119 protein-coding genes and 1 pseudogene (2 of these 120 cut by a window edge) are annotated in these 112,060 nt (G+C 62.8%); 54 read left to right on the top strand and 66 right to left on the bottom strand.

Translation table 11 applies throughout. The annotated features are described in order from the left end of the window. A protein-coding gene (locus V1283_RS14205) for an adenylate/guanylate cyclase domain-containing protein (protein ID WP_334393055.1) crosses the window boundary here: on the top strand, positions 1-708 show its 3' portion. 687 nt of this gene lie to the left of the window's left edge; 708 of the gene's 1,395 nt are visible here — the last part of the coding sequence; the start codon falls outside the window, past its left edge; its stop codon occupies positions 706-708. Positions 709-858: 150 nt separating this feature from the next. After that, positions 859-1,686, top strand: coding sequence for a three-Cys-motif partner protein TcmP (locus V1283_RS14200; RefSeq protein ID WP_334387101.1), 828 nt, complete (start codon positions 859-861; stop codon positions 1,684-1,686). 2 nt (positions 1,687-1,688) lie between these two features. Here V1283_RS14200 and V1283_RS14195 read toward each other — a convergent pair whose 3' ends face one another. Continuing rightward, a complete protein-coding gene (locus tag V1283_RS14195; RefSeq protein ID WP_334387100.1) occupies positions 1,689-2,441 on the bottom strand; it encodes a DUF5131 family protein in 753 nt (250 codons plus the stop codon). A gap of 211 nt (positions 2,442-2,652) precedes the next feature. On the opposite strand from V1283_RS14195, the gene radA reads away from it, so the two are divergent. From radA to V1283_RS14160, 7 genes are all read left to right on the top strand, one after another. Continuing rightward, positions 2,653-4,122 (top strand): DNA repair protein RadA, encoded by a 1,470-nt coding sequence (gene radA, locus V1283_RS14190; RefSeq protein ID WP_334387099.1) that lies wholly within the window; start codon positions 2,653-2,655, stop codon positions 4,120-4,122. Between the two features lie 166 nt (positions 4,123-4,288). Continuing rightward, positions 4,289-4,918 (top strand): CvpA family protein, encoded by a 630-nt coding sequence (locus V1283_RS14185; protein WP_334393054.1) that lies wholly within the window; start codon positions 4,289-4,291, stop codon positions 4,916-4,918. A gap of 31 nt (positions 4,919-4,949) precedes the next feature. Then, a complete protein-coding gene (purF, locus tag V1283_RS14180; protein ID WP_334387097.1) occupies positions 4,950-6,467 on the top strand; it encodes an amidophosphoribosyltransferase in 1,518 nt (505 codons plus the stop codon). A gap of 197 nt (positions 6,468-6,664) precedes the next feature. Beyond that, positions 6,665-7,405, top strand: coding sequence for an SDR family NAD(P)-dependent oxidoreductase (locus V1283_RS14175; protein ID WP_334387096.1), 741 nt, complete (start codon positions 6,665-6,667; stop codon positions 7,403-7,405). A gap of 211 nt (positions 7,406-7,616) precedes the next feature. Beyond that, entirely contained in the window at positions 7,617-8,753 is a 1,137-nt protein-coding gene (locus tag V1283_RS14170) for a hypothetical protein (protein ID WP_442895743.1), read from the top strand. Positions 8,754-8,847: 94 nt separating this feature from the next. Next, the gene (locus V1283_RS14165; RefSeq protein ID WP_334387095.1) at positions 8,848-10,074 is read left to right on the top strand and encodes an ABC transporter substrate-binding protein; all 1,227 of its coding nucleotides are present in this window, start codon (positions 8,848-8,850) and stop codon (positions 10,072-10,074) included. 91 nt (positions 10,075-10,165) lie between these two features. Continuing rightward, on the top strand, positions 10,166-11,329 hold the full coding sequence (locus V1283_RS14160) for an IS110 family transposase (protein WP_334385105.1): 1,164 nt from the start codon (positions 10,166-10,168) through the stop codon (positions 11,327-11,329). 435 nt (positions 11,330-11,764) lie between these two features. Here the strand turns inward: V1283_RS14160 and V1283_RS14155 are convergent, their stop codons facing one another. The 6 genes from V1283_RS14155 to V1283_RS14130 all read right to left on the bottom strand — a co-directional run bounded on the left by V1283_RS14155 (position 11,765) and on the right by V1283_RS14130 (position 17,636). Then, positions 11,765-13,006, bottom strand: a complete 1,242-nt coding sequence (locus tag V1283_RS14155) for a TCR/Tet family MFS transporter (protein ID WP_334387094.1) — start codon at positions 13,004-13,006, stop codon at positions 11,765-11,767. Between the two features lie 162 nt (positions 13,007-13,168). Then, entirely contained in the window at positions 13,169-13,624 is a 456-nt protein-coding gene (locus tag V1283_RS14150) for a hypothetical protein (RefSeq protein WP_334387093.1), read from the bottom strand. A gap of 14 nt (positions 13,625-13,638) precedes the next feature. After that, entirely contained in the window at positions 13,639-14,721 is a 1,083-nt protein-coding gene (locus tag V1283_RS14145) for a hypothetical protein (protein ID WP_334387092.1), read from the bottom strand. A gap of 171 nt (positions 14,722-14,892) precedes the next feature. Beyond that, entirely contained in the window at positions 14,893-16,278 is a 1,386-nt protein-coding gene (gene der, locus V1283_RS14140; RefSeq protein WP_334387091.1) for a ribosome biogenesis GTPase Der, read from the bottom strand. A 56-nt stretch (positions 16,279-16,334) separates the two neighbouring features. Further along, positions 16,335-16,856: a hypothetical protein gene (locus V1283_RS14135; protein WP_334387090.1), complete on the bottom strand. Its 522-nt coding sequence runs from the start codon at positions 16,854-16,856 to the stop codon at positions 16,335-16,337. A gap of 126 nt (positions 16,857-16,982) precedes the next feature. Further along, positions 16,983-17,636 (bottom strand): tetratricopeptide repeat protein, encoded by a 654-nt coding sequence (locus V1283_RS14130; RefSeq protein ID WP_334387089.1) that lies wholly within the window; start codon positions 17,634-17,636, stop codon positions 16,983-16,985. Positions 17,637-17,913: 277 nt separating this feature from the next. Here V1283_RS14130 and V1283_RS14125 point away from each other — a divergent pair, with 277 nt between their 5' ends. After that, positions 17,914-18,747 (top strand): hypothetical protein, encoded by an 834-nt coding sequence (locus V1283_RS14125; protein ID WP_334387088.1) that lies wholly within the window; start codon positions 17,914-17,916, stop codon positions 18,745-18,747. A gap of 147 nt (positions 18,748-18,894) precedes the next feature. Beyond that, positions 18,895-19,197, top strand: coding sequence for a hypothetical protein (locus tag V1283_RS14120; protein WP_334387087.1), 303 nt, complete (start codon positions 18,895-18,897; stop codon positions 19,195-19,197). Positions 19,198-19,358: 161 nt separating this feature from the next. On the opposite strand, the gene V1283_RS14115 is transcribed toward V1283_RS14120, so the two are convergent. The 5 genes from V1283_RS14115 to V1283_RS14095 all read right to left on the bottom strand — a co-directional run bounded on the left by V1283_RS14115 (position 19,359) and on the right by V1283_RS14095 (position 24,987). Next, entirely contained in the window at positions 19,359-20,993 is a 1,635-nt protein-coding gene (locus tag V1283_RS14115) for a class I adenylate-forming enzyme family protein (protein WP_334387086.1), read from the bottom strand. Between the two features lie 10 nt (positions 20,994-21,003). Further along, positions 21,004-21,825 (bottom strand): 3-methyl-2-oxobutanoate hydroxymethyltransferase, encoded by an 822-nt coding sequence (panB, locus tag V1283_RS14110; RefSeq protein ID WP_334387085.1) that lies wholly within the window; start codon positions 21,823-21,825, stop codon positions 21,004-21,006. Position 21,826: 1 nt separating this feature from the next. Then, entirely contained in the window at positions 21,827-22,411 is a 585-nt protein-coding gene (locus V1283_RS14105; RefSeq protein ID WP_334387084.1) for an NnrU family protein, read from the bottom strand. Positions 22,412-22,499: 88 nt separating this feature from the next. Continuing rightward, positions 22,500-23,102, bottom strand: coding sequence for a hypothetical protein (locus tag V1283_RS14100; protein WP_334387083.1), 603 nt, complete (start codon positions 23,100-23,102; stop codon positions 22,500-22,502). A 265-nt stretch (positions 23,103-23,367) separates the two neighbouring features. Next, on the bottom strand, positions 23,368-24,987 hold the full coding sequence (locus V1283_RS14095) for a peptide chain release factor 3 (protein ID WP_334387082.1): 1,620 nt from the start codon (positions 24,985-24,987) through the stop codon (positions 23,368-23,370). Positions 24,988-25,142: 155 nt separating this feature from the next. On the opposite strand from V1283_RS14095, the gene sugE reads away from it, so the two are divergent. Beyond that, entirely contained in the window at positions 25,143-25,457 is a 315-nt protein-coding gene (sugE, locus tag V1283_RS14090) for a quaternary ammonium compound efflux SMR transporter SugE (RefSeq protein ID WP_334387081.1), read from the top strand. Here the strand turns inward: sugE and V1283_RS14085 are convergent, their stop codons facing one another. The 7 genes from V1283_RS14085 to V1283_RS14055 form a co-directional block, all read right to left on the bottom strand. Further along, positions 25,458-26,462, bottom strand: a complete 1,005-nt coding sequence (locus V1283_RS14085; protein WP_334387080.1) for an inorganic phosphate transporter — start codon at positions 26,460-26,462, stop codon at positions 25,458-25,460. Positions 26,463-26,477: 15 nt separating this feature from the next. Continuing rightward, on the bottom strand, positions 26,478-27,122 hold the full coding sequence (locus V1283_RS14080; protein ID WP_334387079.1) for a DUF47 domain-containing protein: 645 nt from the start codon (positions 27,120-27,122) through the stop codon (positions 26,478-26,480). A 152-nt stretch (positions 27,123-27,274) separates the two neighbouring features. After that, positions 27,275-28,243: a branched-chain amino acid ABC transporter permease gene (locus V1283_RS14075; protein WP_334387078.1), complete on the bottom strand. Its 969-nt coding sequence runs from the start codon at positions 28,241-28,243 to the stop codon at positions 27,275-27,277. A gap of 1 nt (position 28,244) precedes the next feature. After that, entirely contained in the window at positions 28,245-29,132 is an 888-nt protein-coding gene (locus tag V1283_RS14070; protein WP_334387077.1) for a branched-chain amino acid ABC transporter permease, read from the bottom strand. Positions 29,133-29,221: 89 nt separating this feature from the next. Next, positions 29,222-30,442, bottom strand: coding sequence for an ABC transporter substrate-binding protein (locus V1283_RS14065; protein WP_334387076.1), 1,221 nt, complete (start codon positions 30,440-30,442; stop codon positions 29,222-29,224). 37 nt (positions 30,443-30,479) lie between these two features. Beyond that, entirely contained in the window at positions 30,480-31,223 is a 744-nt protein-coding gene (locus V1283_RS14060; RefSeq protein WP_334387075.1) for an ABC transporter ATP-binding protein, read from the bottom strand. Next, entirely contained in the window at positions 31,216-31,971 is a 756-nt protein-coding gene (locus V1283_RS14055) for an ABC transporter ATP-binding protein (protein WP_334387074.1), read from the bottom strand. The genes V1283_RS14060 and V1283_RS14055 overlap by 8 nt, the downstream gene beginning before the upstream one ends. Positions 31,972-32,343: 372 nt before the next feature. Between V1283_RS14055 and V1283_RS14050 the strand changes: the two genes are divergently transcribed. After that, complete coding sequence (locus V1283_RS14050; protein WP_334387073.1) at positions 32,344-32,946, top strand: PAS domain-containing protein; 603 nt, start codon at positions 32,344-32,346, stop codon at positions 32,944-32,946. Positions 32,947-33,256: 310 nt separating this feature from the next. Then, positions 33,257-33,568, top strand: a complete 312-nt coding sequence (locus V1283_RS14045; protein ID WP_334387072.1) for a hypothetical protein — start codon at positions 33,257-33,259, stop codon at positions 33,566-33,568. A 2-nt stretch (positions 33,569-33,570) separates the two neighbouring features. Here the strand turns inward: V1283_RS14045 and V1283_RS14040 are convergent, their stop codons facing one another. Next, positions 33,571-33,942, bottom strand: a complete 372-nt coding sequence (locus V1283_RS14040; protein WP_334387071.1) for an ArsC family reductase — start codon at positions 33,940-33,942, stop codon at positions 33,571-33,573. A gap of 30 nt (positions 33,943-33,972) precedes the next feature. Beyond that, positions 33,973-35,292 (bottom strand): dicarboxylate/amino acid:cation symporter, encoded by a 1,320-nt coding sequence (locus V1283_RS14035; RefSeq protein ID WP_334387070.1) that lies wholly within the window; start codon positions 35,290-35,292, stop codon positions 33,973-33,975. 183 nt (positions 35,293-35,475) lie between these two features. Between V1283_RS14035 and V1283_RS14030 the strand changes: the two genes are divergently transcribed. From V1283_RS14030 to V1283_RS14020, 3 genes are all read left to right on the top strand, one after another. Then, positions 35,476-35,634 carry a DUF5993 family protein gene (locus V1283_RS14030; protein ID WP_334387069.1) on the top strand — a complete coding sequence of 53 codons (159 nt, stop codon included), beginning with the start codon at positions 35,476-35,478 and terminating at the stop codon, positions 35,632-35,634. 7 nt (positions 35,635-35,641) lie between these two features. Continuing rightward, positions 35,642-36,199, top strand: coding sequence for a disulfide bond formation protein B (locus tag V1283_RS14025; protein ID WP_334387068.1), 558 nt, complete (start codon positions 35,642-35,644; stop codon positions 36,197-36,199). Positions 36,200-36,438: 239 nt separating this feature from the next. Continuing rightward, the gene (locus V1283_RS14020; protein ID WP_334387067.1) at positions 36,439-37,779 is read left to right on the top strand and encodes an IS5 family transposase; all 1,341 of its coding nucleotides are present in this window, start codon (positions 36,439-36,441) and stop codon (positions 37,777-37,779) included. A 94-nt stretch (positions 37,780-37,873) separates the two neighbouring features. Here the strand turns inward: V1283_RS14020 and V1283_RS14015 are convergent, their stop codons facing one another. Then, positions 37,874-38,578 (bottom strand): glutathione S-transferase N-terminal domain-containing protein, encoded by a 705-nt coding sequence (locus V1283_RS14015; RefSeq protein ID WP_334387066.1) that lies wholly within the window; start codon positions 38,576-38,578, stop codon positions 37,874-37,876. Positions 38,579-38,656: 78 nt separating this feature from the next. Here V1283_RS14015 and V1283_RS14010 point away from each other — a divergent pair, with 78 nt between their 5' ends. Further along, complete coding sequence (locus V1283_RS14010; RefSeq protein WP_334387065.1) at positions 38,657-39,529, top strand: SDR family oxidoreductase; 873 nt, start codon at positions 38,657-38,659, stop codon at positions 39,527-39,529. A gap of 22 nt (positions 39,530-39,551) precedes the next feature. Continuing rightward, positions 39,552-40,187, top strand: a complete 636-nt coding sequence (locus V1283_RS14005) for an HAD hydrolase-like protein (protein WP_334387064.1) — start codon at positions 39,552-39,554, stop codon at positions 40,185-40,187. 42 nt (positions 40,188-40,229) lie between these two features. Here V1283_RS14005 and V1283_RS44710 read toward each other — a convergent pair whose 3' ends face one another. Next, positions 40,230-40,772 carry a 2'-5' RNA ligase family protein gene (locus V1283_RS44710; RefSeq protein ID WP_442895742.1) on the bottom strand — a complete coding sequence of 181 codons (543 nt, stop codon included), beginning with the start codon at positions 40,770-40,772 and terminating at the stop codon, positions 40,230-40,232. 91 nt (positions 40,773-40,863) lie between these two features. Between V1283_RS44710 and V1283_RS13995 the strand changes: the two genes are divergently transcribed. Continuing rightward, on the top strand, positions 40,864-41,166 hold the full coding sequence (locus V1283_RS13995) for a type II toxin-antitoxin system TacA family antitoxin (protein WP_334387062.1): 303 nt from the start codon (positions 40,864-40,866) through the stop codon (positions 41,164-41,166). 3 nt (positions 41,167-41,169) lie between these two features. Further along, entirely contained in the window at positions 41,170-41,700 is a 531-nt protein-coding gene (locus tag V1283_RS13990) for a GNAT family N-acetyltransferase (protein ID WP_334387061.1), read from the top strand. Between the two features lie 21 nt (positions 41,701-41,721). Here V1283_RS13990 and V1283_RS13985 read toward each other — a convergent pair whose 3' ends face one another. Both V1283_RS13985 and V1283_RS13980 read right to left on the bottom strand, forming a co-directional pair. Then, a complete protein-coding gene (locus V1283_RS13985) occupies positions 41,722-42,309 on the bottom strand; it encodes a hypothetical protein (protein WP_334387060.1) in 588 nt (195 codons plus the stop codon). Between the two features lie 4 nt (positions 42,310-42,313). Continuing rightward, on the bottom strand, positions 42,314-43,297 hold the full coding sequence (locus tag V1283_RS13980; RefSeq protein ID WP_334387059.1) for a DUF6880 family protein: 984 nt from the start codon (positions 43,295-43,297) through the stop codon (positions 42,314-42,316). A 7-nt stretch (positions 43,298-43,304) separates the two neighbouring features. On the opposite strand from V1283_RS13980, the gene V1283_RS13975 reads away from it, so the two are divergent. Together V1283_RS13975 and V1283_RS13970 are read left to right on the top strand one after the other, a co-directional pair. Next, a complete protein-coding gene (locus tag V1283_RS13975; RefSeq protein WP_334387058.1) occupies positions 43,305-43,658 on the top strand; it encodes a hypothetical protein in 354 nt (117 codons plus the stop codon). Positions 43,659-43,790: 132 nt separating this feature from the next. Continuing rightward, entirely contained in the window at positions 43,791-44,039 is a 249-nt protein-coding gene (locus tag V1283_RS13970) for a hypothetical protein (protein WP_334387057.1), read from the top strand. 33 nt (positions 44,040-44,072) lie between these two features. Here the strand turns inward: V1283_RS13970 and ilvD are convergent, their stop codons facing one another. From ilvD to V1283_RS13925, 9 genes and pseudogenes are all read right to left on the bottom strand, one after another. Further along, positions 44,073-45,794 carry a dihydroxy-acid dehydratase gene (gene ilvD / locus V1283_RS13965; RefSeq protein WP_334387056.1) on the bottom strand — a complete coding sequence of 574 codons (1,722 nt, stop codon included), beginning with the start codon at positions 45,792-45,794 and terminating at the stop codon, positions 44,073-44,075. Between the two features lie 79 nt (positions 45,795-45,873). Continuing rightward, positions 45,874-46,224 carry a Lin0512 family protein gene (locus V1283_RS13960; protein WP_334387055.1) on the bottom strand — a complete coding sequence of 117 codons (351 nt, stop codon included), beginning with the start codon at positions 46,222-46,224 and terminating at the stop codon, positions 45,874-45,876. A gap of 80 nt (positions 46,225-46,304) precedes the next feature. Further along, a complete protein-coding gene (locus V1283_RS13955; protein WP_334387054.1) occupies positions 46,305-47,102 on the bottom strand; it encodes a site-2 protease family protein in 798 nt (265 codons plus the stop codon). Beyond that, the gene (locus V1283_RS13950) at positions 47,099-48,016 is read right to left on the bottom strand and encodes a DUF2167 domain-containing protein (RefSeq protein ID WP_334393052.1); all 918 of its coding nucleotides are present in this window, start codon (positions 48,014-48,016) and stop codon (positions 47,099-47,101) included. Before V1283_RS13950 ends, V1283_RS13955 begins: the two co-directional genes overlap by 4 nt. A gap of 333 nt (positions 48,017-48,349) precedes the next feature. Continuing rightward, complete coding sequence (locus tag V1283_RS13945) at positions 48,350-48,625, bottom strand: hypothetical protein (protein ID WP_334387053.1); 276 nt, start codon at positions 48,623-48,625, stop codon at positions 48,350-48,352. A 76-nt stretch (positions 48,626-48,701) separates the two neighbouring features. Further along, positions 48,702-49,451 (bottom strand): DUF899 domain-containing protein, encoded by a 750-nt coding sequence (locus V1283_RS13940; RefSeq protein ID WP_334393051.1) that lies wholly within the window; start codon positions 49,449-49,451, stop codon positions 48,702-48,704. Positions 49,452-49,535: 84 nt separating this feature from the next. Continuing rightward, positions 49,536-50,054: pseudogene (locus V1283_RS13935) on the bottom strand (SRPBCC family protein); the annotation flags it as partial. A gap of 11 nt (positions 50,055-50,065) precedes the next feature. Then, positions 50,066-50,422, bottom strand: a complete 357-nt coding sequence (locus V1283_RS13930) for an ArsR/SmtB family transcription factor (protein ID WP_334387052.1) — start codon at positions 50,420-50,422, stop codon at positions 50,066-50,068. 76 nt (positions 50,423-50,498) lie between these two features. Beyond that, entirely contained in the window at positions 50,499-51,578 is a 1,080-nt protein-coding gene (locus V1283_RS13925) for an adenylate/guanylate cyclase domain-containing protein (protein ID WP_334387051.1), read from the bottom strand. Between the two features lie 104 nt (positions 51,579-51,682). Between V1283_RS13925 and V1283_RS13920 the strand changes: the two genes are divergently transcribed. After that, positions 51,683-52,138: an SRPBCC family protein gene (locus tag V1283_RS13920; RefSeq protein WP_334387050.1), complete on the top strand. Its 456-nt coding sequence runs from the start codon at positions 51,683-51,685 to the stop codon at positions 52,136-52,138. A gap of 35 nt (positions 52,139-52,173) precedes the next feature. On the opposite strand, the gene V1283_RS13915 is transcribed toward V1283_RS13920, so the two are convergent. Next, positions 52,174-52,866, bottom strand: a complete 693-nt coding sequence (locus V1283_RS13915) for a GNAT family N-acetyltransferase (RefSeq protein ID WP_334387049.1) — start codon at positions 52,864-52,866, stop codon at positions 52,174-52,176. Positions 52,867-52,941: 75 nt separating this feature from the next. Continuing rightward, positions 52,942-53,475 (bottom strand): MarR family winged helix-turn-helix transcriptional regulator, encoded by a 534-nt coding sequence (locus V1283_RS13910; protein ID WP_334387048.1) that lies wholly within the window; start codon positions 53,473-53,475, stop codon positions 52,942-52,944. Between the two features lie 307 nt (positions 53,476-53,782). Here V1283_RS13910 and V1283_RS13905 point away from each other — a divergent pair, with 307 nt between their 5' ends. The 4 genes from V1283_RS13905 to V1283_RS13890 all read left to right on the top strand — a co-directional run bounded on the left by V1283_RS13905 (position 53,783) and on the right by V1283_RS13890 (position 56,691). Beyond that, positions 53,783-54,478 carry a VOC family protein gene (locus V1283_RS13905; RefSeq protein ID WP_334387047.1) on the top strand — a complete coding sequence of 232 codons (696 nt, stop codon included), beginning with the start codon at positions 53,783-53,785 and terminating at the stop codon, positions 54,476-54,478. A gap of 92 nt (positions 54,479-54,570) precedes the next feature. Continuing rightward, on the top strand, positions 54,571-54,972 hold the full coding sequence (locus tag V1283_RS13900) for a cupin domain-containing protein (RefSeq protein WP_334393050.1): 402 nt from the start codon (positions 54,571-54,573) through the stop codon (positions 54,970-54,972). Positions 54,973-55,006: 34 nt separating this feature from the next. Further along, complete coding sequence (locus tag V1283_RS13895) at positions 55,007-55,708, top strand: cytochrome c biogenesis CcdA family protein (protein ID WP_334387046.1); 702 nt, start codon at positions 55,007-55,009, stop codon at positions 55,706-55,708. A gap of 2 nt (positions 55,709-55,710) precedes the next feature. Then, a complete protein-coding gene (locus tag V1283_RS13890; protein WP_334387045.1) occupies positions 55,711-56,691 on the top strand; it encodes a thioredoxin family protein in 981 nt (326 codons plus the stop codon). A gap of 46 nt (positions 56,692-56,737) precedes the next feature. Here the strand turns inward: V1283_RS13890 and V1283_RS13885 are convergent, their stop codons facing one another. The 4 genes from V1283_RS13885 to V1283_RS13870 all read right to left on the bottom strand — a co-directional run bounded on the left by V1283_RS13885 (position 56,738) and on the right by V1283_RS13870 (position 60,188). Beyond that, positions 56,738-57,508 (bottom strand): SDR family oxidoreductase, encoded by a 771-nt coding sequence (locus V1283_RS13885; protein WP_334387044.1) that lies wholly within the window; start codon positions 57,506-57,508, stop codon positions 56,738-56,740. Positions 57,509-57,538: 30 nt separating this feature from the next. Then, positions 57,539-58,513 carry a zinc-binding alcohol dehydrogenase family protein gene (locus V1283_RS13880; RefSeq protein WP_334387043.1) on the bottom strand — a complete coding sequence of 325 codons (975 nt, stop codon included), beginning with the start codon at positions 58,511-58,513 and terminating at the stop codon, positions 57,539-57,541. 62 nt (positions 58,514-58,575) lie between these two features. Continuing rightward, positions 58,576-59,430 carry an alpha/beta fold hydrolase gene (locus V1283_RS13875; RefSeq protein ID WP_334387042.1) on the bottom strand — a complete coding sequence of 285 codons (855 nt, stop codon included), beginning with the start codon at positions 59,428-59,430 and terminating at the stop codon, positions 58,576-58,578. A gap of 47 nt (positions 59,431-59,477) precedes the next feature. Beyond that, positions 59,478-60,188 carry an alpha/beta fold hydrolase gene (locus tag V1283_RS13870; RefSeq protein WP_334387041.1) on the bottom strand — a complete coding sequence of 237 codons (711 nt, stop codon included), beginning with the start codon at positions 60,186-60,188 and terminating at the stop codon, positions 59,478-59,480. Positions 60,189-60,354: 166 nt separating this feature from the next. Here V1283_RS13870 and V1283_RS13865 point away from each other — a divergent pair, with 166 nt between their 5' ends. Beyond that, on the top strand, positions 60,355-60,978 hold the full coding sequence (locus tag V1283_RS13865; protein ID WP_334387040.1) for a CGNR zinc finger domain-containing protein: 624 nt from the start codon (positions 60,355-60,357) through the stop codon (positions 60,976-60,978). 45 nt (positions 60,979-61,023) lie between these two features. Here the strand turns inward: V1283_RS13865 and V1283_RS13860 are convergent, their stop codons facing one another. Next, complete coding sequence (locus tag V1283_RS13860) at positions 61,024-62,235, bottom strand: MFS transporter (protein ID WP_334387039.1); 1,212 nt, start codon at positions 62,233-62,235, stop codon at positions 61,024-61,026. 1,078 nt (positions 62,236-63,313) lie between these two features. Between V1283_RS13860 and V1283_RS13855 the strand changes: the two genes are divergently transcribed. Genes V1283_RS13855 through V1283_RS13845 form a run of 3 tightly spaced genes read left to right on the top strand, consistent with a single transcriptional unit; the run spans position 63,314 to position 64,761 of the window. After that, a complete protein-coding gene (locus V1283_RS13855) occupies positions 63,314-63,748 on the top strand; it encodes an antitoxin Xre-like helix-turn-helix domain-containing protein (protein WP_334387038.1) in 435 nt (144 codons plus the stop codon). Beyond that, positions 63,745-64,230 carry an RES family NAD+ phosphorylase gene (locus tag V1283_RS13850; protein ID WP_334387037.1) on the top strand — a complete coding sequence of 162 codons (486 nt, stop codon included), beginning with the start codon at positions 63,745-63,747 and terminating at the stop codon, positions 64,228-64,230. Before V1283_RS13855 ends, V1283_RS13850 begins: the two co-directional genes overlap by 4 nt. A gap of 33 nt (positions 64,231-64,263) precedes the next feature. Further along, entirely contained in the window at positions 64,264-64,761 is a 498-nt protein-coding gene (locus V1283_RS13845) for a peptide deformylase (protein ID WP_334387036.1), read from the top strand. A 505-nt stretch (positions 64,762-65,266) separates the two neighbouring features. Here V1283_RS13845 and V1283_RS13840 read toward each other — a convergent pair. The 4 genes from V1283_RS13840 to V1283_RS13825 form a co-directional block, all read right to left on the bottom strand. Beyond that, positions 65,267-65,995, bottom strand: a complete 729-nt coding sequence (locus tag V1283_RS13840) for a class I SAM-dependent methyltransferase (protein ID WP_334387035.1) — start codon at positions 65,993-65,995, stop codon at positions 65,267-65,269. Positions 65,996-66,036: 41 nt separating this feature from the next. Beyond that, complete coding sequence (locus V1283_RS13835) at positions 66,037-67,464, bottom strand: amidase (protein ID WP_334387034.1); 1,428 nt, start codon at positions 67,462-67,464, stop codon at positions 66,037-66,039. 123 nt (positions 67,465-67,587) lie between these two features. Next, the gene (locus V1283_RS13830; protein WP_334387033.1) at positions 67,588-67,950 is read right to left on the bottom strand and encodes an ArsR/SmtB family transcription factor; all 363 of its coding nucleotides are present in this window, start codon (positions 67,948-67,950) and stop codon (positions 67,588-67,590) included. Continuing rightward, a complete protein-coding gene (locus tag V1283_RS13825) occupies positions 67,950-68,612 on the bottom strand; it encodes an SRPBCC family protein (RefSeq protein WP_334387032.1) in 663 nt (220 codons plus the stop codon). The genes V1283_RS13830 and V1283_RS13825 overlap by 1 nt, the downstream gene beginning before the upstream one ends. 1,058 nt (positions 68,613-69,670) lie before the next feature. Here V1283_RS13825 and V1283_RS13820 point away from each other — a divergent pair. Then, the gene (locus tag V1283_RS13820; protein ID WP_334387031.1) at positions 69,671-69,901 is read left to right on the top strand and encodes an AbrB/MazE/SpoVT family DNA-binding domain-containing protein; all 231 of its coding nucleotides are present in this window, start codon (positions 69,671-69,673) and stop codon (positions 69,899-69,901) included. After that, entirely contained in the window at positions 69,891-70,295 is a 405-nt protein-coding gene (locus V1283_RS13815) for a PIN domain-containing protein (protein ID WP_334387030.1), read from the top strand. The genes V1283_RS13820 and V1283_RS13815 overlap by 11 nt, the downstream gene beginning before the upstream one ends. A 119-nt stretch (positions 70,296-70,414) precedes the next feature. Here V1283_RS13815 and V1283_RS13810 read toward each other — a convergent pair whose 3' ends face one another. The 5 genes from V1283_RS13810 to V1283_RS13790 form a co-directional block, all read right to left on the bottom strand. Continuing rightward, the gene (locus tag V1283_RS13810) at positions 70,415-70,750 is read right to left on the bottom strand and encodes a hypothetical protein (protein ID WP_334387029.1); all 336 of its coding nucleotides are present in this window, start codon (positions 70,748-70,750) and stop codon (positions 70,415-70,417) included. Between the two features lie 40 nt (positions 70,751-70,790). Further along, positions 70,791-73,289, bottom strand: coding sequence for a DEAD/DEAH box helicase (locus tag V1283_RS13805; RefSeq protein ID WP_334387028.1), 2,499 nt, complete (start codon positions 73,287-73,289; stop codon positions 70,791-70,793). Between the two features lie 287 nt (positions 73,290-73,576). Next, positions 73,577-74,101: a hypothetical protein gene (locus tag V1283_RS13800; RefSeq protein WP_334387027.1), complete on the bottom strand. Its 525-nt coding sequence runs from the start codon at positions 74,099-74,101 to the stop codon at positions 73,577-73,579. Between the two features lie 80 nt (positions 74,102-74,181). Then, on the bottom strand, positions 74,182-75,027 hold the full coding sequence (locus tag V1283_RS13795; RefSeq protein WP_334387026.1) for an MFS transporter: 846 nt from the start codon (positions 75,025-75,027) through the stop codon (positions 74,182-74,184). A 42-nt stretch (positions 75,028-75,069) separates the two neighbouring features. Further along, complete coding sequence (locus tag V1283_RS13790; RefSeq protein ID WP_334387025.1) at positions 75,070-75,555, bottom strand: muconolactone Delta-isomerase family protein; 486 nt, start codon at positions 75,553-75,555, stop codon at positions 75,070-75,072. 78 nt (positions 75,556-75,633) lie between these two features. On the opposite strand from V1283_RS13790, the gene V1283_RS13785 reads away from it, so the two are divergent. Continuing rightward, the gene (locus tag V1283_RS13785) at positions 75,634-76,605 is read left to right on the top strand and encodes a LysR family transcriptional regulator (RefSeq protein WP_334387024.1); all 972 of its coding nucleotides are present in this window, start codon (positions 75,634-75,636) and stop codon (positions 76,603-76,605) included. Positions 76,606-77,121: 516 nt separating this feature from the next. On the opposite strand, the gene V1283_RS13780 is transcribed toward V1283_RS13785, so the two are convergent. After that, positions 77,122-78,018, bottom strand: a complete 897-nt coding sequence (locus V1283_RS13780; RefSeq protein WP_334387023.1) for a LysR family transcriptional regulator — start codon at positions 78,016-78,018, stop codon at positions 77,122-77,124. A 273-nt stretch (positions 78,019-78,291) separates the two neighbouring features. On the opposite strand from V1283_RS13780, the gene V1283_RS13775 reads away from it, so the two are divergent. Together V1283_RS13775 and V1283_RS13770 are read left to right on the top strand one after the other, a co-directional pair. Continuing rightward, positions 78,292-79,026, top strand: a complete 735-nt coding sequence (locus V1283_RS13775) for an SDR family NAD(P)-dependent oxidoreductase (RefSeq protein ID WP_334387022.1) — start codon at positions 78,292-78,294, stop codon at positions 79,024-79,026. A gap of 41 nt (positions 79,027-79,067) precedes the next feature. Beyond that, the gene (locus V1283_RS13770) at positions 79,068-79,667 is read left to right on the top strand and encodes an NADPH-dependent F420 reductase (RefSeq protein WP_334387021.1); all 600 of its coding nucleotides are present in this window, start codon (positions 79,068-79,070) and stop codon (positions 79,665-79,667) included. 109 nt (positions 79,668-79,776) lie between these two features. On the opposite strand, the gene guaA is transcribed toward V1283_RS13770, so the two are convergent. Next, positions 79,777-81,372 (bottom strand): glutamine-hydrolyzing GMP synthase, encoded by a 1,596-nt coding sequence (gene guaA, locus V1283_RS13765; RefSeq protein ID WP_334393049.1) that lies wholly within the window; start codon positions 81,370-81,372, stop codon positions 79,777-79,779. Positions 81,373-81,611: 239 nt separating this feature from the next. On the opposite strand from guaA, the gene V1283_RS13760 reads away from it, so the two are divergent. Together V1283_RS13760 and V1283_RS13755 are read left to right on the top strand one after the other, a co-directional pair. Next, the gene (locus tag V1283_RS13760) at positions 81,612-82,457 is read left to right on the top strand and encodes an alpha/beta fold hydrolase (protein ID WP_334387020.1); all 846 of its coding nucleotides are present in this window, start codon (positions 81,612-81,614) and stop codon (positions 82,455-82,457) included. 199 nt (positions 82,458-82,656) lie between these two features. After that, positions 82,657-82,989: a DHCW motif cupin fold protein gene (locus tag V1283_RS13755; RefSeq protein ID WP_334387019.1), complete on the top strand. Its 333-nt coding sequence runs from the start codon at positions 82,657-82,659 to the stop codon at positions 82,987-82,989. Positions 82,990-83,077: 88 nt separating this feature from the next. Here the strand turns inward: V1283_RS13755 and V1283_RS13750 are convergent, their stop codons facing one another. Next, positions 83,078-83,773, bottom strand: a complete 696-nt coding sequence (locus V1283_RS13750; protein WP_334387018.1) for a GntR family transcriptional regulator — start codon at positions 83,771-83,773, stop codon at positions 83,078-83,080. A 111-nt stretch (positions 83,774-83,884) separates the two neighbouring features. Here V1283_RS13750 and V1283_RS13745 point away from each other — a divergent pair, with 111 nt between their 5' ends. The 6 genes from V1283_RS13745 (at position 83,885) to V1283_RS13720 (ending at position 90,098) form a co-directional block, all read left to right on the top strand. Then, the gene (locus V1283_RS13745; RefSeq protein ID WP_334387017.1) at positions 83,885-84,856 is read left to right on the top strand and encodes a tripartite tricarboxylate transporter substrate binding protein; all 972 of its coding nucleotides are present in this window, start codon (positions 83,885-83,887) and stop codon (positions 84,854-84,856) included. Positions 84,857-84,907: 51 nt separating this feature from the next. After that, positions 84,908-86,047: a mandelate racemase/muconate lactonizing enzyme family protein gene (locus V1283_RS13740; protein ID WP_334387016.1), complete on the top strand. Its 1,140-nt coding sequence runs from the start codon at positions 84,908-84,910 to the stop codon at positions 86,045-86,047. A gap of 15 nt (positions 86,048-86,062) precedes the next feature. Next, positions 86,063-86,968: a fumarylacetoacetate hydrolase family protein gene (locus V1283_RS13735; protein ID WP_334387015.1), complete on the top strand. Its 906-nt coding sequence runs from the start codon at positions 86,063-86,065 to the stop codon at positions 86,966-86,968. Next, entirely contained in the window at positions 86,961-87,923 is a 963-nt protein-coding gene (locus V1283_RS13730) for an NAD(P)-dependent oxidoreductase (RefSeq protein ID WP_334387014.1), read from the top strand. Before V1283_RS13735 ends, V1283_RS13730 begins: the two co-directional genes overlap by 8 nt. 8 nt (positions 87,924-87,931) lie before the next feature. After that, the gene (locus tag V1283_RS13725) at positions 87,932-89,071 is read left to right on the top strand and encodes a mandelate racemase/muconate lactonizing enzyme family protein (protein ID WP_334387013.1); all 1,140 of its coding nucleotides are present in this window, start codon (positions 87,932-87,934) and stop codon (positions 89,069-89,071) included. Positions 89,072-89,165: 94 nt separating this feature from the next. Then, positions 89,166-90,098, top strand: a complete 933-nt coding sequence (locus tag V1283_RS13720; protein WP_334387012.1) for a Bug family tripartite tricarboxylate transporter substrate binding protein — start codon at positions 89,166-89,168, stop codon at positions 90,096-90,098. A 449-nt stretch (positions 90,099-90,547) separates the two neighbouring features. On the opposite strand, the gene V1283_RS13715 is transcribed toward V1283_RS13720, so the two are convergent. From V1283_RS13715 to V1283_RS13705, 3 genes are all read right to left on the bottom strand, one after another. After that, a complete protein-coding gene (locus tag V1283_RS13715) occupies positions 90,548-91,711 on the bottom strand; it encodes an IS110 family transposase (RefSeq protein ID WP_334385105.1) in 1,164 nt (387 codons plus the stop codon). 79 nt (positions 91,712-91,790) lie between these two features. Further along, a complete protein-coding gene (locus V1283_RS13710; RefSeq protein WP_334387011.1) occupies positions 91,791-93,089 on the bottom strand; it encodes an RsmB/NOP family class I SAM-dependent RNA methyltransferase in 1,299 nt (432 codons plus the stop codon). Between the two features lie 111 nt (positions 93,090-93,200). Next, complete coding sequence (locus V1283_RS13705) at positions 93,201-93,623, bottom strand: MAPEG family protein (protein WP_334387010.1); 423 nt, start codon at positions 93,621-93,623, stop codon at positions 93,201-93,203. Between the two features lie 217 nt (positions 93,624-93,840). Here V1283_RS13705 and V1283_RS13700 point away from each other — a divergent pair, with 217 nt between their 5' ends. The 3 genes from V1283_RS13700 to V1283_RS13690 all read left to right on the top strand — a co-directional run bounded on the left by V1283_RS13700 (position 93,841) and on the right by V1283_RS13690 (position 96,504). Beyond that, positions 93,841-94,530 carry an acriflavin resistance protein gene (locus V1283_RS13700; RefSeq protein ID WP_334387009.1) on the top strand — a complete coding sequence of 230 codons (690 nt, stop codon included), beginning with the start codon at positions 93,841-93,843 and terminating at the stop codon, positions 94,528-94,530. Positions 94,531-94,642: 112 nt separating this feature from the next. After that, positions 94,643-95,611 carry a dienelactone hydrolase family protein gene (locus V1283_RS13695; protein WP_334387008.1) on the top strand — a complete coding sequence of 323 codons (969 nt, stop codon included), beginning with the start codon at positions 94,643-94,645 and terminating at the stop codon, positions 95,609-95,611. Between the two features lie 62 nt (positions 95,612-95,673). Beyond that, positions 95,674-96,504 carry a metallophosphoesterase family protein gene (locus V1283_RS13690; RefSeq protein ID WP_334387007.1) on the top strand — a complete coding sequence of 277 codons (831 nt, stop codon included), beginning with the start codon at positions 95,674-95,676 and terminating at the stop codon, positions 96,502-96,504. Between the two features lie 105 nt (positions 96,505-96,609). On the opposite strand, the gene V1283_RS13685 is transcribed toward V1283_RS13690, so the two are convergent. From V1283_RS13685 to V1283_RS13665, 5 genes are all read right to left on the bottom strand, one after another. Beyond that, a complete protein-coding gene (locus V1283_RS13685; protein ID WP_334387006.1) occupies positions 96,610-96,945 on the bottom strand; it encodes a hypothetical protein in 336 nt (111 codons plus the stop codon). Between the two features lie 129 nt (positions 96,946-97,074). Beyond that, positions 97,075-97,845, bottom strand: coding sequence for an SDR family NAD(P)-dependent oxidoreductase (locus V1283_RS13680; protein WP_334387005.1), 771 nt, complete (start codon positions 97,843-97,845; stop codon positions 97,075-97,077). 30 nt (positions 97,846-97,875) lie between these two features. Continuing rightward, a complete protein-coding gene (locus tag V1283_RS13675; RefSeq protein WP_334387004.1) occupies positions 97,876-98,898 on the bottom strand; it encodes an NADP-dependent oxidoreductase in 1,023 nt (340 codons plus the stop codon). A 238-nt stretch (positions 98,899-99,136) separates the two neighbouring features. Beyond that, a complete protein-coding gene (gene guaB / locus V1283_RS13670) occupies positions 99,137-100,627 on the bottom strand; it encodes an IMP dehydrogenase (RefSeq protein ID WP_334387003.1) in 1,491 nt (496 codons plus the stop codon). A 209-nt stretch (positions 100,628-100,836) separates the two neighbouring features. Continuing rightward, entirely contained in the window at positions 100,837-101,085 is a 249-nt protein-coding gene (locus V1283_RS13665) for a hypothetical protein (protein WP_334387002.1), read from the bottom strand. Between the two features lie 139 nt (positions 101,086-101,224). On the opposite strand from V1283_RS13665, the gene V1283_RS13660 reads away from it, so the two are divergent. The 3 genes from V1283_RS13660 (at position 101,225) to V1283_RS13650 (ending at position 103,824) form a co-directional block, all read left to right on the top strand. Beyond that, complete coding sequence (locus V1283_RS13660; protein WP_334387001.1) at positions 101,225-102,700, top strand: DHA2 family efflux MFS transporter permease subunit; 1,476 nt, start codon at positions 101,225-101,227, stop codon at positions 102,698-102,700. Positions 102,701-103,001: 301 nt separating this feature from the next. After that, the gene (locus V1283_RS13655; protein ID WP_334387000.1) at positions 103,002-103,475 is read left to right on the top strand and encodes a phasin; all 474 of its coding nucleotides are present in this window, start codon (positions 103,002-103,004) and stop codon (positions 103,473-103,475) included. 127 nt (positions 103,476-103,602) lie between these two features. Continuing rightward, entirely contained in the window at positions 103,603-103,824 is a 222-nt protein-coding gene (locus V1283_RS13650) for a hypothetical protein (protein ID WP_334386999.1), read from the top strand. Positions 103,825-103,848: 24 nt separating this feature from the next. Here V1283_RS13650 and V1283_RS13645 read toward each other — a convergent pair whose 3' ends face one another. The 3 genes from V1283_RS13645 to V1283_RS13635 form a co-directional block, all read right to left on the bottom strand. Beyond that, positions 103,849-104,667 (bottom strand): Crp/Fnr family transcriptional regulator, encoded by an 819-nt coding sequence (locus V1283_RS13645; RefSeq protein ID WP_334393048.1) that lies wholly within the window; start codon positions 104,665-104,667, stop codon positions 103,849-103,851. A 216-nt stretch (positions 104,668-104,883) separates the two neighbouring features. Then, complete coding sequence (locus V1283_RS13640; protein ID WP_334386998.1) at positions 104,884-105,573, bottom strand: RlmE family RNA methyltransferase; 690 nt, start codon at positions 105,571-105,573, stop codon at positions 104,884-104,886. A 93-nt stretch (positions 105,574-105,666) separates the two neighbouring features. Beyond that, the gene (locus tag V1283_RS13635; protein WP_334386997.1) at positions 105,667-106,710 is read right to left on the bottom strand and encodes a Ppx/GppA phosphatase family protein; all 1,044 of its coding nucleotides are present in this window, start codon (positions 106,708-106,710) and stop codon (positions 105,667-105,669) included. Positions 106,711-106,920: 210 nt separating this feature from the next. Between V1283_RS13635 and V1283_RS13630 the strand changes: the two genes are divergently transcribed. Further along, positions 106,921-109,293 (top strand): xanthine dehydrogenase family protein molybdopterin-binding subunit, encoded by a 2,373-nt coding sequence (locus V1283_RS13630; protein ID WP_334386996.1) that lies wholly within the window; start codon positions 106,921-106,923, stop codon positions 109,291-109,293. A gap of 20 nt (positions 109,294-109,313) precedes the next feature. Here the strand turns inward: V1283_RS13630 and V1283_RS13625 are convergent, their stop codons facing one another. Continuing rightward, positions 109,314-110,093 carry a hypothetical protein gene (locus V1283_RS13625; protein ID WP_334386995.1) on the bottom strand — a complete coding sequence of 260 codons (780 nt, stop codon included), beginning with the start codon at positions 110,091-110,093 and terminating at the stop codon, positions 109,314-109,316. Positions 110,094-110,146: 53 nt separating this feature from the next. Next, complete coding sequence (locus V1283_RS13620; protein ID WP_334386994.1) at positions 110,147-110,947, bottom strand: hypothetical protein; 801 nt, start codon at positions 110,945-110,947, stop codon at positions 110,147-110,149. Positions 110,948-111,104: 157 nt separating this feature from the next. On the opposite strand from V1283_RS13620, the gene V1283_RS13615 reads away from it, so the two are divergent. Both V1283_RS13615 and V1283_RS13610 read left to right on the top strand, forming a co-directional pair. Beyond that, entirely contained in the window at positions 111,105-111,590 is a 486-nt protein-coding gene (locus tag V1283_RS13615) for a YaiI/YqxD family protein (RefSeq protein WP_442895741.1), read from the top strand. A gap of 3 nt (positions 111,591-111,593) precedes the next feature. Continuing rightward, positions 111,594-112,060 carry the 5' portion of an ABC-F family ATP-binding cassette domain-containing protein gene (locus V1283_RS13610; protein WP_334386992.1) on the top strand. It continues 1,348 nt past the right edge of the window, so only the first 467 of its 1,815 coding nucleotides appear in the window; its start codon is at positions 111,594-111,596; the stop codon falls past the right edge of the window.

Raw genomic sequence — 112,060 nt, 5'->3', positions numbered from 1 at the left:
AACGCCCTGCTGATCAGCCACGCCGGGATTGAACGCGAACGGACCAACCTGGCGCGGTATTTTTCCCCCAATGTCGTCGAGCAACTGTCTGTCAATGACGAGCCACTCACGCGGGTTCACACCCAGGACGTCGCCGTTTTGTTTGCCGATATCGTGGGCTTCACTACCTATGCCGATGGACGAGACCCAAAGGAGGTTATCGGCACGCTGCGACAGTTCCATGAGCGGATGGAACGAGAAGTGTTTCGGCACGGCGGAACGCTCGACAAGTATCTCGGCGACGGCCTGATGGCGACATTCGGTACGCCGTTCGCCGGCGATTCCGACGCGCTGAACGCCTTGCGTTGCGCGAGGGGTATGATCGATTCGATTGCGGAGTTAAACAGAGAACGGAAAGATCGCAACGAGCCGCCGATCCAGGTCAGCGTCGGACTGCACTATGGCCAGGTCGTGCTTGGGGACATCGGCCTCAACCGGCTCGAATTCGCCGTGATCGGCACCACCGTGAATGCGGCGAGCCGGCTCGAGGCGCTTACCCGCGAATTCGGATGCGCCATCGTGGTTAGCGACGCGCTGGTGCAGCAGGCGCGGACGGAATCCAGCCATTCGAGCGGAGACTTCGCGTTGCTCGTCGAGCAGCCGGCACAGAGCATTCGTGGGCTTGAGCGACCTATTGGCATCTGGACATGTCCCGCTATCGCTTCCTGATGCGCTGAATTGAACGCGCGCATAGCCAGTGGTTGAAAAATTACCTAAAGTTGCTAGATATGCAGGTAGCACTTCCGATGAAAATAGTGATCGTTGGGAGGGACTTGTGGCAGCATTTGAAGAAGTGGAAGCAACACATGACCAACGCCTGTGCCTACGCCCTTTAAATTCGACGAGGTTGGCATCTGGTCCGAGCTAAAGCTTGAGATCGTTGAGAAATACGGTTCGGCCTATACCGCAGCTTTCGCCAATCAACGAGGCCTGAAGAAATACTACGTCGACGCGTTCAGTGGCGCCGGTGTGCACATCTCGAAGCGCAGTGGTGGGCCGATCGACGGTAGCCCGGCCCGCGCGTTGAAGACGACGCCGCCTTTCGACAGTTTCTTTTTTATCGATATGGACGCCCAGAAGACGGCGCATCTGAAAAAGCTTTGTGCCGGCCGCGGTAACGTCCACATAGAAACGGGCGACGCGTCGAAATATCTCACCCAAACGCTTCTGCCGACTATCAAGTACAGCGAATTTAAGCGAGCGCTTTGCCTCTTCGACCCCTACGGTCTTCACCTTGAATGGCGCGCGATGGAGATGGCAGGTCAGTCCCGGGCCATCGACATGTTCCTGAATTTTCCGGTGATGGACATGAACAGGAACGCGATCTGGCGGAATCCCTCCGTCGTTCCGAAGGAAGGCATTGACCGCATGAACAGCTTTTGGGGTGATGAATCTTGGAGAGAAGCGGCCTACGCCGAACACCCGCAAGGCAATTTGTTCGGTGCGCCAGACATCGTAAAACAGGGAAATGACGCGATTGTAGGCGCCTTTCGTGAAAGGCTGCGCAAAGTGGCTGGTTTCGAGTTCGTCCCCGAGCCCCTACCGATGAAGAACAGCACCAATGCTGTCGTGTACTACTTGTTCTTTGCTTCTCAGAAACCCGTTGCGCAAAAAATCATCGGCGACATTTTCAAAAAATACCGATGAGATCACGGCCGCAGGTCGGGCATCTCATCGTAGGTCTTGCCATTTAGTATGCGACCGGCCGCCTTCTTATTTTTTCCACCCCACTGTTTGAAGAAGAAGGCCGTTCCAGAGGAACGACACATCGTCTCGATCTCGTCGACCCACTCAGGCTTCATTTCGCGGGCGCGCGGGCCGCTCTCCCCACCAACGATCGCCCAATGGATGCCGGTGAGATCGCCATCGGCTACGGACCCGATCAGCGGCTCAAGGGAAACAAATCTGATTGCGGCTGGCACCTGCCGAATGGCATCCAACCTATACAGAACGCGACCATCCTCAATGCTGGTGCCGAGCCAGACGTTCGGGAGGATTTCGAATGATCGTTGAGCTAGAACGTGTGCCATGCGCTCGGGGCGCTTAGTGAGAATTTGATACGTGTGCCGAGGTGTTTCCTTCATCACGTCCCAAACCCGAGCGATGAATTCAGTTGGAACATCATCATGGAAAAGGTCGGACATTGAGTTGACGAAAACCTTGCGTGGCTTTGACCACGTTCTCGGTGTATCGAGCGATGCATAATCCAAACGAATTTTGCCGGTCCAGACTGCGCGTCGCCCGCTTTTCCGGGTGAGGCCGCGGTACTTCGCAGTCCCCATCGCCTCAAGTCTGGCCGCCATCCGCATGGCGTAGCAATTCGTGCAGCCTGCTGTAAGCACGGTGCAACCAGCCACAGGATTCCAAGTCGCGTCGGTCCATTCGATTGATGTTTCGGCCATGGAGTTCTCTCAAGCGTCTATAGAATCTCAAGAAAGTGGTTAGATTTGGTTACTTGGATTTATCGTGCCCTAGCGGTGTGAACCTCCTCTACTACAAGTCTTCGTCCTGCGGCACGTCCGACGTATAACAGGATGATATCATGCCTCCATGCTACCTCAGTCATGCTATGACACATTGCCCGTTCCACCGAGACTGCGACTCACTCCCTTCATGGCCAAATCCACCCTCTCCTTTGTCTGCCAGAACTGCGGCGCGGCGTATAACCGCTGGCAGGGCAAGTGCGAGTCCTGCGGCGAGTGGAACACGCTGGCCGAGGAGGACACGACCGGCAGCGTGCCGGTGTCGATTCGCTCAAAGCGCCGGGGGCGGACGTTTGCGCTGGAATCACTGACGGGAAAAAGCAACGACGCCCCGCGCCTGCCCTCCGGCATGACGGAGCTCGATCGCGTCACCGGTGGCGGTTTTGTCCGCGGTTCGGTGCTGTTGGTCGGCGGCGACCCCGGCATCGGCAAATCGACCTTGCTGACGCAGGCCACCAGCATGCTGGCGCGCGCCGGGCATCGCGCGGTCTATATTTCGGGCGAAGAAGCCGTGGCCCAGGTGCGGCTGCGTGCTGAGCGGCTGGGGCTTGCCGATGCGCCGGTGCAGCTCGCCGCCGAAACGTCGGTCGAAGACATCGTCTCGACGCTGTCGGAGGGCGCGGTGCCGCGCCTGATCGTAATCGATTCGATACAGACCATGTGGACCGACACGGTGGAATCAGCGCCGGGAACGGTGACGCAGGTCCGCGCCTCCGCGCAGGCGCTCATTCGCTTCGCCAAAAAATCCGGAGCTGCGATCATTCTGGTTGGGCACGTCACCAAGGATGGCCAGATCGCGGGCCCCCGTGTGGTCGAGCACATGGTCGACGCGGTGCTGTCGTTCGAGGGAGAAGGCTCGCAACATTTCCGCATTTTGCGCGCGATGAAGAACCGCTTCGGTCCGACCGATGAAATCGGCGTGTTCGAGATGACGGGCTTGGGCCTTCGCGAGGTCTCCAACCCTTCCGAATTGTTCCTTTCTGAACGCGACCTGGGCAGCCCGGGCACGGCGGTCTTTGCCGGGATCGAAGGCACCCGCCCGGTGCTGGTGGAATTGCAGGCATTGGTGGCGCCGACCACGCTCGGCACCCCGAGGCGGGCCGTGGTGGGCTGGGACCCGAGCCGGCTGTCGATGGTGCTCGCGGTGCTGGAAGCCCATTGCGGGGTCAAATTGTCCGGCTACGACGTCTATCTGAACGTGGCGGGAGGCTTGCGGATCCAGGAGCCCGCGGCCGACCTCGCGGCGGCCGCTGCCCTGGTGTCGTCCCTGGTGAACGCTCCGTTACCGACAGATGCGGTCTATTTCGGTGAGATTTCACTCTCGGGCGCGGTCCGGCCGGTGGCGCAGACCTCGGCCCGATTAAAGGAGGCCGCGAAACTGGGATTTGGCCGTGCCGTTCTGCCCGAATCGGCCCGTGGCGAGGTCGGCGGCGATGGCGGGCTGGCGCTGAGCAGCATCGGCGGCTTGACCAGCCTGGTCGCCGATATCGCGGCACGTGGCAGCCCCAGAGGCGCTGGGTCCGACAACCGGAACACCAATCGCGAGGGTGTGACGGAGAAAAATGCCACACCAGCGCGATTCCGTCGTGAAAACAGCTAAAGCGGCGTGACGTGCCCGGCCCTCGCCGCTATACAACCCGCGCGAAAGGCGAGCGGGATGGCGCGATATCCGGCCTTGCGGGATGTGCCGTCTGCCCTTCACTTGGGGTGACTCTGACCCGCCGATTCGCTGGCTTGAGAAACTTACGAGCGGACCTTACCAGCCGATGCCGATAACGATACTTGATCTCGTCCTGCTCGGAGTAATGCTGATTTCGGGGCTGCTCGCCATGGTGCGCGGCTTCATGCGCGAAATCCTGTCGATCGCGGCATGGGGCGCGGCGGCGCTGGTGACGCTCTATGCTTTCTCCAAGCTGCTGCCGTCTGCCAAGGCCTATTTCGGCAGCGATACGATCGCGGCCGTGGTGGTCGTTGCCGGCACCTTCATCGGTACGCTGATTGTGGTTTCCGTCATCACGGTCCGGATTTCGGACATGATCCTGGATTCGCGGATCGGCGCGCTGGACCGCACGCTCGGCTTCCTGTTTGGGTTGGGTCGCGGCCTTTTGATCGTGGTGGTCGCGTTCCTGTTCTTCAGCTGGCTGGTCCCGGACAAGCAGCGGCCGGACTGGATCACCGGTGCCAAGTCCCGGGTGGTCCTGCAAGGAACCGGGGATTGGTTAATGTCGCTCTTGCCGGACGACCCCGAGAACACCATCTTAAAGAGATTCAAGAAGAATAAACCGGACGACGACCAAACTGACGCCGACCAGGCAGCCCCTGCGTCCGGCGATGGCTACAGTAAACCTGCCCGCGACAGTCTTAAAAAGCTGATCGAGAAACCCGCGGCACGCTAATTCTGGCCAAAATAGAGAGGCGATGGACGCGATGCAAAACCCTTCCGATCCCGCCGGCCAACTCGATCCAAGCCCTGATTTAAATCCGGGCGTCGAGTTGCAGGACGATCTCGAAGGCGACACGCTACGCGAGGAATGCGGCGTGTTCGGCATTTTCGGCCACCCCGAGGCCGCCGCCATTACAGCGCTCGGACTACACGCCCTTCAGCATCGCGGCCAGGAAGCCGCGGGCATCGTCTCCTTTGACGGCAGCCGCTTTCACTCCGAACGCCGCCTCGGCCTCGTCGGCGATACCTTCTCCCGCCGTGAAGTCATCGAGCGCCTGCCCGGCATTATGGCCGTCGGCCATGTACGCTATTCCACCACCGGCGCTACCATCCTGCGCAACGTGCAGCCGCTGTTCGCCGAGCTCAATGCCGGCGGCTTCGCCGTCGGCCATAACGGCAATCTCACCAACGGGCTGACGCTGCGCCGCGAACTGGTGAAGGGTGGCGCGATGATGCAGTCGACCACCGACACCGAGGTCATCCTGCATCTGGTCGCGCAATCCAGGCGTGGCCGTTTCATCGACCGCTTCATCGAGTCGCTGCGCGCGATCGAAGGCGCTTACGCGCTGGTCGCGCTCACCAACAAGAAGTTGATCGGCGCCCGTGATCCGCTCGGCATCCGCCCGCTGGTGCTCGGCGACCTCGACGGCCGTCCGATCCTGACCTCGGAAACCTGTGCGCTCGACATGATCGGCGCAAAATATGTCCGTGACATCGAGCCCGGCGAAATCATCGTGTTCGACGAGGCGGGCGCGCACAGCCACAAGCCGTTCCCGCCGAAGCCGCCGCGGCCCTGTATCTTCGAATATATCTACTTCTCGCGGCCGGACTCCATCGTCGGCGGCCGCTCGGTCTACGACGTCCGAAAAGCCTTCGGCGCGCAGCTCGCGCGTGAAAGCCATGTCGAAGTCGACGTCGTGGTGCCGGTGCCGGATTCCGGCGTGCCCGCCGCCCTCGGTTACAGCCAGCATTCCGGCGTGCCGTTCGAGCTCGGCATCATCCGTAACCACTATGTCGGCCGCACCTTCATCCAGCCGACCCAGAGCGTGCGCGAACTCGGCGTGCGCATGAAGCATTCGGCCAACCGCGCCGCGATCGAAGGCAAGCGCATCATCCTGATCGACGACTCGCTGGTGCGCGGCACCACGTCGAAGAAGATCGTGCGCATGATGCGCGACGCCGGCGCGCGCGAGGTGCATTTCCGCCTCGCCTCGCCCCCGATCCTGTATCCCGACTATTACGGCATCGACCTGCCGGACCGCGGCGGGCTTCTCGCGGCCAGCCATTCGCTGGAGGAGATGCGCGACATCATCGGCGCGGACTCGCTGGCGTTCCTGTCGATCGACGGCATGTACCGCGCCATGGGCGAACCGGGCCGCGATCCCGCCAATCCAAAATTCTCGGACCACTGCTTCACCGGCGCCTATCCGACGCACCTCACCGACCAGACCCAGGTCGAACCGCAGCCCCGGCAATTGTCGCTGCTGGCGGAAGCGAGCTGACGCGAAGCGTCATTCCGGGGCGATGCGCAGCATCGAACCCGGAATCTCGATGTAGTGCTACCTTAGTCCCTTAGCTCTAGATTCCGGGTCTGGCCCTCCGGGCCATCCCGGAATGACGATGCTTTTCTCGCGGCCGGGCTTGTCCTGGCCATCCACGTCTGTAAAACCCGCCGCAAGGACGTGGACGGACCAGCATCATGACCAAACCCCTCGCCTCCCGCATCGCGCTCGTCACCGGCGCCTCACGCGGCATCGGCTATGCCACGGCCCGTGCGCTCGGTCGCGCCGGCGCGCATATCGTGGCCGTCGCGCGCACGCAAGGCGGCCTTGAGGAACTCGACGACGAGATCCGGAAAGACGGCGGCAGCGCCACGCTGGTGCCGCTCAATCTCACCGATTTCGACGGCATCGCGCGGCTCGGCGCGGCGCTGCATGAGCGCCACGGCAAGATCGATATACTTGTCGGCAATGCCGGCGTCGCCGGTCCCTCCTCGCCGCTCGGTCATATCGAGCTAAAACCCTGGAACGACGTGATGGCGGTGAACGTCACCGCGAACTTCCAGCTCATCCGCTGCATGGACCCGCTGCTCAAGGTCTCGGACGCCGGCCGCGCCGTGTTCGTGACGTCGGGCGCCGCCAGCAAGGCGAACGCCTATCAGGGTCCCTACGCGGCCTCGAAGGCCGCACTGGACACACTGGTGCGCTCCTGGGCCAACGAGACCGTGAGCACGAAACTGCGGGTCAACCTGTTCAGCCCCGGCCCGATCCGCACCCGCATGCGCGCCATCGTCTTTCCCGGCGAAGACCCGATGACGCTGGATACGCCCGAGCAGGCGGCGGAATTCATCGTGCCGATGTGCGCGCCGGAGTGGACCGAGACCGGCAAGCTCTATGACTACAGGACCCGCACGCTGATGAGCTTCCGCGCGCCGGAGTGAGCGTTTTTCTGGGTCATTGCGAGCCAACGGCTCGCGCGAATGCGCGCCCGATGACAGACTCCGCGAAGCGATCCATTTCGCCGCTTGTTGAGGCATCGATTGCTTCGCTGCCTCGCAATGACGATGTCAAACCGTTGACTCCCACACCTCCGCACGATTGACTGCCTTCCAAGCGGGACAACCCGCCAAGAAAAATCATTGGGAGGCACCCATGACGTCGAAGTGCACGCGCGCTCGCCTGACTCTCTCCAGAACTGTCGCTGCCTGCTTCACCGCTGCAATGCTTGTTGCGGTGCCGGCTTCCTCGCGCGCCGGCGATATTCCGACCTTCGCAGTCGATGTGTCATGGCCAAAGCCGCTGCCGAACAACTGGATCCTCGGCCAGGTCGGCGGCATCACGGTCGATGCGCAGGGCCATATCTGGGTGATCCATCGCCCGCGCTCGCTCACCGACGATGAGAAGGGTGCTGCGCTGAATCCGCCCCGCTCGAAATGCTGCGTGTCGGCGCCGCCGGTGCTCGAGTTCGATACCGACGGCAATCTGCTGCGCTCCTGGGGCGGCCCCGGCGAAGGCTATGAATGGGTAGGCCGCGAGCACGGCATCGAGGTGGATGAGAAAGGTTTCGTGTGGGTCGGCGGCAATGCCGACAACGACAACGCGATCCTGAAATTCACCCTCGACGGCAAGTTCGTGATGCAGATCGGCAAGATCGCGCCGAGCAAGGGTTCTGGCGACACCACGCAGCTCGGCAAACCCGCCGAGACCGCGATCGACAAGGACGCCAACGAAATCTTCGTTGCCGACGGCTACGGCAATCGCCGCGTCATCGTGTTTGATGCAACCACTGGCGCCTACAAGCGGCACTGGGGCGCTTACGGCAACCCGCCGAACGATGACAAGCAGCCGGCCTACGACCCCAAGGCGCCTCCCCCGCAGCAATTCGCCAATCCCGTGCATTGCGTGAAGCTCGCCAATGACGGGCTGGTCTATGTCTGCGACCGCATCAACAACCGCATCCAGGTGTTCAGGAAAGATGGAACCTTCGTTAAGGAATGGTTCTACGAAAAGAACACACTCGGCAACGGCGCGGTGTGGGATATCGCGATCTGGCCCGATCCGAAGCAGACCTATTTGCTGAGCGCCGACGGCGAAAACAATGAAATCCGGGTGCTGAAACGGGATGATGGTACCGTAGTTGGCAGTTTTGGCCGCAATGGCCGCAATGCCGGACAGTTCCACTGGATTCACGCCATGGCGGTAGACGCCAAGGGCAACGTCTATACGGCCGAGGTCGACACCGGTAAGCGGATCCAGAAGTTCAAGCTGACCTCGGACGCGCTACGATAGGCGGATTGCCCGGCCCCACCAGAAGGACTATCGCAGACCCGCTGGCAGGTTCCGAAAAGAGAGCCGGCGAACAACCGTTTCTGGAGGGAATACCATGACGAATAGAATTGCGCGGCGCTTCGCCGCGTCCGTGGCGCTTGCCGCGCTCGGCCTCGCGACGCCAGCACTGGCCCAGGACAAGACCGTCAAGATCGGCGTGTTGAACGACATGTCGAGCCTCTATGCCGACATCGGCGGCCCCAATTCCGTCGTCGCGATCAAGATGGCGGTCGAGGATTCCGGCCTCACCAAGAAGGGCTGGAAGATCGACGTCGTCAGCGGCGATCACCAGAACAAACCCGACGTCGGCGTCAACATCGCGAGGCAGTGGATCGACAACGACAAGGTCGATGCGATCGCCGACACGCCGAACTCCGGCGTCGCGCTCGCCGTCAACAACCTCGTCAAGGAAAAGAACAACGTCCTGCTCAATTCGGGCGCAGCGACGGCGGACCTTACCGGCAAGGCGTGCACGCCAAACACTGTCTCCTTTACCTACGACACCTACATGCTCGCCAACGGCACCGGCAAGGCGCTGACCAAAGCGGGCGGCGATAGCTGGTTCTTCCTCACCGCCGACTATGCCTTCGGTCATGCGCTCGAGCGTGACACGTCGGCCGTCGTGACCGCCAATGGCGGCAAGGTGCTCGGCGGCGTCAAGGCTCCGATCAACACCGCCGATTTCTCGTCCTTCCTGCTGCAGGCGCAGGCGTCCAAGGCAAAGGTCATCGGACTTGCCAATGCCGGCGGCGACACCACCAACTCGATCAAGCAGGCCGCCGAATTCGGCATCGTCGCGGCCGGCCAGAAGCTCGCCGCGCTGTTGCTGTTCATCAACGACGTGCATTCGCTTGGGTTGAAGACCGCGCAGGGCCTGACGTTCACCGAGTCCTTTTACTGGGACATGAACGACCAGACGCGCGCCTGGTCGAAGCGGTTCTCCGCACTCGCCAACAAGAACGCGATGCCCTCGATGACGCAGGCCGGCAACTACGCCATGGTGCTGCATTATCTGAAGGCGATGGAAGCGCTCGGCGGCAATCCCCATGACGGCGCCAAGGTCGTCGCCAAGATGAAGGAATTGCCGACCGACGATCCGCTGTTCGGCAAGGGCCCGCTGCGCGCCGATGGCCGCCGCCTCATCCCGGCCTATCTGTTCGAGGTGAAGAAGCCGGAAGAGTCGAAGGGACCGTGGGACTATTACAAGCAGATCGCCGCGATCTCGGCGGAAGACGCCGCCAAGCCGCTCGAAGCCAGCGAATGTCCGCTGGTGAAGAAGTGACGGCGTAGCAGCGTGCGTAGATTCCATGGGGCGGTGAGCGTGCCCTTTCCGGTAGGTTTGGGTTTCCACACTCGAACCATCGGAGAGCCAGATGCAAGCATCGACCGTAGACACGCCCACCGCCGGGCATTGTGGCACGATTTTCGTTGCGATTGAACTGAGCCAGAAGAGCTGGCTGGTAACGCTGCACAGTCCGGACAAAGGCAAGATGTCGCGTCACAAGCTGGAGGGCGGCGATCATGCTGCGCTGCTGGCGCTGATCGGTCAGGTTCGGGAGCGGGCGGCCCGGGCGCTGGGAGCCGTTCCGGCGGTGGTGAGCTGCTACGAAGCGGGCTACGACGGGTTCTGGCTGCATCGGCTTCTGCTGGCTGCCGGGATCACGAACTACGTGTTTGACCCTGCGAGCATAGCGGTGGATCAGCGGGCACGGCGGGTGAAGACCGACCGGATCGATGGCGAGAAGATGCTACGGACGCTGATGGCGTATCTGCGCGGTGAGCCGCAGGTGGTGCGGATCGTGCGGGCACCTGCGCCGGAGCAAGAGGACGCCCGCCGCACCAGCCGTGAACGCGGCCGGCTGATCAAGGAGCAAACCGCGCACACCACCCGGATCAAGGCGCTGCTGCGATTGTTGGGCATGGCGGTGGGGAACCCGCGCCGGCGTGACTGGCTGAGCTGGCTTTCGGCGCAGCGGGATTGGCAGGGCCAGGCGGTGCCGCCACGGATGCTGGCGGAGATCAGGCACGAGCACGCACGGCTGATGCTGGTGCGCGAACGGCTCGAGGAACTCGCACAGGCGTCGGCTCAAGCGGATCCGGCACCTGCGGCGGCGCAGATGACCGAGCGCAGCGAACTGTTGCTCCGGCTCAAATGCCTCGGTCCGGCGTTCGCGACGACGCTGACCAGCGAGGTGTTCTACAAGGACTTTCGTAATCGGCGTGAGGTCGCGAGCTATTTCGGGCTGACGCCCAGTCCATGGCAGAGCGGCGGGACCGACCGCGACCAGGGCATCAGCAAGGCGGGCAATCCACGCGCCCGCTGCGCCGCGATCGAACTGGCCTGGCTGTGGCTGCGGCATCAGCCGGAGAGTGCGCTCACCCGATGGTTCCGCAGCCGCACCCACAACAATGCCAGCAAGCGCAACAAGCGCATCGCCATCGTGGCCTTGGCGCGCAAGCTGATGGTGGCGCTCTGGCGCTACCTCACAACCGGCATGGTTCCCGAAGGAGCCGTGCTCAAGGCCGCGAAGGCGTAAACGTTTCAAGCAACGCGTCAGCGTCGCGGCGTCGGCCGCGGTCAGCGCGGAATGGATGATGACCGTGCCACCCTTGGGCCAAATCAACAGGCCGCTTCGTAGATGGGTCTCATCCTCATGGCTTCCTCGCCGCATGCATGCGGAATGTGGGTACCGGGCTGCAAAACGCCCGACCGGATATGAGGTGATGCAGTGAGATGCTGCATAAATCGCCGGAAGCCAGTTCCTGAGCGCACCGACCGCGGCGGCACGCTGCGCTACGCATGGCTCCGCGCGCCGCCGCTCCACCGAATGCAAAAAATCACATCCAAGCCCCGGTCGGGATGCTTGACTCAAAAGCCCTCATATGAGGGTGGGCAAAGGCGCACTTGCGCCGTGCCCACCATCTCTCCGCGCTTTCATCGTGAATGGTGGGCACGCTGCGCTTTGCCCACCCTACGATTTAGCGCCTTTTGTTGTCGCTAGCGTGCGCCACGCGATCAAGAGTCCCAGCCCCAGCAGCGCTGCCGCCAACAGGAACGGTGCGCCCGGCATTTTGAACGGCGCCCCGTCGCTGATGAAATACGCAAACGTCAGCGTAAACAGAAACGGCCCCGCCATCTGGGCGATGCTGTTGACGCTGTTGGTCGCGCCCTGCAACTGGCCCTGCTGATCGGGTGCTACGAGCTGCGTCGTCAGCGCCTGGATCGCCGCCCCCGCCACGCCCCACAGCGCCATCACGGGAATGCCGAGCCAGAACAGCGGTCCGGTCGGGGCCGCGCCATAGATGAAAAAACCCAGCGCGCCGCAGGCAAGCCCCAGCAGCAGCGCACGGCGCTCGCCGAGGTGCTTGACGATCGGCCCGACGCCGGCACCCTGCACCACCATGGCGCAGACTCCGACCAAAGCCAACGTGAGCCCTACCGTCGTCGTATCCCACCCATAACGGTAGGTGGCATAGAGCACAAAGGTAGATGGCAGCACCACATGCGCGACCTGCCCGAAGAAATTCGCCAGCGACAGGCCGGCGAGAATCCGGTTCGAGCGCAAGAGATGCAGTGCCCCGATCGGGCTGGCGCTTTTCCAGTGGAATGGCGCGCGCCGATCCTTGGGCAGCGACTCGGGCAGGATCAGCCAACCGTACAGCGCATTCGCAAAGCTCAAGCCCGCCGCGATCCAGAACGGCAGGCGCGGATCCATGCCGCCGAGCAGGCCGCCGACGGCAGGACCGAGAATGAAGCCGGCGCCGAACGCAGCACCAATCTTGCCGAACACCGCCGCACGCCGTTCCGGCGGCGTCACATCGGCGATGTAGGCAAAGGCCGTGGAGATGCTGGCGGAGGTGATGCCTGAGATTACCCGGCCGATGAACAGCCAGGTCAGCGACGGCGCCAGCGCCATCAACACATAGTCCAGCGCCAATCCGAAATTCGACAGCAGCACCACCGGCCGCCGGCCGAAGCGATCCGACAGCGCGCCAAGGATCGGCGAAAACAAAAACTGCATCAGCGCCCAGGCGGTGCCGAACAGGCCAAAAATCCGCGCCGCCGTCGCCGTGTCGTTGTCGACAAAACTTTCCACGAGCTTGGGCAGGATCGGCAGGATCAGCCCGAGCGCCAGCATGTCGAGCAGAATGGTGACGAAGATGAAGGCTGCTGCTCCGCGACGCGGCACATGCGCTCGGCCACGTTCCAGCAACGTTCGATCTCCTGTCCGTGCACCAACGAACCTGATCGACTAAGGACTCTTCGCCCGACAGGCAAGCCCCATGATATGGTTGGAACGGCACTCCCTGCCGTGTCTCAGTTATTTGAACTTGCAATCGAACGGATCGTCCGAGCAGGGATCAGTCATCCCGCCTTAGAAGTCGAATGGGTCATGACCTGGGAGCGGCGCGACGCTTCCCAACCCGCCGGGTGCGGCGTTGCTCCCGAAGTCGAACGGATCATCACCTGGGCGCGGTCTGACGCCCCTTGTCGCCGGCCCGATCGAGGCCCGTGAGCGGATGTTGGCCGAGACGGGTGCGGGCTGGCGCTGCTTGTTCACGGATGTCTTGACCCGTTCGAAAGCGGCGGTATCCATCGTCAAGGTCAACTTCGCTCTTTTTGCGGATCGCACGAATGGCAGGACCAGGCCCAGATCGTGCAGGGTTCTGATACATCGCACGAAGTTCTCAACCGATACCGCCTTGCGCGTCCCAGCGGATGCGGACCGCGCGCCGCTCGTCCGTTTGGTCGCCGACGATTTTCTGCCTTTGCGAGCCGGCGACGTCTTGCGTTTGGAGGCGGCGGCGCGTCGGGATTTCTTGGCGGCCATGGGGTTCTCCTGTTTCAGGGCGCGACCTGCAGCTTGAATTCCTTGCTCTTCTGTTGATCGATCGCGATGACGGCGAGGAACTCGGATCGTGTGCCGCCACCCGTCACGCGTTGCCCGGCCCACAGCAGGCGGGTCGGCTGTCGGCCCGTGGGACCCCGCTCGGCGATCACGGTGCCGCTGCCGCGGCCTGCCGAGAACAGGAAGCCGCGCACCGCGTCCACGCCGCCCACGTCCACGGCGAGGCCAATTGTGACCTGATGCTTGTCGCTGCGCCCCACGTTGAGATCGAGCGACGCGTTGGCCACGCGCAAGAGCGTGCCGACCGGAGCGAAGACGAGCTTCGGGGTGCCTTCCAGGGTGAGCGTCGTGGTGAAGGTCAGGTCGTCGGTCATGGTTGGCGCGGCGCCGGCTGCGCCGTCCTTGCCGCCCAAGTTTTCGAACAGCAGCATCCTGGAGAAATCCTTGACGGAGCGGTCGACGCCGACACGGCCCGCAATGGGATAGACGTAGTTCGGTCCGACGATCTGTCCGGAGCAATAACGGATGCCGCGGACCTCCGCGGCGTTCAAATTGGCGAGAAGAGAGCCGAAGGTGTCGGTCACCGTGAATTTGCGCTCGTTCTGCCGCCGGCGTTTGGCATGGCCTTCGATGCCGGCCGTGAAGTTCGGATTGATGTCACGCAGCAGGTTCACGGTAGCGCCGATGTCGTTGTCCTCGAAGATGTCGAAGTCGAACGTGTAGGCAACGCCCGCTTTCAGGAGCAGATCGATGGCAGCGCGTTCCCTCACATATCTGGGTCCAGGGAAGTAGCTGGAGTTGAACTTGTCCATCAAGTCCGGCTGTTCCTCGTAGAGCGCAACCAGCCGGTCGGCGTTGGGGTCGCGAACCCCCTCGGGCAGTCCCGCGTACAAGCCGCTTCCGATGAAGCGCAGGAAATCCAGCAATGTCGCCTTGACGGCGTCGCGCGTCTCGCACCGGATCTGTCGCACGATGTGGGGAGTGTCGACGCCGGCGACCTGTTCCGGCAGTGGGTGAATTGCGCAGCCGGAAACAAAAACCGACGCGGCCAGTGCCGCAACCGTCAAATGTCTTATCATAATACGCCTCGCAGTTACGACTGAAACGCGAGAAAGTTGTTTTGCTTTTTTCGAAAAACTTAGGATTGCAGCGTAGCGCAGCGATGTCTAGACGGGTATCGCTAAGATTCTGCGATTGTTGCTTTTGGGCAACCCCGGAGACGCTGACCGCCAGGTAGCGCTACACGGAGATCATGACGGCCGCTTGCGCTTGTGGGCGAACGGGTTGGCTTTTTCGCGCAGCGTGATCCGGATCGGCGTGCCCGGCAGGTCAAAAGCCTCGCGCATCGAGTTGGTGAGGTAGCGCAGATAGGATTGCGGCACGGCGTCGGCTCGCGAGCAGAACAGGATAAAGCTCGGCGGCCGGGCCTTGGCCTGGGTAATGTAGTTCAGTTTCAGCCGGCGCCCCGAAACCGCGGGCGGCGGGTTGGCGTCGACTGCCTGCTCGAACCAGCGATTGAGCGTGGCCGTCGGCACGCGCTTGTTCCACACTGCGTAGGCGTCCTCAATCGCCGTCATCAACCGGTCGATGCCTTCGCCCATCAGCCCGGACACCGCGACAACAGGCGCGCCCTTGACCTGCGGCAGCCAGTGATCGACATCGCTGCGCAGCGCGGAAATCAGGTGAGGCTTGCGCTCCATCAGATCCCATTTGTTGACCGCGAGCACGATCGCCCGTCCCTCGCGCTCGATCAGATCGGCAATGCGCAGGTCCTGTTCCTCGAACCGGTTCTGCGCGTCCATCATCATCACGACGACTTCGGCAAAGCGCACCGCGCGCAGCGCGTCCGCCACCGACAGTTTTTCCAATTTCTCCTCGATCCGCGAGCGCCGCCGTAGCCCTGCGGTGTCGAACACACGGAACTCGCGGCCCTGCCAGGTGATCTCGACCGAAATGGAATCGCGTGTGGTGCCGGCCTCGGCGCTGGTCAACAGCCGCTCCTCGCCGAGGAGATGATTGATCAGCGTGGATTTCCCGGCATTGGGACGGCCGACGATGGCGACGCGGATCGGCCGCTGCGCGAGTTCTTCATCGGATACGATGATGTCGTCATCGTCGAACTCTTCACCTTCCTCGACCGTGTCCGGCATCAGCGCGGCGAGCGCGTCGTAGAGATCGCTCAGGCCCTCGCCATGCTCGGCCGAAATCTGGATGGGATCGCCGAGCCCCAGCGCGTAGGATTCCATCGCGCCGACTTCGCCGTGCTTGCCTTCGCTCTTGTTGGCGACCAGCACCACCGGCTTGTTGGCGCGGCGGGCAAAATCGGCAAAGGCGCGATCGTTGGGCGTTAGCCCAGCGCGCGCATCGATCACGAACATCAGCGCGTCGGCAAGACCGATCGCGGTTTCGGTCTGCTCCTGCATCCGTGCCGTGAGCGAGCCCTTGGCGCCCTCGTCGAGGCCGGCCGTGTCGATCACGGTGAATTCGAGATCGCCGAGACGCGCATTGCCCTCGCGGCGGTCGCGGGTGACGCCGGGCTCGTCATCCACCAGCGCCAGCTTCTGCCCAACCAGCCGGTTGAACAGCGTCGACTTGCCGACATTGGGGCGGCCGATAATGGCGATCGTAAAGGACATAAATGATCCAAACGCCCTCTTTCGAAGGGCGTGTCAATCGAACGAAAAGAAAAGAATCAACGCGTGAACGTACCGCTCGGCATCGGCGCCGGGAACGCGGATTGTTGCGGGGATTGTGCAGGTGCCGCCGATTGATCGGGCGGCGGCGCGGTGGTGCGCTTGCGCACCACCTTGGCGGGCTTGGGCGCCGGCGGCGCGGCGGCGGTGCTGCCTTCCTCGTCGGGTGCGGCGTCGGCGTCCGCAGGCGCAGCGGCGGGTGCGGCGGCCTGCTTGCCCTTGGATTTCGCGCCACGCTTCGATTTCGGTTCTTCCGCTGGCGGAGGAGCTGCAGCGGCTGCCTGCGCGTTCGGGTCGTCAACCTGGCGGGCGCCCTTGTAGAGATCTTTCGGCACGCCCTGCTCGAGGCCCGGCACGCCTTCGGGGAACACCGGCTTGCGATCACCGGGCAGCTTCTTCTTGGTATCGAGGAAGTCGAGCAGATCGGACGGGTCGAAATTGCCCGTGCTGCCACAGCCTGCCAGCGCGCCCGAAAGCGCGATGAGGACGGCGGTTGCGATCAAACGTTGCGGGCGGCGCATACTGTTTCCCAACTCGTTCTTGCCCTAGATCCAGACGACTTTGGCGAAAGTCGTCTCGCTCCAACTCTTTGGTTTGAGCATGATCTTCTCGGAAAACCGGTACCCACTTTTCCGGATCATGCTCGGTCAGCTCTTGGCGACCGGCGGCAGCAAGGCCTGCAGCGCTTCGGCACGCGAGCGCAGGCTCGGCGGCGTTTCGCCGTCATTGGCGATCAGGTCCAGCCATTGCCGCGTCGCCGCAGCGTCGTTGGCGCGCCATGCCGACAGTGCCAGCAATTCGCGCGCGGTATGGCGAAAGGTAGCGCCGGGCGCAGCGGCGGCCTCGAGGCGCTCCTTCATATTGGGATAGCTCGTGCTTTCCAGCAGCAACTGGGCGGCGCGAATCCGCGCCAGATCCTGCTCGGCGACGCCGACGCTGCGATCAGCGGCGAGCTCATCGAACATCTTTGCCGCGGCCTGTGGATCACGATTGGCGACTTCCGAAGCCATGCGCAACCGCGCCAACACGCGATAGCCAAACGGCGCCTTCGCAACGAGATCGGCGAACGCCGCTTCGGCCTCGGCGTGCTTGTTGGCTTCCGAAAGCTCGACGGCCTTGTCGAACGCAGCCCCCGCCTCGGCCGCCTTCTTGGCTTCCAGATATTGATAACCGCGCCAGCCGCCCACGGCGGCGATGATCAAAATCAGGCCGGCAATGATATAAAGCGAGTATTGGTCCCACAGCTTTTTGAGCTGATCGCGACGGACCTCCTCGTCTACTTCATCAAATAATTCAGACACTTAAAGGTATCCCATCCCCGAGGAACCGCGCCTTGGGCGGCAGCATCGCGCGCCCGATCCCCGCATCGCCGCGACGTAGCCTATCGATATGGCGGTGGCAAGGCAAAGTGAGGTGGATCAAAGCGTTAACAACGGCCCCCGCCGGCCTGTGAAATCGCCTGACAACGTTGACATCGCGGTTCAAAGTTTGGCGTAATCCCGCCCGCTTCCCTAGTCGACCCGTTCCCGATTTCCTGGGTGTTTCATGCCTCGCCATGCGCTGGTTTCGACGCTTGCCATGAGCTTGGTATCGGGACTGGCATCCCTGCCCACGCCGTCACTGGCCGATGATATCAAGCCGAAGGCCCCCGAGACGGCGTTCTCGGGCAAACTCCGTCCCGACATTCTAGGCATCTCGACCGAATCGAATGCCGAATCCGCGCGCGCCGTCTTTGATTCGCTGTTCAAGGGCCGCAACGACACCAAGACCGACATCCATCAGCAGAAATTCGGCGGCGCCAGCTATGTCGCGGCGCTGAATTTCAGCCTCCCCACCGGTTCGAAACAGAATGGCGAGATGCTCTCGACCAGCTTCTCCTCGCCCGCGAGCGCCAACCGCGCCTATTTCGTCGCGCGCAATCTGACCTTCGCGCAGGACCAGCAGCCGTCGAAGGCCGACATGATCAAGGAAGTCATGGGCAAATATGGCGTGCCCACCATCGTCGGCGATCAGCATCTGTATTACATCTACCGCAAGGGCTCGATCATGTCGGTCGGCGGCAAATACAAGGAAGCGACCGCGCTGGAAGCGATCGACAAGCCGCTCGACCCGCGGGCCGCCGTCAAGCTCAACGGCGACACCGTCCGCGGCAGTTGCGTGGCGGTCGTCAAGCGCGCACAGACCAAGGCCAAGGAACCGAGCGCCATGCTGACCGAAGCCAAAGGCGCGAACTGCGATGGCGTGTTGAGCGTGCAGCTCGTCCCGGGCGTGCCGGCCGACCGTGTCGGCATCGCGCAATTCACCCTTCTTGATGTCAAGCAGCTCGTCAGCGCCGCCGCGATCGACAGTGCGGCGCTTGCTGCCGGGCCGAGCGAGGGCTCGATGCCCAGGGGCAGCGCACCGAAACTCTAGCCTTGTCGCGCGCCGGCGCGCGGCATTTGACGGCGGCGGCAGGCGCGCTCGTCGCTGCCACCTGGCAGGTGTTCTTAAAACGTCGGCGCATAACGGGAACCTTTTCTCTGCGCTGTAATTGAATCTGCGTTACATGGAGTTCGGGCGATGCGCGGATTTCCTCCGATTGTGCCGTATGGCGCCGATCAGACGATCTACCTTGTCGTGGAAGGTCCTGGGCAGCATGGCATCGCCCGGAAAACCGAGTGCGCCGACATCGAGACGGTCATTGCCGATCTTCTGTCGGGACAATTCAGTGACCCGATCGAGGTGGTCGCTTTCAACACGCTGGAGCACTGGAGCGACGATTTGTCCCAACATATCGCGAGAGAAATCCGCTGTCGTTGCGACATCGACGGATACGATGTGCCTGTCTACCTGGACGAATTCGTGGGCAGAACCTCTGCCTGATCAGCGGCTGAAAAAATTGGTTAGGCGGGCAGGAAAATGAACTGGGTTTACTGGAATACATTTTGGACGCTGGCCGGCAGCATGGTCTGGTTCATGACCATCGTGTCGCATCCCGACGCTGTCGTTGTCGATCGACATTATCCTAAACAGCCTCGATAACTTTAGCGACCAGTCTCAGCCTGCTCTCGCGCTGCGGCCGAAATCGCCAGCATGAAAGCCTCGCGGAGCTGGCGTTTCATCACCTTGCCGTTGGCGTTGCGCGGCAACGGCTCCATTCTGACATCCATGGTTTCCGGCACCTTGTAATCGGACAGCCGCTCCGCACACCAGCCGCGCAGCACCTCGAGCCCGACCACATTGCGGGTCACCACGACGGCATGTACGCGCTCCCCGAGCACCGGGCACGGTTTTGCAATGATCGCGCTCTCGATCACGTCGGGATGGCCGGCCAACACCGACTCGACTTCCGCGGAATAGATTTTCAGTCCGCCGCGATTGATCATGTCCTTTTGGCGATCGAATACGCGGACGAAATTCTCGGCATCGATCGAGCCGAGATCGCCGGAATGCCAGAAGCCGGCCGTAAAACTCTCCGCCGTTGCCTTCGGATTGTTCCAGTATCCCTTGATAACCGAGCCGCCGTGAATCCAGATTTCACCGATCTCGCCGCGCGGCAGTTCACGGCCGTTGGCATCCATCACGACGATCTGCGCGCCCGGACAGGGCAAGCCTACGCTGTCAATATGGCTGGCGGTCAGCTCGCCCGGCATCATGGTCGACGGCGACGTGGTCTCGGTCGCGCCGTAGCAGTTCATCAGCTTCAGCCCGGGAATCTTGGCATCCAGCCGTTCGATCGTGGCGATCGGCATCGGCGCGCCGCCAAAGCCGCCGATCCGCCAGCTCGACAGATCGTAGCTGTCAAAATCCGGCTGCAGCAGACAGAGATTGTACATCGCCGGCACCATCACGGTGTAGGTAACACGCTCGCGCGCCGCCATCTTCAGATATTCGGCCGCCTTGAACTCCGCCATGATGATCAGCGCGCCGGCGCAGCGAACCATTGTCATGATGTTGGCGACCACGCCGGTGACGTGCCCGAGCGGCACCGCGGCAATCGACCGATCCGCCTCGGTCAGCTTCAGGCACGACACGAACACCATCGCCGAATGGATGATGTTGCAATGAGCAAGCATCGCGCCCTTGGGCTTCCCGGTCGTGCCCGAGGTGTAGAGGATCATGGCGGTGTCTTCTTCGCCGACCTCGACGAGCGCTGCCAGCGGCGCGTGATCGGCCAGATCGGAAAAGCGCGAGAGCCGCGGATCATCATCGACCGCGATCCGGTGCGTCACATCGGGAATGTCGCCCGCATCGGGCACACGGTCGGCTAACGCCGCCTCGTGGATCAGCAGCCGCGCGCCGCAATCGGTCAGCACGTAGGCGATCTCGGGCTTTTGCTGACGGATCGAAAGCAGCACGGTGACCAGCCCGGCATGGGCCGCGCCCAGCATCGTCAGCACGAATTCGGTTCGGTTGCCGAGCAGCACCGCGACGCGGTCACCGCGCTGCAGGCCGAGTTTTTGAAACCCCGTTGCGATTTGCGCCGATTGGTGGGCGACTTCGCGCCATGTCATTCGCGTGGCGCCGCAGACCAGCGCCTCGCCGTCCGGGTTTCGCGCCACCGCTTCGGCCACCATCGCCGGAATGCTATTGGGCCGCTCGCAAAATGCCGGAACGATACGGTCGCCAAAGCGCGGCTCGAGCCGCATCGCCGGAATGGAGTGCCGCGACCAGTCCATGGCGCCCTCGTCAACCCTTCTTCATCTCGTAGACGTGCTCGGGCCCCGGGAAAGCGCGTGAGCGCACGTCGCTGGCATAGCCCTGGATCGCCGCTTCGATCGCGGGGCCGAGATCGCCGTAGCGGCGAACGAATTTCGGCGTCCGCGGCGACAGGCCGAGCATGTCCTCCAGCACCAGCACCTGGCCGTCACAGGCCGCGCTGGCGCCGATGCCGATAGTTGGAATGGCGATGGTTTGCGTGATCTTTCGCGCCAGCGGCTCGGCGACCGCCTCGATCACGACCGAGAAGGCCCCGGCATCCGAGATCGCCTGGGCATCCCTCAGGATCGGGTCCCAGCTGCCCTCGTCGCGGCCCTGCGCACGAAACGAACCGAGCGTGTTGATCGATTGCGGCGTCAACCCGATATGGCCCATGACCGGCACACCGCGCTCGGACAGGAACGCCACCGTTTCCGCCATCCGCGCCCCGCCTTCGAGCTTCACCGCGCCGCAATGGGTCTCCTTCAAGATCCGCACCGCGGAATGAAACGCCTGCTCCTTCGAGGCCTCATAGGAGCCGAACGGCATGTCCACCACGACCAGCGCGTGCTGCGAGCCGCGCATCACCGCGTGTCCCTGCAGGATCATCATGTCGAGCGTCACCGGCACGGTGGTCTCGAAACCATGCATGACATTGCCGAGGGAATCGCCGACCAGAATGACGTCGCAGTGGCGATCCACCAGCGCGGCAGTGTGCGCGTGGTAGGAGGTCAGCATCACGATCGGCTCGCCGTTCTTGCGCGCGCGGATATCCGGCGCCGTTTTGCGCTTGATGGCAGACTGAACCGACATGCTAGGCTCCAACCACGGGGACGCCGATCACGACCGGGTGGAACGCGAATGCGAGCGCCAGATAGGCGACGGTGCCGACCGCGATCGCGATCAGGTCGTTGCCGGGACCTCCGACGGGGATCGGCGGCGCGCCGGCGTCGGAACGAGATTTCAGCGAAATGCGGTCATAGACCGCCCATGCGAGAAACGAGCCGAACAGGATGATCGAGCCGAGATCGCCGTTGGCGAGCAGGTGCGCCGCAGCCCACAGCTTGATGCCCGTCAGCATCGGATGCTTCAGCGTCGTATAGATCCGGCCGCGGATGTAGGACGCGACGACCATGATGACCGCGGGCAGCATCAAGCCGACCGTGATGTGCTTGAGCGCCGTCGGCGGGGTCCAGACGTCGATCCAGCCCGTCGCGCGATACTTGGCAAAGCCCCATATGATCAGCGCAAGGCCTGCGAACGAGGCCAGCGCATAGCCGATCTTGTAACCGCCCTCACCCGTCGCGGCGATGACCTCCGCGCGCAGCTTGCGCTGGATGGTGAGCATGTGGACGCCAAAGAACACGATCAGGCCCAGGATCATCACCAGCAGTCCCACGATGTCCCTCCCGTTGCGCGGCTGGTTTCCTCGCTTATCCGCGTATCATTTTAGGGCCTTGGTGCGCAATGCGCCACGCGGCTGCCGGTCACGGCTTCTCTGCCTGCCGGCCGAGGTCGCGGTTATCGACGTAGCGGATGGCGATCGGCCGTCCCGCGAGCGCGCCGCCGAGCTCGCCGGTGAACTTCAGGGGCATGCAGGCGGCAAGCGATTCATTGATCGCCTTGAGGTAGGTGGCGCGGGTATCGGCCGGGACGCCTGCCGTGGCATACGTCACCTGGGGCGTGGCGATGATCTCGCCCGTTTTCTTGAAACTGAAGCGGACCGACATCTGCATGCCCTCGCGCGCGGTGTCGGCCGGCGGCGGAGCCCAGCAGGACCGCAGTGCCGCAAACAGGTCGCCGATGGTATCTAGGTCGTGGTCGGGCTTGCGGTATTTTTCCGCCTGGTCCTGCGGCGGCGCGCTTTGGATCGTGAGCTGCAGGTTCTGGCCGTACGGATAGAAAATCTCGGGAATGCACGGGCCGTGGTTGAATACGCTGCAGAACGTCGGCGTGCACGGCTCGCGGTCGAACACGCTACAGGGCGCATGCGCAAACGGCGTAGCATCGATCTGACGCCGGTGCTGGGCAGTGGCGGAGCCAAACCCCGCTATCATCACGATCAAGCAGACAATGAAGCGCCGGGACATACGCCGGTCCCTCGGGTTACGGTCCAACCAACTTGATGTCGGCTTTGGCCGGGATCAAGGCAGACTTCGTTCACTTCCCCGCGTTCATGGCGGATCGTTCCGCAATCCGAGCCGTTTCGCTGGGCCAAAGCCTCAGCTGTCGTCGCCCGCGAAGGCGGGCGATCCAGTATTCCAGAGACGGTAGTGATCTGCAGAGAAGCCCCGGCGTACTGGGTCCCCCGCTTTCGCGGAGGACGGCAGCCGGGCTGAAGGGACAGCGCGCGCCTTACGCCTTCTTCTTCACGTCCTTGACGTTGGAAAAATTGATGCCCTCGGCCCGTTCGCGGGTATAGCCGAGATAGAACTCGTTTTTGGCCATGAACACCGGATCGCCATCGACGTCATCGGCGATGCCCGAACCGTTGGCCGCGATGAAGGCCTCTAACTTCTTGCGATCGTCGGATGAGACCCAGCGCGCCAGCTGAAATTCCGAGACCTCGAATTCCACCGGCAGCGAATATTCGGCATCGAGCCGCGCCTTCAGCACGTCGAGCTGCAGCGGACCGACGACGCCGACCAGCGCCGGCGCGCCGTCGCGCGGCCGGAACACCTGCACGACGCCCTCTTCCGACATTTGTTGCAGCGCCTCTTTCAGCTTCTTGGCCTTCATCGCATCCGTCAGGCGCACGCGGCGGACGATTTCCGGCGCAAAGCTGGGAACGCCGACGAAAGTGATGTCTTCGCCTTCGGTCAGCGTATCACCGATCCGCAAGGTGCCGTGGTTGGGAATGCCGACGACGTCGCCGGCAAACGCCTCATCGGCCACCGAGCGATCCTGGGCGAAGAAGAACTGCGGGCTGGACAGGCTCATGTTCTTGCCGGTCCGCACCAGCTTCGCTTTCATGCCGCGGCTGAGCTTCCCCGAACAAAGCCGCGCAAAGGCGATGCGGTCGCGGTGGTTGGGATCCATGTTGGCCTGGATCTTGAACACGAAGGCGCTCATGCGCGGCTCGGCCGCCTCGACCTTGCGCAGGTTCGAATCCTGCGCGCGCGGCGCAGGCGCAAACTTGCCAAGGCCTTCCAGCAGGTCGCCGACGCCGAAATTGCGCAGCGCGCTGCCGAAATAAACCGGCGTCAGGTGCCCCTCGCGAAACGCCTCCAGCTCGAACGGCTTGCAGGCTTCAGACACAAGCGCCAGCTCATCCTTGATCTCGCCGACGTCGAGATTGGCGTTGCGGCCGGCGAGATCGGCGATGTCGATCTGCTCGGTCGCGCCGGTCTTGGCGCCGCCGCCTTCGAGCAGGCGCACGCCGCCATTGACGACGTCGTAGGTGCCGAGGAAGTCGCGACCGCGGCCGACCGGCCAGGTCATCGGCGTGGTATCGAGCGCCAGCGTCTTTTCGATCTCGTCCAGCAGTTCGAATGTATCGCGGCTCTCACGGTCCATCTTGTTGATGAAGGTGATGATCGGAATGTCGCGCAGCCGGCACACCTCGAACAGCTTTCGCGTCCGCGCCTCGATGCCCTTGGCGGCGTCGATCACCATCACGGCGGAATCGACCGCGGTCAGAGTGCGGTAAGTGTCCTCGGAAAAGTCCTCGTGGCCCGGCGTGTCCAGCAGGTTGAAGACGAGCCCCTCGAACTCGAACGTCATCACCGACGTCACGACCGAGATGCCGCGCTCGCGCTCGATCTTCATCCAGTCGGAACGGGTATTGCGCCGCTCACCCTTGGCCTTGACCTGCCCCGCCAGATTGATGGCGCCGCCGAACAGCAGGAGCTTTTCGGTCAGCGTGGTCTTGCCGGCGTCCGGGTGGGAGATGATCGCAAACGTGCGCCGCCGCGCCACTTCATCTGCAAGCGGCGAGCGGGACGGCGATTCGGCAGTAACGGCAATGTCGGACATGAGGCTCGAGCGTTTGGCAGGGAAAGGTGGGCTAATCAAGCCTCATTTGGTGGTTGCGGGGCGCGGTAACCAGTCCCATATCGGCAGCGGAAGGACGGCCTTCCCGGTTCACAGCATCATCCGCGGGGACGACCCTGCCTGTTTGGAGGGTTGTCATGGCCTGGATCACGCTGTTCATCGCCGGCCTCATGGAAGTGGGCTGGGCGATCGGCCTCAAATACACTGAAGGTTTTACACGGCTTGTTCCGTCGGTGCTGACACTGGCAGCCATGGCGGGGAGCATTATCCTGCTCGGTCTGGCGTTGAAGGAGCTACCGATCGGAACCGCCTACGCGGTATGGACCGGCATCGGCGCGGTCGGGACGGCGATCCTTGGCATCGCATTGTTCGGTGAACCGGCGACCGCGGCTCGCCTCGCCAGCATCGGGCTGATCGTGGCTGGCATTGTCGGGCTGAAGCTGGTCACCTGATCAGCGCAGCAGCACCACCGCCCAATAGGTCAGCGCCGCCACGATCGCGGAAGCCGGAATGGTGATCACCCAGGCATAGACGATCGAACTCGCCACGTTCCAGCGCACCGCCGAGACCCGCCGCGCCGCGCCGACGCCGACGATGGCGCCGGTAATGGTGTGGGTCGTGGATACGGGAACCCCGAGATAGGTCGCCATGAACAAGGTCGCCGCCCCGCCGGTCTCGGCGCAAAAGCCCTGCATCGGCGTCAGCTTCGTGATCCGCAGCCCCATGGTGCGGACGATCCGCCAGCCGCCCATCAGCGTGCCGAGGCCCATGGCGGCCTGACAGGAGATCACCACCCAGAACGGAATGCTAAAGTCTGCGCCGAGGTGGCCCTGCGAATAGAGCAGCACCGCGATGATACCCATGGTCTTCTGCGCGTCGTTGCCGCCATGGCCGAGCGAATAGAGCGATGCGGAGACAAATTGCAGGATGCGGAAGGCGCGGTCGACCGCGAACGGTGTCGAGCGCACCGACAGCCAGGACACGATCGCAACCAGCACCAGCGCCAGCAGGAAGCCGACCAGCGGCGACAGCACGATCGCCAGCAGCGTTTTCGACAGGCCGGTCCAGACCGCCGCCGAGATCCCGGCCTTCGCCATGCCCGCGCCGACCAGTCCGCCGATCAGCGCATGCGAACTGGACGACGGAATCCCGAGCGCCCAGGTGATCAGATTCCAGACGATGGCGCCCACCAGCGCCGCGAAGATCACGGTGGCGTCGACGACGCTCGGTTCAATGATGCCGGTGCCGATCGTATTGGCGACATGGAGCCCGAACACCATAAAGGCGATGAAATTGAAGAAGGCGGCCCAGATCACCGCATATTGCGGGCGCAGCACCCGCGTCGACACGATCGTTGCGATCGAATTGGCGGCGTCGTGCAGCCCGTTGAGGAAGTCAAACAGCAGCGCAACCGCGATCAGAAAGATCAGAATCGGAAGACCAAGCGAGGCGTCCACTGGATTGGCCCTGCCCTATACCTGTTCGATCACGATCGAGTTGATCTCGTTGGCAACGTCGTCGAAGCGATCGGACACTTTCTCGAGATGCTTGTAGATTTCGGCGCCGACGATGAAATCCATCGAGTTGCCGCCGCGATGCTTGAGAAACAGTTCCTTCAACCCGATGTCGTGGAGATCGTCGATGCGGCCCTCCAGCTTTCCGATCTCCTCGGTCATGGCGGTCAGCATCGCGACGTTGCTCCCGATCGACTGCATCAGCGGCAGCGCGCGACCGACCAGATTGGCGCACTCCACCAGCAGGGTCCCGATTTCGCGCATCGGCGGCTCGAACGTGCGAACCTCGAACAGCACCACTGCCTTCGCGGTCTGCTGCATCTGATCGATCGCGTCGTCCATCGCCGTGATCAGGTTCTTGATGTCGCCGCGGTCGAACGGGGTGATGAAAGTGCGTCGGACCGCCGTCAGCACCTCGCGCGTAATGCCGTCGGCGTCATTTTCGAACTGGTTGACGCGCTGGCAGAACACCGGCGTCTCGTCGCCGCCGCGCAGCATGTCCTGCAGCGCTAGCGCCCCCTGCACGACCGTCTGGGCGTGTCGAGCAAACAGGTCAAAAAACCGCTCCTCCTTGGGCAAAAAGGCACGAAACCAGCGCAGCATGGGTATTTTTCCGTCGTTCAGAAACGGCCGCCCAGGCGACCTGTCACGAAACTGTCATAGACCATTCGAGGGGAAAACGCGCCACAGGGTGACCCGGGAACCGGGTCATCCACCGCTTTGTGGGGTCTAAAACTGCGCCAAAACCGGCTGTTTTACAGGGATCGGCGGAAATAATGCGCGATCTCGCCGATCACGCCGCGACGGAAGGTCAGCACGCATGCGACGAAGATGACGCCCTGGATCACCGTCACCCACTGCCCGAACCCGGCCAGATATTGCTGCATGGCAATGATGACGAAGGCGCCGACGACCGGGCCAAAGACGGTGCCGAGGCCGCCGACCAGCGTCATCAGCACGATTTCTCCGGACATCGTCCAGTGCACGTCGGTGAGCGAGGCATTCTGCGCCACGAACACCTTTAGCGAACCGGCAAAGCCCGCGAGCGTGCCGGAGAGGATGAAGGCGAGCAGCTTGTACTGGTCGGTCTTGTAGCCGAGCGAGATCGCACGCGGCTCGTTCTCGCGGATCGCCTTTAGCACCTCGCCGAACGGCGAGTTGATGGTGCGGTAGATCAGGAGGAAGCCGCCGAGGAAACCGGCCAGCACGACGTAGTAAAGCACTGTGGGCTTGGCGAGATTGAAGATCCCGAACAGATAACCCTGCGGAATACCCTGAATGCCATCTTCACCATGGGTAAACGGCGCCTGCAGGTAGATGAAGAACAGGAGCTGCGACAGCGCGAGCGTGATCATCGAGAAGTAGATGCCCTGCCGGCGAATGGAGATGAAGCCGGTCACGACCGAAAGCGCGGCAGCGCCGGCGATACCGACCAGAATTCCGAGTTCGGGCGATACACCCCACACCTTCAGCGCATGCGCCGTGCAGTAGCCCGCGGTGCCCAAGAACATCGCGTGGCCGAACGACAGCAGGCCGCCATAGCCGATCAGCACGTTGAAGGCGCAGGCGAGCAGCGCGAAGCACAGGGCCTGCATCACGAAGAACGGGTAGATGCCGGTCAGCGGCACCAGCCCCAGCAGCACCGCCATCGCCGCGAATACGATCATTTCGTCGCGCATCGCGCGCGGCGTTACCGGCAGTGTGTCGTCAGTCAATGCGCTCATGTCAGGCCGCCCGTCCGGTCAGTCCCGTTGGCTTTATCAGCAACACCAGCACCATCAGGACGAACACCACGGTGTTGGAAGCCTCGGGATAAAAATACTTCGTCAGTCCTTCGATCACGCCGAGTGCAAATCCGGTGATGATCGATCCCATGATCGATCCCATGCCGCCGATCACCACCACCGCGAACACCACGATGATCAGGTCGGCGCCCATCAGCGGCCGCACCTGGTTGATCGGCGCGGACAGCACGCCCGCCAGCGCCGCCAGGCCGACGCCGAGCCCGTAGGTCAGCGTGATCATCCGGGGCACGTTGATGCCGAACGCGCGCACCAGGGTCGGGTTTTCGGTGGCGGCGCGCAGATTGGCGCCAAGCCGCGTCTTTTCGATCAGGTACCAGGTGGCAATGCAGACCACGAGCGAGAAGATGACCACCCAGCCGCGATAGACCGGCAGGAACATGAAGCCGAGATTCATGCCGCCCTGCAGGCCGCGCCAGTCGCCGATCTGTGGGTAATCGGGAATCGCATAGGGCAGCCCGGACGAGCCGAAATAATTCTGGAACACGCCTTGCACGATCAGCGCGATGCCGAAGGTCAGCAATAGCCCATAGAGGTGGTCGAGGCCGGCCAGCCATTGCAGCATGGTCCGCTCCAGGATCATGCCGAAGATGCCGACCAGGATGGGAGCGATCAGCAGCGCCCACCAATATCCGATGCCGGTCAGGCTCAGGAGGAAATATGCGCAGAACGCGCCCATCATGTAGAGCGCGCCATGGGCGAAATTGATGATGTTGAGCATGCCGAAGATCACGGCGAGCCCGAGACTGAGCAGCGCGTAGAACGATCCGTTGATCAGTCCCACCAAAAGCTGGGCGTATAGAGCTTGCATCGGTTTCGCACTCAATCTCGTTTAAGACGCGGAATCGCGCTAGGACGCGAGGGGCGGCCCGCCGGCACGGCGCCGACGGGCCATCATTGTTACTTCTTTACCAGCGGACAGGCGCTTTCCGAAAGCGGCCGGAAGGCCTGCTCGCCAGGGGTGGTTCCGATCAGCTTGTAATAGTCCCACGGTCCCCTGGATTCCGCGGGCTTCTTGACTTCGAACAGGTAGGCCGGATGAATCTTGCGGCCGTCAGCGCGGATCGAGCCCTTGCCGAACAGCGCATCGTCGGTCGGCAATTCCTTCATTTTGGCGACAACCTTGGCGCCGTCATGCGGATTGCCGCCCATCGCCTCGAGCGTCTTGAAATAGTGGATCAGGCCCGAATACACGCCGGCCTGCACCATGGACGGCATCGCCTTGTTCTTCATGCGCTCGGAGAAGCGCTTGGAAAACGCGCGGGTGCCGTCGTTCAGGTCCCAGTAGAAGGTTTCGGTAAAGCTGAGGCCCTGCGCCACCTTCAGGCCGAGCGAATGCACGTCGGTGATGAACAGCAGAAGACCGGCGAGCTTCTGGCCGCCGGCGACGATGCCGAACTCGGACGCCTGCTTGATGGTGTTGGTGGTGTCGCCGCCGGCGTTCGCCATGCCGACGATCTTGGCCTTGGAGGCCTGCGCCTGCAGCAGGAACGAGGAGAAGTCCGACGAATTCAGCGGATGCTTGACGGTGCCGATAACCTTGCCGCCCGACTTCACCACGACCGCCGTGGTGTCGCGCTCGAGCGCGTGACCGAACGCGTAGTCCGCAGTCAGGAAGTACCAGGTGTCACCGCCGGCTTTCACCAGCGCCTGCCCGGTGCTGTTGGCGAGCATGTAGGTGTCGTAAACCCAATGAATTGTGTTGGGCGAGCATTGCGCATTGGTGAGATCCGACGACGCCGCGCCGGTATTGATCATGACGGCGTTCTTTTCCTTCACCACATTGTTGACCGCCAGCGCCACGCCGGAGTTCAGCACGTCCATGAAGATGTCGACCTTCTCGACGTCGATCCACTGCCGCGCGATGGTCGTGGCGATGTCGGGCTTGTTCTGGTGGTCGGCGGAGATGATGTCGATCTTCCAGCCCTTGGCCGCCAGCCCGGAATCCTCGACCGCCATCTGGGCGGCAAGCGTGGAGCCCGCGCCGCCGAGGTCGGAGTAAAGTCCGGAATTGTCGGTGAGAACGCCGATCTTGATATTCTTGTCCTGCGCCATGGCGCCGCCGCCTGTGGCAAGCGCGAGCGCGGTGCCGAGGAACAGAGCTGAAATCCGATGTTTCATAGTATCTCCATAATCCAGAGTGCAGCCGTAGTACCGATTAAACGCCGAGATAGGTGTGGAGCTTGTCCATGTTGGCCGACAGCTCCGAATTCGCAAAACCGTCGATGACCTTGCCGTGCTCGACGATGTAGTAGCGGTCGGCCACCGTCGAGGCGAAGCGGAAATTCTGCTCGACGAGCAGGATGGTGAAGCCTTCCGACTTCAGCCGCGCGATGGTGTGGCCGATCTGCTGGATGATGACGGGCGCGAGCCCCTCAGTCGGCTCGTCCAGCATCAGGAAGCGCGCGCCGGTGCGCAGGATTCTGGCGATCGCCAGCATCTGCTGCTCGCCGCCCGAAAGCTTGGTGCCCTGGCTGTTGAGACGTTCCTTCAGGTTCGGAAACAATTCGAAGATCTGGTCGAGCGACAGGCCGCCAGAGCGCACGATCGGCGGCAGCAGCAGGTTTTCGCGCACGTCGAGGCTGGCGAAAATGCCGCGCTCCTCGGGACAGAACGCGATGCCCTGGCGTGCGATCTTGTCGGACGAGGCGCGCGTGATGTCCTGACCGTTGAAACGGATCGAACCAGTACGCTTGCCGATAATTCCCATCACCGACTTCAGCGTCGTGGTCTTGCCGGCGCCGTTGCGGCCGAGCAGCGTGACCACCTCGCCGGCCTTCACATTGAAGTTGATGCCATGAAGGATGTGGGATTCGCCGTACCAGGCCTGCAGGTCGGAGACGGAAAGAATTTCCGCGCCCGCCGGTTTGGCGGCGGCTTCGGCCATTTTCAACTCAGGCATGACCGGCCCCCAGATAGGCTTCCTTGACGCGCTCGTCCTTTGACAGCTCGGCATAATTGCCTTGCGCCAGCACCTGCCCGCGCGTCAGCACCGTGATGATGTCGGACAGATTGGCCACCACAGAGAGATTATGTTCGACCATCAGGATGGTGTATTTCGCCGAGATGCGCTTGATCAGCGCCGCGATCTTGTCGATGTCCTCGTGGCCCATGCCGGCCATCGGCTCGTCGAGCAGCATCATCTCGGGGTCGAGCGCGAGCGTCGTGGCGATCTCGAGCGCGCGCTTGCGGCCATAGGGCATCTCGACCGCCGGCGTGTTGGCGAATTCGCTTAAGCCCACGTCGTTCAGCAACTCATGGGCGCGGCCGTTGAAGCGGTCGAGCACGCTCTTGGAGCGCCAGAAATCGAACGACGAGCCGTGCTGACGCTGCAAGGCGACGCGGACGTTCTCCAGCGCCGTCAGGTGCGGAAACACCGCTGAAATCTGGAACGAACGCACCAGCCCGAGGCGGGCCACATCGGCCGGCGCCATCGCGGTGATGTCCTGTCCCTTATAGAGGATCTGGCCTGCCGACGGCCTCAAGAACTTGGTCAGCAGGTTGAAGCAGGTGGTTTTTCCGGCGCCGTTAGGCCCGATCAACGCATGAATGCTGCCGCGGCGCACCTTCAGAGCAACGTCGCGAACGGCGAAGAAACCCGCGAATTCCTTGGTCAATCCGTGGGTTTCGAGAATGAACTCATCAGCCAAACAAAACTCCCCCGTCAGCCGTCTCCGCGAGTTCGCTCGCGCGCAGCCAATTTTTCCCTGCTTTGGGCAGGCTCTGCGGGAAGTCCTGGAAACCGTCCCCGAGCCCACCGCCTCCGGGCCGGAATATGCCGTCAACGGTATGGGTTAGGCAAGGTGGAAAGCTGCCGCGGGGTAAATGCGCATGCCGGTTCCGGATGCGCCATAAGTCGAATGGCGCCGACTGCCCGGCCCGGCTGGCTGTCCGCGCGCGACTGCGATCTTCGCGCCGGCAAGCCATCGTTAACGGTGTTCTGCTGCAATCAGGCGCTTTCACACAATGTTTCTGCCTCCCGGCGCATCATCACGCAATTTGGACAGCCAGGAATTGCCGCCTTGGAATTTCAAAGCGCCGGACCGTCGGTCGTCAAATCAATCAAGCAGCGCGACCTGCTGAACACCTGGCTGCGGCTATACGCCCGCGACCAGTCGATGCCCCGCATGTCGGAATACCAGCCGGCGCGGATCGAGGACGAGCTTCCAGACATGGTGTTCTACACCGTCGATACACAGGCAGAACCACCACGCCTGACCATTCAGAGCGACGGCACGCGAATGTCGGCAGCTTATGGGAATACCGGCAAGGGCCGCTATCTCGACGAGTATCTCGGCGCAAGGCTCGCTCCGATGGTGATGCCGGTCTACTACGTTTGTATCGCGCGCCGCCTGCCCGCCTATACCATCGCCAACGTGGATGACATCTACGGGCGTGCCGTCGCCTATGAGCGGCTGTTGCTGCCGTTCTCCGACGGCAGCAGCGTCACCCACATCATCGCTTCGCTGAAGACCATCAGCGAGGACGGCGGTTTCGAGATCAAGAACCTGATCCGCGGAAACGACAAGCTGCCGGTGCCGAAGCTACGCACCATCATCGACCGCGATCTCTTTCATCGCGCACCGGGCCGCATTCCCTCCGGGGACGTACTGGAATTCGGTTAAGCCTCAATGGAATTTGCGAGTGCGGATCCCTCGGTAGTCAAATCGATCAGGCAGCGCTATCTCCTGAACGAGTGGTTGCGCGCGGCCGGCAAGCGCAGGCCCATGCCTCTTCTCCGGGATTTTCACCTCGACCGCGTCGACGACGAAATGGTCGACATGATATGACGTTGTCGGCGAGGCCGACTGCGCGCGTTTCCTGATTACGCATCAAGGCGCGAGGCTGGCCACCACCTATGGCACCGCGCGCGTCGATCCCGCCGAACGGCGACGCTTTCTTGACGAGGCCGTCGGGCCCGAGCGCTATGCCCACGTGGTCGATCTTTATCGCGCCTGCCTTCGGCACAAGCGGCCGATCTATTCAATCTCGACGGTGAATGATGCCGACGGCAAGGAGGTGTCGTATAAACGGCTGCTGATGCCGTTCGGCGAAGGCGAAGCCGTCCAGCAAATCATCGGCTCCTTCAAAAGCATCAGCATTGAAGGCGGCTTCAAGGTCAGCAACGTCCTGGGCCTGAGGCCGAAGGCCAAGCCCGTGATTCTGGTCAGGGCGATCATCGATCGGGCTTTCGTGCCGGTCGCGGCAGACCGGCATTCTTCCGACGAAGTTATCGATCTCGATTAGGCCTAGCGCCCGCGCGATTTGGACGGCACTTCCTTGCCGTAGACGTCCGGCTTGAATCCAACCAGCAATTTGCCGCCGAGATCGAGCACCGGACGCTTGATCATCGAGGGCTGCGCCAGCATCAACGCCAGCGCCTTGCGCTCATTGAGGCCTTCCTTGTCGCTGTCCGGCAGCTTCTTGAACGTCGTCCCGGCACGGTTAAGCAGCGTCTCCCAGCCGAGTTCGTCGGACCATTGCTTGAGCTTATCCTTGCCGATGCCGGCAAGCTTGTAGTCGTGGAAGTCGTAAGCCACGCCGTGATCGTCGAGCCAGCCGCGCGCCTTCTTCATGGTGTCGCAGTTCTTGATGCCGTAGATGGTGATGGGTTTTGTCATTCCGCCCCGCCAAATTGATCCGTTACCCGTTTAGGCCGCACCCGGCTCGAGCGCTTCACCCAGTTCGATCGGATGGGCCATCGCCTCGTGCAGCTTGTCCTTGTCAAGTTCGCCTTCCGAACGGCTGATGACGATGCAGGCGACACCATTGCCGATCAGGTTGGTCAGCGCCCGGCATTCGCTCATGAACTTGTCGATGCCGACAAGAATCGCGATCGACTGGATCGGTATATCAGGCACGATCGAAAGCGTCGCCGCCAGCGTGATGAAGCCCGCTCCCGTAACGCCCGAGGCGCCCTTCGAGGTGATGATGGCGATGCCGAGAATACCGAGTTCCTGCCAGATCGTCAGGTTCGTGTTGGTGGCCTGTGCCAGGAACAGCGTCGCCAGCGTCATGTAGATATTGGTGCCGTCGAGATTGAAGCTGTAGCCGGTCGGAATGACGAGGCCGACCACCGGCCGCGATGCGCCAAGATGCTCCATCTTCTGGATCATCTGCGGCAGAACGGTTTCCGACGACGAGGTTCCAAGCACGATCAGCAGTTCGTCCTTGATGTAAAGGATGAAGCGAATGATCGAGAAGCCCGAGATCCGTGTGATCGCCCCAAGAACGATCAACACGAACAGCATGCTGGTGAGATAGAAGGTCGCTATCAGTGCGATCAGATTCCACAACGAGCTAAGACCGTAGGCTCCGACGGTGAAAGCCATTGCGCCGAAGGCGCCGAGCGGTGCCAGGCGAACGATCATGCCGATGATGCGAAAGAACATCTTCGCCGCCTTATCCACGGCATGGGAGATCGGTTCGCCGGCCTTGCCCAGAAATGCGATGGCAAAGCCAGACAGGATGGACACCAGCAGGACCTGCAGCAGGTCACCGCGGGCGAGCGCGCCGAAATAGCTGTCCGGAATGATCGCGAGCAGATGCGCGACGATGCCCTCTTCCTTTGCCTTGGTGACGTAGGTTGCAACCGAATGCGGATCGATCGAGGCCGGATCGATGTTGAAGCCGCGACCGGGCTGAAGGACTTCGCCGACGAGAAGGCCGACGGCCAGCGCCACCGTCGAGACGACTTCGAAATAGATCAGGGCCTTCAGTCCGACGCGGCCAACGCGTTTCAGATCGCCCATCGACGAGATGCCGTGCACCACCGTGCAGAAGATCACCGGCGCGATCATCATCTTGATCAGTGCGATGAAGCCGTCGCCGAGCGGCTTCAATTCCTTACCTAAATCCGGATAGAACCGGCCGACCAGGACGCCAAGCGCGATCGCGATCAGGACCTGAATATAGAGGATCTTGTACCAAGGCTGATGGCGCGCGGCAGGACGGACGGTTTCAGTGGCCATGGGACGCTCCAGGCGGGAGGACCATCATGAAATAGAGCAACGTCGTAGGATAATCACGTTCATGTGGCAGATGCCATCAGTCTATATGCGTCGCCGGTTTCGCCGCGAGCAGACCGATTTTTTGCAGAGCCCTTCGGCGAATCTATCATAGACTGGCGCATCAGTCGCAAGCCGGGACCGCCGATGGAATTCACCCTATTGTTTCTGGGCACGGCCATCGCGATGCTGGTCACCTGGCGCGGTCCGCGTCCACTGGCGCTCGGGCTGTTTGCGGCCGTCCTGATCGCGTGCGTCGCCACCTATCTGCACCACGCGACCGATACGCTGAAACTGTCGTTCTGAGGGACGCATGACCCAGACGCGTGCGATCACGCTGAATGCACTCAGCCTCTACGCGGTGGCGACCGTGCTGGCGGCGGCATTTGCCGCGCAGCTCACCCTTCACGAGCTGCCCTGCCCGCTCTGCCTGCTGCAGCGCATCCTGTTCGCGGCGCTAGCCGTCGGGCCGATGCTCAATATCCGCTTCGGCCCCCGCCCCAGCCACTATGCGATGTCGCTGCTGGCTGCGGTCGCAGGCGCGGTCGCGTCGACCCGGCAGGTGCTGCTGCACATCATTCCCGGCGACGCCGGCTACGGTTCGGCGCTGCTCGGCTATCACTATTATACCTGGGCGCTGATCGGCTTCATTGCCGCCATCGTCCTGCTTGCCGCGATCCGGCTGTTCGACAGCCAGTTCGAGGAAGACAAAGCCGTTTTGCCGGCCACCGGCGGCGCCTTCGCGCAAATCGCGGTGTGGCTCGTGATCGCGCTCACGGCCGCGAACGTGGTGACGACGCTGCTGGAATGCGGCTTCGGCGCCTGCGCCGACAACCCCGTCATGTACGAACTGCTCAAGCGCGGCTCATAGCGTTTTCGAGCGAAGTGGGCACCGGTTCGCATAGCAATCAAGTTTACGCAGATTGCGTAGACTTATCTGGTCGTCCGTGAAGAACCATCCAAGCGGTTGATCAAGAATCGATTTTCCGGGCGAGATTGGCTTTGAGATTGCAAGCTTTGGGGCTTTGACTGCCCAAAAGCTTGCAATTTCATTTTTGAGGATTCCGTCGAATCGCGAGCCGTGATTCCGTCATCGCATCGGAGGGAGCGATGCGACCAAGGGAACGACGAGAGACGGGACAAGCCGATCTTCTGCGCTCGCGGCTGGACGCGATCATCGACATGGGCCACCCGCTGGTGAAGCTGGCACAGACGATCGACTGGTCGTTCCTGGAGCAGCGGTTCGGGGCGGTCTATGAGGACAAGCCGGGCCGGCCGCCATTACCGACCCGCCTGATGGCGGGACTCGCGATCCTCAAGCACACCTACGACCTCTCTGATGAGGTGTTGTGCGAGCGCTGGGTGGAGAACCCCTATTACCAGTTCTTCTGCGGCGAGGAGTTCTTCCAGCACCGGTTGGTGTTCGATCGCTCTTCGCTGACGCGCTGGCGACAGCGGATGGGCGAGGAGAAGTTGCAGGCCTTGCTGCAGGAGAGCCTTGCGGTGGCCAGCAAGACCGAGGCGATCAAACCGGCCGACCTTAATCGGGTCATCATTGATACGACGGTGCAGCCCAAGAACGTGATGTTCCCGACCGATGCCAGGCTGCTGAACCGCGCCCGCGAGATCCTGGTCCGGCTGGCGAAGCGATATGGTGTCAAGCTGCGCCAGTCCTATGCCAGGGTGGGCAAGTTCGCGCTGATCAAGCACCAGCGTTATGCCCACGCCAAGCAGTTCAAGCGCGCCAACAGAGCCTTGAAGAAGCTCAAAATCTATCTCGGCCGCATCATCCGCGACATAGGCCGCAAACTCGGCGGCAACGCCGACTTGCTCGGGGGGGTCGTGTTGGAGCGCATGCTGGCGCGGGCGCGACAAGTGCTCGAGCAGAAGCAGCGCCAGCGTGGCCCGAAGCTCTACTCGCTGCACGCGCCGGAGGTGGAATGCATCGGCAAGGGCAAGGCGCACCGGCCTTACGAGTTCGGCGTCAAGGTCTCGGTCGCCACTACGCTGGCGCACGCCAAGGGCGGGCAGTTCGTGAGCCATGTGAAGGCGCTGCCCGGCAACCCCTATGACGGCCACACACTTGCAACCGTCATCCCCGAGATGGAGGCGCTGATCGGCAACACCATCGAGCGCGCGCTCCTCGACAAGGGCTATCGCGGCCACAACGCCCCGCCCGATTACAAGTTCAGGGTGTTCATCTCAGGACAGAAACGGCGGGTGACGCCACAGATCAAGCGCCAGCTGCGACGGCGTTCCGCCGTCGAGCCGGTCATCGGCCACCTCAAATCCGAGCACCGCATGGGCCGCAACTACCTCTGGCATCGTGAAGGCGACGCCATCAACGCCGTCCTCGCCGCCGTCGGCTATAACTTCCGCCGCCTGATCTGCTGGCTCAGGCTCTTGTTGTGGCAAATCATCGCCACCTTCCCCGGGGTCAATCCAGCCTGAAAATCCAGGATTCTTCACGGGCGACTATCTGCGCAGAAAACGCGTCAAAACAAGAATCTGGAGCTTCTGTTCTGACTCGGTCAGAACAGAAGCTCTAGGGCCGCTTCGGAATATCGAGCCCGCGCTGCACCGCCGGCCGGGCGAGCCCGCGTTCCAGCCATGCCGGCACCTGCTTCAGCTCGTCGAACGCGACGAGATCGCGCGCACCGTAGAAGCCGATCAGGTTGCGCACCCAGCCGAGCATGGAAATGTCGGCGATGGTGTATTCGTCGTCCATGATCCATTGCCGTCCGGCGAGCCGCGTCTCCACCACATCCAGCAGGCGCTTCGTCTCGGTGACGTAACGATCGAGCGGACGCTTGTCGGCAAAATCCTTGCCGGCGAATTTGTGGAAAAATCCAACCTGCCCGAACATCGGTCCAATCCCGCCCATCTGAAAGTGCAGCCACTGGATGGTCTGGTATCGCCGCGCGGCATCGGACGGCAGAAGCTTGCCGGTCTTGTCCGCGAGATATTGCAGGATCGCCCCGGACTCGAACAGCGGCAGCGGTTTGCCGCCAGGCCCATCCGGATCGAGGATGGCCGGGATCTTGCCGTTCGGGTTCAGCGACAGGAATTCCGGCGTCTTCTGGTCGTCCTTGTTGAAGTCGACCAGATGCACCTCGTAGGGCAATCCGATCTCTTCCAGCATGATCGAGACCTTGACGCCGTTCGGCGTCGGTAACGAATAGAGCTGAAGGCGGTCGGGATGTTTGGCGGGCCAGCGATTGGTGATCGGGAAGGCGGAAAGATCGGGCATCAGAACTCGTTTTGCATGGTTGTTGTTGCGCGGGTAATGTACGGCTGATGCCGCATATAACAAGGGTCCGCGCCGCTCATGACCGATCAACCGTCTCCGGCGAAGCTCGGCCTCACCGATGGGGAGCTTGCGGCTCACCCGACGATGTTCGCGGCCGATGCGCTGAAGGATCAGGTCGTTATCGTGTCGGGCGGCGCCGGCGGCATTGGGCGGGCGATCGCCTGGCTGGTCGCGAGGCTGGGCGCGCATGTCGCCGTGGTCGGGCGCGACGGAAGCAAGCTCGATGCGCTGGTGACCCGGTTGGCGGGCCGCGGTCTCAAGGCATCAGCGCATATAGCCGACATCAGGGAGCCAGATGCGGTCAACGCCCTGTTCGACACGATCTGGGCCGCGCATGGCCGCGTCGACAGCCTGATCAACAGCGCCGGCGGGCAGTTTCCGCAAGCGGCCATCGATTTTTCGGTGAAGGGCTGGAACGCCGTCATCAACACCAACCTGAACGGCACCTGGTACATGATGCAGGCCGCCGCGCAACGCTGGCGCGACCACAAGCATCCCGGCAGCATCGTCAATATCGTGGTCGTGACGACCCACGGCCTGTACGGCATTGCCCACACCATCGCGGCGCGAAGCGGCGTCATTGGGCTGTCGCGCGCCGTCGCGGTCGAATGGGCGCCGCTGAATATCCGGGTCAACTGCGTGGCGCCCGGCGCGATCGAAACCGAAGGCTGGAACGTCTATTCGCCGGAGGCACGCGCGGCCTATCCGCGCTCGAACCCGATGATGCGCGTTGGCTCGTCCTGGGACGTCGCGGAGGCCAGCGTCTTCCTCGCCGGGCCGTCAGCGAAATTCGTGACCGGCGAGACGCTGACGGTCGACGGCGGCGGCCAGCTCTGGGGCGAGACCTGGACGACAGGGAAACCCGCTTATTTCGGCGGCGACGATCAGTGACGCGCTGAGGGCGGTTTTTCTCATGGAGCGTTATCGCCTCGCTATTTTCGACTTCGACGGCACGCTGGCGGATTCCCTTCCCTGGTTTCGCGCCTCCTTCCAGGACATGATTACTCGGTTCGATCTTGCGCCCGTCCGCGACGACGAGGTGGAAGGACTGCGCGGCCTGTCCGCCCGCGAAATCATGGCGCGGCTCAACGTATCCATGTGGCAATTGCCGACCATCGTCAGCGACATGCGAAAGCGCAAGCTTGCCGCCGCGAGCGAGATATCGCTGTTCGCCGGCATCCCGGCCATGCTGACCGACCTGCAACGCCAGGGCATCAAGACCGCCATCGTCAGTTCCGACAGCGACGCCTCCGTCCGGCAAGTGCTCGGACCCACCGCCAGTCTGATCACCCGCTTCGACTGCGGTGCCGCGCTGTTCGGCAAGCACTGGAAATTTCGACGTGTCGCACGGAGGCTCGGCGTAAAACCTTCGGAGACGATCTGCATCGGCGACGAGATCCGCGATATCGAGGCGGCTGGGGCCGCTGGCATGGACTCGGGCGCCGTGGCCTGGGGCTATGCCTTTCCGTCCGCACTGCAGGCGGCGGGAGCAACATATCTGTTCAACTCGATCGACGAGATGATTGAGCGGCTCGCTGTGGCGAAATAACACGTCCAGGAATGTCCGCTGGATAACTCCGCAAATTACCTGTCATACCCACAGAGGCCATCGTACGAGGTGTTCGTGGCCGTTCAAGCTGCGGACGAGTACGTACTCCGTAACCGTCCAGCCAATCGGTTCGATTGGATACTCGTCTACGCTACGTGCGTCATACAACAACGTGACATGGGGCGCGAAATTCGTGTTGGCCAGCCGCCTCAATCCTCTTCGCGTCATCGCGGCGCCGAGCATTTGCCGAAACGACTGCAGCCGGCGCAATCCTTTCTCTCCGATCAGGACGAACGGGCGATTGCCCGGCCGCCCCCGAAAGCTTGCCGTGCAATCGAACGAGACCTCGAACGGCTCGGTTCGCACATCCATGGCCGCCTCCCGCGCGGCGCAAAGCTGGCCCTCAGACAACCCGCTGAGAGCGAACAGCGAAATATGCAGCCGCTCGGGCGCAATGAGCTTGCCGTCGAAATGATGCGCGCGCTTGAGTACGCCAGCCAATTGGTGAATTCGCGCTGCCGTGCCTGCATCGGGAACGGCCGCGAGGAATAATCGGGCACCACTACAGCTTGCAAACTCGTCCATGATAGACTAGAACAGATCATGAACAAAGCCGCTTAGCAACTTGAAAAATTCGTATTGTAAAATACACTACAGCTTCTGTAGGAGATTCCGAATGCCGCGCGTCATAAAACGAAAAGAGCATCCGCTATCGATGCGACTGCCTGAAACTGATATCGCCATTATCGATCGCGCGGCCAGCTTGCGTGGCCGTTCGCGCACCGATTTCGTGCGCGAGGCTGCAGTACGTGCGGCGGAAGATGTTCTGATGGAAGCGGCGCCCATCCGCATGAGTCCGGCTGGCTTCAAGGCCTTTATAGAGGTTCTTTCGCAACCCGGGCGTCCGGTACCTCAAATGGTCGAACTCTTTCAACGCACCGCTCCGTGGGAATCCGGGAACGCAAAAGCCGAGAAATGAAAGGTGGCTATTTCCAAGCCGGAGCCGCTCACAGCGGCTCACGACGTCTCGGGGTTCTCCTGTGGCAAGCCGTCTCTGGATCGATGGCTGAAGACACGTGCGCTCTCCAATCAAGAGAAGGGTTTCACGGCCGTCATGGTCGTACATGGGGCCAATCGGGTCCTTGGATATTTTGGCCTCGCGCCTACGGCGGTTCTTCCCGCAACGTTGCCGAGATCGATCCGTACCGGCCAGCCGCCTGATCCCGTTCCTTGCCTGCTGTTGGGACAACTGGCGGCAGATCAGAATTACATCGGCAAAGGAATTGGCACTGGGTTGCTCAAGCATGCGCTGCAACGCTGTGTAATGGCGGCCAAGCTGATTGGCGGACGTGCCCTCGTCGTCAATGCCGTCGATACCGAGGCTGCGCATTTTTGGAAGCGGCGCGGCTTTATTCCTTCGAAGGATGATCCGCTGATCCTGTTCAGGTCTCTCGCCGACATCGCGGCATCGATCAACTCTGCTTCTGGTTCATCATCTCGAGACCCCTCATGAATCCTTGATGGTTTGATCATTCTATCCCGGCTCTACAGCCGGCAAATCCAGTGCAGACCGCAATCGCCCGGTACCTCGCCGATAGAGCATCGCGTGCTGGGCCGGCGTCAAAAGATCGGCGCGTGGCGCGAAGCCGTCGACTACCTTGTTGAACGCGGTCGCGCCGCAACCCGGAACGAGGCAATCGCGTTTTCCCTTCGGACATTGGTTGAACGAGCAGAGTCTGCCCAGATAGGCGTCGTTCGCCGGATCGAACATGAAGATATCGAGCTGATGGGGGACAACACTGGTGTCGGCACCCGACGTAAATGCCTTGCTCAAAGCACGATTGGCGGCCCGATGTATTTCACGAAGACGTTGCTGCGATTCGATCCAGAGCGCCAGATCGAGATCGCGGCATTCATGCCACACCTCGATGCCCTCACGGCGGAAATCGCTGAAACGCGGAACCTCCTTCCATAGCGCCTTTGCAACCGAGCCTATCACGGCCACCGCATGAACCTCCGGAAACGCCATCCACGCATCCGCCACGATGTCCGCGGCCACGCGAAACCGGCGCTGTTGAGCCAGAAGATATTTGTTCTGTTGCTCGATCTTCGCGCGCCGCATCGGTTCAACTCAGCAGCTTCATGAAGTTCCGCTTCTGCCGATGGCGCTCCTTCAGCGTCGCGACGTAAGCCGCCTGCTCGGTCGCGCTTTGCAAGGCAGCCATCCGGGCGATGAGCTTTGCCGCCTCTCCATAGGCGTGATTGCCACCCGTGCTAACGAACTGGTTGACGCGCTCAGCGTAGACTTCGAGCGCTTCGCGCGGATACGCGGCCTTGCTCGCGTTGGCGAGAGCCAATTTTGCTCCGAACGATACCTTGTGCTTGTGCGCAGCGGCCCACGCCGCATCCAACATCTTTTCTTCGGTCAGGATGCAGACGAGAAGATCGGCGAGCGTGTACCAGCCAGCGCGCTCCTTGCCGGCTGACCGCGTCTCAAGGATTCCAATGATACGCTCGAGCGCGATCTTGCCGCCAAGCTTGCGCAATTGCTTGTACAATTCAAGGCTGGGCGCCTTCTCGAAAGCCCGCCACAACAGCGCTTCCGCGTCCGCCTTCCGGCCGGATTTCGAGAGCAGGGTGACGGTGAACGACACGAGCCGCTCGTCGGGTTGACCGTCCTCGAACACCCACAAGCCTTCCTCGGCCCGGCGCAGCGCTTCGTCCATGCGGCCCTGCGATTGACAGAATTGCGCCAGTTCCAGACAGCGCCAGGCGGAGGACAGGTCGCGGGCGCGTAACGCGATCCGTGTCTCGACATCGCCGGCGCGCTCGGCAAAGAAGTCGAGGATTGCTTTCAGCCGCTCGTGGTCGGCGGAGAATCCATCGTCGTGCGCCCGCCCTCTCCCGCTGCGCTTGGGCAGTTTCTCCCAAGCCTTCAGGGCGAGGCGGTTGTATTCGGCGAGGCCCTGATCCCCGAGCACATCGGCGTAAAGTTGCGCGGCGTCTGCGAACGTATCGTAGTCTCCGTCCACCTCGCGGGCAAAAAAGGTTGCGGGCGAGTGGCATGGGATCGGGTCGCGCGGACTCAGCCGCGGCAAGATGGATGTCACGCGCGCGATGCAAAAGCCCACCGCAATGGCCGTCGGAATCGTCGATGCTGTCGATGGCCCGCTCGATGCTGTCGATCGCATATTCCGCAAGCTCCAGCGCGAGGCCAGCGCGGGTTCCCGACGCAAGATCGACGATGGCGTCGAGCGAGGCTTCCACGTTCGCCGCCCAGTCCGGCGCTTCGCTATATTCGATATAGTCCCGCGTCCGCGTCGCCGAATCGATTGCCTTGCGCAGGCGCTTCCGCACCGTCGCATCATCGGCGTTCACGACTGTTGCCGCCACATCGAGCCTGCGGAACAAAGCCGGATTCTGTTCGGCCAGTTCCACGATCATTTCGACGAGCGCATCGACGCTTTTTAGTTTCAGATGGTCACGAATACGCGACAGCGCGCCGTCCGCCGCCTCCGCATCGGCGCCCGCGGCGTTAACCGCCAGCGCCACAGCAACCATGTGCTTGCATACCCCCCAATCCCCGAAAGCGGGGCAAGAACAATGCCCGCCGATGCTGCCGCCTCGCCCCGTAAGCTGGGTACGGTAATCCTCCGTGCCTGCGACTTGCGCCAGCACGCGCTCCGGTTCGATGGTGAGAATCTGCACTTGACCGTCGCGATGGTAAGCCTCGCCGCGCCCGAACACCTTGTCGCCCGCGCGGCCTCGCAACGCATCGGTATCGAATCGGGGCTGTTCCTTCGCTTTCATATGCGCGGTCGCAGTAGTGGCAAGGTCTCGGCCCAGGATTAGGTCGGTTCAATTCTAGCGTATGCTAGGCCTGCTTCAAAGCACACACCCATAGTGCGCCGACGAGACTAATCGGATGTACTTGTCGTGCACCGAACCGGGCCGTACCTCGGCAACAGAAGCCGGTGCGCGCCAGTCGGCCATGCGGCGGGCGATCTCTTCTGCCGGCACTTCGAGAGTCACGGTGCGGGCGCCTGGATCGATGACAATGGTATCGCCGTCGCGCACCGCGGCGATCGGGCCGCCGCGCGCGGCTTCCGGCGAGACGTGGCCGATCAGGATGCCGTGCGAGACGCCGGAGAAACGGCCGTCGGTGATCAAAGCTACATCTTCGCCGAGGCCCCGCCCCTGCAACTGGATCGTCAGCATCACCATTTCGGGCATGCCGGGCCCGCCGACCGGGCCGACATTGCGCACCACGATGACATTGCCCGCCACGATCTCGCCGGCGCGGATCGCGGCCATCGTATCAGCTTCGGACTCGAACACGCGCACGATGCCGCGGAATTGACCCTTCTCAAGGGCCTTGCCTGACAGTTTGAGCAGGCAGCTCTCCGGCGCGAGGTTGCCCTTCAGAACGCTGATGTGGTTGTTCGCCGGCGCGATTGGTTTCGACACCGGGAAAACAATCTCCTGCGGCGACATCTGCTCCAGCGTCGGAACGTCGGCGAGATTTTCCGCCAAGGTCCTGCCGGTCACCGTCATGACGTCGCCATTCAGAAGGCCCGCGCGGAGCAATTCTTTCATCACAATCGGCACGCCGCCGATCGCATGCAGGCTGCCCATCGCGAACGGGCCATGCGGCTGCAGGTTGGCCAGCAGCGGGACGCGCTCGCCGACCTGCTGGATGCGTTCGATCGTGATCGGCACCTGCGCCTCGCGCGCCACCGCCAGCAAATGCAGATACATGTTGGTCGAACCGCCCATGGCGTAGACGGTGGTGATCGCGTTCTCGAACGCCCGCTCGGTCATGATGTCGCGCGGCCGGATGCCGGCCTCCATCAGCCGGTACAAGGCATCGACCGAGGCGCGGGCCTGGGCGCGGACGTCGGCATGGACGTCGCTGCCGGCGTCGTAATCGGCGGGATGCGAAGCGCCGCGCGGCAGCATCATGCCGATCGATTCCGCGATCGTGCTCATGGTGTTGGCCGTGAACATCGCGCCGCAGGTGCCGCTGCCGGGCATCACGTTGCGCTCGACTTCCAGCAGCTCCTCGCCGGAAAGTCGGCCGGACTCGTTGGCGGCGCGGGCCTCGGCGTAATCGAGGATCGTGATGTTGTTGCCCTTGCTGGCCCATGCGCCGAACGAGACGCGGCCCGGTGTGCTGGTGCCGGGATAGAGCACAAGCCCGAAGGCATTGGTACGCGCGAGCGGCATCAGCGCGGCCGCGCCGGTCTTGTCGCAGCCGGAAATCACGATCATCGCATCGCCATGATGGGCATAGTGGCCGATCTCAAAACAGTCGGCGACGACGTCGCGCGACGCGAGGCTGTAGCCCGCCGTTGGCGTGCCCTGCGTCAGGGCATCCGACACCGCCGGCGCGCCGACGATCAGCCCCTGCCCGCCGCGCTCCGCCAGGATCTCCACCAGGAGATCGGTGATAGCGCGCACACGATTGTTGCAACGATGGGCATTGGTGTAGGCGCTGGCGATCGTCACCACCGCACTGGTCTGCGCGGCGCGGTCCGGATCGAATCCGGCGGCGCGTAGTTCAACCCGTGAGCGCTTCCAATAGGTGCTGCTGTCTTGCGTCGTCATGGGGTGCTCCAGGTCTTCTGGTTGATCGCGGACCAGGCGTCCGGCCTGATTGGCACGAACCGAATTTAGCCGGTCTTGTTTAGCCGGTCTTGCCGTCGTCAAAACTCACGATCACGGCGGCGTTCGCGATGATGATGGAATCGCTTCCGCTCTCGGCCGGTACTTCCAGCCCGCCCTTGACCGCCGTCACGTTCACGGTGCCATACGGCAGCTCCTTGGCAACTGCCGCCGTGTCGACCCCGCTCGGGTCCGGCACGGCGATCGTGACATCGACGAACATGTCGTTGGCGGTCTTGCCCAGCATCCGGAAGAAACCGAGGCTCGAGTGGCGGATGGCGTCGGAGACGGCGCGCTTGGCGGCCTTGGTGGCATCGCGCCCGTGAACGTCGACGCCCATGCCCATTTCGGTAATACAGCGCACGCGTGCCATCGGGCTTCCTCTTGTTGTTTATGCGTTGAATAATGTTCGGCAAAGGCCTGCATTCTCAATCGTCGCTTGCGGCGGCCGCGTCAAGTCACGGCAGACATGCGAATGCATCTGTCGGCGCGCCGGCAACGCGCTCGAAGCTTTTGGGGCATTCGCTGGACGGGCCGCGCGAACCGGCTCAGCATCTCGTGGACATCGTATGTCATGACCGCAAGCAACGCCGCCAGCGCTAGATAGGCGGCGCCGTACTCAAGCTTGGTCTGCAGCGGAACGCCATAATAAGCGACGTTCTCAGGCGCCTTGGGATCGTACCGCCACGCCTTCATTAGCTGCGGGGCGGCGAGGATCGCGACGATCACAAGCATCGGGCTCGGGCGATACAACACCAACGCGAGCAGGACGGGTACGCCAAGGAACCAGATCCGTGGGCTCAGCGCAGCCGTCACCCGGCCGCCGTCAAGTGGCGAGATCGGGAGCAGATTGAACAAATTGAGGAACAGGCCGGAATAGGCGATCGCCAGCAGCAGGCCGCTATCTTCCGACCTCGCCCACAGATACACCGCGAGCGCGGCGGCCGTTCCGACCACCGGGCCCGCAATCGCCACATAGGCTTCGGTCTCGACATCGACCGGCTGGTCCTTCAGCGCGATCCACGCGCCCACAAACGGAATGAAGGCAGGCGCCCCTACATCGAGGCCGCGCTGCCGCGCGGCGACGTAGTGCCCCATCTCGTGGGCGAACAGCAGCGCGATGAAGCCCGCAGCATAACGCCAGCCCCATATCGTGGCGTAGACCACCAGCGATAGCAGCATGCTTCCGCCGCTGGTTGCGAGCTTGCCCCATTTGAGGCCGGAGACGAGCAGAAGAAAAAGTGCCTTCATGCCGGGCCGTCGGCCGCATCGCTGCGCCGCTTGCGACGGAAAAAGTTTAGCACGCCGGCGCCCAGCACCCCCAGGCCGATGAGGATGATCTTGGCGAATTTGAGCACAAACGCGGCCGCGACCGCAAACAGACCGAGCTTCTTGGCCGCAACGCCGCCGACCAGCGCCATCAGACCATATTCCGCGATGCGATCGGTGGAGGCGCTGAAGTCCTCGTAGCGCTTGCCGGCATTGTAGGCGAGATCGCCGAGCAGCCCATGGGCCACCGACTTGTCGCTGGCGATGCGTTCCGAGTTCGACAGCAGATTAAGGCTGAAATAACCGTCCCGCCCCAACGCGTAGGTATTGTAATTGATGCTCTTCGCGGCGTTGTCTGGCTCGTCCTTGTCCTTGGCGAGCAGCGACCAGACCAGGCGATGGGTCGCGGCATCGTAATTCGGCGGCTGCACCCACCCGATCACCTGCATCTCGGGAAATCCACGCGCGACGCGGTCCTTGTTGCTCTCCTCGACCCCGTCCTTCAGATTCTTCAGGAGGTCGTCGGCGTTCCAGTTCTTGGCATCATCATCCTTGATGTAGCCCTCCTTGATGTGCCGGATCACCACGATCCATCCGTCATTCGGCCCCGTGCCGACGACAAGGCCGACGAGGCTTGTACCGTTGACGACATTGCCGAGCGCCCGCAGGACGCGGGCGCCTTCGGCCTGCGGCACGAAGAAATGACCGGCCGGAAGCTTCAGCGCGGCCTGGTCGATCAGGGAAACATCCTTGGGTCCGGCGGCGCCTGCCACGCTGGCGGCCTGCCAGGCGGCAGCCAATTCCGCCGTTCGCGAGGCTTCGCTCGGAGGAGAGGCCTGAGCAAATGCCGGCAGCGACCCAAGCACGACAAACAACGCGACGACGGCGGAAATCATCTTTTGCACCGAACTCTCCTGGAATATTGCCTTTGATGGATCGGATGACACCAACAACTGCAAATAGCAATACTGAACGACGTATCGCTCAGCTTACCCGGAAAAAATGGCCGCGAACTGGATGAAGTGCCCTACGCTACGCCGGGCAGCCATACCGCCAATGCGAAGCGGGCTGCGAGCGATGCTGTTTGATCCCGCATCGTCCTGCTTAAACCAGAGCTTTGTGTAATCTCATTGAATGGCAAAATTTTGGGAGGGCCGGGATCACTCCCGCGCCATCGCGTCGTGCCGTTCACCCCGGCGGGAGCTTGTCGAAATTTCGGCGCGAACTTGTCAGGACTGACGGCCTCGACCTCGCCGGCCGGAGATCAGCCTCAGCCAGGGCGGCAGATGAAAGGCGCTCATCAGCAAGTACATCGGGACCATCCCGGTCAGTGGTGACGTGCTTGCGATCGAACACAGCGGCGATCCGCCACCAAGCACGGCCGTCAGCAGCGCCATGATCGCAAACGTCGGCGCGGCTGCGAGATAGAGCCAATCAGCCGCGCCTGTCGCTGCGGCGCTGCCGCTTTCACAACGGATCGCGCCGCCGGTACCAGCCTCGCTCATGTCGTATCTCCCGCAGTTGCATGCCCGAGGGCCGCTCGCGCGCTGGCCGTAACGCCTGCGCGCGAGCAGGTCTCGCTCACGGCTTCGCACCCGCCTGCTTGTTGCGGAACGCGGCCTCTCCGGCGTCCGACACTTCGACCCACCTCTTGTCGGGTGCTGCGCCTTCGACGTAGCTGTCGTGCCAGTTCCACCACTTGTAGGTTTGGGTCTGCGGATAGCCTTCGGGAGAATCCTCCCACTCCTCCTGGCGCCCGAGCGGCGTGATGTCGAGGTAATTCCAGGTGCCCCCCATCTGCTCGTCGCCGCGATTGTTGATGAAATAGGTACGGTAGATTTTGTCGCCGTCGCGGAAGAACACGTTGGTGCCGTGCCATTCGCCGACGTCGAAGTCGGCGTCGAAGCTGTCCGTGACGGTGTACCAGGGGATCATCTCCCACCCCATGCGCGCTTTCAGGCGCGCGATGTCCGCCTGCGGCGCGCGCGAGACAAATACGAGCGTGGTGTCACGCGCGTTCAGATGCGCGAGATGAGCGACCTGGTCGGCCACCATCGAGCAGCCGCGGCAGGCATGGTCGGGCCAGCCGAACACGCCGGGCTCGTAGAAGGCGCGGTAGACGATCAGCTGATGGCGGCCTTCGAACAGGTCGCGCAAGCTTGCCTTGCCCTTCGGGGTGTCGAACTCGTAGTTCTTTTCCACCGCCAGCCACGGCATCCGCCGGCGCTCGGCAGCCATGGCGTCACGGGCGTGCGTCAAGGCCTTCTCCTTCATCAGCAATTTCTGGCGCGCAGCTTCCCATTCCTGCGCTGAAACGACGTTGGTCTGCATAGCTAACCTCCTGTTTGTTGGGATGCTTGTTGCCTTGTTGGGACGGTTGTTGCGCGTGCGTCGACCATTCAGGCCGGCAGCCGCGCGGTCGTATTCCTGCTGCAGGCGGGCCCAGCCATCCCAGAATGGCGCCGGTTCCTTGTCGCTGGCGCGGGCGAGCAGGATATCGAGGTGCATGTGCCAGCCGGCGCTGACCTTGAGCATGGTCGAGCGATCGGGCAACCGCCGATGGGTCACAGTGAGCAGCACGCCCGAGCCCTTCGGCTCAAGTTCGAACGTCACGTCGCCGCTGTTGTTCCAGGCGATCGAAAGCTTGCGGAGCGGATCGAGTTCGGTGATCCGGCTCTGCATCCGGTGCTCTTCGGGAAAACCTGCCGGCCGCTTGCTCGGGGGATCGTTGAGCTCGTCGTTGCGCCAGACGAACTCGAAGGGCGCGCCGACCTTCATCTCCATCGCGCCCGCCGCCAGCCACTTGCTGCGCAGGTCGCTGTCGGTGAGATAGGCCCAGATGCGTTCGATCGGGCCGGGCAGAAGCCTTTGGATCTTGAGCGTGGTCGGCTCGATCAACTCACCATAAGCATCGGGCTTTGTCGTTGCATTCATTGTCTACTCCTTCACCTGCTTTGCTTTTGCTTTGCTTTCGCCTCGTCCTCTGCACGCAACAAGGCTTCCAGCTTGTCGAGCTTCGCGCTCCAGAAACGCTCGTAACGGCGGAGCCACGCATCGGCATCCGCGAGACGCGCCGCTTCGAGACGGCACAGATGGGTGCGGCCGCGGATCGTGCGCTTCACCAGGCCGGCACTCTCCAGCACCCGCACATGTTTCGACGCGCCGGCGAAGCTCATGTGGAATGGCGTCGCCAGTTCCCCGATCGTGAGCTCGCGCTCGGCCAGATGACCAAGCATCGCCCGGCGCGTTGGGTCCGCGAGCGCGTGAAAGACAGCATCGAGATGTGCCGAATTCTCAACCATGTGGTTTAGTATAGGCGCTGAGCGCCGATAGTCAACCGATCGGTTTAACGTTTTCGTGATGGGGTTCCGCGCCGTTCTAGTTGTCCGTGTAGACGGCGCAGGGAGATGCGATGCCGCGCAGCGCATGCATTCCCAGCGGGATCAGTGTCGTGCTGGTCTCGGTAGCGACCGCGCCGGAGATGAGAACGGTTCGGCCGAGCGGCCGGCAGAGCCCTTCGAGCCGGCTGACCAAATTCACCGCAGGACCGATCGCGGTGAAATCCAGCCGGTCGGCCGCGCCGACATTGCCCCACAGAATTTCGCCAAGGTGCAACGCCACGCCGAACGACAGCGGCGGCAGCCCCTGCTCTCGCCGCGTCGTATCGAGATGCGCCATGCCGGCTTTCGCGGAAGCCACCGCGCGCAGCGCAGCGTCGCTGGCGTCGCGCGGCTTCTCGCCGACCGGAAAGATCGCGAGCACGCCGTCGCCGATGAATTTCAGCACCTCGCCGCCAAAGGCGTGGACGGCGCCGCCGATGCAGTCAAACCAGCCGCCGAGTGCGGCGATGACGGCGACGGGAGGCTCGGCCTCGGACAGCGCGGTGAAACTGCGCAGATCGGCATAGAGCAGCACCGCCCGGATGGTCTCGCCGACTTCGCGCCGCAGCGGCCCCGCCAGCACGCGCGCGGCGCTGCGCCGGCCGAGATAAGCCTCGAGCGCGGCCGACAGCGTCGCCCGCGCCGAGAGTGCCGCAAGCGGCGCCGCGGCGAAGCGGGCGGCCTCGCGCAATCGATTGGCTTCCGTTTCCGTGAACCGGCGCGGCCCGATCCAGCCGAGCACCGGCCCGCCTTCGCTCCCGCCAACGGCGTCTTCATGCACCGCACCATCAGCGAGCCCCGCCAACCAGCTCCGCCCCGCATCGCCGGACGAACTGCCCGCGCCGGCAAATCCCGCCGGAGCAAAGCCCACCGCCTCGATCACCTCCCCGTTCCCGGCCCGCCATAGCCAGGTGCGGCGGGCGATGATCGGGTGCGGCACGGCGAGCGTCAGCGCGCCGCCGGCGAGCGGCACGCTGTCCGCGATCAAGCGCGTGCCGAGTTCGGCAAGGAACCGTTCGGCGCCCGGCGAGGCGCTGGCCGCATCGACCAGCCATGTCAGCGTCGAGCTCAGTTGCATGCGCCGATCATGCGACAGCGATGTTGCATTGTCACCCACGGCACCTAACTTAAGCACTCGCAGGTTGCATCAGCCCGTCCCGCCAACAACCCACGAGGTTTTCGATGACTGAATCGTTTGTGCTCCAGCGCGAGACCCACATCGCCGCACCGCGCGCCAGCGTGTTCGCCTTCCTGACCGACCCTGAGAAGATCGTGCAATGGATGGGCAGCGAGGCCGTGACGGAGACGCATCCGGGCGGCCTGTACCTCCTGAAAGGCGTCGGCAGTGCAACGGGGCGCGGCACGTTCCGCGAGGTCGTGCCGGTGCATCGCCTCGCCTACAGCTTTGGCTGGGACGGCAACGAGGAAGTACCGCCGGGATCGGGCCTGATCGAGATCGACCTGATCGAGCAGGATGGCGGCACGCTGTTGCGCATGACCCACAGCGGCCTGCCTACCGAGGCAACGCGCGACAGCCATAACACAGGCTGGGCGCACTATCTCGACAGGTTGACCAAGGTAGCCGCCGGCCAGGACCCCGGACCGGACCGGGGGCCGAGGGGCACACGCAATGCCTGAGGATGATATCGGTCAGGTCGTGCATCGCGGAGCCATCATTCCTCTTTCTTCAATACGGTCACGTGGAGGCGGCGCCGGATTTCCATCCCCTGCCGCCGGTAGAGCGCAATCGCCGAGTGGTTGTTGGTGAACACGTGCAGGAAGGGAATTTCGCCGCGCGACACGATCTGCCGGGAGACGGCGGATAGCAGCATCTGCCCGTAGCCGCGGCCGCGATGGGATGGATGCACGCAGACGGCTGTCATCTCGGTGTATTGAGCGGGCTTCATCCGCTCGCCGGCCATCGCCACAAGCTGCCCATCGACGCGGATGCCGAGAAAGGTGCCGAGTTCGTGGGTCCGCGCGCTGAACGGTCCCGGCTTGGTGAGCGTCGTCAGTTCGATCATGGCTGGAACGTCGTCGACACCGAGGGTGACGATGTCGACGCCGTTGGCCGGCGTTTCGACCGGCGTCCCGATCAATTGCTCACCGGTATCCGCCAGCACGACCTTGAATTCGGTAGGCGGATTCACGGGATCCGGCGTGAACAGCACGGCGATGTCCTGCGGCGACATCAGCGCGCCGAGCGCTGCAAAGCTTTCGGACGACATGTCCGCCGTCGCGGCGAAGGGGGTGATCTCCGTCGGAAAACGCCGCGCGCGGACATCGCCTTCAGCCAACGCCTGCTGTGTGGTCGTCAGCGCGGTCCAGATCGGATAATCGAGCGGATGGCTGGGGCTGTCGGACATTGGCTACTGCTTTCATTCTCACTCAATTGCACGCGCCGCCGGACTTCTATTGTATCGAAGCGCTGGTCGAGAACATCACGCTTGCTCCGCCGTCGCCTTGATCAGATTGTCGCGCAGCGTAACGACGGTTTCCTGCAGCCGCGCGAACTCGTCCGGTTTGAGCCCGGTCGAGGACACCAGGTTCATGTGCATGCCTTTCTCGCGCAGCTGCCGGCCAGTTTCCGTAAGGCTGATGCGCACCTGCCGTTCGTCCGCGGGATTGCGCTCACGGCGTAGATAGCCCATCGCCTCGAGCTTTTTCAGGATCGGCGTCAGCGTGTTGGACTCGAGGAACATCTTTTCGCCAAGCTCGCTCACCGTCTGGCCGTCCTGCTCCCACAACGCCACGATCGCGATCCATTGCGGATAGGTCAGGCCGAGATCCTCAAGGCCTTTCCGGTAGGCCCGGCCGAAGGCCAGGTTGGCCGAGTAGATCGCAAAACACAGGAAATCGCCAAGGCGCCGCTCCCCGGTGGCTGGCTTCGGTTTCTGATTGCCCCTTGAACTGTCTCTGGAATTGTCCCTGGAACCGGTAGTTGAAGCGGATTTGGGACCTTCATTCGGTCTCATTGGCGCGTCCTTTCCGACACGAACATGTGAAGTCTCGCATCCATATATATCGTATCCGATTAAATCGGAAGGGTTGACTTCAGGGCGCGCTGGCGCTTTATATCACGTATTCGATTATATCGTATGCGATCTAATTACCATCGGTGAGGAGATCTGGCGATTTCAGACATTCGTTCGCGCCGCGGAAGAGTGTCTGCCAAACAGCAGGTATTCGCGCGGTGATCGAAGCAATCTAGGTCTGCTTCCGTCACGAGAACCACGGCGCGCCCGGAATATCCTGGCCACCGCAACATCAAAGGAGAGAACCATGTCCGACCTCAATGAACGCACCCACCCCACTTCCGCCGAAGGCAAGGCCGCGCCGGCCGTCGACCTGAAGCTCGAAATCGTCGTCATCCCGGTCTCCGACGTCGACCGCGCCAAGCAGTTTTACGCCAAGCTCGGCTGGCGGCTCGACGCCGATTTCGCCGGCCCCGACGATTACCGCGTGATCCAGTTCACCCCGCCCGGCTCCAACACTTCGGTGATCTTCGGCAAGAACGTCACCCGGGCTGCACCCGGCTCCGCACAGGGCTTGTACCTGGTCGTCTCCGACATCGAAGCTGCCCGCAACGCGTTGCTCAGCCGTGGCGTTACGATCAGTGAAGCGTTTCACGCCGGCGGCGACGTGCACGTTGGTCCGGACGAGCCGTATCTGTTTGGACGGGTCCGGCTGAGCGGCCCGGATCCCGAGCGCGGCAGCTATCGTTCATATGCCTCGTTCAGCGATCCCGACGGCAATGGCTGGCTGCTGCAGGAAGTGACCACGCGGTTGCCCGGACGCGTGGCCGCTGACAGCACGACGTTTACCTCGTCGTCCGACCTCGCCGCCGCGTTCCGCCGCGCGGCCGCCGCTCATGGCGAGCACGAGAAGCGCAACGGCGGCCAGCACGATGCGAACTGGCCGGACTGGTACGCCGATTACATCGTCAAGGAACAGGCCGGCGAGCCGCTGCCGTTATGAGGCGACCCAACTCTCCGATGCGGGCTCAGCCGTGCCGGTCGAGCCCGCGAGTTGGATGAAGTTCTCAAACTAAGGGACTCAACATGAGCAAGCTGAACAAGATGCAAATCATCGCAATGGCGGCGCTTGTCGCCGGAGCCGTTTTGGTGCCGCCTGGCGTGCAGGCGCAGCAGAGCGGCGTCACGCGAACCGACCTGCAGCGGCACGACCTCAGCGCGCCCGGACGCGAGGCCATCCAGGTGCGCGTCGACCTCGCGCCGGGCGTGGCGTTTGGCAAGCACACCCATCCCGGCGAAGAGATCATCTATGTCCTGGAGGGCTCGCTCGAATATCAGGTCGGTGACAAGCCGCCTGTCACGCTGAAGGCCGGCGACGTCCTCTTCATTCCCGCCAACACGCCCCACTCGGCCAGGAATCCCGGCAGCGTCACCGGCAGTGAGCTCGCCACCTACATCGTCGAAAAAGGCAAGCCGCTCCTCACGCTGGTGAAGTGACGGCTGTGGCCCGGACCGATGAGGATAGCCTGACATGATCGAGATCGCCCTGGCGTTTGCCGCCGGTTTGCTGACGGCGGCCGCGCCATGCATCCTGCCGCTGCTTCCAGTCATGCTGGGCGCCTCCATCGGCCAGCAAGACCGGTGGCGGCCGCTCTTCCTCGTCGCCGGCTCCATCATGGCGTTTTCCGGCTTCGCTATCCTGTTCGGCTCGTTCTCAACTGTGCTCGGATTGTCGCACGACACGCTGCGGAAAGTGTCCGTCGTCCTGCTCGGCAGTTTTGGCACCCTGCTGCTGTGGCCGCGGCCTTACGAATGGCTGATGGTGCGGTTGAGCGGTCTGCTCTCTTTCGCCGCCGCGATCGCGCCGCGCGCGGGATCAGGCCATATCGGCAGCCTCGTTCTTGGACTAACGCTCGGCGTGCTCTGGACACCCTGCGCCGGGCCGGTGCTCGGCTCCATTCTCACGCTGATCGCCACGTCTGAAAACCTGACACGCGCCGCGCTGCTGCTCGTCACATACGCGATCGGCGCCGGCATGCCGATCCTGCTAATCGCCTATGGCGGACAATACGCGACCACCCAGGTGCGCAGCTTCACGCCCTATACCCCTGCCTTGCAACGAACTTTTGGTGCGGCGGTGCTGCTCGCCGCCCTCGCCTTCTACACGCAATACGACACGGTCGTAGCGGTGTGGCTCTCGGATTTTTATCCGAATCTTCAACTGGGATTATGACAATGCGCAAGCTTCTCGGCCTGATCGTCCTCGTTATCGTTGTCATTCTCGCCATCGCGCAGTTTGGCCCATCTGCGCTGCTCAGCGAAGAAACGACGCGGCAGGACGCCCGGCCCGTGCAAGAGTTTTCCGGGATTTCCGCCTGGTTGAATTCGCCGCCGCTGACGATGGAAAGCCTCCACGGCAAGGTCGTTCTGGTGCAGTTCTGGACCTATTCCTGCATCAACTGCCTGCGCACGCTGCCCTACATCACCAAGTGGCACGAGCAATACAAGGACAAAGGCCTCGTCGTGGTCGGCGTGCACACGCCCGAATTCGCCTTCGAGAAGGAGCGCGCCAATCTCGAGACCGCGATCAAGCGGCTGGGCATCCATTATCCGGTCGCGCAGGACAATCAGTACCGCACCTGGCGCGCCTTCGGAAATCAGTACTGGCCCGCCGCATATCTGATCGACCGGTCCGGTACCGTCGTCGCAACGCAGTTCGGCGAAGGCGGCTACCAGCAGATGGAAAACGCCATCGCGCGCATCGTCGGCGAGCGCGCACCCATCGCGCAAACGAGCGATCCGGATCTGAGCGCCGTCGCAACGCCCGAGATGTATCTTGGTTCGGAGAAGAACGATGGCGCCATCGTGGATCAGCAGATCGCCACGTCAGGCGAACGGCCCTACGCGCTGCCGGACAGCGTGCCACAGAACAGGTTCGCACTCTCCGGCCGCTGGGACGTGACCGGAGACCGTGCCACCTCGTCGGCGGACGGCGACGAAATCGTGCTTCGTTTCAACGCCCCCAAGGTCAATCTCGTGGCCGGCAGCGTTTCCCCGCAGACATTGTCCATGATCGTCGACGGCGTACAGCAGCCGCCGGTCGTCGTCGATGGAAGCAGGCTTTATTCCCTCTACAGCGGAGCCGGTGGCGAGCACGAGTTGCGCCTGCGCGTGCCCAAGGCGGGCCTCAGCACCTACAGTTTTACGTTCGGCTGAATGCGATCGAGCGACGCAATCCTGAGCCGCCGCCGGCGCGCTTTCGTCAGATCGATTTCACCTCACCGCCATCCATGCGAAGTGTCGAACCGGTCATCCAGCGCGCGCCAGGCGAAACCAGGAACGCCATCAACTCCGCGATTTCTTCCGGCTCGCCATACCTGATAATGCCGGCTTCTTTCGGGAAGTTGGCCGTCGCCTCCTCCACCGTCATGTTGTGCAGCGGCGCCCAATGCTGGAGGTAGGAGCGGCGGCGGCCCGTCATGACAGGACCAGGCAGGACGCTGTTCACCTGCACGCCATCGGCGATGCCGCGATCGGAGAACGCTTTTGCCAGCGCGACGATGGCGGCATTGATCGTTCCCACCGCCGCGTAAGGCGCTTTCGGGAACAGCGCCGAATTGCCCGACATCAGCACCACCGAACCCTTTGTCACCTTCAGCGCCGGCCACGCGGCAATCGTGAGCCGCCGCGCACCGTGCAGCTTCAGCGAGAGGCCGCCCTCCCACTGTTCGTCGGTCATCTCGAACAGGTCGATCTGCGGCACGGCGCCGGCAATATTGAGCAGCGCGTCGATGCGGTTAAATGTGGCCAGCGTGCGATCGACCACCGTCCGCGCTGCCGAAGGCTGGCTCAGATCGGCATCGATGACCAGCGCTTCTGCGCCGGCGGCCTTCACCGCCGCGGCCGTCTCATCCAGATGCGCGCGGTCCCGCGCCACCAAGACCAGCGCAGAAAAATCGCGCGCGAGGCGGATGGCCGTGGCCCGGCCAATGCCCTGGCTGGCGCCTGTGACGATCGCTACTGAGTTCGACATTTCCATTCTCCTTCATTCCAAGCGTAAGTGTCAGTCGTGAATCACAACCATTTTTCCGCGGGCCTCGTTGGCCTCCATGGCGCGATGCGCCTCGCGGATCTCGTCGAAGTGGAAGACGCGAACCGGCTTGACGTCGAGCCGGCCGGCGGCTGCGTCCTCCGCGATCTGTTGCAGCGGCACGTCAGAGAGCGGGAAGCCCGGCGTACCGAATACGAAACTGCCAAAGAAGGTCAGATAGACGCCGCTTGCCATCTGCAGCAGCGGGTTGAAATCGGGGATCGGATCGAGGCCACCCAGCCAGCCGGCCAGACAGGACCGGCCGCCGCGGCGAAGCATGGCGAGGGAGTCGAGCACGACGGAGTTGCCCACGAGGTCGAGCACCGCGTCGATCTCGTTGGCTTCGGCGATATGCTTTGAGAGGTCAGGACGCTCGATCTCGCAGCGTGCGGCGCCGAGCTTTTCCAGCATAGCGAAGCGATCGCGGCTGCGGGTCGTTGCGATCACCCGGGCTCCGGCATTGACCGCCATCTTGAGCGCAGCCTGACCGAACGAGGATGTCGCGCCGCGAATGACGAGCAACTGCCCTTTCCTGATTTCCAGATTGCGGAACAGGCAAGTCCAGGCCGTCGCGTAGGTCTCCGGGATCGCCGCGAGTTCGGCCCATGGCAGGTCGGCGTCGATCAGCGCGACGTTCGACACCGGTGCCCGGGTGTATTGGGCGTAGCTGCCATTGATGGTGCGGCCGAGACCGCCCATCAGCGCCGCCACCTTCGCACCGATCGGAAATTCGCCGCCGGGACAGGATTTCACGATGCCGACGCATTCGATGCCGCTGACCGGCGCCGCCTCGGCCCATTCGCCGCGGCGCATGTGTATTTCGGCGTGGTTGATCCCGAACGCCTTGATTTCAATCACCACGTGATCGGCCTTGGGCTCCGGCTCCGGGATGTCCTTGTAGACCAGACTGTCCAGCCCGCCGAATTTCTCGAGAATGATGGCACGCATGATGAACTCTCCATGAGTTTCGGACCTGCCTTGCGAGCGCAAGCAGGCGCGATCTGGCGATGTCAGCGGGGCAGGAAGTCGCGGATGGCCTCGGCGATCTCGGTGGCGTGGGTCTCCAGCGCGAAATGGCCGGTGTCGAAGAAGCGCACCGTTGCGTTCGGGATGTCGCGCTTGAATGCTTCCGCGCCGGGCGGCAGGAAGAACGGATCGTTCCTGCCCCACGCCGCGAGGAAGGGCGGCTTGTGGGTGCGGAAATAATTCTGGAAGGCCGGGTAGAGCGCGACGTTGCTCTTGTAGTCGCCGAACAGATCAAGCTGCACCTCATCGGCGCCGGGCCGCGAGAGATAGAAGTTGTCGAGCGAGTAGCCGTCCGGCGACACCCTCGTCGCGTCAGGAACGCCGTGCGTATATTGCCAGACCGTCGTCTCGGGCTTCAGGAAAGCGCGTAGCGCCTCGCGGTTCTTCGGCGACGCGTCTTCCCAGTAGGCGCGGATCGGCGTCCAGCCGTCGCTCAACCCCTCCTCGTAGGCATTGCCGTTCTGGGAGATGATTGCCGTGATCCGCTCCGGATGTTTTGCCGCGATCCGGAAACCGGTCGGCGCGCCATAGTCGAAGACATAGATTGCGAAGCGCTTGAGGCCGATCACCTCGGTGAAGCGGTCGATGACCTCGGCGATGTGATCGAAGGTGTAGGCGAACATACCGCGCGCCACCAAGTCGGACTGTCCGAAGCCGGGCAGATCGGGAGCCACGATATGAAAGCGATCGGCAAGATGCGGGATGAGGTCACGAAACATGTGGCCCGCGCTCGGGAAGCCGTGTAGCAGCAGCAGCGTCGGCGCGTCCTTGGGCCCTGCTTCGCGATAGAAGATCTTCCAGCCGTCGACGTCGGCGGTGCGATAGTTGATGGCAGCCATTTGGCTTTCTCCTTGGTTTGGTAACTTTCTGAATCGCTTTAAATAGGTTACGACTGCGGCGTTTGCCGCGTGGCTGCGTCACGGACGGCATCGCGAATGATTTCCACGACGACACCGGGCGCAGTGACGATCGGGGTATGATCGACCTGGTGCGATCGGACGCGCGCCTTCATTCGCGTCGCCATGAAGCGTTGGGTTTCGGGAACGATCATGCGGTCTTCCTCCGCGACGAGAAACCAGGAGGGAAGGTCCTTCCACAGCGGCCGGTCGACGGCGACGGTGATGCAGGCCGTCGAAATCGGCCGCTGAACCGCCGCCAGCAGAGTCTGCTCTTCGGCAGCGGCATGCTGCGCGAAGGCGGCAGCGAAAGCCGCCTCAGGCAGGTAGATCAACCCGTGATCGTCGGGCGCGAGCTTGGGCGCCTGCGGATGCGGCTCAGTGCGATAGAAAACGTCGGCAACCGTTTCGCCCTCGTCCGGAGCGAGAGCAGCCACGTAAACGAGTGCCCTCACCTTCTCGTTCCGTGTGGCCCCGATCACGGCCCCGGCATAGGCGTGGCCGACGAGAACGACCGGCCTCGTCACGCGCGCGAGCGTTCGTTCGAGCGCCGCGACGTCGTCGCTGAACGATGTCAGCGGCAGCGGCGCCGCCACCACCTTGATGCCCTCGGCCACGAGGGAACCGATGACCTTCGCCCAGCTCGATCCATCGGCCCATGCGCCATGGGCAAGCACAACAGTCACATCGTTCGATGACATCGCAGCTCTCCTTCGAGGACTAGAAGAATAGTAACCTTCTTAATTGTATTTTGGTGGTTACATCGGCCAAGTGTAACTTGTCAACGGCCTTTAAGGAGGTTATCTAGGGAACATGTTCACGGATGGGTGATGGGATCGGCCGCCGGCGCCCGGAACAGGAGATGAGATGGACCAACGCCCTCCCGCTATTTTTGTCGGCGACGCGCTCGGACTGGATTTCCTCAATTCAATCGCGACGCCGATAGACATGCCGATCGACTGGATCGATGACGGCGATGGCTTGCTGAACTGGCTGGAACAGGCGCAGCTAGCGCCTGCGGACGCGATCAAGCGCATTCGGGCAGAGGCGCTCCCCGGTGAACTCGACAAGGTTGCCGATCAGGCGCGGAGTCTGCGCGAGTGGTTCAGAGGCTTTGTGCGCAAGCACAAGGGGCGTCCGCTGACGGCGAAGAGTCCTGCCGAGCTTGAGCCACTGAATCGCTTGCTGGAGCGCGATGACTCCTTCAAGCGGGTCGTTCCCGGGCCGAAGGGCGAAAAGAATCCGCTTCAGCATCAGACGATCCGCCGATGGCGTACGCCGGAAGCCCTGCTCTCCCCGATCGCCGAGGCGCTGGCGCAGCTTGTCTGTACGGAAGACTTCTCAGACGTGAAGGCCTGCGAAGGACCGGCCTGCACGCTTCTCTTTGCCGATCATACGCGCGGCCGGACGCGACGGTGGTGCAGTATGGCGCTCTGCGGTAATCGCGCGAAGCAGGCGGCTCACCGACACCGGCTGAAGGAGCAGCACTAGACTGCGCATCCAGCGCGCATGAGGCACCAGGCAACACCTTCGCGCTCACGCCGGCACTGGCGCAGCCCGTGCCACCGTCATCGGCCTGAACGTCAGGATGATCAGGAACGCGCCGAGCCCCATGAGCCACGAGCCGATATAGAGCCAAGCGTAGCTGGCAAAGGTGTCGTAGATCAGGCCGCCGGCGAGCGGCCCCGTCGCCATGCCGAGGCTGCCGGCCATCGCCGTGCCGCCGATCACGGTGCCCATCATCCGCAGCGGAAAGTTTTCGCGCACCAGAACGGCGTAGAGCGGCATGGTGCCGGCATAGATGAAGCCGAACAGCGCCGCGACCGCATAGAACGCGGCGAGCTCGCGCACGAAGACATAACCGAGCGCTCCGAACGCCTGCGCCAGCAAGCCGAACACGAGCACGCGCTTGGCGCCAAAGCGGTCGCCGAGCAGGCCGAAGGCGATACGGCCGCCCATCCCGGCGAGGCCCTCCACGCTGTAGATGGTGACGGCGGCGATCATCGGGATGCCGCAACTGATGGCGTAGCTCACAGTGTGAATGATCGGGCCCGAATGCGTGGCGCAGCAGAAGAAGTTTGTCGCGATCAGGATGATGAATTGCGGCGAGCGCAGCGCCTGCGCGAGCGTCATGTCCGGTTCCGCCGGGGCATTGGACAGCGTGGACGCCCCGCTCTCGAGCGCAGGCGCGCGGCGCACCAGCAGCGAGACCGGGATCATGATCGCGGCGACGACGAGTGCCACGATCTGCATCGAGGTCCGCCAGTCATGGTTTGAGACCAGCCAGGCAGCGAGCGGCGACATGGTCATCGGCGCCATGCCCATGCCGGCTGAGACCAGCGACACGGCCAGGCTGCGATGGGTATCGAACCAGCCGGTGACGGTCGCCATCATCGGCGCGAAGATCGCAGCGGCGGCGCTGCCGACCAGCAGCCCAAAGACGAACTGAAATACGACCAGCGATGTCGCAAGGCTGGCGAGCCCCAGGCTCACTGCCAGCACGACCGATCCGGTCAACACCACCGGCAGCGGCCCAAATCGGTCGGACAAGGTGCCCCAGATCATGCTGGTGAACGCCATGGCGAGAAAGCCGATGGTCATAGCGCTGGATATGCCGGTCACCGACCAGCCGGTATCCCGCGCAATCGGCTGCAGGAACACCGGCAGCGAAAACATGCCGCCAATTGCGACGCAGCCGAGCAAGCCCCCGGCCGCAACGATTACCCAGCGATATCTAGAATTTTCCATCCCTGATCTCCACTGTAGCTCTGTCTGGGTGGAAGACGAACGGGATGGGCTGGAACCGACAGTTTGATGGCCGTGCTTGATTATTTTTTTGGAGCCCGGTCCATCACGGCCACGGTTGGCTCCTTGCGAAATAGCGCAGCGTACTGCGCCGGGCGATATCCGATTGGGCGGAATAGGCATCGCTATTCCGCCCTGCGGGTTGCTTTTCTTACGGCTTTCCGAGCCGCCCAATGCGCTCGAAACCGCTTCAAGGCGCGAAGCGTCATGGGGGCGACCACCTGAAGTGCGAGAGAAGCAGCTCCGGCTACCAGCCCCTTGACAACATCAAATACTAAATCGGGCCAAAAGTACCACATGACCCCTGTCCTTCTTCACAGGGGCACCGCCGGGCAACAGTGGGCAGAAAAACGAAATAGAAAAGCCCCGTCCGTCGCCGGCGGGGCCCAGAAAATCTCTGTACGCGGTAATCAGCGCACGCGAAACCTCATTGGTTCACCCGCTCAAGGTGGACTGGAGAATAAGTGAGGTGCACATCACAACAGCCGTGCGATTGAAACCGCGCATGGTAATTCTCCCAAAACGAAAACGAACGGCCGGTAACAGACCTTCACCCACCAAGGGGCGACCATCCACTTAACAAAACCAGACCGAACGGCTCCTGTCTGTGCGCCATTTCACAATTGGGATCATATATCAGCCGCCGAGTTGGCCGATCTCCCGCAGCAATGGCTGGGTTAGCTCGTAGGAAGGGCGCGCAATCGGCAATAGTCCGCGATATCGAAAGCGAATCCCAGTCATGTGTGCTTGCGATCTGCACGAATGGGCTCCCAGATCGTGATGTCGCGGTCCTGCTGAAGTAGTGTGGGGAGCGCTGCGTGCCATGCGCGGCGGTAGGGTCGATGCAACTGTATATTCAGGACGTCCTCATGGCTTTCCCAAGTCTCGTAGAGCATGAAACGATGCTCTGATTGTGGGTCGCGGTTCGACAGTGGAACGATATGGCTTGCGACCTGATTAAATCAGCTTGACGTCGCCTCATCTGAGGCATATATTTGCCTCAACTGATACAGAGGACTTCATGCGCTACCAGGCCGCAACCGCCGCCGAACTGCTCGGCGTCAAACCGAAGAACACCGAGACGACGCTGACGCTGGCCTACTCCGTCGAGAAGGGCCTGCCGGTCTCGGCGCTGGACAAATTCGCGGACCGTGTCAGCCCGAACGATGCCCGCCGCTTCACCTATCAGGTCGTGCCGAAGCCGACACTCGAACGCCGGCGCAAGCACAAGCAGCTCCTGACCAGCGAGGAAAGCGACCGCCTCGCGCGCGTCGCCAAGGTGTTCGCCTTCGGGATCGACGTCTTCCGTGACGAGGCCAAGGTCCGCGCTTTTCTCGAGCGGCCGCACCCGATGCTGGACGAAAAGGCGCCACTCGAAGTAGCGCTGGCGACCGGCCCCGGCGCCGACGCGGTGATCAACCTGATGGGCCGGGCGGCGTATAGCGGCGGCGTATGAGCGTTCAGAAGACCGACCGCGTCCTGACATGCTATCGCATCGGGGACCCGGACGGCGCCTTCCCGATCTATGATGTCGAAGGCGCCCGCCTCTACCCGGGCCGCTGGAATAGGCATACCAGCCCGATGATCTACACCGCGGAGCACTATTCCACCGCGCTGCTGGAAAAGCTGGTGCACACCAATCTGGTGATGCCGGCCAATCAGCACTTCATCGAGATCACGATTCCAAACGGCGTCGCGTATGAAATTTTTCAGACCGCGGCGCATCCCGGCTGGGATTCGCGGAACGAAACGATCTGCCAGACCTTCGGCCAGCAATGGTGCGAAGAGAAGCGTTCGGCGCTCCTGATCGTCCCCTCCATCCCGGCGCGGCTGGAGCGCAACCTCCTGATCAACCCGGCGCACCCCGACGCCAAGGGCATCACGCACACCCTGCCCGAGCCGGTGTGGTGGGATGAACGGCTCTACGGGCACAATTAGCACGTGGAATGCAATGGCAAAGCATGACAGATCATGACCATCCGTCCGATCGTCCGTTATCCCGACCCTCGGCTTGCGCTTCCCGCGCAGCCTGTGACCGTGTTTGACGACGCGCTGCGCGACCTTGCGGAGGATCTGCTGGAGACGATGCACGCCGCGCCGGGGATCGGGATCACCGCGCCGCATATCGGTATCTCCCTGCGGGTCGTGGTGCTTGACCTCGACGCGACCGAGGGCGCGCGGACCTATGTCAATCCGGAGATCATCTGGGTGTCGCCCGAGATGATCCTGCATCGGGAAGGCAGCGTTTCGATGCCAGGGGTCAATGACGAGGTCAGCCGTCACGCGCGGGTCCGGATCAGCTATCAGGACGTCCACGGCAACCGGCAGACCGAGGAATCGGACGGTCTGCTCGCGGTCTGCCACCAGCACGAGATCGATCAGCTCAACGGCCTGTTCTGGATCCAGCGGCTGTCCCGCCTCAAGCGCGAGCGGCTGATCAAGCGGTTTGGGAAGATGTCGCGGAGTTGAGATCAATATGACATCGACGGGATCGACCGGGCACCACGCCTGCATTAAGATTACGCCTTAACCAATAATTAAGTATGCCTTTGCGGGCACGAAAGGCACGGCTTAGCGTTTTAGGGATGCTGTTCAGTAACCTGCGAATGGTGAGTGCCATGGCCTATAGAACAACGTTTATCGCGTCTCTCGGTGTAGTCGCGCTTGTCCTTGCCGCGGGCGAGGCATTCGCCGATCCGGGAGCAGCGCGCGGTGCAGCGGTTGCTCCGGCGCGTCCGGCTTTCCCGTCATTCCCCCGATCGATACATAACCATCACCGGGGACCAGGCGCTTTCTGGCCGGCAGGTGGGGGAGTTTTCTATGGCCTACCACCGGATGCGGTCGACGAACCGGTGGTGGCTCCGCCGCTAAAGCAATCGGACGACCTCCGTTACACCTGCGTATATGATATTCCCTGGGACTACGTGCATCGTTGTCCGCAGTTTAGGTAATAGTTTTCGGAGCATGGTGTGCCCTACGAGCTGGGCCCGATCTTGCGGCCCGCTACGCCGGTTGCGCAGCCAAAGAAATATTTTGAGTATTCCACCTCGAGGCCGTGGCCGCGCAATATGTTTGCGAGCTCTGCCGAACTTCCGAAGTTGGTGCTGTAGGTGCCGATCATCGCGAAATCCTGTGCGCCGCGCAGGAAGATGCGCTCGATGAGCGGCAAGATCACCTTGAGATGAAACAGATATAGCGGCCGAAGCCACCACCCTTTCGGATCGGACGCCTCGATCATGGAGAACACGCCGCCGGGCTTCAGCACGCGCGCGATCAGGGCGGCCAGCCGCACATGCTGCTCGGGATTGAACGTCTTCAGGCCGAACGTGGAGATGACGAAGTCCACGCTCTCCGGCGGCAGATCGCTTGCCAGCACGTCATCCTCGATGAATTCGATCCGGTGGGCACGGTGGGCGTGAAGCCGCTCCATGGCGCGGCGGTGCATGCCGGAGGAGATGTCGACGGCCGTGATTGATCCAATATCGTCAAAGCGCTTCAACAGATGCGGCCAGACCTCGCCGGTCCCCGCCATCAGATCGTAGCCGCGCGCGCCGCCGGGCGGAGGCGCGGGCATCGCCGCCACGCATTGCTGGCGCCAGCGCTCGGTGAAACCGAACGAGCAGATCAGGCTGAAGGTGATGTAGCGATCCGAGCAGCGATCGAACACGGCCTTCACGAATTGGGGGTCGTAGATGTCGCTCATTGCGGCTTATGCCCTCACTGCCACTCGATTATCCCGGTGTATCACAGGTATTGTTTTTCCGTGTGAAGAGGGTCGCTTGCGCCAAGACCCGGCCGCGCACCGGTGGCGCAGGCCTGCTCGACGCAGTGGCTCGCCCGAAAAATGTTCGGCTCGGCGAACATCGGCCCCACGATCTGCAATCCGATCGGCAGACCCCCGACAAACCCGCAAGGCACCGAGGCCGCAGGCTGACGGGTGAGGTTGAACGGCCAGGTCAACGGCGTCCAATCGAACCATTGCGGGAAGCGCGTGACGTCGGGCGTATCGACGCCGGCCGCGAAGGCGGTGATGGGAACGGTCGGCGTCAGCAGCAGATCATAATCCTGATGAAACAGTTGCATCTTCTGGCTCAGCGCGCGCATCTCGGCATAGGCCGCCTGCAATTGGATCGCGGAAATATTTTGGGCTGATATGACCAGCCGCAGCAGCCCCGGATCGAGCGCCGCCAATTGCGCGCCGTCGAAATCACGCACCAATGCGGCATGCGATGCGCCCCAGATCACTTCCAGCACCGGCTGCGCACCGGAAAGATCGAGAGCAACACTTTGCACGTCTGCACCGGCCTTCACCAGCGCGTCGATCGCCGGCTGCATGCCGGCCACGACGGCAGGCTCAGCGACCGGAAAGCCGAGACCGGGCGACCATGCGATGCGCATGCCCGCCACCCCGACGTCGAGGCCGTCGAGATAATCGATGCCGCGATAGGGAATGGCGAAGGAATCACGCACGTCCGGCCGCGTCAGTACGTTCAACAGCAAGGCGCTGTCAGCGACATCGCGCGACAGGCCGCCATAGACCGCCAGCGTGCCCATTGGGCCCAGGAAATTCGGCACCACGCCGTAGCTCGGCTTCAACCCGAACACGCCGCTGAACGCCGCAGGAATCCGGATCGAGCCGCCGCCATCGCCGCCGGTGGCCAGCGGCACGACGCCAGCCGCCACCAATGCGGCCGAGCCGCCGCTGGAGCCGCCGGGCGTGCGGGATGTATCCCAAGGGTTATGCGTGATGCCGGTCAGCGGGCCATGCGTGATGCCCTTCCAGCCGAATTCGGGAGTTGCTGTCTTGCAGAAGAACACGGCGTCGGCCTCACGCAGGCGGGCGACACCGGGCGTATCCTCCGTGCTCGGCGCTGATGCCGTCGCGTGCGAGCCGATGCGCGTCGGCCAGCCCGCAACATGCGCCGTGTCCTTGATGGCGACAGGAACGCCGTCGAGCGGCCCGAGCGGCGCACCGCGACGCCAACGTTCCGCCGAGTCTGCGGCCAGACGCCGCCCCTGCGCTTCATCCAGCAGGCAGATGGCATTGAGAGCCGGATTGACCGCGTGCAGTTGCGCCAGCGTGGCTTCCAGCACATCGACCGGCGACAGATCGCTTTTGGCGAAGCGCCGCGTCATCTCGCGGGCGGAAAGCCAGTTCAAATCGTCAGACATGCCGCCCGATCCGAAAATGTGGTGAAGCCTTCGAATACTGCGCCGAACATGCCACGACAGGCAGTGCGCCGCAGCCCCTCAGCCAGAATGGCAGACCTGCCGCACGTTCGTGCGCGATCTCCCTCAAGCCCTCTTCCCGGGACGTTTGGTCATTGGCGCATTTCGTCGCTCGCGTTTGCCTCGCGCGATCTCCGTCGCCAGCGCGTCGAGCTTCGGCTCCCAAAAGCTCCTGAACTGGCCGATCCACGCATCCACCGCCTGAAGCCCCGCGGCATCCACCGAATAGAGCCGTCTTTGCGCGTCCGCCCGGACCCTTGCAAAGCCATTCTCGCGCAGCACCTTCAGATGCTGCGACACCGCCGCCTGCGTGATCCCGAACTCGGCCCCGATCGCTTCCACCACTTCGCCGGACGCCATTTCGCCCGGACCGATCAGTTCGAGGATGCGACGGCGCACCGGATCGGAAAGGACTTCGAAGACGTGCATCAGCTTCCTGTGCCCGGGTGCGCCATATCAGGCGGGATCTCGCCGCGATAGAAAGCGATGGTCCGGTCCGACCGCTCCTTGGCCGAGGCCGGATCGACGCCGCTCGCGACATGGGCCGCACGCCAAAACTCACCGCTCTCTGTCATGAACGCCTTGCCGTCTGGAGAGCCCATCCACGCCTCGGCCGTTTCATGATCGACCGACGCCCCCGTCGCAAGATACCGCTCAAGTCCTGCGAGGGCGAGGTCCCAACCGATACCCACCGCGCCTGGACCGAACTGGTTCCAATGATCCTCGATAACAGCGGTGTGCTCAAGCGTCAGCCGCGCCTTGTCGCGTTCCGCCGCCAGCTTGACGTCGATCCAGCTCGTCCCGCCGCCGAATTCCCACGTCGTTGCAAAATGATCAGGCGGCGTACACGCCGTGATGGTCCCGCCGGCATTCCCCTTGAGCTGGTACCTTCCGCCCAACTGGAGATCTCCCTCGACCGGCAAAAACCAGCGCGGGATGCGTTCCTTGCTGGTCAGTGCGTCCCAGAGGTCATCGACATCAGTGTCGTAAAGCCGTGTCAGCGTCACCGCGCTTGCTGCTTTCCCATCCTTTTCAAAATTGCGCACCGAGCGCGTGACGAGTCCCAATACCCTGGCGACGTCGATCTGCATTCCGTCCTCCTTGTTCTTTCCAGGCAAGGAATATCGGTCTTGGCTTATATAAGTCAATACTTTTAATACAACCGAGCATGCATCGGTACGCCGCAGTCTCGCCACGTCGTTGCGAGGATTGCTTCCGCCTTCGCCGAGGCTTCGGCGGACAAGTCGTCGCTTCGCTCCCTTGCGCAAGCGCTTCGCGTTTTATCGCAGGCAATGACGGGTGGATACAGTTTCGCGATCTCGCGACATGTTTTGCCCGAGCTTTGCATCTTTTCGCCCTCTCATTCAGAGGGCGCGGGGAAGACCGGGTGCTTGCTGCACCCGAGGTCTCGTGTGCCGTTGCGCACAGCAAGAGATGCACACGAGCATACAGGTACAGCGGGGCATCCCGGCCTTCCCTGCGCAATGGCTTTACGGCTTACTTCGTGCTCTTCCCGGAGAACGGCTGTTTTGCCTCCGTCGCCGGCGAGACAGATCCCGCCAACTTGACGCCAGCACCGCGGCGCCCGAACCACACGACTTCGCCGTACGCGTCCGGCGCGCACGTCTGTCGCGCCATCAGCGTCCACCGCATCTCACCGCGCGTTCGTGACGTTCGCGAGCGCCCCTCATCCGCCGTGAGACGGGCGAAGTTATGCGGCTGATTTGGGCGAGAACGAAAGCGGAATATTTTTCAATCCCGGGCTTGACACGATTTCGGAAAATCCGAAGTGATTTGCCCGTCACCCTTTGTCGCGCTCGATGAGCCGACTCCGTCTTTGTGCCAACGGGTCGAATGCGCGCCCCGCGACGAACGCAATTGCGCTCGCACAGTGATGACAGGCTCCGCGAAGCAATCCATTTCACGGCTGGATTGCGTATGCATGAAGCAGCGCCAAGCAACGCGTGAGACACGGCCTTAAGTCCCCGTTGCAATTTGGTGCACTGGCACCGTAATTCCAAGCGGGCCAGCCAGCCGGAATACTCCAGTCGGTCTGGCAGCGGAACGCTGCCTACCCTCCTCATTGACATTTCACCATCAATAGATATACATTGTAAAATACGTATATCCTAGCGGATGGAGCGCAGGCATGCAGGTCGCAAAATGGGGGAACAGCCTCGCGGTTCGCCTTCCCGCCGTCGTGGTCGAAGCGCTCGGGCTCAAGGAAGGCGACGAGATCGAAATCCACGTCGCTGACGGGCAGCGGTTCGGCGTGGCGCGCAAGCCCGGGCGCGACGAGCTATTGAAACGTCTTCGCGCATTCCGCGGCCGTCTCCCTGCCGATTTCAGGTTCGACAGGGACGAGGCGAATGCCCGTTAGTTTTTTCGATACCAACGTCCTCATCTACCTCGCGTCCGGCGATGCCTCGAAGGCCGATCGGGCGGAAGCGACGATTGCCGGTGGCGGTTCAATCAGCGTGCAAGTTCTGAACGAACTTGCCAATGTGGCGCGCCGGAAAATGCAGATGACCTGGGACGAGACCCATGCATTGCTGAACACGTTGCGCGGCCTGCTGACAATTCATCCCGTCACCGTCGAGACCCACGAAGCCGGACTCCGAATCGCCGAACGATACGGCCTTTCACTTTATGATTCGATGATTGCCGCCTCGGCACTGGACGCCAGTTGCGACACGCTCTGGTCGGAGGACATGCAGCATGGCATGAAACTCGATGAGGGCTTACGCATCGCCAATCCGTTTCGTGGTAGATAGCGATTTCGCGGAGTAGGCTTCGCTATTCATTCTGCCCTACGGTCTTGTTGGTGCCGCGCTTCGCGGTCGCGCCGCTGTGCTCATGACCCCGAGCCAGACGTGGAGCAACGCCGCCGCCGTCACCCCTTCGCAGCGAAAGCAAGGAAGGAGCGAATGATCTCGCGCTTCTCTTCCGACAGACCGGAAAGGAGACTTTCATCCAGATGCCCCTCTCGAATGAGACGGGTAAAGACAAGAGGAAGTTGCGAGTACCGATAATCGAATGACTCATCGATCTCCCGCCGTTGCTGACGGAGATAGTCTTCGATCGCCCACATCTCGGAGGGCGTCGATGCGGCGTTAGCCTTTCGCTTGAATTCGGCCATTACCTTGGCGAGCGCCGATTCCAACGCGGTGTCGAAAGCCCTGCGCGCGATCTTCTTTTCAGACGGAGACCATTTGACATCATGAAACATTGCGGACCACCATCCAAGATGTTGGCAAAACGACGCGTCGTCACGCAATCTTGCCGCGCAGGCCGTCCGCGAGTGCGGAAAGTGCATTGGCAAGTTGTCGGGCAGTTTCCGGTGGCGGCAGCGGCATTTTGAGGCTTTGCGCGCCAGTTTCCGGGTCGCGCTCGATCCAGGGATGCGCAGCGGCCTTGGGATCAGCCTTGGGATCGTTGGCAGCCGCCAGTGCGGCAACGAACTGCGCGCCGACCTGCAGCAGGGCTTGCCACGGATCGGGAGCCGCATCTTGAGGCGGCGTCCCGGCCCCATCAGTCCGCGCCGTCTCGCCAGCGCGAATATTCCCGTCAGCCTTTATGTCTTTCGCTGGGCCTGCATCCTCATCAGCAGCAATGCTCCCCACCTCCTCAGCCGGTGTCACCGCTTCGCCCTCTCCCATGCTTCCGGTGACGCTTTCCACATCCTTCATGAAGCGGTTGAGACGTGAACCGCCAAGCGAAATCTCGCCACTGCCGCCGTCGAGAATTCCCGCCGACAACGAACGCTTGAACGCCAGCACAGAAAGCATGCCCTCCTCGATGGTGCCCTTTGCCACGAAATTGATGACCCGCACCGGCCGCGTCTGGCCCATGCGATGGATGCGCGCGATGCGCTGTTCGAGGATTGCCGGATTCCACGGCAAGTCCATGTTCACCAGGGTCGAAGCATGCTGCAGATTGAGCCCCGTACTGCCGGCATCGGTGGAGAGGAACACGCGGCAGGTGGGGTCGTCGCGAAACCGTTCGATCAGTGCCGGCCGCTTGTCCGATGGCACGCCGCCGTGGAAGCTGACATAGCCCAGCCCATGCGCCTCGAGACGACGGATGACGATGTCGTGGGTCCGCGTCCACTGCGAAAACACCACCACCTTGGCCTCGGGATCGACGAACAAATCGTCGAGCAGTGCCGCCAATTCGTCGGCCTTGACGCCGTGGTCGGTTTCCTGGTCCAGCAGATAGGTGCTGTTGCACGACATGCGCATGTTCTGCAGGGCAATCATCAGCCGCCGCTGATCAATGTCGGACAGAAACCTGGTCTTGCGCCAGCGCCGGACGATTTTCGCCACCTCGTCGGCGTTTCCCTGATGGAATTCCATCTGCATTTCGGTCATCGGCACCAGCAGGTTCTGGTCGGTCCGGCTGGGCAATTGCCGCAGCACCTCGGATTTGCGGCGGCGGATCATGACCGTCGCCAGCGTTTGGCCGATCTTGTCCAGTCCGGTATAGCCGGTGACGCGCCCGGCTTCGTCCTTGACCTGATGCTCGTGCAGCAGCTTCCAGGTCGGCCCCAGCCGATGCTGATCGACGAACTGGACGATGGAGATCAGTTCCTCGAGCTTGTTTTCCAGGGGCGTACCGGTCAGCACGATTGCGTAGGAACTATCGATACGTTTCAGGGCGCGTGCCGCAATCGTGTTCCAGTTTTTCACCCGTTGCGCTTCATCGACGATGACCAGTTCGGGCGCCCACGCGGCGATCTGGTCGAGATCGGGCTTGAGCTTCTCGTAGTTTGTGATCTTGCAGAAGTCGTCCAGGGCATAGTCCCTCAGCCGCTGCGCCCGGCCGCCGCTAATGACGCGCGCCGCATTTTTGCTCTTCCGTCCCGAGAAGCGCGCAATCTCGCTTTGCCACTGATATTTGAGCGAGGTCGGGCAGATCACCAGAACTTTCGAGACGCCAAAATGCCGTGCCAGTATTTCGGTCGCGGCAATCGCCTGTATGGTCTTGCCAAGCCCCATGTCGTCGCCGATCAGCGCCCGGCCGGCTCGTACCGCAAACAGTGCGCCCTCGGCTTGATAGGGATAGAGCGGGACCTTCAGAAGCGCCCGCAGCTTGGGATCGGCTGCACTGCGCGGGAATAGCTGCGCCAGCCTGGAGGCCCGCCGATCCGCGTCCCGCCGTCCCGCGACGAAATCGAGCGCATCGTCATAAGCGCGCAGCTCATGACCGCACTTCGATGCCATTGTCATAAAGCGTTCCAGTTCGCCGAAACGCTCCTCCGGCAGCGTTCCGTCGCGATCGGAGTCGAACATGTCGGCGGCTGCCTCGCGCACCGCCGGCGGGCAATCCGTTCCGGCGCGAAAATGCACGCGGCGTTTGCCCTCATTGCGCAAATAAAGTTCGGAAAATGCAGGCTGGTAGCCGCGCGTGAACGCCGCCTTTGCGCCGCGCTTTTTCTCCAGCTTCGCAAGCGTGAATTCGAGGTGCTTGCAGGTCCCCAGTTCGCTGGTGGCGTAATCGGGGCAAGAACAGAAATTGCCGCCCGGCCCCAAGCCTCGAATCGCGACGCGATAGCTGGACTTCGACGCTGGATTGCTGACCCGAAACTCGGAGAAAAACGGTTCGCCGGTCAGGTTCTCAAGCCCGAAGGCCTGCTCGCGGCCGAACTGTCGGCGCAAGCTGCGTTGCCAGTCCACCGGCGACAGATCGGCTGGAGCATGGGTGCGGGAAAGCTTGGGTTCCCTGATCGACTTGGCAACGAGTTTCGGTTTTCGGCGCGCGGATTTCATCGAAGCACATTCCATTCGCAAAAGGGCCCCGGAGAGAGCGATCTTCCAAGGCAGACAGCGAAGCGGAGATTACCGGGCCAGCTAGCCCGATCCAAATAGTCTTTCAGGGTGTGGGTCCGCATTCTCGCGGCGCGTCGCGCCCGAGCTTTGCATCTTCTTTGCTCTCCTCTTGTTCAGAGGGCGCAGGGAGGACCGGGTGCTTGCTGCACCCGCGGTCTCGCGTGCGATTTGCGCAAACAAAAATGCACACGAGCATACAGGGCAGCGCCTGCGGCTCGGTCGCGGGTCTAAGATGCGGCGGCATCGCCAGCCGGGGCCCGGGCAGCCTCGGACCGAGGACGCAGCAGCAAATAGAAAGCAGTAACGTGGGTGATCATCAATATGGGCACGTAGATGATCGGGATCGCGTAGGTGGCGGCCAGTTCGCCAGCTTTCGCAGGGAGGTCGACCTGGACCGCGTGGTAATAGTCGAGGATCAGGTCAACAAACCCCACGAGGTTGAAGGCGGCGACGAATAGCCAAAACAGCGGACGGATCCTGACCGTGAGAAGCGCCAGCATGGCCAGCACGCCGGTAGCAAAATCCCAGTAGGCGGCGAATACGGCGAAGCTGGCGGGCAGATTGGGACTGACCACGCCAGGAAGAATAAAGACGAGCCCGAAGAAGCGGAAGCTGTGCAGCGTGGCGATCGCGCGTTGCGCTTCGACCTGGTCCATCGCTTTGAGCCAAGGCCAAACGTACACGCCAAAGCAAAGCAGCCACGCGACGTAGCCGAACACGAGGTGTATTTGGAACAGGGCTTCCGAGGACATGTGAGCTCCGATCGCGGGTTTACGAGCTTCGAAGGAAGTCGATCATGGCGCGTTATTCGCCTGAGGCCCGTAGGCTTCGTCTAGCGCCCGAGAGCCTTCGTCCGACCACGGCGGCGCAGCTGGCGCAGCGATAGCGCGTGCAGCAGAATCGAGCCTGGCACCACAAAAGCGGGGGTCAGCACATTGGGATAACCGTCTAGGCCGATGCTCGGGCCATTTAGAACGATCAGTTGGAGCGCGCCGGGCGAGATGATCATTCCCAAGGCGATCGCGACGGCGAGGTCCGCGAGGCCGAAGATGTTCCAGAGGATCGCCGCTCTCCGCCCCTCAGTCGTGCCGGTCGCCAGGGCGATCGCTGCCGGCGCGGCGAACAGACCGGTCAGCACATCGCCAGTTCCTGCCGGCAATGCCCATAGGCCGGGCAGCAGCCCACTTAGCCAATAAACGAGCCATTGGCTGCCAAAGACCCGGTAAAGCTGAAGAACGACGAGCCACGTCGTCGGCATCGCATCGAGCATCTGTCCCACCCGCTTCGATAACAGCAACAGCGGAGCGCCGATGATCACCGGCAGTAAGATCGCCAATGGCAGCAACGGTAAGGGAGAGGCACCCGTGCGGAAAACACCATTGATGGCGGCGGTCCAGGCGACAGCGGCCCACAGCGTGAACGGGACCATGATCGCCAGCCAAGTCGTGCGACGCTGGTCCGGAGTGAGGTCGGTCCGTTCGAGGCCGAGCCACAAGCCGAGCGCGATGAGTCCATGGACCATCAGCCGAACGGCCAAGGCCGGAAGGCCGCCCGCCAGAAGCGCTGGTAGCGAGTAGATCAACCACGTCCACAGTGCCGTGAATGCGACGGTCCAAAGCAGGCCACGCCAAGCAGGACGCGACGAGACGATTGCTGCGGGAACAGCGGCAGGGGTCATCGGCGCTCCTCCATATGGGTCTCGTCCCTTCATTGCTGGCGCTCAGGGATTGGCCATGAGCAAGCGGAGCGGCATAAGCGGACCGACTGCGATGTACTCGTGGTCCATGAGATTTTGCTTGGCCAGTGGAAGGTCCTCCATGATCGCGTGTGCCTCGGCGACATCCCTGACATCCAGCAAGAAAACGGCGCCGCGCCCATCGGCCCGCGAATACCATTCACGAACCTTCCCATTGAGATAGAGCTGCACGGTCTGCCTGATTTCAGCCGGCATGACGGCCATGACTTGTTCGCGTGTGACGCCCTCCTTCACAGTAACGATGACCATCACCCCGGTGGTTACGGGCGAGATGGCTTGTGCTTGGGCAAGGGATGGATGGGCCATGGAAGAAGCGCCTATCAGAGTTAGGGTGAATGCTAGGGCGACGTCACGGATTGCTTTCATCGGTCTCGTTTCTCGGATCACGGCGGCCACCTTTGTTCTTTGCGATAGCCCCATGATGATGTCGCGAATGTTAGGGCTCGACATCAGCGGTGCTTCCTGATTTGCAACTCAGATCTAAGACCGCTTTCCACGATCGACTATTCGCGATAATGTCGACGGGTTATGAAGCGGAACTTCACAGTCAGACAAGGCGCGCTCGACGGCGTAGAGGCGTTCCTGAGCGTTGGCCAGCACCGCAGTTTTCGCAAAGCGGCCGCGGAACTAGGGGTAACCCCGTCAGCGATCAGCCAGGCGGTCCGCACCCTTGAGGCGCGCATTGGCGCAGCGCTGTTCATACGCACAACGCGCAGTGTCGGCCTGACCGAGGCCGGCGAACGATTCCTTTCACGCGCAAAGCCAGCCTTCGAGGAGCTAGTTGCCGCAAGCGAGGTTGCGCGCGATCTTGGGCAGCGGCCTGCCGGATTGTTGCGCCTATCGGTACCGCGGGCGGTGGTGCCGATCCTGCTGGAGCCGCTGATCGCATCCTTCTGCCAAGCCTATCCCGAGGTCGAGGTGGAGATCGCGGCAAGCAAGGAGTTGATCGACCTCGCGGCCGAAGGGTTTGACGCCGGCATCCGGCTCGGCCAGTTCATCGCTGCCGACATGGTCGCGGTACGGCTGACGCGGCCGTTCCCGTTCGTGGTCGTCGGCAGCCCCGATTATCTACGCCGGCGGAAGCGGCCGGAACGCATCGACGATCTGCGTCAGCATGCCTGCCTGCGCATCCGCCGCTCGAACGGGTCGATCGCGCCCTGGTCTTTTGTCGATGGCAACGAGACGGTCGAAGCGATCGTCTCGGGGCCGCTGATAGCCAACGACTTTCCCACCATGCTTGGCGCGGCCATCGAAGGCGTGGGTCTTGCGCAAGTGCCTGGACCGATCGCTGCTGGACCGGTGAAAGCGGGAAAACTCGTACACGTCCTGGAGCCGTTCGCGCTGATGGCGCCGGGTGTGTTTCTCTATTATCCCAGTCGCCATCAAATGATGCCGAAACTGCGAGCCTTCATCGATCACGTGAAGAGCCGCTCGGGCGCTGCCAACAAAACCCGGGTTCACAGTGATGACAAGCGAATACGCAGGATGAAAATGCGCTGACGTGGGCAGCGCGGACCGGAATAGATTGAAGTTACTCAGCAACGCAGACTACTATCGCGTGCTATCGCAGAGACAACATCGCATCTAATACGCCACTCGAACCTACTCTACTCGATAGTACTCGCCCCTCACTCCCACTCGATTGTTCCGAAGCATCGTAACGCATTGATCCATCGAGGAAAAGCTTTCCGCTGACGACGAAGAACCGTATCCCGGATCCGTCAGAAATTCTCGCTCTTGAATTCAGAGGAGAATTTCGGCGATCCGCGATTTGCTCGGTTTCAAAGACTATCGATATCGGTTGGTCTATTTTCCTCGGAGTTCTCCGCAAAAGCGGCGTCTCCAGCCTGCCAAAAAGACCGTCAGCGATGGTGAAGTCCGTCGCCGTCAGTAGTGTGGCCCTCGCGCCGGTTGCGATACGGCGAAACATTCGCGGATTGAACGACGGCGCTTCAAGCGATTGCAGCTCGGCTTCCGACCGGATTACGGCAAGCGTCGCCGGCGACCTGCCGGGCGTCAGTCGCGCGATATGGACAGCCCCGCGAGAAGCGGAGCGTACGCGGCGAGCCTGCGGGATACAAACTCCGTGAAGAGCCGCACGCGCTTCGTCTTGCGTGTCTCCCCCTGTGTGAGGAGCCAAACCGTTCCGTACATGTGCAGGTCGGTACCCGGCACCCTCACCAGTAGGGGGTCGGCATCGCCAACGAAGCACGGCAGTGTCGTCATCCCGAGCCCTTGCCGTACAGCAACGATCTGCGCCTCGGCGTCCGTGGTCCTGAATGGAACCCCCGTGGTGCGAACCTCACCCTCGCTGGCCCAGTCCGGGATTCCATGAATGCTTATGACGATCCACCGGATGGGATCAGGCGCGCCCGCACGCCACGCGGCTAGTCCATCGCAGGACATGTAGATGCCGCCGAACAGCTCCGGTCCCTTCATGCCGTGAAGATTGAGCGGCAGGGTTTTGCGGTCGTAGACGACGCGGATCGCGACGTCGGCCTCTCGGTTGGTCAGATTTGCCAGCTCGCCCGACGACAGGATTTCCATCTCGATGTCCGGATGCAGACGCGCGAAATCGGCGAAGTCCGGCATGAGCAGGTGTGTCGCGAGGGGCGGCGCCAGCGTCACCCGCAGACGCCCGCGCACGCTCTGGTCGCGCCCGAAGACGCGCGTCTCCAGCAGGTGCGACGACGCTTCCATCTGGTCCGCGAACTCGAGGACCTCCTCGCCCGCAGCCGTCAGGCGGTAGCCCGAAGGCAGCTTTTCGAACATGTGGACCCCGAGGCGTTCCTCGAGCTGGGCGATGCGTCGCAGCACGGTCGCGTGGTTCACACCGAGGCGCTCGGCGGCAGCCCGCACCGAGCCTCCGCGCGCGACGGCAAGAAAGTAGCGAACGTCATCCCAGTCGATCATGGTGCAATCCCGCACCGCGCGGTGCGCCTTCCAAAGCCCGCATCTAACACATCGAACAGCAGTACGGGCGGTTATCATAGCCTATGCCGACAAGCACGACCCAATTTCGAACGGCGGACACCGATCATCGCGGCTGGCGTCAGTCGTCCAGCCGGATCGATTTCGCACCACCGATGTGCGCGCTTCTGCACTCAACGCCTGACGCCGACGGACCTATGTCGAGGTTCTCGGGGGCGTCCCCGAACGACCAAAGACGGAGTCTGAAAGGAAGTCATGGGAAAGCTTGAGGGTAAGGTTGCAGTCATCACGGGTGGATCGAGCGGTATGGCACTGGCGAGCGCCAAGCGGTTCGTTGAAGAAGGCGCCTATGTTTTCATCACGGGCCGGAGGCAGGAGGCGCTCGACGAGGCCGTCAAGCTGATTGGCCGGAACGTGACCGGCGTGCGCGGCGACGCGGCCAATCTCGACGACCTCGACCGCCTGTTCGATACGGTCAAGCGGGTAAAGGGCAAGATCGACATCCTGTACGCGAGCGCCGGCATGGGCGAAGCCGTACCACTGGGCGAAATTACCGAGCAACACTTCGATGCGGCCTTCGGCCTGAATGCGCGCGGCACACTGTTTACGATTCAGAAGGCGTTGCCGCTGTTCAACGATGGCGGATCGATCTTCATGACCGGGTCAGTTGCTTCGGTGAAAGGTTTTCCTGGTTACGGCGTGTATGCGGCGAGCAAGGCGGCGTTGCGCTCATTCGCACGCACTTGGCTCAACGAACTGAAGGGCAGGAATATCCGGGTGAACGTGCTGAGCCCGGGGCCGATCGCCACACCGATGCAGGACCAAGTTCTCACCGAGGAGGCGAAGCGGATGTTCGAATCCCTGATCCCGCGGGGAAAGATGGGTCGTCCTGAGGAAATTGCGGCGGTCGCGCTGTTTCTTGCTTCAGACGATTCGAGCTTCGTGAATGGGGTGGAGTTGTCTGTCGACGGCGGCTTCTCGGCCATCTGAAGGGCCGGGGAATCAATATCAACACGGATCGGAGAAGTATTATGAGCTATGCGATTGTAGGATTCGGTGCGGTAGGCCAGGCCCTCGCCCACGCCTTCGCCCGTAAAAACATCGACGTGGCCGTCGCGAGCCGCCGGCCGCCCGAGGCGTTGGCGCCGCAGGCTCGGGCGATTGGACCCACGGTCGTCGCCAAGTCGCTGCAGAATGCAGTCGAGGCTGACACGATCATCTTGGCGGTCCCGTTCGGGGAGCATCGCGAGGTTGCGAAGGCCCTGCCAAACTGGAAAGGCAAGACGGTCATCGACGCGATGAACCTGTTTCCAGCCCCTGAAGAACTGGACGGCCTCCCGGGCTCCGCCATCGTCGCGAAGGCGTTCGCCGGCGCCAAGCTCGTGAAAGGTTTCAACCACCTGATTGCAGCCACCCTGGCTACCGATCCGGTCGTCGAAGCCGGCCACCGGGTCGTCTTTCTGTCGAGCGAAGACGAGGACGCGATCGCTCCCGTGGTGGCCTTGGCCAGACAACTCGGATTCGCGCCCGTCAAGCTGGGAAAGCTCAACGAAGGTGGCGCGCTGGTGCACGCACGCGGCCGCACTTGGGGCCAGCTCATCTTCCAGGATTTGTTCAAGAAGGAGCAGTGATCGATCTACGACCGTGTAATTTGGCCCGGAAATCTATCAACTACTGTCGATGGCACAGGATACGCCCGCGTGTCCTCTGCTATCCGATACTACTCCACGGTACTCCCCTTCACTCCCACTCAATCGTCCCGGGCGGCTTGCTCGTCACGTCGTACACCACCCGGTTCACGCCCTTCACCTCGTTGATAATTCGCGTCGCGGTCTCGCCGAGGAATTTCATGTCGAAGGCGTAGAAGTCCGCGGTCATGCCGTCGGTTGACGTCACAGCACGCAGGCCGACGACGTATTCGTAAGTTCGGCCGTCGCCCATCACGCCGACCGTCTTCACCGGCAGCAGCACGGCAAAGGCCTGCCAGATCTGGTCGTAGAGGCCATGCTTCCTGATCTGGTCGATATAGACGGCATCCGCGTTGCGCAGGATGTCGAGTTTTTCCTTCGTGATGTCGCCGGGGCAGCGGATGGCGAGGCCGGGGCCCGGGAATGGATGGCGGCCGACGAAGATTTCGGGAAGACCAAGTTCGCGGCCGAGCACGCGGACCTCGTCCTTGAACAATTCGCGCAAGGGTTCGACCAGCTTCATGTTCATGCGCGCAGGAAGCCCGCCGACATTGTGGTGCGACTTGATGGTCACCGAGGGGCCGCCGGTGAAGGAGACGCTCTCGATCACATCGGGATAGAGCGTGCCTTGCGCGAGGAAATCCGCGCCGCCGAGCTTTTTTGCTTCGGCGTCGAACACGTCGATGAACAGGCGGCCGATGGTCTTGCGCTTGATTTCGGGATCGGCGACGCCTGCGAGCTCGCCGAGGAATTGTTTCGAAGCATCAACATGCACCAGCGGGATGTTGTAGTGATGCCGGAACAGGTCGACGACGGTCTTGGCTTCATCGAGCCGCAGCATGCCGTGATCGACGAAGACACAAGTTAGCTGGTCGCCGATCGCCTCGTGGATCAGCACCGCGGCGACAGCGGAATCGACGCCGCCGGAGAGGCCGCAGATCACCCTGCCTCGCCCTACCTGGGCGCGGATTTTTTCGATCGCCTCCTCGCGGAAGGCGCGCATGGTCCAGTCGCCGGTGAGGCCGGCGACCTTGCGGACGAAATTGCGGATCAATTTGGCGCCATCGGGCGTGTGCACCACTTCGGGGTGGAACATCAGGCCGTAATATTTTCGCTTCTCGTCCTGGATCACCGCGAACGGCGCGTTCGGCGAGACGCCGGCGACCATAAAGCCCGGCGGCATTTTTGTAATGCGATCGCCATGGCTCATCCAGACCTGATGCTTTTCGCCCATCGACCAGGTGGACTCGAACAGGTTGCTCGCCGCCTTCACCTCGACATCGGCGCGGCCGAATTCGCGGTGGTGGCCGCCCTCGACCTCGCCGCCGAGCTGGGCGGCCATGGTCATCTGGCCGTAGCAGATGCCGAGCACGGGCACGCCGGAATCGAAGATTTTCTGCGGCGCGCGCGGTGAGCCTTTTTCGTGCACCGATTCCGGGCCGCCGGAGAGGATCACCGCTTTCGGCTTCATCTCGTCGAAGGCGGCTTCGGCCTTCTGGAACGGCACGATTTCGGAATAGACGCCCTCCTCGCGCACCCGGCGCGCGATCAGTTGCGTCACCTGACTGCCGAAGTCGACAATCAGAATCTTGTCATGCGCCGAGGCCATTGATGGCGTCGACTCGCGGGCTTTCTGTGGGGCTGTCATGGCAAGCAGATACGCGACGGGGGCCAAGCTCGCAACCGGGAAAATCCCCCGTGGCCGGGCCTGGCCAGGGCCATCCACGTCTTTTAGCGGGCAAAATCGAAGGAAAAGGCGGCAAATACGGGCCGCGCGCGGCACCCGACCCACATTGGGCTACATCGGTAACCATCCGCGCCATTGCCGCAATCCGGCTGAAATTTACCTCATCCAGATTGGTCGGATAATCAACGACAGGATTGAAGATGCGCCGAGCGTTGATTTTGTTTTTTCTCGTGCTCGCGATGCCGCTGCACACAGCTATGGCAGCCGAACGGTGGGAGGCGTTGCCGCCGACACCGGACCCGGTCCCGGGACTGCAGAGCGGACACGCCAAGCTCAACGGAATCAGGCTGTACTACGCCGAGATCGGTCAAGGCTCGCCGGTCGTGGTGCTCCACGGCGGCTTGGCCAATTCCGACTATCTCGGCAACCAGGTTCTGGCGCTCTCCAGACATCACCGTGTTATCGTGGTGGACAGCCGCGGACATGGGCGCAGCACGCGCAACGACCAGCCGTTCGGCTACAACCTGATGACCGACGACGTCGTGGCGCTGCTCGACAGGCTCAATATCCAGAAAGCCGATATTGTGGGCTGGAGCGACGGTGCGATCATCGGACTGGACATGGCGATGCGGCATCCCAATCGCGTCGGCCGCATCTTCGCGTTCGGCGCCAATACGCAGACTTCCGGCCTCAAGGACGGGTTCGACAGGAATCCCGTCTTTGCCGCCTACATGGCGCGCGCGCGTCAGGAATATGCGCACCTTTCATCGACGCCCGATCAATACGATGCCTTTCAGGAACAGGTCAGCAAGATGTGGGAGAACCAGCCGAACTGGACGGATGCGCAACTCCGCACCATCAGGTCGCCCGTCATGGTTGTCGATGGAGACCATGATGAAGGGATCAAGCGCGAGCACACGGAATATATCGCCGCAACGATTCCCGGCGCCCGCTTGCTGATCCTGCCCAATGTCAGCCATTTCGCCTTCCTGCAGGATCCAGTCCTGTTCAATGCCGCGCTGCTGGATTTCCTCGGCGATCGGTAATAAAATACCGAAGACGTGGAGATGACTCTGACCGTAGTTAGGCGGAGATCATCTGGCGCATAGCCACAGCCGTCATTGCGAGCGTAGCGAAGCAATCCATCGGGCCACACAAAGAAAGAATGGATTGTTCGTCGCTTTGCTCCTCGCAATGACGGAGGCGTGAGCTACCACCACGTCTCTTATCGCAGGATCACCCCGCATGAAAATTCCCGCACTGCCCTTCACCGTCACCGACTGGAGCCAGATGCCCGCAACGACGCATCCCGGCGTCACCGGCGAAGCGCTGTGGCGCACGCTCAACATCGGCGATCTGCGCGTGCGGATGGTCGAGTATTCGCCGGGTTATCTCGCCGATCACTGGTGCGACCGCGGACATGTGCTCTACGTGCTGGAAGGCGAGCTCGATAGCGAACTGCGCGACGGGCGCACGTTCAAGCTCAAGCCGGGCATGAGCTATCAGGTCTCGGATTTCGGCGACGCCGCGCATCGGTCGTCGACAAAGACGGGCGCGAAGCTGTTCATTGTGGATTGAGAAATCGTAGGGTGGCTTAGCGCAGCGTAACCCACCAATTTCTCGCGATGCCGTTCGACCTGCGGTGGGTAACGCCTGCGGCTAATTCTTACGCGATCGCCGGCCGGCGCAACTGCCCGGTCGTGTCGGCGAGGCCGCCGAGGTAATGCGCGGCTTCGGTGATGTCGGCGACGATCTCGGCTTCCGCGCGCGCGGCGTCGCCGGCCACGATCGCCTTCAGCGCGGCGGTGTGATGATCCCAGCCCTTCAACAGCACGACATATTCGGGGATCACAAAGGACAGCACCGGGCCGCAGCGCAGCCACATGTTCTCGATGGTCTCGACCAGCAGCGGGATGCCAGACATCGCGTAAATCCCGAAATGGAATTTGCGGTGATGCTCGAGATAGCTTTCGAGCTTTCGCGCCTGGATCAGCGACTGCATCTTCGAAAGCCGCTCCTCGAGCTGGCGAAGGGCTGCGGCGTCATGCTTCTGCAACGCGGCTTCGCGTGCCGCGCGTCCTTCGAGCGCGCAGCGCACCACCGTCAGGTCAGCCAATTCCTTGCGTGACAGGTTCGGCACGATCGCCGAATTGCGCGGGCCCTGCTGCAGCACGCCCTGCGCCACGAGACGCGTGACCGCGTCGCGCACCGGCGTGATCGAGGTGCCGAATTGCTCGGCCAGGAAACGCAGGGTCAGCACGGTGCCGGGCTCGAACCGGCCGGCCAGCAGTGCATCGCGCAACTGCGCATGCGCGAGATCCCACAGCGGCTCCCGCTCGATTCGCTTCAGTGACGTCGTCATCGGACGCTCGCTATCCCAGCGCGGGGCATGGCGCAAATTTCCTCCAAACGCGGTGTCTTGACCGGTCGATGGTGTTTGTTATAACAAACATCAAAACGGGAGGAAACAACAATGCTCAAACAGAGCTCGATTATTCTGGCGTGCGCGCTCGCCGCATTTCAGGCCACCGCGACCCAAGCCCAAACCTATCCTTCGCGCGACATCACCTTCATCGTGCCCTGGAACGCCGGCGGCTCGAACGACGTTGCGGCGCGGGCGCTCGATCCGATCCTGCGCGAGCACGGCATCAAGATCGTGATCGAGAATGTGGTCGGCGCCACCGGCACGATCGGCATGCGCCGGGTCGCGAGCGCGGCCCCCGACGGCTACACCATCGGCATGGGCACCAGCTCGACGCTGGCGCTGATCGCGCAGGGCAAGACGCCGCTCACCAACGCGCAGTTCACCCACATCGCCCGCGTCTCGACCGATCCCCTGATGCTGCTGGTGCCGAGCAAGGCCGAGCAGAAATCGCTCGATGATTTCATCAAGCTGATGAAGGCCAATCCCGACAAGGTGACGATCGGCACGCCGGGCAACTACAACCTCAACCACATTTTTGCGTCGATGACCGCACGCGCCGCCGGCGTCAGCTACGTCAACGTGCCCTATACCGGCGGCTCGAAGGTGGTCGCCGACCTGATCGGCGGACACGTGATCTCGGGCGTGCTGAAGCCGTCGGAAACGCTCGGGCAGATTCAGGAAGGCCTGCTCAAGCCGATCGGCGTCTTCGCCAACGAACGGCTGGAGATGTTTCCGGATGTCCCGACCTTCAAGGACAAGGGATTCGACGTGTTCCCCTACGGGCCCGTGGTCCAGATGGCCTATGTGGTCGCGCCTGCCAACCTGCCCGCCGATGTCAGGACCAAGCTGATCACGGCGTTTCGCGCGGCGATCCAGGACCCGCGTTTCAAGGAATTCTCCAAGAAGAACGCATTCCTCGTCGACGACCTTACCGGCGACGCGCTGACCAAGGAAGTCGACAGCGTCGCAAGCGCGCTCGGCACGGTCGCGGCGCAGGTCTTCAAGGACCAGAAAGAATAACGGGCGGCGTCGCCGCTCTCTCCTGCCCACCACAAGACAAAGGCCACGCGCTTGCCCATCAAGAAAATCACCTGTCACGTCGTTGCAGCCCCGGTCGCACGGCCCTTCACCTCCTCGCGCGGCTGGCTCTACAAGACCCGCGGCACCTGCCTGGTCGAAATCGAGACCGATGACGGCATCACGGGCTGGGGCGAATGTTACGGCCCCTCCGTCGTCGCAAAAGCCTTCATCGACACCCAGCTCGCGCCGCGCGTGATCGGGCGCGATCCGTTCGACGTCGAGGTGATCTGGGAGGATCTCTATAACCGGATCAAGGATTACGGCCCGAAAGGCATGTCGATCGCCGCCATCAGCGGCATCGACATCGCGCTGTGGGACATCATCGGCAAGGCCTGCAACAAGCCGGTGCACAAACTGATCGGCGGCGCGTTCCGCACCGAGGTCGATGCCTACGCCACCGGGCTCTACTTCACCGACATGGACCGGCTGGTCGACGAGGCCGTTGAGGAAGCATCGGGCTACGTCCGGAAAGGCTTCAAGGCGATCAAGATGAAGATCGGCCTCGGCTCGATCAAGCGCGATTTCGAGCGCGTCAAGGCGGTGCGCGACGCTATCGGCCCCGGCGTCAAGCTGATGGTCGACGCCAATCATTGCCTTACAGTGCCCGCCGCGATCCGGCTCGGCCGCAAGCTGGAAGAACTCGACATCGAGTGGTTCGAGGAGCCGATCTCGCCGGAGGATATCGACGGCTATGTCGAGGTGTCGCGGGCGCTCGACATGGCGGTGGCAGGCGGCGAGAACGAATTCACCCGCTGGGGTTTTCGCGACGCCATCGTGCGCAAGGCGATGGACATCGTGCAGCCCGACGTCTGCGCGGCGGGCGGCATCACCGAATGCAAGAAGATCGCAGCCTTGGCCTCGACGCACGGCGTGGAATGCGTGCCGCATGCGTGGGGCTCCGCGGTCGGTCTCGCCGCCACCATCCACTTCCTGGCCTCTATACCGGACCAGCCGCCGAGCCTGCTTCCGATGCCGCCGATGCTGGAATTCGAGCAGGAGGAAAATCCGTTCCGCGACCATCTGGCCGTCGAGCCGATCAACCAGGTCAAGGGCGTCATTGCGGTCCCGACCGGCGCCGGCCTCGGCATCGACGTCGATCGCAGCGTGATCGACCGTTATCGCGTCACCTGAACCGGTTGTCTCGCCATGAAATTCGTCAGCTTCAGCACGAAGGAATTTGTACGCGCCGGCGTGCTGTTGGGGGATGGTTCCGGCGAGAACGACCAGGTCGTCGATCTCGCGCATCCATCGATGCGCGCGGCGCTGCGAGACACCAAGCCGCAGATGCTGGCCTTGATCGATGCCGGCCTTGCCGGCGCCGTGGTGCGCATCGGCGCGCACGGCCTGGCGGACGATGCAAAACTTCCGCTCAGCGCCGTTACCCTGATGGCGCCGCTGCCGAAGCCGCGGCGCATCTTCGGCATTGCGCATAACTACCGCGATGCGCTGGCCGAGCGCGGCATGGCGCCACCGGACGCACCGGTGCTGTTCATGAAGGCGCCGCGCACCATCATCGGGAGCGGACAGCCGGTCGTATTGCCAAGGGGAATCGGCGGGGTCACCTATGAGGCCGAACTGGCCGCCGTGATCGGCACCCACGCCGAGAAGGTCAGCAAGAACCGCGCACTAGATCACGTCGTCGCCTACGGCTGCTTCAACGACATCAGCGCCAGCGAGATGATCAAGGCCGACGGCCATTTCAATCGTGGCAAGAATTTCGAGACGTTCGGGCCGTTCGGGCCGTATCTCGCATCGCGCGACGAAGTGAAGGACCCGCACGCGCTCACGGTGTCGCTGAAGGTCGACGGCCGCACGCTGCAATCGGGTTCGACGCGCACCATGCTGTTCGACGTCGCCGATCTCGTCTCCTATTTGTCCACGCTACAGGTACTCGAGCCCGGCGACATCATCGCCACAGGCACACCAGCTGGCGTCGCCGCCCTGCACAAGCCGCCCGCGTGGCTCAAGCCGGGCTCGACCGTCGAGGTCGAGGTCGAAGGTCTTGGCCGCCTGCACAATCCGATCATGGAAAGATCTGCGCCACATGCCTGAGAAACCGATCGTCCTCTTGACCAATGCGATGCATCCCGACGGCGAAGCAATCCTCGCGCCGCATGTCAAAATGCTCGTGCCGCCCGACGCACGGCCGGAAACTCTGCGCCAATGGGCCAAGGATGCCGACGGCATCATCGTTCGCGCCAAGCTGCCCGACGATATTGTGGATCATGCGCCGCGTCTGAAGGGCATGGTCCGGCACGGCGTCGGTCTCGACTTCATCCCGGTCGCCGCCGCCACTGCGCACGGCATCGCGGTGGCCAACCTGCCGGGCAGCAACACTAATGCGGTGGCCGAATATGTGATGTCGGCGCTGATGCATCTGCGCCGGCCGCTCTACCGCCTGGACGGCAACTTGCGCAGCGAAGGCTGGAATGCCGCACGTCCGGCAGCGGACAGCTTCATCGAACTCAGCACCACAACGCTCGGCATCCTCGGGGTCGGCACCATCGGCCGCCACCTTGCAGGCATCGCGCGCGACGGTTTTGGGATGAAAGTGCTCGGAACCTCGCGCCGCAAGGGCGCACTGCCTGATGGCATCGAGGAAGCCTCGCTTCACGACCTGTTCGCCCGCAGCGATGCGATCGCGGTGTGCTGCGCGCTCACCGACGAAACCCGCGGGATGGTCAGCCGCGGGCTCATCGCCCGGATGCGGCCCCACGCCGTGCTGGTCAATGTCTCGCGCGGCGCGGTGATCGAGACGCCTGCGCTCGTCGAGGCGCTGAAGGCGCAGAAGATCGGCGGTGCCGCGCTCGACGTGTTCGACGTGCAGCCCCTGCCGTCGAATGACGCCCTGTTCGATTGTCCGAACCTCTTGCTGACGCCGCACACCGCCGGGATCACCGCCACCAGCGGCCGCGCGATGGCGGTCGGCTCGGCCGAGGAAATGCTTCGTATCCTGCGCGGCGAACAACCGCTCAATCTCGTCAATCCCGCCTACAAGGCGGCATGAGGTCCAACATGCGTATCACATCGATCAAGGCCGTCCCGATCTCCTACCGCGTGCCGGAGGGCCAGAACGTCAGGCTGGGCATCGGCCGCGCCGTCAAGCGCGACGCGGTGCTGGTCAAGGTCTCTACCGACGAAGGCCTGACCGGCTGGGGCGAGGCCCATCACGGCCGCTGCCCGGGTGCGATCGCCAAGCTGATCGACACCACGATATCTGAACTCGTCGTCGGCATGGACGCGATGAACGTCGTCGGCGTCTGGCAGCGCGTCTACCAGATGCAGCTCGCGAGCCATGGCATGGGTTATGCCGCCGCGATGGCCTTGAGCGGCCTCGATCTCGCGTTGTGGGATATCCGCGCCAAGGCGGCCGGCTGGCCGCTGTACAAGCTGCTCGGCGGCGCTTCAAAGCCGATCGAGGCCTATGCGGGCGGCATTTCGCTCGGCTACCAGCCGCCGCAATCGCTGGCGCAGGAAGCCCTCGGCTATGTCGCGCAAGGCTATCGCGCCATCAAGCTTCGCGTCGGCGACAATCCGCGCGACGACGTCGCCCGCGCCACCGCCGTCCGCGAAGCGGTCGGCGACGTCATCGAGATCCTGGTGGACGCCAACACCGGCTATACCGTCGACGACGTGCGCCGCGTGATGCCGGCCTATGAAGAACTGCAGATCGGATGGCTCGAAGAGCCGTTTCCGGCGCAGGACTACCGCTCGTACCAGACGGCGACATCGCTCGGCACAACTCCGCTGGCGGCCGGCGAAAATCACTACACGCGTTTCGAGTTCACGCGCCTGATCGAGGACGGCGCGGTGAGCTACGTCCAACCGGACCTGTCCAAGACTGGTGGCGTCACAGAGGCGATGCGGATTGCCGGCATGGCCTATGCGTGGAAGCTGTCATACAACCCGCACACCTCGGCGACTGGCATCAACATGGCCGCGACCATCAACACGCTCGCCGCCGTCGATCTCCCCGGCTATTTCGAAGGCGATGTCGCTAGGCACAACCCGTTCCGCGACGAAGTCGGCGGCGTCCCCTACACGCTCGACGCCGATGGATGCGTCAAGCCGTCGGAGTTACCCGGGCTTGGCGTCGAGATCGATGAAGCCTTCATCAATGCCCACCCGCTGATCGAGGGACCTTGCTATGTCTAAACCACAGCGGGCTGAAGTACCATCGAGCGCACGCCGCCTTGTTCACTTCGCCTGTTGCGCTCTTCTCGCTTTCCTAGTCTGCAGCACGGCTGCATTGGCGCAGACCGCTGCAACGCCAGCCGATCAAGACAACTACCCGAGCCGGACCATCCGCTACGTCGTCCCCTACCCGCCGGGCGGTTTCAACGACACGCTGGCGCGGATCGTTTCGCAAAAGCTCAGCGAGGCCTGGGGCGTTCCCGTCGTGGTCGAGAACCGGCCGGGCGGCGGCACGTTGATCGGCACCGAATCCGTCGCCAAGGCTGCGCCCGACGGCTACACCCTGCTCGGTGTAGCCTTTCCGTTCGGCGCCAATCCCAGCATCTACAAGAACCTGCCCTACGATACGGTGAAGGATTTCACACCGCTGATCTTTGCGGGCCAGACACAGAATCTCCTTGTGATCAAGCCATCGATGCCGATCAATTCCGTGAAGGAGCTGATCGACTATGCGAAGAAAAATCCCGGCAAAGTCAGCTACGGCTCCACCGGCATCGGCTCGTCCAACCACCTGTCGATGGAATTGTTCAAGAGCATGGCCGGGATCGACCTCGTGCACGTGCCTTACAAAGGCAGCGCGCCGATGGTGAACGACATGCTTGGCGGGCACATCGATATCGCCTTCGACAACACCCCGAACGTGCTGCCGCAGGTCCATGGCGAAAAGCTGCGCGCGCTCGGCGTCAGCAGCAAGGCGCGCTCGGCGCTCGCGGCGAACGTGCCGACGGTGTCGGAAGCCGGCGTTCCCGGTTACGAGGTAACGGTGTGGTTTGGCATCGTCGGGCCTCCGGGCATGCGACCGGAGATCGTGCAGAAGCTGAATGCCGAGATGAACGCGATTTTCAAAATGGACGATGTGAAGCGGCGCTTCGTGGACCAGGGTGTCGATCCCCTCGGCGGAACACCATCGCAGTTCGCCGATCACATTCGCGCCGAGATCCAGAAATGGGCGAAGGTCGTCAAGGACGCGAATATCCAGCCGGAATGATTGCAGGGCTGTAGGGTGGGCAAAGGAGCGTAGCGACGTGCCCACCATCCATCATCGAGCGAGTTGCGAGATGGTGGGCACGCTTCGCTTTGCCCACCCTCATATGAGGGCTTTTGAGTCAAGCATCCCGACCGGGGCTTGGATGTGATTTTTTGCATTCGGTGGAGCGGCGGCGCGCGGAGCCATGCGTAGCGCAGCGTGCCGCCGCGGTCGGTGCGCTCAGGAACTGGCTTCCGGCGATTTATGCAGCATCTCACTGCATCACCTCATATCCGGTCGGGCGTTTTGCAGCCCGGTACCCACATTCCGCATGCATGCGGCGAGGAAGCCATGAGGATGAGACCCATCTACGAAGCGGCCTGTTGATTTGGCCCAAGGGTGGCACGGTCATCATCCATTCCGCGCTGACCGCGGCCGACGCCGCGACGCTGACGCGTTGCTTGAAACGTTTACGCCTTCGCGGCCTTGAGCACGGCTCCTTCGGGAACCATGCCGGTTGTGAGGTAGCGCCAGAGCGCCACCATCAGCTTGCGCGCCAAGGCCACGATGGCGATGCGCTTGTTGCGCTTGCTGGCATTGTTGTGGGTGCGGCTGCGGAACCATCGGGTGAGCGCACTCTCCGGCTGATGCCGCAGCCACAGCCAGGCCAGTTCGATCGCGGCGCAGCGGGCGCGTGGATTGCCCGCCTTGCTGATGCCCTGGTCGCGGTCGGTCCCGCCGCTCTGCCATGGACTGGGCGTCAGCCCGAAATAGCTCGCGACCTCACGCCGATTACGAAAGTCCTTGTAGAACACCTCGCTGGTCAGCGTCGTCGCGAACGCCGGACCGAGGCATTTGAGCCGGAGCAACAGTTCGCTGCGCTCGGTCATCTGCGCCGCCGCAGGTGCCGGATCCGCTTGAGCCGACGCCTGTGCGAGTTCCTCGAGCCGTTCGCGCACCAGCATCAGCCGTGCGTGCTCGTGCCTGATCTCCGCCAGCATCCGTGGCGGCACCGCCTGGCCCTGCCAATCCCGCTGCGCCGAAAGCCAGCTCAGCCAGTCACGCCGGCGCGGGTTCCCCACCGCCATGCCCAACAATCGCAGCAGCGCCTTGATCCGGGTGGTGTGCGCGGTTTGCTCCTTGATCAGCCGGCCGCGTTCACGGCTGGTGCGGCGGGCGTCCTCTTGCTCCGGCGCAGGTGCCCGCACGATCCGCACCACCTGCGGCTCACCGCGCAGATACGCCATCAGCGTCCGTAGCATCTTCTCGCCATCGATCCGGTCGGTCTTCACCCGCCGTGCCCGCTGATCCACCGCTATGCTCGCAGGGTCAAACACGTAGTTCGTGATCCCGGCAGCCAGCAGAAGCCGATGCAGCCAGAACCCGTCGTAGCCCGCTTCGTAGCAGCTCACCACCGCCGGAACGGCTCCCAGCGCCCGGGCCGCCCGCTCCCGAACCTGACCGATCAGCGCCAGCAGCGCAGCATGATCGCCGCCCTCCAGCTTGTGACGCGACATCTTGCCTTTGTCCGGACTGTGCAGCGTTACCAGCCAGCTCTTCTGGCTCAGTTCAATCGCAACGAAAATCGTGCCACAATGCCCGGCGGTGGGCGTGTCTACGGTCGATGCTTGCATCTGGCTCTCCGATGGTTCGAGTGTGGAAACCCAAACCTACCGGAAAGGGCACGCTCACCGCCCCATGGAATCTACGCGATCACGCCTTCTTCATCACCGACACGAAAAATCCATCCGTGCCCGTGCGCCTCGGCGTCATCAGCCAGCCTTCGGCCGACCTCAACGCAGCCTTCTCAAAATCCTCTGCCTTGTCCCAGAGCACGCCGGCGGTCTCGTTCGGTGGCTGGATCGAAAACTCCGGATGGCGCGTCAGAAAGGTGCGGATCCGCTCGCCGTTTTCGCTCGGCAGCACTGAGCAAGTGACGTAGGCGATACGGCCGCCGGGCTTGACCAGTGCGGCCGCCCGATCAAGCACCTCGGCCTGGTCCTTCAGGCGGACTTCGAGCGCGCCGGGGCGCATTCGCCATTTGGCGTCGGGGTTGCGGCGCCAGGTGCCGGTGCCGGTGCAGGGCGCGTCGATCAGCACGAGATCGGCGGAGGCCCTGATGTCGGCCAATGGATCACTGTCGCCTTTGGGCGCGCGCACATCGGCGTTGTGGACGCCGGCACGCGACAGCCGTTCGTAGATCGGCGCGAGCTGGCGCTTGTCGTGATCCGTCGCGATCAGGCGGCCCTTGCCTTGCATCATCGCCGCGAGCGCCAGCGTCTTGCCGCCGGCGCCGGCGCAGAGATCGATCACCTGCTCGCCGGGTTTTGCCGCCGAGAACGCTGCTGCCAGTTGCGAGCCCTCGTCCTGCACTTCGACGGCGCCCTTGATGAAATCTTCCTCGGCATGAATGCCGGGATTGCGCGCGTCGGCGCCGAGTTCGATGCGCAGGCCGATCGGCGACCATGGCGTCGGCTGGGCGCCGAGATGCTTGAGCGAAGCCAGCACCTTTTCGCGCTTGGCCTTCAGCGTGTTGACGCGCAGATCGAGCGGCGCGCGGCTCGCCATCGCGGTCGCCTCCGCCACGCGGTCCTCGCCGAACACGGCTGCCAGCGGCGCATCCAGCCATTCCGGATAATCGCCGGCGATGTACGGCGGCGCGCCGTCGAGGGTGCGCGACGTGAGCGCTGATCGCTCGGCCTCGCTCAGCGGCTCCGGCGCGAAACGCCCGCCGTCGCACAGCGCGGCGATGGCCTCGGTATTCATGCCGCGCTCGAGCCGCATCATGCCGAGCACCCGCGCGCGCGGCGTGTCCGCGTCCATCAGCCAGGCGCTCGACGCCCGGCGCCGCAGCACGTCCCAGATCAGGCCCGAAATCGCCGCGCGATCGCCCGAGCCGGCATAGCGATGCGCGGTGCCCCACTCCTTCAGCGCTTTTGCGGCGGGAACGCGTTGCGCGTCGATCGTCTCAATCAGTTCGATGGCGGCGGACAGCCGGGCAGCGGGGGTCATTCAAAACTTTCCGTTAGCGTTTTCAAGCGAAGTGGGTACCGGTTCGCACAGCAATCAAGTTTGCGCAGATTGCGTAAACTTATCTGCGTAGAAAACGCGTCAAAACAAGGATCAGATCAGAAGCAGCAGCTTCAATGCGAAGTAGATCCACATCGCCAGCACGACCAGCGCGCCGGCGAACCACGCCAGGCTGCGCTGCTGGATGTTGTTCGAGGTGACGAAAATGCCGGCATGGGCAAATCGTGTCACCACGAACACCCAGGACATCAGCACGATGAAGAGATCAGCCCGGCGCAGCGGCAGCGCCAACGCGATCAGGAAGTAGAACAGGAGGGGTACTTCGAACTGATTGCTGAAGCAATTGCCGATCTGGGCCACGCGGGCGGGATATTTCGGCTGCCCCGCCGCGATGTCCTTCAGGCTGGTTTCCCGGGCCTTCACCGCGCGGGTGCGGGCCGTAACCATCCATAGCATCAGGAAGAAAGTGAGCCCGACCGACACGAAGACCGGCAGCAAAACCATTTGAACCGACATGAGAATCTCCCGGGAACCTGCACCAGACCTTAAAAGCAATAACGAGGCAGCCCTCGCCTGACAAATCCACCTCGCGGGCCCGCTTGAAGCCGCCAACGAGCCTTTTGAACCACGGCTCAAGGCTTTGAACCACAGCTCAAGGCTTGGCGACCAACTATCGAGAATTCCAATGGTTCTGGTCTCGAACCGGTCCTTAAAGCAACCCCGCGAGCAGGCGATGAACATCACCTCCCCGATCCTGACCGGCGCAGCCAACGCGGCCGAGCTGCCCGGCGACTCCGTGACCTCCTTTCTCAGGGCATTCGGGGCCGGCAGCCCGGACGGCGGACTTGGCGTGATCATGTCGGCCCTGGCCGGCGTCGCCGCGGCGCTGGCGGTCGCGATCACGCTGTCAGTCTATTTCCGCAGCGGCTACCGCAGCCGGCGCGATCTGGTGAAGCACGGGCTCGCCGCCTCCGCCGTGCTCGTGCTGCTCGCCTTCGTGATCTCGGACATGCGGAACGCGGCACTGGCCTATCTCGGCCTCAATCCGGCAAAACCTGCTGTGGAATTTGAAATCCGCCTGCCGAAGGCGGCCTTGGCCAGCGCCGCCGACATCCAGGTCGAGTTGCGGACCGACCGGAACCAGAAACTGGCCAAGGTCGAGGGCGCGCTGGCCTCCACCCCCGACGGCCGCATCATCTTGCGGGGCACGGTGACGCTCGATTACCGCACCACCGAGCGCGTGATGATGCTGAACCTGCCCGGCCATGCCCAGAGCACGTTCCGGCTGCGGCTGCCGGCGAGCCCATCACATTCCACTCAGTTCGGGCCGTGGCATCTGGCCGACGGCATCGTCCCCGTCAATGGCGGCACGGTGACATCGGAGATCCATGACGCCTTCGCGATCCGCTACCGCGTGCTTTGACGCCCTTTTGGTTCGGCAAAATCGCACGGCGCATTTGCTTTGACGGGAATATCCGGCACTCTACTGTGTCCTTGAGGGTTGCCAGCAAGAGCAGCCGCGGAGGAGAGTAGCAGTGCGATTTCGCGACCAGAATATCGTCTTCAAGAACGGCGCCAAGGGACAGAATTTCGAAATTTCCACGGCAAATCCCCTCAACTACTTTCACGTCATCAGCCGTTCCGCCGAACTGCCCAAATTGACGATCGACGGCAAGCTGTTCCTGCCGCCCACAGATCGCCGCAAGGTTGACGGAAAGCTGCCGCTGGTCATGGTGGTGCCGGGCAGCCTCGGCGTCGCTCCCTCGCACGTCAAACATGCCGAGACGCTGGTCGATGACGGTTTTGCGGCCATTGTCCTCGACAGTTTTGGCGCGCGCGATGTGACCTCCACCGTCGCCAACCAGACCCAGTTCTCCTTTGCCGCCAGTGCCTATGACGTGCTGGCGGCCTGGCAGGTGCTGGCGGAGCATCCGGAAATCAACGCCTCCCGGATCGGCGCGCAAGGCCACAGCCGCGGCGGCTCGGCGGTGCTGACGGCGGCGACGCGCCGTTTTGCCGATGCGGTGGTCGGCGCCGGTGCCGGCTTCCGCAGCGTGCTCGCCGCCTATCCCTGGAGCGGCCATCAGTTCATCGATCCATCCGTCGACGAAACCGAAATCCGCGTCATCATGGGCGATGCGGATGAATGGTGCTCGCCGATGCAGGTGCAGGGCCATTGCCAGGCGATCCGCCTCTCCGGCGGAAGAGCGACGATGCGGCTGATCGGCGGCGCGCACCACAGCTTTGACCGCGGCACCGGCATCGAGAACGTCGCCGAGGCGTCCGTCTCCCCCGCCGCGCCGACGGCCTATATCGCCAATGACGGCGCCTTCATCCATCCGCTCACCGGCGTGGCCGACAGCAAGCTGACCGACCGCGACTTGATGATCTATGCACTCAAGGCCGGCTATGGCCGCAAGGGCGCGAAAATAGGAAGCCGCGACGGCGATGATGATCTGTTTAAAACAGACATGCTAACGTTCTGGCGGCGGACGCTGCGCTGAGGCGCTTTTCGTCATCGTTCCGACTTCGGGTTTGGCTATGATCAAACCGAAAGGAACACTGCATGACCGAATTTCGCCTGACGCAAATTTCCGATACCCACCTCGCGCGCCGTCTGCAGAAACTCACCGACAATTTTCACCGCGTCGGCGAACACATCGACGCGACGCGTCCGGATCTCGTGGTCAACAGCGGCGATATCTCCTTCGACGGCCCGACCAGCCGCGCCGATCTCGAGTTCGCAAAGGAACTGCACGACGCGTTGCCGGTGCCGTGCCGCCATTTGCCCGGCAATCACGATATCGGCGACAATCCTACGGCGGTCGGCCCCGTGCCGAAGCAACCCGCGACGGAAGCGTGCCGGAAGAATTATCTCTCCGTCGTCGGTAACGATCGCTGGCGCTTCGACGAGGCCGGCTGGTGCTTTATCGGGTTGAACTCGCTAATCATGAATACCGGGATCGACAGCGAGGCCGAGCAATTCGACTGGCTCACGTCAGAGCTGTCACGCGCAAATGGCAAATCGGTCGCGCTGTTTCTGCACAAGCCGCTTTATCTGAACAAGCCCGACGATCCCGAGATTGAATCATCGGCGATCCGCTATGTGCCGCAACCCAGGCGCAAAAATCTGATCGATATGTTTGCGGCGGTCGATTTGCGGCTGGTCGCCTCGGGTCACGTGCACCAGCGCCGCGACTTCACCTATCGCCATATCCGCCATGTCTGGGCGCCATCGGCTGGATTCGTCATCTCCGACGCGATGCAGGAACGGATCGGCATCAAGGAGGTTGGGCTGGTCGAGTACCGCTTTCAGTCCGATAGTTTTGAAGTTCGCCACGTCAGGGCGCCCGGCCAGACCGACGTCTGGCTGGACGAGCTGATTGGCAGGCGATGATGAAGCGGATGAGACTCTTCTTTCAAGTCGTCACCCGCTCCATCGCTCTGATTTGAGCATAATCCTCAAAGGATTTTCGGATCATGCTCTACATGTCAGAAGGCTTCACCACTGCCGCTCAACGAGCCCATAGGAGCCGTAGGAGGGGTAATAGCCGGAGGAGTAATAGCCGTCATCCCAAGGTGCTGTTGCGAACGCACCGACGCGTGGCGCAGGGTAATATCGGCTGCCGTAATAGTAGCCGGGTCCGGGAACTACCCGGACGCTGTAGCCGCTCGTGACGTAGCGGGAGGTCGGATAATTGTAGTCCGCGTAGTTGTAGTCCGGATAATTGTAGCCGATCACGCCGGGTTCCAGATAAACCCCTTGAGCCATCACCGGGGTAGCGGCCAGCATCGTGGCGGTAATCAGGCCCAGCGACAGAGTCTTGTAGTTGATCATTTGGCTTCTCCATTGGATGTCAGAGCCAAGCGATCAGTTAGGTACGTTCCACCATCCGCCTCAAGTGGCCGTTAGGTCAACTTTGCGTGCTCCCACGGGCGCCGCAGTTCACCTTCAGGGCGTTTTGCCTCAAGCGGCGTAGTATCCGCCGTCAACGACGTGCGCCGCGCCGGTCATGAACGATGCCTTGTCCGAACACATCCACGCCACGGCTTCCGCGATCTCGTCGGGAACACCCATGCGCCGCATCGGAACCTTGGCGAGGATTTCCTCGCCGCGCTCTTCCATCGTCTCCTTGGTCATCGGGGTTGCGACATAGCCGGGATTGACGCAGTTCACCCGGATGCCGTCCTGGGCATATTCGATCGCCGCGCTCTTGGTCAGCCCGACCACGCCGTGCTTGGCCGCAACGTAGTGGGCCGAGGTCGCCAGCCCAATCAGCCCGGCGATGGAAGCGGTGTTGACGATCGCGCCGCCACCGCCCTGCGACAGCATCTGCGCTATCTCGTATTTGAGGCAGAGGAACACGCCGGTCAGGTTCACCGCCAGCATACGATCGAACGCGTCCTGGCTGAGTTCATGCGTGCGCTGGCCTGCCGGACCGACGGCACGCCCGGCGATGCCCGCATTGTTGAACGCGCAGTCGATCCGCCCGAAGGCCGCGACCGTGCGCGCGACCATCGCGGCGACATCGGCCTCGCGCGTCACGTCGCCGCCGACGGCAATCGCCTGGCCGCCGGCTGCGTTGATCAAACCGACCGTCTCCGCAGCATCAGCCTCGGCGCGGTCCGTCACGGCCACGCGCGCGCCTTCCCGCGCCATCACGACCGCGGTGGCGCGGCCGATGCCCGACGCCCCGCCGGTCACCAGAGCTACCTTGCCTTCAAGGATACCTGACATGCTTCATCTTCTCCGAGATGGCGTGATGGCTTACGCCCTGTCCGGCCCGACGCGCACTAACTGCTTGCCGAAATTGGCGCCCTTCAGAAGGCCCATGAACGCGGCCGGCGCGCTGTCGAGGCCTTCGGTGACGAACTCCTTGTGCTTGACCTTGCCCTCGCGGACCCAGCCCGACATGTCGCGCAGGAAGTCGCCATGACGCGCGGCGAAGTCGCTGACGATGAAGCCGCGGATGGTGAGCCGCTTGGTGAGCACGTTGCGCATCATCGCCGCCGCCCATTTCGGCGCCACCGCTTGTGTGTCGTTGTAATGCGCGATCAGGCCGCAGACGGGAATGCGCGCAAAAGCGTTGAGCAACGGAAACACCGCTTCGAACACCGCGCCGCCGACGTTTTCGAAATAGACGTCGATGCCCTCCGGGCAGGCAAACTTCAGCTTCGCGGGGAAATCGGTTTCGCGGTGATCGAGGCAATCGTCGAAGCCGAGCTCATTCTTGACATAGGCGCACTTGTCTTTGCCGCCGGCGATGCCGACTGCGCGCGCGCCCTTGATGCGTGCGATCTGGCCGACGGCCGAGCCGACCGCGCCCGAAGCGGCGGCGACGACGACGGTCTCGCCCGCCTGCGGCTTGCCGATGTCGAGCAGGCCGGTATACGCCGTCATGCCGGGCATGCCGAGCACGCCGACCGCGGTCGAGATCGGCGCAATCTTCGGATCGATTTTTGCGAGACCCTTGCCGTCGGAAACCGCATGCGTCTGCCAGCCGGCGCGCGACAGCACGATGTCGCCCTTGGCGAAGCCGGGATTGTTGGACGCGATCACCTCGCTGACCGTGCCGCCTTCCATGACGCCGTCGATCGGCACCGGCTGTGCGTAGGACGGCCCGTCGCTCATGCGCCCGCGCATGTAGGGATCGAGGGAGAGCCAGATGGTGCGCAGGAGAACCTCGCCGGCGCCCGGCGTCGGTACTGGACATTCCTCAAGGCGGAAATCGGATGGCTTGGGTTCGCCGACGGGACGCGCGGCAAGGACGATGCGTTTGCCCTGGGACATGATGGTTCCTCCGGATTATTGTTCGTTGTTATTCGTCATTACGAGCGTAGCGAAGCAATCCATAGCTCCGCAAGCGGCGAAATGGATTGCTTCGCTGCGCTCGCAATGACGGTAGTGGGTGGTGCGTCCATGCTCAACGCGCCGTCATTCCGGGATGGTGCGCAAGCACCAGACCCGGAATCTCGAGATTCCGGGTTCGATGCTTCGCATCGCCCCGGAATGACAGGCGCGAGAGGTACTAAACCCCGCCCGGATAGTTCGGGCTTTCCCGCGTAATGGTCACGTCGTGGACGTGGCTTTCGCGCAGGCCCGCGCCGGTGATGCGGACGAACTGCGCCTTGTCGTGGAATTCGGCGAGGTTGTGCGCGCCGACATAGCCCATCGCGGCGCGGAGGCCACCGGCGAGCTGATGCATGACGTTGCCGACCGGACCTTTATAAGGCACCTGGCCCTCGATGCCTTCCGGCACCAGCTTGAGCGTATCCTTGATATCCTGCTGGAAGTAGCGGTCGGCCGAGCCGCGCGCCATCGCGCCGACCGAGCCCATGCCGCGATAGGCCTTGTAGGAGCGACCTTGCCATAAGAACACTTCGCCGGGTGTCTCGTCGGTGCCGGCGAGCAGCGAACCGACCATGGCGATGTCGGCGCCGGCGGCGAGCGCTTTCGCCAGATCGCCGGAATATTTGATGCCGCCGTCGGCGATGACGGGCACGTTCGCCTTCTTCGCCGCTTCCACCGCGTCCATGATCGCGGTGAGCTGCGGCACGCCAACGCCGGCGACGATGCGCGTGGTGCAGATCGAGCCCGGGCCGATGCCGACCTTGATCGAATCCGCGCCCGCGTCGATCAGCGCCTGCGCGCCCTCTTTGGTCGCGATATTGCCGGCGATGACCTGCACGGCGTTCGAGAGCCGCTTGATCCGGTTGACGGCTTCCAGCACGCGGGAGGAATGGCCGTGCGCGGTATCGACCACGATCAAATCGACGCCGGCATCGATCAGCAGTTCAGTACGCTCAAAGCCGCCCTCGCCGACGGTGGTCGCTGCTGCGGCGCGCAGTCGACCCTGCGCGTCCTTGCAGGCCAGCGGATGCGCAACCGCCTTCTCCATGTCCTTGACGGTGATAAGGCCGACGCAGCGATATTGATCGTCGACAACAAGCAGCTTTTCGATGCGATGCTTGTGCAGCATGCGCTTCGCCTCGTCCTGGCTGACGCCTTCGCGCACCGTGACGAGGTTTTCATGCGTCATCAATTCGGAGATCTTCTGGCGCGGATCGGTCGCAAACCGCACGTCGCGATTGGTGAGGATGCCGACCAGCTTTCCCGGCACCCCCTTGGAAGCGCCGGTGACCACGGGAATGCCGGAGAAGCCGTGATCGTTCATCAGCGTCAGCGCGTCCGACAGCATCGCGTCGGGGCCGATGGTCAGCGGATTGACCACCATGCCGGATTCATACTTCTTGACCTGCCGTACCTGAGCGGCCTGCCCCTCGGGGTCGAAATTGCGGTGGATGACGCCGACACCGCCGGCCTGCGCCATCGCGATCGCCATGCGCGCTTCGGTGACCGTGTCCATCGCAGAGGCGATGATCGGGATGTTGAGCGGGATCGCGCGGGTCACATGCGAGCGGATATCGGCCTCCGACGGCAGGATATCCGAGAGACCTGGTTTCAGAAGCACATCGTCGAACGTGAAGGCTTCGCGGATACCCTGAAGTCCCTGCGCCATTGCCAACTCCTTTCGGCGGCTCATCGCCGCGATCAGTTCTTATGGATGAACGCCGCCTCCGGCGATGCTATCGGCATCGTCGTCGAATCGAAGCCCATCGGTGGGGTTGACGGTGGTCGATAGCATGGCGGAACGCCGAATCAAAGCGTTTGCCAGCTATGCACAGGCTTTTCGGGAAAAGCCGCAATCCCAAGGGGTTAGTGGAGGCTCTAGGAGCGATATCCGGGCGGCGGACCGTGCTGGCGGATCGCCTCCACCACCTCGCGGTGCCGGCGGTCCTCCCGCTTCATGTGAACGGCGATCAGCGCATGCGCCGACGGCACCAGCAGCAGGACATGGAAAATCAGCCCGAAAACCAGGCAAAACACGATCAGGACCAGATTGAAGATCGCCGAAAACGGCTGCCCGTTCAGGAGCAGCCCGACCGGCGGCAACAAGGCGGCAAGAACGTAGATCATGCGGGACCTCCAGCGGCCGGCACGGTGCATACCAGCGTCACGCTGGATTTAGGTGGTTTGCCCTGTTCCGCAATGGCTTGTGCGACAGGGGGATGATACAGGCCCCCTCGCCTGCCTCATTTCCGGTCCCCCGATTCCGATGACCAAAGAACGCCTGATCCCGCTCATCGTGGCCACCGCCCTGTTCATGGAGAACATGGATTCGACGGTGATTGCGACCTCGCTGCCGGCGATCGCGGCCGACATCGGCACCAGCCCGCTGACGCTGAAGCTTGCCATCACCTCCTATCTGCTCTCGCTCGCCGTGTTCATTCCAGCAAGCGGCTGGACCGCCGACCGCTTCGGCCCTCGCATGGTGTTTTCGATCGCCATCGCCGTATTCATGATCGGGTCGATCGGCTGCGCGCTGTCGCAGAACGTGACCCATTTTGTCATCGCCCGCATCCTGCAGGGCATGGGCGGGGCGATGATGACGCCGGTCGGGCGGCTGGTTTTGCTGCGTTCGATCGACAAGAGCGCGCTGGTCAATGCGATGGCATGGGTGACGGTGCCGGCGCTGATCGGGCCGGTGGTCGGTCCACCGCTCGGCGGCTTCATCACCACCTATTTCTCCTGGCACTGGATCTTCCTGATCAACATTCCGATCGGACTGCTCGGCATCTTCATGGCGATGAAGTACATCGCCCCGATCAAGAGCGATGATCCCGAGCGCTTCGATCTTTACGGGATGGTGCTGGCCGGCATCGGCCTGGCCGGCATCGCCTTCGGCCTCTCGGTCGCCGGCCTCGGCCTGTTGCCCTGGCCGATCGTTGCCAGCCTCGTCACGATCGGCTCGATTTCGATGACGCTCTACGTCATGCATGCGCGGCGGACCGGATCGCCTGTGCTGGATTTCTCGCTGCTGCGCCTTTCCACCATGCGCGCCAGCATCATTGGCGGTTTCCTGTTCCGGCTCGGCATCGGCGCGCTGCCATTCCTGTTGCCGCTATTGATGCAGGAAGGTTTCGGGCTGACGCCGTTCCAGTCCGGCCTCGTGACGTTCGCCTCGGCCGTCGGCGCGATGGGGATGAAGACGCTGGCCGCGCGCATCATCCGCGCCTTCGGCTTCCGCAACATGATGACCGTCAACGCTGTCGTCAGCGCGGTTTTCCTCGCCGCCTGCGCCCTGTTCACGGTGACGACGCCGCTATTGCTGATCTTCATCATCCTGGTGGTCGGCGGCTTCTTCCGTTCGCTGCAGTTCACCGCGATCAACACGGTGGCCTATGCCGAGGTCGAGCCGGCGCAGATGAGCCGCGCCACCACACTGGTCAGCGTCAACCAGCAACTGGCGATTTCCGCAGGCGTCGCGGTCGGGGCGTTCTCGGTGGAATCGACCATGCTGTACCAGCACGTCACCGAACTGAGCGCCGCTGTATTCCCGCCGGCGTTCCTCGTGGTCGCGCTCATCTCGGCCGTGTCGGCGTATTTCTTCTGGCAGATGCCTGACGATGCCGGCCATGAAATCTCGGGCCGCAAGGCGGTCGAGATTTCCAGCCGCAAGGGCGCGGCCAAGGCGGCAACCAAGGCCGCCAGTGAAGGCACCGAGGACGCGCGGGATCAGCGACTGGGATAGCTGCCCGGGCGCACAGCGCTTCGAGCGCCCAAATGCCGGATTTGCGCCATTCCTGACCGCGCAAGACATATTGCCGCAAGAGAATCTGGCGCGAGAGTCAGAAAGCGAACTGAAGCTCCGGCGTCAGTCGGCCATATCGCCGGTCAAGGCGGGCGAAGCGGCTATCCGCATCAGAACCCGACCATGATGGGAGGAACCCTTCTCGGCTCGATCGTTTGGGGCCGCAGCACGCACCACGGAGGGTCCACGACGCAGATCGATCTGCGTTTGATTTCAGTTTCGCTTGAAAGGACGAAGACCCGTGAATGAAGCCGATACGAAAGAAAAGAATACCAATCCGAAAGCTGGAGCCAGCGAGAAGCGCGGCTTGGACCTGCCGTTCTTCACCGCGCCGGGGATTCTTAGCGGGATCACCGAGCAGAGCATGGTTCGGGCGAAGGACAATTGCGAGAAGATGAAGGCTGCCTCGGGAGCGATCACTGACGTTCTCCGCGAGGCCTATTCGACCAACGCCAGGGGCGTCGCGGATTACACAACCAAGGTCATCGAGATCTCGGGCGCCAACACCACCTCCGCTTTCGATTTTTTCACCCATCTCATGGGCACGAAGTCGCTGTCGGAAATCCTGCAGGTCTCTGCCACCTACAGCCGCAAGAATTTCGAAGCCACGTCCGCACAAAACCGGGAGCTTTGGGAACTGGCGCAGAAGGTCGCGACCGAGACCGCCGAGCCAATCAAGAAGAGCTTTGCCAGCGTGCTGCAGAAGGCGGCCTAGTTCTTAATCGAACCTTTGCAGCCCGCCGGGATCGGCTGGAACAAACGCCCCCGTGAGAAGGGCACATTCCAGCCGATGGCGACGCAGCATGCCGCCGGCACAGAAAATCCAGTAACGGAGGAGCAGGATGGGTGAGGTCATGATCAAATGCCCCGGGACCGGGCACGCGATCCCGACAGGCATGAAAGCGGATAGGGAGAGCTTTCGATCCAGCCCGGTGTTTTTCGCGCGCACCTTCTGTTTGATCCGTCAGGTCAATCACGAATGGTTTGCCAGGGAGGCCTGGGTTCGCGAGCCGAAAGAGAAATCGCGCATGCACGGGGCCGCCTTCGCCCTGCAATCGGCGTAGAGCTTTCGAGGCGCCGCCCTCCGGTCAGTGGCCCCGCGGCCGTTGGCCGGCCGCTCCGTGTGCCGGTGTACGCCGCCGCACTTCGTTCACGCTGGCAAACAGGGGAGCTTCGGGCTGAAGCGGTGGCGGTTTCATCTCTTCCGTCAGGACGATGCGATCGATCCTGCGGCGCATGAGCTGGTAGCACTCGCATGCGGCCGCTTCGAGCCGCGGCCTGTCAATCTCGATCAAGCTCCGCCGATTGGACCGGATTCCACCCGACGCGCGCAGCCTGGATACGACATGCGTCACCGTGGGGCGGCGCACACCGAGCAATTCAGAAAGCGTCTCTTGCGTTACCGGCAGGATCTTGCCGTCGATCCGGTCGTGGACCTGCAGCAACCAACTCGCCAGGCGGGCCTCAACCGAGTGCAGCGCATTGCAGGCTGCGACGTGCTGCCATTGGGCCAATAGCGCCCGGGTGTGGGTTTGAACCGCGCCCTTCAAGGCGCTGCTGCGTTCAAGCGCCGTCTGAAATTGCGCCGGCGAAATCTGCAACGCGGCCCCCGCCACCCGCACCACCGCCGTCATCGGCGACAGCGAAGGCCCGAGCGTCGTCAGGACGCCCACGGCCCCTTCATTGCCAACAACGGCGGTTGCGACCGTTTGTCCGCTCGGCATATCCATGACGAAGGCAATCAGGCCGCTAAGGGGGAAATAAATCCGTTCTATTGGATCGCCCGACCGCACCAGCACGGCGTCCCGTTCAAGCTCAACCAGTCGGAAATGACGCACAAGCAAATCGAGGTCTGCTGTCGGCAACGCAGCTAACAGTCGATTACCAACCTTGGTCCTCTGCTCCATCACGGGAATACTCCTTCCCAGACGGAGGCGCGGCTCGCTGCAGAAATTCCCGGTGGCGCCCGGGCTGCATGCGGATAAACACACCGCGCCGGACCCAAAGAATACGCCCTGCACGGGAAAGTTCCAACGGGATTCGCTTCAGGGCTCGGCGACTGTCTTCTCCCAGGCCGCAACCTTGGGCGATGGAGTATATTCGCCGCACCTTAAAGGTGCGCTTTACGGCTGATTGTTGTGCCTACGAAATCCCATCGCCAGCACGTAGCGCTCCGACGAATCCTGCCGGCTCGATGCCGGCTTGACGTGACGGACGCTGACGAAATCGCGCTTCAATTGCGCGACCAGTTCGGCATCGGCGCCGCTTTGAAAGGCCTTGGCCAGAAACGTTCCGCCGGGATTGAGCACGTCGGCGGCAAACGCTGCGGCCGTTTCGATCAGGCCGACGATGCGCAACTGATCGGTCTTGCGGTGGCCGGTGGTGTTGGGCGCCATGTCGGACATGACGACGTCGGCGCGACCGCCCATCATGGCGATCAGTTTCTCGGGGGCGTCCTCGGCCAGGAAGTCGAGCTGGGCGAAGTTGACGCCGGGGACTTCCGGCATCTCCAGGAGATCGATCGCCACCACCTTGCCCTTGCCGTTGACTGCACCGACGCGCTTGGCGGCAATCTGGCTCCAACCACCGGGAGCGGCGCCGAGATCGACCACGGCGATGCCATGCTTGAGGAAACGATATTTGTCGTCGATCTCGATCAGCTTGTAGGCCGCGCGGGAGCGATAGCCGTCCCGCTTGGCTTGCGCCACATAGGGGTCGTTGAGCTGCCGCTCCAGCCAGAGTTTTGATGACAGCTTGCGCTTGCCCGCGCTCTTGACCGTGACGTGGAGCCGTCCGGTGGTGTCTTTCGCCATGTAAGTCCCCATCGTCATTCCGGGGCGCATCGAAGATGCGAACCCGGAATCTCGAGATTCCGGGTCTGCGCTTCGCGCATCCCGGAATGACGTCTAACTTAAGCGGAGCGCGCCGTCCTCGCGCATCATCTCGACCAGCATGCCTTCGCGCAGGCCCCGGTCGGCGACGCGCAACCGCGGCAGCGGGAAGGCATCGCGGATCGCGTCCAGAATGGCGCAGCCGGCCAGCACCAGATCGGCGCGCTCGAAGCTGATGCAATTATTGTTGGCGCGCTCCTGATAGCTCATGTCGCGCAGCCGCTGGATCACCGTGGTGACATCCGTACCGTTCATCCAGATGCCGTCGATGCGGCGGCGGTCGTAGCGCACGAGATTGAGATGAACGCCGGCGAGCGTCGTCACGGTGCCGGAGGTGCCGAGCATGTGCATATCGCGCAAATCCGCGCCGTGTTCGGCGGCGAACGGCGCCACATATTGCGCGACCTCGCGCACCATCCGCGCATAGGATTCGGCCGTGACGTCACGTCCACCGAAATGCTCGGCCAAGGTGACGACGCCGAGCGGGATCGACATCCACGCCTTGATCCGCGGCGGCGCGTTCTGCTCGGCGGGATCGCGTTCGATCCGGACCAGTTCGGTGGAGCCGCCGCCGATGTCGAACAGGATGGCGCCCCGTCCCTTTGCGTCGAGCAGCGGCGAGCAGCCGATCACGGCAAGCGTCGCCTCGGTCTCGCGATCGATCACCTCGAGCCGGATGCCGGTCTCGCTGGCGACGCGGTCGCGAAAGCTGTCGGCATTGGCCGCGGCGCGGCAGGCTTCGGTTGCGATCAGCCGCAGGCGGCGGGCCTTGCGGTAGCGGATCTTGTCGCCGCAGATGCTGAGCGCCGCGATGGCGCGGTCGATCGCCGCCTCGCTGATGGAACCGGTTGCGGAAATGCCTTCGCCGAGCCGGATGATCCGCGAAAACGAATCCACCACGCGAAAACTGTCGCCGGCCGGGCTGGCGATCAAAAGCCGGCAATTATTGGTGCCAAGGTCGAGCGCGGCATAGACACCGTTTGCCGTGGCTGCCGCAACCGACCCTGACGGGCTTGCGCAGGCCTCAAAGCCTTCGCGCAGCCGCGTATCGTCATTCATCAAAACTGTCTTTCCGCGGCCGCTTCCGGGCCGCCGAAGAAAATTACCGTTCACGGAAACTTTAGCAGCGCCAAGAGGCTACGCAACAACCCATCACATAGGACTATGCCCAATCAGGCGTTGTCGGGCATGACGCAGTGCGTTATCTCATCGGGAACCCGCCGAACCGGGAAAATCCCAGAGAATTCCAAGCATTTCAGGTGTTTTGCGATGCAAGATTACACGTCGGCCTCCTCCCTGGACAACGCTATCGCACTGCAAAAATACGGAGTGGGGCAGCCGGTGCGACGCAAGGAAGACGACTCCCTGGTGCGCGGCAAGGGTAAATACACCGACGATTTCACCCTGCCCGGCCAGGCCTATTGCTGGATGGTGCGCTCCAGCCATGCCCACGGAATCATCAAGGGGATCGGCACGGCCGCCGCCAAGGCGATGCCAGGCGTGCTCGGCGTCTGGACCGGCAGGGATCTCGAGGCGGCCGGCTACAATCCCTTCACCTGCGGCCTGCCGCTGAAAAACCGCGACGGCTCGCCGCTGTTGCAGACCAACCGTCCGGCGCTGCCGACCGACAAGGTGCGCTTTGTCGGCGATCCCGTGGCCTTCGTGGTCGCTGAAACGCTGGCGCAGGCGCGCGATGCGGCGGAGGCCGTCGAACTCGACATCGAGCCGCTGCCTGCCGTGACCGATGCCGCGGAGGCCACAAAACCCGGCGCGCCGCTGCTCTATGATCACATCCCTGATAACGTTGCGCTCGATTATCACTATGGCGATACGGCCAAGATCGACGCCGCGTTTGCCGCTGCCGCGCATGTGACAAAGCTCGACATCGTCAACACCCGCGTTGCCGTGGTGTCGATGGAGCCGCGCGTGGCGCTGGCGGCCTACGACAAGGCCAGCGAGCGTTTCACGCTGCAGGTGCCGACCCAGGGCGTTGCCGGCAACAAGGCCGGCTTTGCCAAGATCCTGAACGTGCCGACCGACAAGGTTCGTATTCTCACCGCCAATGTCGGCGGTTCCTTCGGCATGAAGAACATGAACTACCCCGAATACACCTGCATCGCGCATGCGGCGAAGGTGTTGGGACGTCCGGTAAAATGGACCGACGAACGCTCGACCAGCTTCCTGTCCGACAGCCAGGGCCGCGCGCAGCTCATTCATGCCGAACTCGCGCTCGATGCCGAAGGCAAGTTTCTCGCGGTGCGTCTGCAGGGTTACGGCAATCTCGGCGCCTACATCACCGGCGTCGCGCCGGGGCCGCTGTCGCTCAACACCGGCAAGAATCTTGCGAGCGTCTACCGCACGCCGCTGCTCGGCGTCGACATCAAGACGGTGTTGACCAACACCACGCTGATGGGCGCCTATCGCGGCGCCGGCCGCCCCGAAGCCAATTACTACATGGAGCGGCTGGTCGACCGCGCCGCCGACGAAATGGGCATCAACCGGCTGACGCTGCGCAAGCGCAACTTCATCAAGCCCTCGCAACTGCCGTTCGCGGCTGCTAGCGGTGTGACCTATGACAGCGGCGATTTCGCAGGGGTCTTCAACAAAGCGCTGGAAATTTCCGATCACGCCAATTTTGCCAAGCGCAAGAAGGAGAGCAAGAAGAACGGCAGACTGCGCGGCATCGCCGTCGGCTCGTATCTGGAAGTAACCGCGCCGCCGAGCGGCGAACTCGGCAAGATCACCTTCGAGCCGGATGGTTCGGTGAAGCTGACCACCGGCACGCTCGATTACGGCCAGGGCCACGCCACGCCGTTCGCGCAGGTGCTTTCAGCCCAGCTCGGCGTGCCCTTCGAAAAGGTGACGCTCGAGCAAGGCGACAGCGATCTGGTCCGCTTCGGCAACGGCACCGGCGGCTCGCGCTCGATTACGGCGACGGGTCAGGCGATCGTGGAGGCTTCCGCGCTTGTGATCGCAAAAGGCAAGCAGGCCGCCGCGCATCTGATGGAAGCGTCCGAGGGCGATATCGAATTCGCACAAGGCCGCTTCACCATCGCCGGCACCGACCGCTCGATCGGCATCATGGAGCTGGCGCAGCGCGTGCGCGAAGGCAGGATGCCGGAGGGCGCGCCGCTGTCGCTCGACGTCGACCACGCCACCAAGGACACGCCCTCCACCTTCCCCAATGGCTGCCATGTCGCGGAAGTGGAAATCGATCCCGAGACCGGCGTCGTGAGAATCGTGCGCTATTTCGCCGTCAATGATTTCGGCACCGTGGTCAATCCGATGATCGTCGCCGGCCAGCTGCATGGCGGCGTGGCGCAAGGCATCGGCCAGGCGCTGATGGAGGAAGTCAGCTACGATGCCAGCGGCCAGCCGATCACCGGCTCGTTCATGGATTACGCGATGCCGCGCGCGGAAGACATCCCGCCGATGGAAGTCGGCGACCATCCCTCGCCCGCCAAATCCAATCCGCTGGGCACCAAAGGCTGCGGCGAAGCCGGCTGCGCCGGAAGCCTCGTCTGCATCGTTAACGCGGTGATCGACGCGCTGTCGGAGTATGGGATCACCCATATCGACATGCCGCTGACGCCGGAGCGGGTATGGCGGGCGATCCAGGATGCGAAGGCGAAGGCGGCGTAACAGCCCTCGCCGCCTGCTGGTCACGGCTTCATGATGCAATTCGCCTTCAGCGGTCCTTCGAGGACCACCATCAGCTTGCCGGGGCCCCATTGCAGCAATTCATCCCGATTGCTGGTTTCCGCCAGCGTGCGTTCGGCGATGATCAGCAGTTCGAGAAAGCGGTCCATGGCCTTGCCCTTGTTGGCGTCGGCGTAATCCAGCGGCGCGCTGGTGGCTTTCTCGATTTCTTCCTGCAGATCGCTGTCGCCGCTCGCGAGCGGGTTGGCGTGCCCCTTGATCTCCACCCGGTTCAGCAGCAGCGCCCGCTCGATATTCTCGAGATAAGTCTGCGTCTGTTCGACCGCAGACCGGCTGCGCATCTGGACGAGAAACTCCTTGACCACGGGTTCAGCGGACAGGCGCCGCAATTCCGGGATGGCCCCTTTGCCTGCCTGCGCAGCGAACGCCGCGTCCGCCTTGGGTCCGTCCTGAGCGCTCGCGGCAAGCTGCCTCATGTGGTCGCCGACGGCCACGAGCATCGTCCGCGCGAGCTTCTGATAGGCAGCCCGATCGAGTGATCGGCTCGTCCGGCAGGCTGGTTCCGCCGACTCGAACCAAACCTGGCCCAGACGATCGGCGAGTTTCGCCGCCATGGGCGCCTGGATCGATTCTGCCGGCGAAGGCGTCGACAATATCTTCCTGAGCTCGGGCTGCGGCTTTGCATCCGTCTGGGCAGAAACGGGAGCGACCGCGAGCCCGGAGATGCCTGCAAGCGAACCCACCGCCGTGAGGGCGCATGTCAGTAAAGCCGATTTGAACATGCCCATCTCCACGGATGCTCCAGCGCGCAAGGACGTTACTCGTGCCAGCTCGCCTACGCCGCCGCCTGCTCGCGCGGCTGGTAGATCGCGATGTGGTGGCAATGCGCCAGCGGCGTCTTGCCGTTGGCGACCACCAGCGCGTCGAGCTCGACGAAGCGGTGGCCCTTCTTGTCGTAATTGCCGACCACCTTCGCGCGGGCGGTAATCACGTCGCCGGTCTTCGCGGCGGAAAGCAATTGCATGCGGCTGCCGACGTGAATCCAGGGGCCAAGGATGGCATTGTCGACCAGCGTCTTGTTCATCACCCGCTGCAGCAGACCGGGATGGCCGAGGCCTTCCTTGGCGTAGATCGGATCGGTTTCACTGATATCTGCAAGATATTCCCTGGCCGCCTCGCCCGCCCAGTCGCGCGGCGCGGTGCCGAGCCATTTGTCGAGTTCATAAGAGGTTGCGCTGACGGGCTTGCGCTCCGCTGCGGCCGCGACCTCCTTGAAGTCTCCGAGCGAAACATCAGGCGCCGATGCCGGCAGTGACGCGCTGCCGGTGGCGCAGAGCTGACCGCGGCTGTGGACCTGGATGGAGAGCATGTCATTGCTTTCGTCAGCGGTGGCCTCGGCGATTTCGCCGTCATAGACCGGCTTGACGAAGCGCGCCTCGATCAGGCCGCGTTCGAGGAAAGCGCGGCCCCATTTCGCGACCGGCAGGTGCATCATGTAGGCCATCACGTCGACACCTGGCACCAGTCCGCCGGAAAAGCCGTAGCGGCGGGCAACCGCGTCATCGTGGATCTTGTTTTCGGACTGTTTTGAGGTGTTGTAGGCTTGGATGCGGTAGGTTTCGAGCCGGTTGGACATGCTCTCAGGTTTCCTCTGATTTTGTTGTTATTTCCTCGGCTTATCGTACGCAAAGAATGTACCGTGACAAGCGTGTTCCGTCCCCTGTTTTCCTCGCATTCAGGCATTGAATAGGCTACCACGCGCGGGCAAGAAACGCTGCCGAGATATGCCTGAAGTGAACCCCACCCGCATCTATGTCGATGCCGACGCCTGCCCGGTGAAGGACGAGATCTATCGCGTCGCGCTCCGGCACGGCCTGCCGGTCAGCGTGGTCGCGGGCAATTTCATTCGCGTGCCGCAGGACCCGCTGATCGAGCGCATCGCCGCCGGTTCCGGAATGGACGCCGCCGACGATTGGATCGCGGAGCGCGCGGGAAAAGGCGATATCGTCATTACCTCGGACATCCCGCTCGCCAGCCGCTGCGTGAAATCGGGCGCTGAGGTGCTTGCGCCGAACGGCAAGCCGTTCACCGAACAATCGATTGGCATGACGCTGGCGGTGCGCAATCTGATGACCGACCTGCGCTCGTCGGGCGAAGTGACGGGCGGCCCGAAATCCTACTCTCCGCGCGACCGCTCGGCGTTTTTGTCGACGCTCGACCAGACCGTCCGCCGCATCCAGCGCCAGCGGGCGCAGCAGCCTGCGCCGAACCAGGATTGAACGATGGCGCCGCCGCTGATCCAGTTGAAGGATATAAGGCTGACGTTCGGCGGGACGCCGCTGCTGTCAGGCGTCGAGCTATCGGTGTCCGCGGGCGAGCGGGTCTGCCTGATCGGCCGCAACGGCTCCGGCAAATCGACGCTGCTCAAGATCGCCGCCGGCCTCGTCGAGCCCGACGGCGGCAGCCGCTTCGTGCAGCCGGGCGCCACCATCCGCTATCTGCCGCAGGAGCCTGATTTCGGCGACCACAAGACGACGCTGGCCTATGTCGAGGCCGGCCTTGGCCCCGGCGACGATCACTATCAGGCGCGTTATCTGGTGGAACAGCTCGGGCTTCATGGCGACGAAGACCCGGCGCATGTCTCCGGCGGCGAAGCCCGCCGCGCCGCCCTGGCGCGGGTGCTGGCGCCCTCGCCCGACATCCTGCTGCTGGACGAGCCGACCAACCATCTTGATCTGCCGACCATCGA

It is taken from the genome of Bradyrhizobium sp. AZCC 2262, assembly GCF_036924535.1.
GTDB lineage: Bacteria > Pseudomonadota > Alphaproteobacteria > Rhizobiales > Xanthobacteraceae > Bradyrhizobium.
This window is presented reverse-complemented; position numbering and strand designations above follow the sequence as displayed.

Coding starts and splice junctions, on each gene's coding strand:
- V1283_RS14195 (WP_334387100.1), bottom strand. CDS start 2,441: ATGGCCGAAACATCAATCGAATGGACCGACGCGACTTGGAATCCTGTG.
- radA (WP_334387099.1), top strand. CDS start 2,653: ATGGCCAAATCCACCCTCTCCTTTGTCTGCCAGAACTGCGGCGCGGCG.
- V1283_RS14185 (WP_334393054.1), top strand. CDS start 4,289: ATGCCGATAACGATACTTGATCTCGTCCTGCTCGGAGTAATGCTGATT.
- purF (WP_334387097.1), top strand. CDS start 4,950: ATGCAAAACCCTTCCGATCCCGCCGGCCAACTCGATCCAAGCCCTGAT.
- V1283_RS14175 (WP_334387096.1), top strand. CDS start 6,665: ATGACCAAACCCCTCGCCTCCCGCATCGCGCTCGTCACCGGCGCCTCA.
- V1283_RS14170 (WP_442895743.1), top strand. CDS start 7,617: ATGACGTCGAAGTGCACGCGCGCTCGCCTGACTCTCTCCAGAACTGTC.
- V1283_RS14165 (WP_334387095.1), top strand. CDS start 8,848: ATGACGAATAGAATTGCGCGGCGCTTCGCCGCGTCCGTGGCGCTTGCC.
- V1283_RS14160 (WP_334385105.1), top strand. CDS start 10,166: ATGCAAGCATCGACCGTAGACACGCCCACCGCCGGGCATTGTGGCACG.
- V1283_RS14150 (WP_334387093.1), bottom strand. CDS start 13,624: ATGGCCGCCAAGAAATCCCGACGCGCCGCCGCCTCCAAACGCAAGACG.
- V1283_RS14145 (WP_334387092.1), bottom strand. CDS start 14,721: ATGATAAGACATTTGACGGTTGCGGCACTGGCCGCGTCGGTTTTTGTT.
- der (WP_334387091.1), bottom strand. CDS start 16,278: ATGTCCTTTACGATCGCCATTATCGGCCGCCCCAATGTCGGCAAGTCG.
- V1283_RS14135 (WP_334387090.1), bottom strand. CDS start 16,856: ATGCGCCGCCCGCAACGTTTGATCGCAACCGCCGTCCTCATCGCGCTT.
- V1283_RS14125 (WP_334387088.1), top strand. CDS start 17,914: ATGAGCTTGGTATCGGGACTGGCATCCCTGCCCACGCCGTCACTGGCC.
- V1283_RS14120 (WP_334387087.1), top strand. CDS start 18,895: ATGCGCGGATTTCCTCCGATTGTGCCGTATGGCGCCGATCAGACGATC.
- V1283_RS14115 (WP_334387086.1), bottom strand. CDS start 20,993: ATGGACTGGTCGCGGCACTCCATTCCGGCGATGCGGCTCGAGCCGCGC.
- panB (WP_334387085.1), bottom strand. CDS start 21,825: ATGTCGGTTCAGTCTGCCATCAAGCGCAAAACGGCGCCGGATATCCGC.
- V1283_RS14100 (WP_334387083.1), bottom strand. CDS start 23,102: ATGTCCCGGCGCTTCATTGTCTGCTTGATCGTGATGATAGCGGGGTTT.
- V1283_RS14095 (WP_334387082.1), bottom strand. CDS start 24,987: ATGTCCGACATTGCCGTTACTGCCGAATCGCCGTCCCGCTCGCCGCTT.
- sugE (WP_334387081.1), top strand. CDS start 25,143: ATGGCCTGGATCACGCTGTTCATCGCCGGCCTCATGGAAGTGGGCTGG.
- V1283_RS14080 (WP_334387079.1), bottom strand. CDS start 27,122: ATGCTGCGCTGGTTTCGTGCCTTTTTGCCCAAGGAGGAGCGGTTTTTT.
- V1283_RS14075 (WP_334387078.1), bottom strand. CDS start 28,243: ATGAGCGCATTGACTGACGACACACTGCCGGTAACGCCGCGCGCGATG.
- V1283_RS14070 (WP_334387077.1), bottom strand. CDS start 29,132: ATGCAAGCTCTATACGCCCAGCTTTTGGTGGGACTGATCAACGGATCG.
- V1283_RS14065 (WP_334387076.1), bottom strand. CDS start 30,442: ATGAAACATCGGATTTCAGCTCTGTTCCTCGGCACCGCGCTCGCGCTT.
- V1283_RS14060 (WP_334387075.1), bottom strand. CDS start 31,223: ATGCCTGAGTTGAAAATGGCCGAAGCCGCCGCCAAACCGGCGGGCGCG.
- V1283_RS14040 (WP_334387071.1), bottom strand. CDS start 33,942: ATGACAAAACCCATCACCATCTACGGCATCAAGAACTGCGACACCATG.
- V1283_RS14035 (WP_334387070.1), bottom strand. CDS start 35,292: ATGGCCACTGAAACCGTCCGTCCTGCCGCGCGCCATCAGCCTTGGTAC.
- V1283_RS14030 (WP_334387069.1), top strand. CDS start 35,476: ATGGAATTCACCCTATTGTTTCTGGGCACGGCCATCGCGATGCTGGTC.
- V1283_RS14025 (WP_334387068.1), top strand. CDS start 35,642: ATGACCCAGACGCGTGCGATCACGCTGAATGCACTCAGCCTCTACGCG.
- V1283_RS14020 (WP_334387067.1), top strand. CDS start 36,439: ATGCGACCAAGGGAACGACGAGAGACGGGACAAGCCGATCTTCTGCGC.
- V1283_RS14015 (WP_334387066.1), bottom strand. CDS start 38,578: ATGCCCGATCTTTCCGCCTTCCCGATCACCAATCGCTGGCCCGCCAAA.
- V1283_RS14010 (WP_334387065.1), top strand. CDS start 38,657: ATGACCGATCAACCGTCTCCGGCGAAGCTCGGCCTCACCGATGGGGAG.
- V1283_RS14005 (WP_334387064.1), top strand. CDS start 39,552: ATGGAGCGTTATCGCCTCGCTATTTTCGACTTCGACGGCACGCTGGCG.
- V1283_RS44710 (WP_442895742.1), bottom strand. CDS start 40,772: ATGGACGAGTTTGCAAGCTGTAGTGGTGCCCGATTATTCCTCGCGGCC.
- V1283_RS13995 (WP_334387062.1), top strand. CDS start 40,864: ATGCCGCGCGTCATAAAACGAAAAGAGCATCCGCTATCGATGCGACTG.
- V1283_RS13985 (WP_334387060.1), bottom strand. CDS start 42,309: ATGCGGCGCGCGAAGATCGAGCAACAGAACAAATATCTTCTGGCTCAA.
- V1283_RS13975 (WP_334387058.1), top strand. CDS start 43,305: ATGCAAAAGCCCACCGCAATGGCCGTCGGAATCGTCGATGCTGTCGAT.
- V1283_RS13970 (WP_334387057.1), top strand. CDS start 43,791: ATGCCCGCCGATGCTGCCGCCTCGCCCCGTAAGCTGGGTACGGTAATC.
- ilvD (WP_334387056.1), bottom strand. CDS start 45,794: ATGACGACGCAAGACAGCAGCACCTATTGGAAGCGCTCACGGGTTGAA.
- V1283_RS13960 (WP_334387055.1), bottom strand. CDS start 46,224: ATGGCACGCGTGCGCTGTATTACCGAAATGGGCATGGGCGTCGACGTT.
- V1283_RS13955 (WP_334387054.1), bottom strand. CDS start 47,102: ATGAAGGCACTTTTTCTTCTGCTCGTCTCCGGCCTCAAATGGGGCAAG.
- V1283_RS13950 (WP_334393052.1), bottom strand. CDS start 48,016: ATGATTTCCGCCGTCGTCGCGTTGTTTGTCGTGCTTGGGTCGCTGCCG.
- V1283_RS13945 (WP_334387053.1), bottom strand. CDS start 48,625: ATGAGCGAGGCTGGTACCGGCGGCGCGATCCGTTGTGAAAGCGGCAGC.
- V1283_RS13940 (WP_334393051.1), bottom strand. CDS start 49,451: ATGCAGACCAACGTCGTTTCAGCGCAGGAATGGGAAGCTGCGCGCCAG.
- V1283_RS13930 (WP_334387052.1), bottom strand. CDS start 50,422: ATGGTTGAGAATTCGGCACATCTCGATGCTGTCTTTCACGCGCTCGCG.
- V1283_RS13925 (WP_334387051.1), bottom strand. CDS start 51,578: ATGCAACTGAGCTCGACGCTGACATGGCTGGTCGATGCGGCCAGCGCC.
- V1283_RS13920 (WP_334387050.1), top strand. CDS start 51,683: ATGACTGAATCGTTTGTGCTCCAGCGCGAGACCCACATCGCCGCACCG.
- V1283_RS13915 (WP_334387049.1), bottom strand. CDS start 52,866: ATGTCCGACAGCCCCAGCCATCCGCTCGATTATCCGATCTGGACCGCG.
- V1283_RS13910 (WP_334387048.1), bottom strand. CDS start 53,475: ATGAGACCGAATGAAGGTCCCAAATCCGCTTCAACTACCGGTTCCAGG.
- V1283_RS13905 (WP_334387047.1), top strand. CDS start 53,783: ATGTCCGACCTCAATGAACGCACCCACCCCACTTCCGCCGAAGGCAAG.
- V1283_RS13895 (WP_334387046.1), top strand. CDS start 55,007: ATGATCGAGATCGCCCTGGCGTTTGCCGCCGGTTTGCTGACGGCGGCC.
- V1283_RS13890 (WP_334387045.1), top strand. CDS start 55,711: ATGCGCAAGCTTCTCGGCCTGATCGTCCTCGTTATCGTTGTCATTCTC.
- V1283_RS13885 (WP_334387044.1), bottom strand. CDS start 57,508: ATGTCGAACTCAGTAGCGATCGTCACAGGCGCCAGCCAGGGCATTGGC.
- V1283_RS13880 (WP_334387043.1), bottom strand. CDS start 58,513: ATGCGTGCCATCATTCTCGAGAAATTCGGCGGGCTGGACAGTCTGGTC.
- V1283_RS13875 (WP_334387042.1), bottom strand. CDS start 59,430: ATGGCTGCCATCAACTATCGCACCGCCGACGTCGACGGCTGGAAGATC.
- V1283_RS13870 (WP_334387041.1), bottom strand. CDS start 60,188: ATGTCATCGAACGATGTGACTGTTGTGCTTGCCCATGGCGCATGGGCC.
- V1283_RS13865 (WP_334387040.1), top strand. CDS start 60,355: ATGGACCAACGCCCTCCCGCTATTTTTGTCGGCGACGCGCTCGGACTG.
- V1283_RS13860 (WP_334387039.1), bottom strand. CDS start 62,235: ATGGAAAATTCTAGATATCGCTGGGTAATCGTTGCGGCCGGGGGCTTG.
- V1283_RS13855 (WP_334387038.1), top strand. CDS start 63,314: ATGCGCTACCAGGCCGCAACCGCCGCCGAACTGCTCGGCGTCAAACCG.
- V1283_RS13850 (WP_334387037.1), top strand. CDS start 63,745: ATGAGCGTTCAGAAGACCGACCGCGTCCTGACATGCTATCGCATCGGG.
- V1283_RS13845 (WP_334387036.1), top strand. CDS start 64,264: ATGACCATCCGTCCGATCGTCCGTTATCCCGACCCTCGGCTTGCGCTT.
- V1283_RS13840 (WP_334387035.1), bottom strand. CDS start 65,995: ATGAGCGACATCTACGACCCCCAATTCGTGAAGGCCGTGTTCGATCGC.
- V1283_RS13835 (WP_334387034.1), bottom strand. CDS start 67,464: ATGTCTGACGATTTGAACTGGCTTTCCGCCCGCGAGATGACGCGGCGC.
- V1283_RS13830 (WP_334387033.1), bottom strand. CDS start 67,950: ATGCACGTCTTCGAAGTCCTTTCCGATCCGGTGCGCCGTCGCATCCTC.
- V1283_RS13825 (WP_334387032.1), bottom strand. CDS start 68,612: ATGCAGATCGACGTCGCCAGGGTATTGGGACTCGTCACGCGCTCGGTG.
- V1283_RS13820 (WP_334387031.1), top strand. CDS start 69,671: ATGCAGGTCGCAAAATGGGGGAACAGCCTCGCGGTTCGCCTTCCCGCC.
- V1283_RS13815 (WP_334387030.1), top strand. CDS start 69,891: ATGCCCGTTAGTTTTTTCGATACCAACGTCCTCATCTACCTCGCGTCC.
- V1283_RS13810 (WP_334387029.1), bottom strand. CDS start 70,750: ATGTTTCATGATGTCAAATGGTCTCCGTCTGAAAAGAAGATCGCGCGC.
- V1283_RS13805 (WP_334387028.1), bottom strand. CDS start 73,289: ATGAAATCCGCGCGCCGAAAACCGAAACTCGTTGCCAAGTCGATCAGG.
- V1283_RS13800 (WP_334387027.1), bottom strand. CDS start 74,101: ATGTCCTCGGAAGCCCTGTTCCAAATACACCTCGTGTTCGGCTACGTC.
- V1283_RS13795 (WP_334387026.1), bottom strand. CDS start 75,027: ATGACCCCTGCCGCTGTTCCCGCAGCAATCGTCTCGTCGCGTCCTGCT.
- V1283_RS13790 (WP_334387025.1), bottom strand. CDS start 75,555: ATGTCGAGCCCTAACATTCGCGACATCATCATGGGGCTATCGCAAAGA.
- V1283_RS13785 (WP_334387024.1), top strand. CDS start 75,634: ATGAAGCGGAACTTCACAGTCAGACAAGGCGCGCTCGACGGCGTAGAG.
- V1283_RS13780 (WP_334387023.1), bottom strand. CDS start 78,018: ATGATCGACTGGGATGACGTTCGCTACTTTCTTGCCGTCGCGCGCGGA.
- V1283_RS13775 (WP_334387022.1), top strand. CDS start 78,292: ATGGGAAAGCTTGAGGGTAAGGTTGCAGTCATCACGGGTGGATCGAGC.
- V1283_RS13770 (WP_334387021.1), top strand. CDS start 79,068: ATGAGCTATGCGATTGTAGGATTCGGTGCGGTAGGCCAGGCCCTCGCC.
- guaA (WP_334393049.1), bottom strand. CDS start 81,372: ATGACAGCCCCACAGAAAGCCCGCGAGTCGACGCCATCAATGGCCTCG.
- V1283_RS13760 (WP_334387020.1), top strand. CDS start 81,612: ATGCGCCGAGCGTTGATTTTGTTTTTTCTCGTGCTCGCGATGCCGCTG.
- V1283_RS13755 (WP_334387019.1), top strand. CDS start 82,657: ATGAAAATTCCCGCACTGCCCTTCACCGTCACCGACTGGAGCCAGATG.
- V1283_RS13750 (WP_334387018.1), bottom strand. CDS start 83,773: ATGACGACGTCACTGAAGCGAATCGAGCGGGAGCCGCTGTGGGATCTC.
- V1283_RS13745 (WP_334387017.1), top strand. CDS start 83,885: ATGCTCAAACAGAGCTCGATTATTCTGGCGTGCGCGCTCGCCGCATTT.
- V1283_RS13735 (WP_334387015.1), top strand. CDS start 86,063: ATGAAATTCGTCAGCTTCAGCACGAAGGAATTTGTACGCGCCGGCGTG.
- V1283_RS13730 (WP_334387014.1), top strand. CDS start 86,961: ATGCCTGAGAAACCGATCGTCCTCTTGACCAATGCGATGCATCCCGAC.
- V1283_RS13725 (WP_334387013.1), top strand. CDS start 87,932: ATGCGTATCACATCGATCAAGGCCGTCCCGATCTCCTACCGCGTGCCG.
- V1283_RS13715 (WP_334385105.1), bottom strand. CDS start 91,711: ATGCAAGCATCGACCGTAGACACGCCCACCGCCGGGCATTGTGGCACG.
- V1283_RS13710 (WP_334387011.1), bottom strand. CDS start 93,089: ATGACCCCCGCTGCCCGGCTGTCCGCCGCCATCGAACTGATTGAGACG.
- V1283_RS13705 (WP_334387010.1), bottom strand. CDS start 93,623: ATGTCGGTTCAAATGGTTTTGCTGCCGGTCTTCGTGTCGGTCGGGCTC.
- V1283_RS13700 (WP_334387009.1), top strand. CDS start 93,841: ATGAACATCACCTCCCCGATCCTGACCGGCGCAGCCAACGCGGCCGAG.
- V1283_RS13690 (WP_334387007.1), top strand. CDS start 95,674: ATGACCGAATTTCGCCTGACGCAAATTTCCGATACCCACCTCGCGCGC.
- V1283_RS13685 (WP_334387006.1), bottom strand. CDS start 96,945: ATGATCAACTACAAGACTCTGTCGCTGGGCCTGATTACCGCCACGATG.
- V1283_RS13680 (WP_334387005.1), bottom strand. CDS start 97,845: ATGTCAGGTATCCTTGAAGGCAAGGTAGCTCTGGTGACCGGCGGGGCG.
- V1283_RS13675 (WP_334387004.1), bottom strand. CDS start 98,898: ATGTCCCAGGGCAAACGCATCGTCCTTGCCGCGCGTCCCGTCGGCGAA.
- guaB (WP_334387003.1), bottom strand. CDS start 100,627: ATGGCGCAGGGACTTCAGGGTATCCGCGAAGCCTTCACGTTCGACGAT.
- V1283_RS13665 (WP_334387002.1), bottom strand. CDS start 101,085: ATGATCTACGTTCTTGCCGCCTTGTTGCCGCCGGTCGGGCTGCTCCTG.
- V1283_RS13660 (WP_334387001.1), top strand. CDS start 101,225: ATGACCAAAGAACGCCTGATCCCGCTCATCGTGGCCACCGCCCTGTTC.
- V1283_RS13650 (WP_334386999.1), top strand. CDS start 103,603: ATGGGTGAGGTCATGATCAAATGCCCCGGGACCGGGCACGCGATCCCG.
- V1283_RS13645 (WP_334393048.1), bottom strand. CDS start 104,667: ATGGAGCAGAGGACCAAGGTTGGTAATCGACTGTTAGCTGCGTTGCCG.
- V1283_RS13640 (WP_334386998.1), bottom strand. CDS start 105,573: ATGGCGAAAGACACCACCGGACGGCTCCACGTCACGGTCAAGAGCGCG.
- V1283_RS13635 (WP_334386997.1), bottom strand. CDS start 106,710: ATGAATGACGATACGCGGCTGCGCGAAGGCTTTGAGGCCTGCGCAAGC.
- V1283_RS13630 (WP_334386996.1), top strand. CDS start 106,921: ATGCAAGATTACACGTCGGCCTCCTCCCTGGACAACGCTATCGCACTG.
- V1283_RS13625 (WP_334386995.1), bottom strand. CDS start 110,093: ATGTTCAAATCGGCTTTACTGACATGCGCCCTCACGGCGGTGGGTTCG.
- V1283_RS13620 (WP_334386994.1), bottom strand. CDS start 110,947: ATGTCCAACCGGCTCGAAACCTACCGCATCCAAGCCTACAACACCTCA.